This window comes from Acetobacter sp. DsW_54 (assembly GCF_002153575.1).
GTDB classification, from domain to species: Bacteria; Pseudomonadota; Alphaproteobacteria; order Acetobacterales; family Acetobacteraceae; genus Acetobacter; species Acetobacter fabarum.
In genome coordinates this window covers 7,501-122,295 of the sequence record NZ_JOPD01000003.1, presented here as the reverse complement: position 1 = coordinate 122,295, position 114,795 = coordinate 7,501, and the positions used below count along the sequence as shown (strand labels likewise).

General features: G+C 58.9%; 107 protein-coding genes and 3 tRNA genes (2 of these 110 cut by a window edge). 81 read left to right on the top strand and 29 right to left on the bottom strand.

Annotated elements, in window-relative coordinates; all coding sequences use genetic code 11:
• The 11 genes from HK20_RS02355 to leuB form a co-directional block, all read left to right on the top strand.
• On the top strand, positions 1-522 hold the end of the coding sequence (locus HK20_RS02355) for an AsmA family protein (RefSeq protein ID WP_086645485.1). 1,629 nt of this gene lie to the left of the window's left edge; 522 of the gene's 2,151 nt are visible here — the last part of the coding sequence; its start codon lies beyond the left edge, outside the window; it ends in the stop codon at positions 520-522.
• Complete coding sequence (locus HK20_RS02350) at positions 519-1,271, top strand: ATP12 family chaperone protein (protein WP_086645484.1); 753 nt, start codon at positions 519-521, stop codon at positions 1,269-1,271. Before HK20_RS02355 ends, HK20_RS02350 begins: the two co-directional genes overlap by 4 nt.
• 121 nt (positions 1,272-1,392) lie before the next feature.
• Positions 1,393-1,911, top strand: coding sequence for a Spy/CpxP family protein refolding chaperone (locus HK20_RS02345; protein WP_086645483.1), 519 nt, complete (start codon positions 1,393-1,395; stop codon positions 1,909-1,911).
• A gap of 116 nt (positions 1,912-2,027) precedes the next feature.
• Entirely contained in the window at positions 2,028-3,428 is a 1,401-nt protein-coding gene (gene ffh, locus HK20_RS02340) for a signal recognition particle protein (RefSeq protein ID WP_086645482.1), read from the top strand.
• Positions 3,429-3,486: 58 nt separating this feature from the next.
• Positions 3,487-3,837: a 30S ribosomal protein S16 gene (rpsP, locus tag HK20_RS02335; RefSeq protein ID WP_048852797.1), complete on the top strand. Its 351-nt coding sequence runs from the start codon at positions 3,487-3,489 to the stop codon at positions 3,835-3,837.
• Positions 3,838-3,854: 17 nt separating this feature from the next.
• The gene (rimM, locus tag HK20_RS02330; RefSeq protein WP_086645481.1) at positions 3,855-4,394 is read left to right on the top strand and encodes a ribosome maturation factor RimM; all 540 of its coding nucleotides are present in this window, start codon (positions 3,855-3,857) and stop codon (positions 4,392-4,394) included.
• A complete protein-coding gene (gene trmD / locus HK20_RS02325) occupies positions 4,391-5,158 on the top strand; it encodes a tRNA (guanosine(37)-N1)-methyltransferase TrmD (RefSeq protein ID WP_086645480.1) in 768 nt (255 codons plus the stop codon). Before rimM ends, trmD begins: the two co-directional genes overlap by 4 nt.
• Positions 5,155-5,541, top strand: coding sequence for a 50S ribosomal protein L19 (rplS, locus tag HK20_RS02320; protein WP_086645479.1), 387 nt, complete (start codon positions 5,155-5,157; stop codon positions 5,539-5,541). Before trmD ends, rplS begins: the two co-directional genes overlap by 4 nt.
• A 147-nt stretch (positions 5,542-5,688) precedes the next feature.
• Positions 5,689-7,092, top strand: a complete 1,404-nt coding sequence (gene leuC, locus HK20_RS02315; RefSeq protein ID WP_086645676.1) for a 3-isopropylmalate dehydratase large subunit — start codon at positions 5,689-5,691, stop codon at positions 7,090-7,092.
• Positions 7,092-7,715: a 3-isopropylmalate dehydratase small subunit gene (leuD, locus tag HK20_RS02310; protein WP_086645478.1), complete on the top strand. Its 624-nt coding sequence runs from the start codon at positions 7,092-7,094 to the stop codon at positions 7,713-7,715. The genes leuC and leuD overlap by 1 nt, the downstream gene beginning before the upstream one ends.
• A gap of 23 nt (positions 7,716-7,738) precedes the next feature.
• Positions 7,739-8,863 (top strand): 3-isopropylmalate dehydrogenase, encoded by a 1,125-nt coding sequence (gene leuB / locus HK20_RS02305; RefSeq protein ID WP_086645477.1) that lies wholly within the window; start codon positions 7,739-7,741, stop codon positions 8,861-8,863.
• A 160-nt stretch (positions 8,864-9,023) separates the two neighbouring features.
• On the opposite strand, the gene rpsU is transcribed toward leuB, so the two are convergent.
• Positions 9,024-9,227: a 30S ribosomal protein S21 gene (gene rpsU / locus HK20_RS02300; RefSeq protein ID WP_003623949.1), complete on the bottom strand. Its 204-nt coding sequence runs from the start codon at positions 9,225-9,227 to the stop codon at positions 9,024-9,026.
• Between the two features lie 215 nt (positions 9,228-9,442).
• Here rpsU and def point away from each other — a divergent pair, with 215 nt between their 5' ends.
• The 5 genes from def to HK20_RS02275 are packed head-to-tail and all read left to right on the top strand — an operon-like array spanning position 9,443 to position 13,277.
• Positions 9,443-9,973, top strand: coding sequence for a peptide deformylase (gene def, locus HK20_RS02295; RefSeq protein WP_086645675.1), 531 nt, complete (start codon positions 9,443-9,445; stop codon positions 9,971-9,973).
• Positions 9,970-10,635 carry a rpsU-divergently transcribed protein gene (locus HK20_RS02290; RefSeq protein ID WP_086645476.1) on the top strand — a complete coding sequence of 222 codons (666 nt, stop codon included), beginning with the start codon at positions 9,970-9,972 and terminating at the stop codon, positions 10,633-10,635. The genes def and HK20_RS02290 overlap by 4 nt, the downstream gene beginning before the upstream one ends.
• A 14-nt stretch (positions 10,636-10,649) precedes the next feature.
• Positions 10,650-11,162: a MarR family winged helix-turn-helix transcriptional regulator gene (locus HK20_RS02285; protein ID WP_086645674.1), complete on the top strand. Its 513-nt coding sequence runs from the start codon at positions 10,650-10,652 to the stop codon at positions 11,160-11,162.
• Between the two features lies 1 nt (position 11,163).
• Positions 11,164-11,886, top strand: coding sequence for a response regulator (locus tag HK20_RS02280; RefSeq protein WP_086645475.1), 723 nt, complete (start codon positions 11,164-11,166; stop codon positions 11,884-11,886).
• Positions 11,887-11,894: 8 nt separating this feature from the next.
• On the top strand, positions 11,895-13,277 hold the full coding sequence (locus tag HK20_RS02275; protein ID WP_086645673.1) for an ATP-binding protein: 1,383 nt from the start codon (positions 11,895-11,897) through the stop codon (positions 13,275-13,277).
• A 25-nt stretch (positions 13,278-13,302) separates the two neighbouring features.
• On the opposite strand, the gene HK20_RS02270 is transcribed toward HK20_RS02275, so the two are convergent.
• Positions 13,303-13,863 (bottom strand): outer membrane protein assembly factor BamE, encoded by a 561-nt coding sequence (locus HK20_RS02270; protein ID WP_086645474.1) that lies wholly within the window; start codon positions 13,861-13,863, stop codon positions 13,303-13,305.
• A gap of 256 nt (positions 13,864-14,119) precedes the next feature.
• Here HK20_RS02270 and HK20_RS02265 point away from each other — a divergent pair, with 256 nt between their 5' ends.
• The 7 genes from HK20_RS02265 to HK20_RS02235 all read left to right on the top strand — a co-directional run bounded on the left by HK20_RS02265 (position 14,120) and on the right by HK20_RS02235 (position 18,415).
• Positions 14,120-14,674: a DUF177 domain-containing protein gene (locus HK20_RS02265; RefSeq protein WP_086645473.1), complete on the top strand. Its 555-nt coding sequence runs from the start codon at positions 14,120-14,122 to the stop codon at positions 14,672-14,674.
• A 170-nt stretch (positions 14,675-14,844) separates the two neighbouring features.
• Positions 14,845-15,048, top strand: coding sequence for a 50S ribosomal protein L32 (gene rpmF / locus HK20_RS02260; RefSeq protein WP_048852785.1), 204 nt, complete (start codon positions 14,845-14,847; stop codon positions 15,046-15,048).
• Positions 15,049-15,133: 85 nt separating this feature from the next.
• The gene (gene plsX, locus HK20_RS02255; protein WP_086645672.1) at positions 15,134-16,240 is read left to right on the top strand and encodes a phosphate acyltransferase PlsX; all 1,107 of its coding nucleotides are present in this window, start codon (positions 15,134-15,136) and stop codon (positions 16,238-16,240) included.
• 72 nt (positions 16,241-16,312) lie between these two features.
• The gene (locus HK20_RS02250) at positions 16,313-17,281 is read left to right on the top strand and encodes a beta-ketoacyl-ACP synthase III (RefSeq protein WP_086645472.1); all 969 of its coding nucleotides are present in this window, start codon (positions 16,313-16,315) and stop codon (positions 17,279-17,281) included.
• A 67-nt stretch (positions 17,282-17,348) separates the two neighbouring features.
• On the top strand, positions 17,349-17,672 hold the full coding sequence (locus HK20_RS02245) for an integration host factor subunit alpha (RefSeq protein ID WP_255375207.1): 324 nt from the start codon (positions 17,349-17,351) through the stop codon (positions 17,670-17,672).
• A gap of 49 nt (positions 17,673-17,721) precedes the next feature.
• Positions 17,722-18,264, top strand: coding sequence for a MerR family transcriptional regulator (locus HK20_RS02240; protein ID WP_086645671.1), 543 nt, complete (start codon positions 17,722-17,724; stop codon positions 18,262-18,264).
• Between the two features lie 77 nt (positions 18,265-18,341).
• Positions 18,342-18,415: transfer RNA gene (locus tag HK20_RS02235), tRNA-Pro, on the top strand.
• Positions 18,416-18,476: 61 nt separating this feature from the next.
• On the opposite strand, the gene HK20_RS02230 is transcribed toward HK20_RS02235, so the two are convergent.
• Positions 18,477-19,595: an AI-2E family transporter gene (locus HK20_RS02230; protein ID WP_086645470.1), complete on the bottom strand. Its 1,119-nt coding sequence runs from the start codon at positions 19,593-19,595 to the stop codon at positions 18,477-18,479.
• A 207-nt stretch (positions 19,596-19,802) separates the two neighbouring features.
• Between HK20_RS02230 and murJ the strand changes: the two genes are divergently transcribed.
• Together murJ and HK20_RS02220 are read left to right on the top strand one after the other, a co-directional pair.
• Complete coding sequence (gene murJ / locus HK20_RS02225) at positions 19,803-21,353, top strand: murein biosynthesis integral membrane protein MurJ (protein ID WP_086645469.1); 1,551 nt, start codon at positions 19,803-19,805, stop codon at positions 21,351-21,353.
• Positions 21,354-21,368: 15 nt separating this feature from the next.
• Positions 21,369-22,643: a UdgX family uracil-DNA binding protein gene (locus HK20_RS02220; RefSeq protein ID WP_086645468.1), complete on the top strand. Its 1,275-nt coding sequence runs from the start codon at positions 21,369-21,371 to the stop codon at positions 22,641-22,643.
• A 12-nt stretch (positions 22,644-22,655) separates the two neighbouring features.
• Here HK20_RS02220 and HK20_RS02215 read toward each other — a convergent pair whose 3' ends face one another.
• The 4 genes from HK20_RS02215 to trxB all read right to left on the bottom strand — a co-directional run bounded on the left by HK20_RS02215 (position 22,656) and on the right by trxB (position 25,992).
• A complete protein-coding gene (locus HK20_RS02215) occupies positions 22,656-22,946 on the bottom strand; it encodes an integration host factor subunit beta (RefSeq protein ID WP_086645467.1) in 291 nt (96 codons plus the stop codon).
• A 153-nt stretch (positions 22,947-23,099) separates the two neighbouring features.
• Entirely contained in the window at positions 23,100-23,564 is a 465-nt protein-coding gene (locus HK20_RS02210; protein ID WP_086645466.1) for a MucR family transcriptional regulator, read from the bottom strand.
• Between the two features lie 489 nt (positions 23,565-24,053).
• The gene (locus HK20_RS02205) at positions 24,054-24,935 is read right to left on the bottom strand and encodes a LysR family transcriptional regulator (RefSeq protein ID WP_086645465.1); all 882 of its coding nucleotides are present in this window, start codon (positions 24,933-24,935) and stop codon (positions 24,054-24,056) included.
• 103 nt (positions 24,936-25,038) lie between these two features.
• Positions 25,039-25,992, bottom strand: coding sequence for a thioredoxin-disulfide reductase (gene trxB, locus HK20_RS02200; protein ID WP_086645464.1), 954 nt, complete (start codon positions 25,990-25,992; stop codon positions 25,039-25,041).
• A 263-nt stretch (positions 25,993-26,255) separates the two neighbouring features.
• On the opposite strand from trxB, the gene HK20_RS02195 reads away from it, so the two are divergent.
• The 8 genes from HK20_RS02195 to HK20_RS13050 all read left to right on the top strand — a co-directional run bounded on the left by HK20_RS02195 (position 26,256) and on the right by HK20_RS13050 (position 33,697).
• Entirely contained in the window at positions 26,256-26,681 is a 426-nt protein-coding gene (locus HK20_RS02195; protein ID WP_233129058.1) for an Lrp/AsnC family transcriptional regulator, read from the top strand.
• Complete coding sequence (locus HK20_RS02190; protein WP_086645462.1) at positions 26,681-27,802, top strand: glycosyltransferase; 1,122 nt, start codon at positions 26,681-26,683, stop codon at positions 27,800-27,802. Before HK20_RS02195 ends, HK20_RS02190 begins: the two co-directional genes overlap by 1 nt.
• Before the next feature lie 2 nt (positions 27,803-27,804).
• Positions 27,805-29,274: a glycosyltransferase family 39 protein gene (locus tag HK20_RS02185; RefSeq protein ID WP_233129040.1), complete on the top strand. Its 1,470-nt coding sequence runs from the start codon at positions 27,805-27,807 to the stop codon at positions 29,272-29,274.
• An 81-nt stretch (positions 29,275-29,355) separates the two neighbouring features.
• Complete coding sequence (gshB, locus tag HK20_RS02180; protein ID WP_086645460.1) at positions 29,356-30,351, top strand: glutathione synthase; 996 nt, start codon at positions 29,356-29,358, stop codon at positions 30,349-30,351.
• Between the two features lie 135 nt (positions 30,352-30,486).
• Positions 30,487-31,182 carry a class I SAM-dependent methyltransferase gene (locus HK20_RS02175; protein ID WP_086645670.1) on the top strand — a complete coding sequence of 232 codons (696 nt, stop codon included), beginning with the start codon at positions 30,487-30,489 and terminating at the stop codon, positions 31,180-31,182.
• A 153-nt stretch (positions 31,183-31,335) separates the two neighbouring features.
• A complete protein-coding gene (locus tag HK20_RS02170; protein ID WP_086645459.1) occupies positions 31,336-32,601 on the top strand; it encodes a cbb3-type cytochrome c oxidase subunit I in 1,266 nt (421 codons plus the stop codon).
• Entirely contained in the window at positions 32,598-33,563 is a 966-nt protein-coding gene (locus HK20_RS02165; protein WP_086645458.1) for a heme o synthase, read from the top strand. Before HK20_RS02170 ends, HK20_RS02165 begins: the two co-directional genes overlap by 4 nt.
• Positions 33,560-33,697, top strand: coding sequence for a hypothetical protein (locus tag HK20_RS13050; protein ID WP_165925424.1), 138 nt, complete (start codon positions 33,560-33,562; stop codon positions 33,695-33,697). Before HK20_RS02165 ends, HK20_RS13050 begins: the two co-directional genes overlap by 4 nt.
• Before the next feature lie 115 nt (positions 33,698-33,812).
• Here the strand turns inward: HK20_RS13050 and HK20_RS02160 are convergent, their stop codons facing one another.
• The 6 genes from HK20_RS02160 to HK20_RS02135 form a co-directional block, all read right to left on the bottom strand.
• Positions 33,813-34,766, bottom strand: a complete 954-nt coding sequence (locus HK20_RS02160; protein WP_086645457.1) for a TIM44-like domain-containing protein — start codon at positions 34,764-34,766, stop codon at positions 33,813-33,815.
• Between the two features lie 24 nt (positions 34,767-34,790).
• Positions 34,791-36,131, bottom strand: a complete 1,341-nt coding sequence (locus HK20_RS02155) for a TldD/PmbA family protein (protein ID WP_086645456.1) — start codon at positions 36,129-36,131, stop codon at positions 34,791-34,793.
• On the bottom strand, positions 36,128-37,393 hold the full coding sequence (locus HK20_RS02150; RefSeq protein WP_086645455.1) for a pitrilysin family protein: 1,266 nt from the start codon (positions 37,391-37,393) through the stop codon (positions 36,128-36,130). Before HK20_RS02150 ends, HK20_RS02155 begins: the two co-directional genes overlap by 4 nt.
• Positions 37,394-37,459: 66 nt before the next feature.
• Entirely contained in the window at positions 37,460-38,860 is a 1,401-nt protein-coding gene (gene thrC, locus HK20_RS02145) for a threonine synthase (protein WP_086645454.1), read from the bottom strand.
• A 64-nt stretch (positions 38,861-38,924) separates the two neighbouring features.
• The gene (locus tag HK20_RS02140; protein ID WP_086645453.1) at positions 38,925-40,076 is read right to left on the bottom strand and encodes an L-dopachrome tautomerase-related protein; all 1,152 of its coding nucleotides are present in this window, start codon (positions 40,074-40,076) and stop codon (positions 38,925-38,927) included.
• A gap of 127 nt (positions 40,077-40,203) precedes the next feature.
• On the bottom strand, positions 40,204-41,709 hold the full coding sequence (locus HK20_RS02135; protein WP_086645452.1) for a carboxypeptidase M32: 1,506 nt from the start codon (positions 41,707-41,709) through the stop codon (positions 40,204-40,206).
• A gap of 102 nt (positions 41,710-41,811) precedes the next feature.
• On the opposite strand from HK20_RS02135, the gene HK20_RS02130 reads away from it, so the two are divergent.
• Genes HK20_RS02130 through HK20_RS02120 form a run of 3 tightly spaced genes read left to right on the top strand, consistent with a single transcriptional unit; the run spans position 41,812 to position 49,420 of the window.
• Positions 41,812-43,740, top strand: coding sequence for a tetratricopeptide repeat protein (locus HK20_RS02130; protein WP_233129039.1), 1,929 nt, complete (start codon positions 41,812-41,814; stop codon positions 43,738-43,740).
• A 15-nt stretch (positions 43,741-43,755) separates the two neighbouring features.
• Positions 43,756-46,422 (top strand): DNA mismatch repair protein MutS, encoded by a 2,667-nt coding sequence (mutS, locus tag HK20_RS02125; RefSeq protein ID WP_086645451.1) that lies wholly within the window; start codon positions 43,756-43,758, stop codon positions 46,420-46,422.
• Positions 46,423-46,468: 46 nt separating this feature from the next.
• On the top strand, positions 46,469-49,420 hold the full coding sequence (locus HK20_RS02120) for a [protein-PII] uridylyltransferase (RefSeq protein ID WP_086645450.1): 2,952 nt from the start codon (positions 46,469-46,471) through the stop codon (positions 49,418-49,420).
• Here the strand turns inward: HK20_RS02120 and HK20_RS02115 are convergent.
• On the bottom strand, positions 49,412-50,284 hold the full coding sequence (locus tag HK20_RS02115) for an NUDIX domain-containing protein (protein ID WP_086645668.1): 873 nt from the start codon (positions 50,282-50,284) through the stop codon (positions 49,412-49,414). The genes HK20_RS02120 and HK20_RS02115 overlap by 9 nt on opposite strands.
• Positions 50,285-50,465: 181 nt before the next feature.
• On the opposite strand from HK20_RS02115, the gene HK20_RS02110 reads away from it, so the two are divergent.
• From HK20_RS02110 to fusA, 4 genes are all read left to right on the top strand, one after another.
• Positions 50,466-52,208: an ABC transporter ATP-binding protein/permease gene (locus HK20_RS02110; RefSeq protein WP_198943870.1), complete on the top strand. Its 1,743-nt coding sequence runs from the start codon at positions 50,466-50,468 to the stop codon at positions 52,206-52,208.
• A 64-nt stretch (positions 52,209-52,272) separates the two neighbouring features.
• Complete coding sequence (locus HK20_RS02105; RefSeq protein WP_165925432.1) at positions 52,273-52,587, top strand: hypothetical protein; 315 nt, start codon at positions 52,273-52,275, stop codon at positions 52,585-52,587.
• A gap of 120 nt (positions 52,588-52,707) precedes the next feature.
• Positions 52,708-53,013 carry a 50S ribosomal protein L28 gene (rpmB, locus tag HK20_RS02100; protein ID WP_086645448.1) on the top strand — a complete coding sequence of 102 codons (306 nt, stop codon included), beginning with the start codon at positions 52,708-52,710 and terminating at the stop codon, positions 53,011-53,013.
• 232 nt (positions 53,014-53,245) lie between these two features.
• Positions 53,246-55,333: an elongation factor G gene (gene fusA, locus HK20_RS02095; RefSeq protein WP_086645666.1), complete on the top strand. Its 2,088-nt coding sequence runs from the start codon at positions 53,246-53,248 to the stop codon at positions 55,331-55,333.
• A gap of 273 nt (positions 55,334-55,606) precedes the next feature.
• On the opposite strand, the gene HK20_RS02090 is transcribed toward fusA, so the two are convergent.
• Positions 55,607-58,405 carry a phosphoenolpyruvate carboxylase gene (locus HK20_RS02090; RefSeq protein ID WP_086645447.1) on the bottom strand — a complete coding sequence of 933 codons (2,799 nt, stop codon included), beginning with the start codon at positions 58,403-58,405 and terminating at the stop codon, positions 55,607-55,609.
• 77 nt (positions 58,406-58,482) lie between these two features.
• Here HK20_RS02090 and HK20_RS02085 point away from each other — a divergent pair, with 77 nt between their 5' ends.
• From HK20_RS02085 to HK20_RS02045, 9 genes are all read left to right on the top strand, one after another.
• Positions 58,483-59,853, top strand: a complete 1,371-nt coding sequence (locus tag HK20_RS02085) for a DUF445 domain-containing protein (protein ID WP_233129038.1) — start codon at positions 58,483-58,485, stop codon at positions 59,851-59,853.
• Between the two features lie 260 nt (positions 59,854-60,113).
• A complete protein-coding gene (locus HK20_RS02080; protein ID WP_086645445.1) occupies positions 60,114-60,578 on the top strand; it encodes an SUF system Fe-S cluster assembly regulator in 465 nt (154 codons plus the stop codon).
• A gap of 3 nt (positions 60,579-60,581) precedes the next feature.
• Positions 60,582-62,066, top strand: a complete 1,485-nt coding sequence (gene sufB / locus HK20_RS02075; protein WP_086645444.1) for a Fe-S cluster assembly protein SufB — start codon at positions 60,582-60,584, stop codon at positions 62,064-62,066.
• A gap of 13 nt (positions 62,067-62,079) precedes the next feature.
• Positions 62,080-62,850 carry a Fe-S cluster assembly ATPase SufC gene (gene sufC, locus HK20_RS02070; RefSeq protein WP_086645443.1) on the top strand — a complete coding sequence of 257 codons (771 nt, stop codon included), beginning with the start codon at positions 62,080-62,082 and terminating at the stop codon, positions 62,848-62,850.
• On the top strand, positions 62,847-64,127 hold the full coding sequence (gene sufD / locus HK20_RS02065) for a Fe-S cluster assembly protein SufD (RefSeq protein ID WP_086645442.1): 1,281 nt from the start codon (positions 62,847-62,849) through the stop codon (positions 64,125-64,127). The genes sufC and sufD overlap by 4 nt, the downstream gene beginning before the upstream one ends.
• Entirely contained in the window at positions 64,124-65,377 is a 1,254-nt protein-coding gene (locus HK20_RS02060; protein WP_086645441.1) for an aminotransferase class V-fold PLP-dependent enzyme, read from the top strand. Before sufD ends, HK20_RS02060 begins: the two co-directional genes overlap by 4 nt.
• A complete protein-coding gene (gene sufU, locus HK20_RS02055) occupies positions 65,374-65,832 on the top strand; it encodes a Fe-S cluster assembly sulfur transfer protein SufU (protein ID WP_086645440.1) in 459 nt (152 codons plus the stop codon). Before HK20_RS02060 ends, sufU begins: the two co-directional genes overlap by 4 nt.
• Before the next feature lie 46 nt (positions 65,833-65,878).
• Positions 65,879-66,304 (top strand): SUF system Fe-S cluster assembly protein, encoded by a 426-nt coding sequence (locus HK20_RS02050; RefSeq protein ID WP_086645665.1) that lies wholly within the window; start codon positions 65,879-65,881, stop codon positions 66,302-66,304.
• A gap of 18 nt (positions 66,305-66,322) precedes the next feature.
• Positions 66,323-66,691, top strand: coding sequence for an iron-sulfur cluster assembly accessory protein (locus HK20_RS02045; RefSeq protein ID WP_086645439.1), 369 nt, complete (start codon positions 66,323-66,325; stop codon positions 66,689-66,691).
• Here the strand turns inward: HK20_RS02045 and rlmD are convergent.
• The 3 genes from rlmD to HK20_RS02030 all read right to left on the bottom strand — a co-directional run bounded on the left by rlmD (position 66,645) and on the right by HK20_RS02030 (position 70,579).
• Complete coding sequence (rlmD, locus tag HK20_RS02040; protein ID WP_086645438.1) at positions 66,645-67,940, bottom strand: 23S rRNA (uracil(1939)-C(5))-methyltransferase RlmD; 1,296 nt, start codon at positions 67,938-67,940, stop codon at positions 66,645-66,647. The two genes, HK20_RS02045 and rlmD, sit on opposite strands and share 47 nt — an antisense overlap.
• Before the next feature lie 14 nt (positions 67,941-67,954).
• Positions 67,955-69,952, bottom strand: a complete 1,998-nt coding sequence (locus HK20_RS02035) for a DEAD/DEAH box helicase (protein ID WP_086645437.1) — start codon at positions 69,950-69,952, stop codon at positions 67,955-67,957.
• A 171-nt stretch (positions 69,953-70,123) separates the two neighbouring features.
• A complete protein-coding gene (locus tag HK20_RS02030; RefSeq protein WP_086645436.1) occupies positions 70,124-70,579 on the bottom strand; it encodes a hypothetical protein in 456 nt (151 codons plus the stop codon).
• Between the two features lie 164 nt (positions 70,580-70,743).
• Between HK20_RS02030 and HK20_RS02025 the strand changes: the two genes are divergently transcribed.
• The 27 genes from HK20_RS02025 to HK20_RS01895 all read left to right on the top strand — a co-directional run bounded on the left by HK20_RS02025 (position 70,744) and on the right by HK20_RS01895 (position 99,103).
• Positions 70,744-72,177, top strand: coding sequence for an NAD(P)H-hydrate dehydratase (locus HK20_RS02025; RefSeq protein ID WP_086645435.1), 1,434 nt, complete (start codon positions 70,744-70,746; stop codon positions 72,175-72,177).
• Between the two features lie 90 nt (positions 72,178-72,267).
• A tRNA-Leu gene (locus tag HK20_RS02020) sits at positions 72,268-72,352 on the top strand.
• 95 nt (positions 72,353-72,447) lie between these two features.
• Entirely contained in the window at positions 72,448-73,782 is a 1,335-nt protein-coding gene (gene tig, locus HK20_RS02015; protein ID WP_086645434.1) for a trigger factor, read from the top strand.
• Positions 73,783-73,952: 170 nt separating this feature from the next.
• On the top strand, positions 73,953-74,615 hold the full coding sequence (locus HK20_RS02010) for an ATP-dependent Clp protease proteolytic subunit (RefSeq protein ID WP_179290119.1): 663 nt from the start codon (positions 73,953-73,955) through the stop codon (positions 74,613-74,615).
• A 120-nt stretch (positions 74,616-74,735) separates the two neighbouring features.
• Positions 74,736-76,001, top strand: coding sequence for an ATP-dependent Clp protease ATP-binding subunit ClpX (gene clpX / locus HK20_RS02005; RefSeq protein WP_086645432.1), 1,266 nt, complete (start codon positions 74,736-74,738; stop codon positions 75,999-76,001).
• A 204-nt stretch (positions 76,002-76,205) separates the two neighbouring features.
• Positions 76,206-78,707 (top strand): endopeptidase La, encoded by a 2,502-nt coding sequence (lon, locus tag HK20_RS02000; RefSeq protein WP_086645431.1) that lies wholly within the window; start codon positions 76,206-76,208, stop codon positions 78,705-78,707.
• Between the two features lie 141 nt (positions 78,708-78,848).
• Positions 78,849-79,136, top strand: coding sequence for an HU family DNA-binding protein (locus HK20_RS01995; RefSeq protein ID WP_086637932.1), 288 nt, complete (start codon positions 78,849-78,851; stop codon positions 79,134-79,136).
• An 88-nt stretch (positions 79,137-79,224) separates the two neighbouring features.
• Positions 79,225-79,299 (top strand) — tRNA-Val (locus HK20_RS01990).
• Between the two features lie 212 nt (positions 79,300-79,511).
• A complete protein-coding gene (locus tag HK20_RS01985) occupies positions 79,512-79,877 on the top strand; it encodes an NADH-quinone oxidoreductase subunit A (RefSeq protein WP_059024086.1) in 366 nt (121 codons plus the stop codon).
• Between the two features lie 14 nt (positions 79,878-79,891).
• Positions 79,892-80,455 (top strand): NADH-quinone oxidoreductase subunit B family protein, encoded by a 564-nt coding sequence (locus tag HK20_RS01980; RefSeq protein WP_025826157.1) that lies wholly within the window; start codon positions 79,892-79,894, stop codon positions 80,453-80,455.
• A complete protein-coding gene (locus HK20_RS01975; RefSeq protein WP_086645430.1) occupies positions 80,448-81,107 on the top strand; it encodes an NADH-quinone oxidoreductase subunit C in 660 nt (219 codons plus the stop codon). The genes HK20_RS01980 and HK20_RS01975 overlap by 8 nt, the downstream gene beginning before the upstream one ends.
• The gene (locus HK20_RS01970; RefSeq protein WP_086645429.1) at positions 81,107-82,390 is read left to right on the top strand and encodes an NADH-quinone oxidoreductase subunit D; all 1,284 of its coding nucleotides are present in this window, start codon (positions 81,107-81,109) and stop codon (positions 82,388-82,390) included. Before HK20_RS01975 ends, HK20_RS01970 begins: the two co-directional genes overlap by 1 nt.
• Positions 82,387-83,022: an NAD(P)H-dependent oxidoreductase subunit E gene (locus HK20_RS01965; protein WP_086645428.1), complete on the top strand. Its 636-nt coding sequence runs from the start codon at positions 82,387-82,389 to the stop codon at positions 83,020-83,022. The genes HK20_RS01970 and HK20_RS01965 overlap by 4 nt, the downstream gene beginning before the upstream one ends.
• A gap of 11 nt (positions 83,023-83,033) precedes the next feature.
• A complete protein-coding gene (gene nuoF, locus HK20_RS01960) occupies positions 83,034-84,362 on the top strand; it encodes an NADH-quinone oxidoreductase subunit NuoF (protein WP_086645427.1) in 1,329 nt (442 codons plus the stop codon).
• 5 nt (positions 84,363-84,367) lie between these two features.
• Positions 84,368-86,449, top strand: a complete 2,082-nt coding sequence (gene nuoG / locus HK20_RS01955; RefSeq protein WP_086645426.1) for an NADH-quinone oxidoreductase subunit NuoG — start codon at positions 84,368-84,370, stop codon at positions 86,447-86,449.
• A 5-nt stretch (positions 86,450-86,454) separates the two neighbouring features.
• On the top strand, positions 86,455-87,486 hold the full coding sequence (nuoH, locus tag HK20_RS01950) for an NADH-quinone oxidoreductase subunit NuoH (protein ID WP_086645425.1): 1,032 nt from the start codon (positions 86,455-86,457) through the stop codon (positions 87,484-87,486).
• Complete coding sequence (nuoI, locus tag HK20_RS01945; RefSeq protein WP_086645424.1) at positions 87,483-87,971, top strand: NADH-quinone oxidoreductase subunit NuoI; 489 nt, start codon at positions 87,483-87,485, stop codon at positions 87,969-87,971. The genes nuoH and nuoI overlap by 4 nt, the downstream gene beginning before the upstream one ends.
• Positions 87,972-88,007: 36 nt before the next feature.
• Positions 88,008-88,721 (top strand): NADH-quinone oxidoreductase subunit J, encoded by a 714-nt coding sequence (locus HK20_RS01940; RefSeq protein ID WP_086645423.1) that lies wholly within the window; start codon positions 88,008-88,010, stop codon positions 88,719-88,721.
• A complete protein-coding gene (gene nuoK / locus HK20_RS01935) occupies positions 88,718-89,041 on the top strand; it encodes an NADH-quinone oxidoreductase subunit NuoK (RefSeq protein ID WP_179290120.1) in 324 nt (107 codons plus the stop codon). Before HK20_RS01940 ends, nuoK begins: the two co-directional genes overlap by 4 nt.
• An 8-nt stretch (positions 89,042-89,049) precedes the next feature.
• The gene (nuoL, locus tag HK20_RS01930; RefSeq protein ID WP_086645664.1) at positions 89,050-90,990 is read left to right on the top strand and encodes an NADH-quinone oxidoreductase subunit L; all 1,941 of its coding nucleotides are present in this window, start codon (positions 89,050-89,052) and stop codon (positions 90,988-90,990) included.
• Between the two features lie 62 nt (positions 90,991-91,052).
• Positions 91,053-92,495, top strand: a complete 1,443-nt coding sequence (gene nuoN / locus HK20_RS01925; protein ID WP_086645422.1) for an NADH-quinone oxidoreductase subunit NuoN — start codon at positions 91,053-91,055, stop codon at positions 92,493-92,495.
• The gene (locus tag HK20_RS01920) at positions 92,492-93,241 is read left to right on the top strand and encodes a biotin--[acetyl-CoA-carboxylase] ligase (protein ID WP_086645421.1); all 750 of its coding nucleotides are present in this window, start codon (positions 92,492-92,494) and stop codon (positions 93,239-93,241) included. Before nuoN ends, HK20_RS01920 begins: the two co-directional genes overlap by 4 nt.
• Before the next feature lie 2 nt (positions 93,242-93,243).
• Positions 93,244-94,056: a type III pantothenate kinase gene (locus HK20_RS01915; RefSeq protein ID WP_086645420.1), complete on the top strand. Its 813-nt coding sequence runs from the start codon at positions 93,244-93,246 to the stop codon at positions 94,054-94,056.
• Positions 94,057-94,065: 9 nt separating this feature from the next.
• A complete protein-coding gene (locus HK20_RS01910) occupies positions 94,066-95,709 on the top strand; it encodes a ribonuclease J (protein ID WP_086645419.1) in 1,644 nt (547 codons plus the stop codon).
• Positions 95,710-95,851: 142 nt separating this feature from the next.
• A complete protein-coding gene (gene proS, locus HK20_RS01905) occupies positions 95,852-97,168 on the top strand; it encodes a proline--tRNA ligase (RefSeq protein ID WP_086645663.1) in 1,317 nt (438 codons plus the stop codon).
• Between the two features lie 5 nt (positions 97,169-97,173).
• On the top strand, positions 97,174-98,424 hold the full coding sequence (locus tag HK20_RS01900) for a lipoprotein-releasing ABC transporter permease subunit (RefSeq protein WP_086645418.1): 1,251 nt from the start codon (positions 97,174-97,176) through the stop codon (positions 98,422-98,424).
• Positions 98,417-99,103: an ABC transporter ATP-binding protein gene (locus tag HK20_RS01895; protein WP_086645417.1), complete on the top strand. Its 687-nt coding sequence runs from the start codon at positions 98,417-98,419 to the stop codon at positions 99,101-99,103. The genes HK20_RS01900 and HK20_RS01895 overlap by 8 nt, the downstream gene beginning before the upstream one ends.
• Before the next feature lie 68 nt (positions 99,104-99,171).
• On the opposite strand, the gene HK20_RS01890 is transcribed toward HK20_RS01895, so the two are convergent.
• Positions 99,172-99,702 (bottom strand): glutathione peroxidase, encoded by a 531-nt coding sequence (locus HK20_RS01890; RefSeq protein WP_086645416.1) that lies wholly within the window; start codon positions 99,700-99,702, stop codon positions 99,172-99,174.
• 223 nt (positions 99,703-99,925) lie between these two features.
• Between HK20_RS01890 and HK20_RS01885 the strand changes: the two genes are divergently transcribed.
• Positions 99,926-100,708, top strand: coding sequence for an IclR family transcriptional regulator (locus tag HK20_RS01885; RefSeq protein WP_086645662.1), 783 nt, complete (start codon positions 99,926-99,928; stop codon positions 100,706-100,708).
• Positions 100,709-100,769: 61 nt separating this feature from the next.
• A complete protein-coding gene (locus HK20_RS01880) occupies positions 100,770-101,609 on the top strand; it encodes a DUF3108 domain-containing protein (protein WP_158093023.1) in 840 nt (279 codons plus the stop codon).
• A 57-nt stretch (positions 101,610-101,666) separates the two neighbouring features.
• Here the strand turns inward: HK20_RS01880 and glmS are convergent, their stop codons facing one another.
• Together glmS and glmU are read right to left on the bottom strand one after the other, a co-directional pair.
• A complete protein-coding gene (gene glmS, locus HK20_RS01875) occupies positions 101,667-103,490 on the bottom strand; it encodes a glutamine--fructose-6-phosphate transaminase (isomerizing) (protein WP_086645414.1) in 1,824 nt (607 codons plus the stop codon).
• Complete coding sequence (gene glmU, locus HK20_RS01870; RefSeq protein WP_086645413.1) at positions 103,490-104,836, bottom strand: bifunctional UDP-N-acetylglucosamine diphosphorylase/glucosamine-1-phosphate N-acetyltransferase GlmU; 1,347 nt, start codon at positions 104,834-104,836, stop codon at positions 103,490-103,492. Before glmU ends, glmS begins: the two co-directional genes overlap by 1 nt.
• Positions 104,837-104,945: 109 nt before the next feature.
• On the opposite strand from glmU, the gene HK20_RS01865 reads away from it, so the two are divergent.
• Positions 104,946-105,644, top strand: a complete 699-nt coding sequence (locus tag HK20_RS01865; RefSeq protein ID WP_086645412.1) for an HAD hydrolase-like protein — start codon at positions 104,946-104,948, stop codon at positions 105,642-105,644.
• A gap of 41 nt (positions 105,645-105,685) precedes the next feature.
• Here the strand turns inward: HK20_RS01865 and HK20_RS01860 are convergent, their stop codons facing one another.
• From HK20_RS01860 to HK20_RS01840, 5 genes are read right to left on the bottom strand one after another with little or no spacing between them, the layout of a single operon-like run.
• On the bottom strand, positions 105,686-106,474 hold the full coding sequence (locus tag HK20_RS01860; protein WP_086645411.1) for a nucleotidyltransferase family protein: 789 nt from the start codon (positions 106,472-106,474) through the stop codon (positions 105,686-105,688).
• Entirely contained in the window at positions 106,471-107,253 is a 783-nt protein-coding gene (locus tag HK20_RS01855; protein ID WP_086645410.1) for a sterol desaturase family protein, read from the bottom strand. The genes HK20_RS01860 and HK20_RS01855 overlap by 4 nt, the downstream gene beginning before the upstream one ends.
• Positions 107,250-108,350: an LptF/LptG family permease gene (locus tag HK20_RS01850; RefSeq protein WP_086645409.1), complete on the bottom strand. Its 1,101-nt coding sequence runs from the start codon at positions 108,348-108,350 to the stop codon at positions 107,250-107,252. Before HK20_RS01850 ends, HK20_RS01855 begins: the two co-directional genes overlap by 4 nt.
• A gap of 12 nt (positions 108,351-108,362) precedes the next feature.
• On the bottom strand, positions 108,363-109,559 hold the full coding sequence (locus tag HK20_RS01845; RefSeq protein WP_086645408.1) for an LptF/LptG family permease: 1,197 nt from the start codon (positions 109,557-109,559) through the stop codon (positions 108,363-108,365).
• Positions 109,556-110,464: a metallophosphoesterase gene (locus HK20_RS01840; RefSeq protein ID WP_233129036.1), complete on the bottom strand. Its 909-nt coding sequence runs from the start codon at positions 110,462-110,464 to the stop codon at positions 109,556-109,558. The genes HK20_RS01845 and HK20_RS01840 overlap by 4 nt, the downstream gene beginning before the upstream one ends.
• 131 nt (positions 110,465-110,595) lie before the next feature.
• On the opposite strand from HK20_RS01840, the gene HK20_RS01835 reads away from it, so the two are divergent.
• Complete coding sequence (locus tag HK20_RS01835) at positions 110,596-111,576, top strand: diacylglycerol kinase family protein (RefSeq protein ID WP_086645406.1); 981 nt, start codon at positions 110,596-110,598, stop codon at positions 111,574-111,576.
• Positions 111,577-111,588: 12 nt separating this feature from the next.
• Positions 111,589-112,560, top strand: coding sequence for a hypothetical protein (locus tag HK20_RS01830; RefSeq protein ID WP_369823001.1), 972 nt, complete (start codon positions 111,589-111,591; stop codon positions 112,558-112,560).
• Positions 112,561-112,562: 2 nt separating this feature from the next.
• Here the strand turns inward: HK20_RS01830 and spt are convergent, their stop codons facing one another.
• From spt to HK20_RS01815, 3 genes are all read right to left on the bottom strand, one after another.
• Positions 112,563-113,777: a serine palmitoyltransferase gene (gene spt / locus HK20_RS01825; protein WP_086645405.1), complete on the bottom strand. Its 1,215-nt coding sequence runs from the start codon at positions 113,775-113,777 to the stop codon at positions 112,563-112,565.
• 6 nt (positions 113,778-113,783) lie between these two features.
• Positions 113,784-114,035: an acyl carrier protein gene (locus HK20_RS01820; RefSeq protein ID WP_025826198.1), complete on the bottom strand. Its 252-nt coding sequence runs from the start codon at positions 114,033-114,035 to the stop codon at positions 113,784-113,786.
• 124 nt (positions 114,036-114,159) lie between these two features.
• A protein-coding gene (locus tag HK20_RS01815; RefSeq protein WP_086645404.1) for a fatty acyl-AMP ligase crosses the window boundary here: on the bottom strand, positions 114,160-114,795 show its end. 1,131 nt of this gene lie beyond the right edge of the window; 636 of the gene's 1,767 nt are visible here — the last part of the coding sequence; the start codon falls outside the window, past its right edge; its stop codon occupies positions 114,160-114,162.

Here is a 114,795-nt window from a genome sequence, read left to right as displayed (position 1 = left end):
AGTAGTTCCCTTGCAGGGCATCTGGGTGCGTCCGTGGTGGACGGGAGCGTGGGCGGCGGGCTGATACGCCGTTTGCTGGGGCCGCAGGTGCCGGTCAAGGGGCAGATGCCTGTGCGCTGCTTTGGCGTGCATACACAGTTTGCCAACGGCGTGGCCCATATTGACCAGGTCGGGCTGGAAAGCGCCTTTTTGCACCTGCGCGGGCAGGGAACGGTTACTCTGGATACGCATGAGCTCAACATGGAGCTGGCACCGCAGGTGCTGCTGGGTGGGGCTTCGGCGTCGTCCTCCCTGCGTGTCACGGGGCCGTGGAATAACCCGCAGGTGAGCATGGCTGCCGCGCAGGATGGGCGCGTTGGCATTACCATTGGTGGGGAAGGGGAGGAGGCTACCTCCTGCGCGCCACTTCTGGCGACTGCGCGTGAAGGAGCCGATGGCCCAAGCCCGACCGTGGTGACAAAAAAAGCCAGCAAGGAGGAAAAGATCATGAACATGCTGCATGGTCTGGGGCTGTTCCGGTGAGCGCGAACGCAACGGGTCTGCCCGGGCGCACCCCGGCAGGGCGCAAACGGTTTTGGAAGCAGGTCCAGCTTGTCCCGCATGATGGGGGATTTGCTGTTCATCTGGACGGGCGCAGCGTACGTCTGCCGGGTAAAACGGTCCTGTGTGTGCCGTCCCGCGCGCTGGCCGAGGCACTGGTGGCCGAATGGCAGGCTGCCGGGCAAACCGCAGAGGGGTATTTTACCCCCGATGATCTGCCATTAACCGGCATTGCAGGCTCCATGCTTGAACGCATTCCGCAGGCGCGGGACGGGGTGGTGCAAAGCCTTCTGGCTTATGCCAACAGCGACCTGATCTGTTACCGCGACGGCGCGGGCGGCAAGCTGGCGCAACAGCAGGCAACCCTGTGGGACCCGTGGCTGGCATGGCTGGATAAAACCTACGGTGCAACCTTCCGGACCACGCTCGGGGTTATGCCTATCTGCCAGTCCGATCAGGCCTTGCAGGCGCTTGGTACGGTTATGGAGAGCATGACAGACGCGCAACTTGCCGTGCTGGGGGTAGCCGTTCCGGCACTGGGGAGTCTGGTGCTGGGGCTGGCCTTGCTTGGTGGCGCGCCGGTGGAGGAGCTGGTTGCCTGCGCTACGGTGGATGAGCGCCAGCAGATGGCGGTCTGGGGGCAGGATACAGAAGTTACGGACCGCATTGCCCGTATGCAGATGGAGCTGGAAACAGCCGCCCGATTTGAAGCGTTAATGCATCAGGCCTGAGCGCTGGCCGCCCATGCTCCGCTAAGGCAGGGTGTGGGGTGTTTGCGCACGGGGCGTTTTGGTGTTTTTGTGGTCACTGTCAAACAGTGGAATCTGTTTTTGCAGGGGAGTATTTCAGGTCATGAAGATCAGCAACGGTGTCTTGGCTGCGGCAATGGTCGCGGGGCTTTCTCTCTCTGGTCTGTCGGCGCATGCGGCGGGGCCGGGTGGCTGGGGTGGTGGCATGGGTGTTGGCTCCACCTTTGGCGGTCCGGGCGGTAATGCGCTGGACGGGCTGGACCTGACCCACAAGCAGCGCAACCAGATCACAACCATCCTCAAGGAAGCGCATGACCAGGATCAGGCGCAGGACACGCAGGAAGAGTTTGAAAACCTGCACGAGCAGATACAGGATCTGCTGAGCGTGCCCGGCCCGCTGGATCAGAACCAGATTGCGCAGGTGCAGCAGAAAATGGCAGCCCTGCGTGCAGAGCGCGAGGCACGGCACCTCCAGACCGCCAGCCGGATTCATGACGTGCTGACGCCTGAGCAGCTGACCCAGATGCGTGAGCGGCAGCGCAAGATCCATGACCTGCTGAGCCAGCTGAATGCCTTGCAGCATCCCGCCCAGCAGATTTCTTCCGATAACCAGAAGAAGTAAAAACCAGAAGTTCCTTGACTCAGGGCCCGGTCGTACCGTAAGCCCTGCAACAAATCAGGACCGCCACTCCGCGAGTGTTCGCGCAGTGGCGCGTCTCGTTATGGGGTGTGTTGCACTTGTTCGAAGCTCTTTCAGGCAAGCTTTCCGGGGTTTTTGATGGTCTCGCCAAACGTGGCGCGCTGTCTGAAGCCGATGTGATGGAGGCCATGCGCGAAGTCCGTCTGGCCATGCTGGATGCGGACGTCGCGCTGCCCGTTGTTAAGGACTTTGTTAACAAGGTTAAGGAACGCGCGGTTGGGCAGGAGGTGCTGGAAAGCATTTCTCCCGGTCAGGCCGTTGCAAAAATTGTTAACGATGCGCTGATCGACGCGCTCGGCGGTGCAGGCGTTGCCCCCCTTAACCTGAATGCCACCCCACCCGTGCCGGTGCTTATGGTCGGGCTTCAGGGTTCGGGTAAAACCACCACATCGGGCAAGCTGGCCCTGCGCCTTGCTACGCGTGAGCGTAAAAAAGTGTTGCTGGCCTCGCTCGATACGCAGCGCCCGGCCGCCCAGTTGCAGTTGGCCCAGCTTGCCCAGCAGGCTGGTGTAACGTCCCTGCCCATTATTGCGGGGCAGACGCCAGTCGGGATTGCCCAGCGCGCGCTCGAAGTCGGGCGCAAGGAAGGGTATGACGTTGTTATCCTCGATACGGCGGGTCGTCTGTCCATTGACGAAGCGCTGATGGAGGAAGTCCGCCAGATCAGGGACGTAACACACCCGGCGGAAACGCTGCTGGTTGTGGACGCCATGACCGGGCAGGACGCGGTCAATACCGCCAAGGCGTTTAACGAGGCCGTGGGTGTGACCGGTGTTGTCATGACCCGTATGGATGGTGATGCGCGCGGTGGTGCGGCCCTGTCCATGAAGGCCATTACCGGCGCGCCCATCAAGCTGACAGGCTCGGGCGAAAAGCTGGATGCGCTGGATGAGTTCCATCCCGAGCGTGTGGCAGGCCGTATTCTGGGCCTGGGTGATATTGCCGGTCTTGTGGAAAAAGCAGCGGATACGCTGGACCACGAGGAAGGTGAGCGTCTGGCCCAGCGCATGATGGCTGGCAAGTTTGATCTGGATGACTACGCATCCCAGATCCGCCAGATCAACAAGCTTGGTTCCATTTCCGGTATTCTGGGGATGTTGCCGGGTATGGGTAAGGTCAAGGAAGCGCTGGGGGACAAGGACCTTGATACGTCCGTCCTTAAAAAGCACCTTGCCATTATCGGTTCCATGACCCGGGGCGAACGTCGTGCGCCGGGGATTATCAAGGCCTCGCGCAAAAAACGTATTGCCGCAGGGTCTGGAACAACAGTTCAGGACGTCAACAAGCTGCTCAAGCAGTTCGATATGATGTCCACCATGATGAAGCGTTTTAACAAACTGGGCGTGAAAGGTCTCATGCGCCAGGGAATGTCTGCGCTCATGCCTAAGGGAATGGGTGGAGGCCCGCCGGGTGGTCCTGGCGGTTCTCCCTTCCGCTGATGCGGCCTGTTTCTGCCTAAGTTTTCCGGGTTTTGTTTTTCGGTCTGGAGTATTCCGAATGAGTGTTAAAATTCGTCTTGCCCGCGCTGGTGCCAAGAAGCGTCCTTACTACCACATCGTTGTGGCAGACAGCCGCAGCCCGCGTGATGGCCGCTTTATTGAAAAAGTGGGTGCCTACAACCCGATGCTGCCTTCCGACCACGCTGAACGCGTGCGTCTGGTAAACGAACGCATCACGCACTGGCTTTCCCAGGGTGCGCAGCCGACCGATCGTGTTGCCCGCTTCCTGGGTAACGCCGGCCTGATCGCCAAGCCGAGCTTTAACGAGCAGCCCAAGCAGTCTGCTCCGAAGAAGAAGGCACAGGAACGTGCAGCCGCTGCCGCCAAAGCAGCAGAAGCCGCAGCCTGAGCTAAGCCGAGCCAGCTATGCAGCCTGACCTGATCCTTGTTGGTGTTGTGGGTAAACCGCATGGAGTGCGCGGCCTTGTGCGCGTGCATTCCTATGCGGCGGATGCTGCGACGCTGGAGGATTATGCGGTTCTGCAGGATGCGCAAGGGCGTAAATGGTCCTTGCGCTGGTGCGGTGCGGATAGCGTTGCCGAGCTTAAAGACGCAGATGGCAAGCCACTGGCGGATCGGACTGCGGCACAGGCGCTGGTGAATACCCGCCTGTATGTGCCGCGCTCCTGTCTGCCGGAGCCAGAGGAAGAAGAATTCTACCATGCTGACCTGATCGGCATGGAAGCGTTTGAAAAAGGTCTTTCTCTGGGGCGCGTCCTCATGGTTCACGATTACGGTGCCGGTGCCAGCCTTGAACTGGGTGATGGCTCGCTTGTTCCCTTTACCAAGGCCTGTGTGCCTGAGGTCAAGCTGGATGAGCGTACCATAACCATTGTTCGTCCCGACGAAGTTTCGGGGGAAGAGGGGCGTGGTGTTGGCAAGCGGCAGGCGGGGGCGCCAGCATGAGCTGGCAGGCCACCGTTGTAACACTCTTCCCGGAAATGTTTCCGGGGCCTTTGGGGCAGTCCCTTGCAGGGCGTGCGCTGGAGAACGGGGTGTGGTCCTGCCGTACTGAAGACCTGCGTGAGCATGGTCTTGGTCGCCATCGTGCTGTTGATGATACGCCGTTTGGTGGTGGCGCAGGCATGGTTATCCGCCCGGACGTGGCCGATGCGGCACTTGCCGCAACGCAGGCTGACGCCAATATTCCGTGTGTGTATCTTACGCCACGGGGGCGTCCGCTTACACAGGCGGATGTACGGCGTTACGCGGCAGGTCCAGGCGTTATGCTGCTGTGTGGCCGGTTTGAAGGGGTGGACGAGCGCTTTTTGCAGGCGAGGGGTGTCGAGCAGGTTTCCATCGGGGATTATGTTCTCTCGGGTGGGGAAACTGCAGCTCTGGTTCTGCTGGATGCGTGTGTTCGTCTGCTCCCCGGTGTAATGGGGAGTGAACAGAGCGGTGTGGAGGAAAGTTTTTCCGATGGGCTGCTCGAATACCCACATTATACCCGCCCGGCTGTATGGGATGGGCATGAGGTACCCGAGGTTCTGCTTTCGGGTAACCATGCTGCCATAGCGCAGTGGCGGCAGGCTAAGGCTGAAGAGACAACGCGGGAAAGAAGGCCGGATCTGTGGTCTGCCTGGCTGGCTCGCAAGAATGAAAACAGGACTGCAGCTGTGGGCGGGGCCGCACAGGCAGACCTTAGGGGTTTGAGAAGGATACCGACATGAACATTATCCAGCAGTACGAAGCTGCCGAAATTGAACGTCTGACCGCTGCGCGCGCAGTGCCCGTATTTGATGCCGGTGACACCGTGCGTGTTTCCGTGCAGGTCAAGGAAGGCGAGCGCGTTCGTCTTCAGGCGTTTGAAGGCGTTGTGATCGCCCGTTCCAACAAGGGCCTGAACAGCAACTTCACCGTGCGCAAGATCTCCAACGGTGAAGGCGTGGAACGTGTGTTCCCGCTGTATGCTCCGACTGTGGCCGAAATCAAGGTCGTGCGTCGTGGTAAGGTGCGTCGCGCAAAGCTGTATTACCTGCGTGGCCGTAGCGGCAAGTCTGCACGTATTGCAGAACGCCCGCGTGAAGTTGTTGCTCCGGCAGCAGCAGGCTAAAAGCCACAAGGCTTTTGGGCACGACGCCAGACATGGCTTGTGTGAACCCGACTGGCCTGTGGCCAGTCGGGTCTTTGTGATAAAACAGGGTGTGTGCAGCGCTCATTCAAGGCTGTTCACACGGATATAAAGGTAAGGAGGATGCGCATGGCTGCGCGTACGTTGTTCGACAAGATCTGGGATGATCATGTCGTGGAAACCCTTCCGGACGGCACCTCCATTCTTTATATCGACCGCCACCTCGTCCATGAGGTGACCAGTCCGCAGGCGTTCGAAGGCCTGCGTCTGGCCGGGCGCAAGCTGCGCCACCCGGAAAGAACCGTGGCTGTTGTGGACCACAACGTGCCCACATCCGACCGGAGCCAGCCGATCGAGGAAGCGGACAGCCGCAACCAGATTGAAACGCTCGAACGTAACGTCAAGGAATTTGGCGTTCCCTATTTTCCGCTTCTGTCTGCCAATCAGGGGATTGTGCATGTGGTTGGGCCGGAACAGGGGATTTCCCTGCCGGGCATGACCATTGTGTGCGGTGATTCGCATACCTCCACGCATGGAGCACTTGGCTCGCTGGCGTTTGGTATTGGCACGTCCGAAGTTGAGCATGTCATGGCCACGCAGACCATTCTGCAGCGCCCTGCCAAAAACATGCGTGTCAATGTGGAAGGAACCCCCGGAGCGGGTGTTTCCGCCAAGGACATCATGCTAGCCATTATCGGGCATATCGGCACCGCCGGTGGCACGGGGCATGTGATCGAATTTGCCGGGTCCGCCATTCGTGGGCTGGACATGGCAGGCCGCATGACCATCTGCAACATGGCGATCGAGGCCGGTGCCCGCGCAGGGCTTGTTGCCCCGGATGAGACCACGTTCGAGTACGTGCGCAACCGCCCGTTTGCCCCCAAGGGTGAAGGGTTTGAGCAGGCCGTTGCCTACTGGAAAACCCTTGCATCGGACGACGGTGCGCATTTTGACCGCGAAGTAACCCTGCGCGCTGAGGACATAGGCCCGACCCTGACATGGGGCACAAGCCCCGAAACAGTTCTGGCCATTACCGATACCGTGCCCGACCCGGCACAGGAAACGGACGAGGCCGTAAAAGCCCAGTTGCAGCGCATGCTCGATTATATGGGCCTTGAAGCCGGGCAGAAAATTGCTGGTACGCCGGTGGATGTGGTCTTTATTGGCTCATGCACCAACAGCCGGATTGAAGACCTGCGTATGGCTGCTCAGGTTGCCGCCGGGCGCAAGGTTGCTCCGGGCGTGCGCGCCATGATTGTTCCCGGTTCGGGCAACGTCAAACGGCAGGCTGAGGAAGAAGGGCTGGACCGTATTTTTCTGGATGCAGGTTTTGAATGGCGTGAGGCCGGGTGCTCCATGTGCCTTGGCATGAACCCCGACCGCCTGACCCCCGGCCAGCGTTGCGCATCCACCTCCAACCGTAATTTTGAAGGGCGGCAGGGGCCGGGTGGGCGCACACATCTGCTTTCTCCCGCCATGGCCGCGGCTGCTGCGGTCACGGGCTGCCTGACTGATGTGAGGGAACTGGCATAATGGAAAAGTTCGTCACGCTGTCCGCCATTGCAGCGGCTCTGCCGCAGGCCAATATTGACACGGACAAGATTATTCCGGCGCGGTTTTTGAAAACCACCCAGCGTACCGGCCTTGGCAAGCACGCGTTTGATGCCATGCGCTACCTGCCCGATGGTGCCGAAAACCCGGATTTTGTGCTCAATCAGCAGCCCTGGCGCAAAGCTGAAATCCTGATCACGTATGACAATCTGGGGTGTGGTTCCTCGCGCGAGCATGCGCCGTGGGCTTTGCTGGATTTTGGTATCCGCTGCGTTATTGCGCCCTCCTTTGCCGATATTTTCTTCAACAACTGCTTCAAGAACGGCATTCTGCCCATCCGCCTCCCGCGTGCGGTGTGTGATGAGCTGATGGGGGACGCACAGATGGGCAGCAATGCCCGCCTGACAGTGGACCTGCCGCGTCAGGTTGTTATTCGCCCCAATGGGGAAGAAGTCCCGTTCGAGATTGATGCCTTCCGCAAGCATCTCCTGCTCGAAGGGCTGGATGACATCGGCCAGACTCTCAAGCACGAAGCAACGATTACAACATACGAAAAACGGCAGGACCGGGATAAATCCTGGCTGCCCACCATTCATTTTGACTGAACAGATCCCTACGGAGCACCGCGATGACAGACCCCAAGCAGCCCGTTAAACTTCTTGTCCTGCCCGGAGATGGGATCGGCCCCGAAGTTGTGCGCGAAGTCGGCCGGATTATTGCATGGCTGGAAAAAAAGCGCGGCCTGACATTTGAACTGACCGAAGACCTTGTGGGTGGTGCCTCTCTGGCGGAATACGGCGTGCCGATCCGTGATGAAGTTATCGAGAAGGCCTGGGCCGCCGATGCTGTTCTGTTCGGCTCGGTGGGGGACCCCAAATGGGGGCATGTCAGCTTTGACAAGCGGCCGGAAGTCGCCATTCTCAAGCTGCGGCAGGAACTGGGGCTGTTTGCCAACCTACGTCCCGCCAAGGTGTTTGATGCGCTGGTCGATAGCAGCACGCTCAAGCCCGATGTCGTGCGTGGTCTGGATATCATGATCGTGCGTGAAACCGTGGGCGGCATTTACTTTGGTGACCCGCGCGGGATCGAAACCCTGCCCGATGGCTCCAAGCGCGGCATTAACACCGAGGTTTACACCACGTCGGAAATCCAGCGCGTGGCCCGCGTTGCGTTCGATCTGGCCCGCAAGCGCGATAACCGCGTGTGCTCGGTGGAAAAATGCAACGTGATGGAAAGCGGCCTGCTGTGGAAAGAGGTCGTGACCGATGTGCACGCCCGCGAGTTCCCCGATGTGACGCTGTCGCACATGCTGGCCGATAACTGCGCCATGCAGCTGGTGCGCAACCCGCGCCAGTTTGACGTGCTGGTAACCGGCAACCTGTTTGGCGATATTCTGTCCGACCTCGCCTCCATGCTGACAGGCAGCCTTGGCATGCTGCCATCTGCCACGCTGGGGGCGGAACAGGCCGATGGTCGTCGTCCGGCTCTGTATGAGCCCATCCATGGTAGCGCGCCTGACATTGCAGGGCAGGGTATTGCCAACCCGATTGCCCAGATTCTCTCGTTTGCCATGCTGCTGCGGTATTCGCTTAACCTCCAGACCGAAGCGGATATGATCGAGCAGGCAGTTTCCAACGTTCTGGCCAGTGGTCTGCGTACAGCGGATATTATGGCCGAAGGCATGGCCCGCGTTGGTACGTCCGTTATGGGCGAAGCCATTGTGCGCGAACTGGACAAGCTTCAGAACAGCTAAAGCTGGAGCATATGCCGACAAAAAAGCCGCCCACAGCACTGTGGGCGGCTTTTTTGTTTGTAGCTTCAAGCAGGCTCTGGCTTGCATCCGGGCAAACAAAAAGGCCGGAGCCCGTGGGGGCAACCGACCTTTAATGCCTGCAAAACAGGAGGAGGCTGGCTTAGAAGCCTTCGCGTTCCAGACGCTTCCGTTCCATTTTGCGCGCGCGACGTACGGCTTCTGCCGCTTCACGCGCTTTGCGTTCGGACGGCTTTTCAAAGTGCCGACGCAGTTTCATTTCACGGAAGATGCCTTCGCGCTGCATTTTTTTCTTGAGCGCTTTAAGAGCCTGATCGACATTGTTGTCACGGACTAGAACGTGCACTTGGTCACTAACCCCTGTTCAAAAAAATCCGGCAAACCGGTTTTTGGGAAGCCATTATGGAAGGAGATCTGCGTTACCCTTCCGGGCTGCCGATTCCACTGTTGGCGGTCTCTATAACACGGCCTTAAGACAAGATACAATTCGTTCTTGCGTATCAGACCCGCACTTCCGTGTGTTTTATTGTGGATGTGCAAAAAAACAGGACAACAAAAAGCATGTCGGTTCTTGCTATTGCCCGTATGGGCCACCCGGTTCTGCTGCAACGCGCGGTTGAGGTGGAAGATATCAGTGCTCCCCAGATCAGGGAACTGCTGCAGAATATGCGAGAAACCCTGACCGAAAGTGGCGGTGTGGGTCTGGCAGCACCGCAGGTGCATGTGCCGCTCCGGCTGTTCTTGTATTCGGTACCCCCAACGCGCAGCGAAGGGGAGGATGATCCGCCACGCCCGGTACAGGCCCTGATTAACCCGGTTATCGAACCGGATGGGCCGGATATGATGCCGCGGCTTGAAGGATGCCTGTCCATTCCCGGCTTCAGGGGGGAGGTGCCGCGTTACCGCCGTGTGCGCTATAGTGGTTGGGACGAGCACGGCGCGCGGGTGAAGGGCATAGCCTCGGGCTTTTGCGCCAATGTCATGCAGCATGAAATGGATCATCTGGACGGAATCCTCTATCCCATGCGTATGAAGGATATGGCCCGCTTTGGTTTTGAGGCGGAAATCACACGGTATGGGATACAGGCATGAGCATGCTGCCGGGAAAAATGGAACAGGCCTTGTCTTTGGCGGTGGCAACACTGGCTGCGGGCGTTATGCCCGCCCCCATGGAGCGGGATGCGGACCGGGATGCCGCCTTGCGCAAGCTGGCATCCGTTGCCGGGGAGCGCGGGTGGAGCATGGCCACGCTCAGATCTGTGGCGGGGGCCGATGCAGACCTGCTTTTTCCCGCAGGGGTGGTGGAAATGGTGGAAGCTTGGTCCGACTTGTGTGACCGCGCCATGGTGGACGCCATGCAGGACACGCAGGAACCCCGGCTGAGCCAGCGGGTGCGTCAGGCTATTCTGCTACGTCTGCCGCCCGATGAGCAGCGCCGCACGGCTGCCCTGCGGGGGATGCGGGTCTTTTTATCCTGCGGGGGACAAAAGGCTTTCCGCCGCGCATGGCTGCGCACGGTTAACGCCATATGGCAGGCTGCGCAGGACGATGCGACAGGCCTGACCTATGTGAGCAAACGGCTGACTCTGGGCGGGCTGTATGCCTCGGTCTTTCTGTTCTGGCTGAGCCGTGGGCAGGATGAAGCAGCATTCGAAGCGTTTGTAGACAGGCGTCTGGCCGATGTGCTGCGCATAGGCCGCCTTAAGGCCCGCTTTGGCGTACAGGCAGGCACCCCGGCACCAGCCGCAGGGTAAATACACGCATGGTCATGCCACCTCCCCATGAGCGCGCAGGCTCAGACCTGCTCTTTTTGCGTGAAGAAAGTTTAAGACTGGCACAGACCCTCATGTTTTTGGCCGCGCGGGACATGGCCGAGGCTGTGGCCCCCGTGCTGGAGGAGGATGGGCTGGGCCGCGCGCATTACCGTGTGTTGCAGGTGCTGGCGTTTAGTCCGGGTATTCCTGTTAGCCGGTTGCAGGACATTCTGGGTGTGACCAAGCAAAGCCTTGGCCGCACACTGCACGAGCTGGATGCGCGGGCATACCTGCAAAGCAAAGTCGGGCGGCAGGACAGGCGGCAGAAGCTGCTGTTTTTAAGCCCGACCGGCAAAGCCGCGGAGGCCCGTCTGTTTGCCGTTATCCGGCAAAGGCTGGTTGCCGCCTACCGCGAGGCCGGGGGCGCTGCGGTGGAAGGTTTCCGCCGTGTTATCAATGGTATGCTGTCCGAGCATAGTCGTGCCTTGCTAAGCGAAGAGAGCGTAGGGCGAAGGGAAGGGCGTTAACATGTCTGAGCAGATAACAACCGCCGAAGGAGATGTGGCCGCCCACGTAATGGTGGTGGATGACGACCCGCGCCTGCGTCGCCTGTTGCAGCGTTACCTGTTTGAGCATGGGTTCCGCGTGAGTGTTGCCGCCAATGCGACCGAGGCACGGCACACGCTGGAAGGTATTCAGCCCGATGCGCTAGTGCTGGACGTGACCATGCCGGGGGAGAACGGGCTGGAATTAACCCGATCCCTGCGAGATGCCGGGCAGGACCTGCCCATTCTGCTCCTGACCGCGCGCGGGGAGCCGGAGGACCGCATTACCGGGCTGGAAGCGGGAGCAGATGATTACCTGGGGAAACCTTTTGAACCGCGCGAGCTTTTGTTGCGGCTCAAGGCGCATCTCCGCCGGCATCAGCCCCCACCGCCAACAGACAACCTGCGGATTGTCCGGCTGGGGGACAAGGAGTTCGATCCGGTCAGGCTTTTGCTCAGTGGGCCGGATGGCAATATCCACCTGACCGGGGGGGAGGCGGCCCTGCTGTGCGTTCTGGCCCGCAGACCCAATGAAACCTTCACGCGCGAGGACATCGCCAAGGCCATGGATATGACCGAAATTGGCGAGCGCGCGGTTGATGTGCAGGTAACACGCCTGCGCCGTTGCATAGAACCAGACCCGCGTGAGCCGCGCTTTTTGCATACGGTGCGCGGGCGCGGATATGTGCTTAAGCCGGGTTTATAGGGCGTATGATGGGCCGCAAGGGATTCCGCCTTTTCCCACGTGGGGGGTGGCCCGCGCTCAAGGTGGAAAAATCGGTCAGGCGCATGTTGCCGCGCTCCCTGCTGGGGCGTTCTTTGCTGATTGTTCTGTTCCCGCTGCTGATCACGCAGGGAATCGCGCTTGAACTTTATTACGGCAATTTTCTCAAGGTGGTATCCCGGCGGTTGACCGGGTCGGTCACGGCAGAAATTGTTTTGTCCCTTAACGCGCTGGAACGGCTTAAAAACCCGGCGGACAAGGAATGGTTTGTTGCGCAGGCGCGTGAGCAGCTCCAGCTCATAGAAATCTGGCGACCGGGGGAAAAACTCTCCCGCGTGGGGTCCACCCATGTTCTGGGCCCTATGGATGATGACCTTGTGCATGCGCTGCGGGAGGCCATTGATTACCCGTTCTTTGTCAAATGGCGGCATTTTCACCATGCGGTGCGTATTTATATCCAGCTTCCCGATGGCGTGCTGGAAATAGATACCCCGCGCAAACGGCTGGATATGGGGCAGATATGGCTGTTTGTGGCATGGACCGTGGGCAGCACGTTTTTGCTGTTCATTATTGCGGGGCTGTTCATGCGCAATCAGGTGCGCGCCATCCGGCAACTGGCTCAGGCGGCGGAGCAGTTTGGCATGGGGCGCGATATTGGCCCTATTCGCCCCGCAGGCGCGCAGGAGGTGCGTAAGGCTGCCGTGGCCTTTAACCGCATGCAGGACAGGATAACCCGCTTTGTGGCGCAGCGTACGGGCGTTCTGGCCGGGGTTTCGCACGATCTGCGTACCCCGCTGACCCGCCTGCGGCTGTCTCTGGCCATGATGCCGCGTGAAGGCAGCATATGCGCCAAGGCCATGACCGAAGATATTGATGAAATGATCGGCGATATTGCCGAAATGGAACACATGATCGACAGCTACCTTTCCTTCGCACGGGGGGAAGGCTCGGAGAGCGTCCAGCAGGTCGAGATGCTGCCGTTTCTGGAGGATGTGGTGGCCGCAGCCCGGCGGGCAAGTGTGCATATTCGTGCGCTTGTGGTGGAGCCGGGTTTACGTGCGCATATGCGCCCCGATGCCATGCGCCGTGCCTTAGGCAACCTGTTTGATAACGCCCGCAGGCACGACGCAAGCGTGGTGCTGAGTGCGCGCCGCGTAGGCGGTGGGGTGAGTATTCTGGTGGATGATGACGGGCCGGGTATTCCGCCAGACCGCCGTGCCCAGGTGCTACGTGCGTTCGAGAGCGGGCAGGATGGTGGCACCGGGCTGGGCCTGACCATCGCGCGCGATATTATTCGTGCACATGGGGGGGAAATGGCGCTGGAACAGGCGCCAGAAGGCGGGTTGCGTGTCCGGCTGTATCTGCCAAACTAGCAACGCACCGCCGGGGAAAGGTATTTTACAGCGAGTTACCCGAACCGAAGTGACCGGGGCCGGAGCTGTTGTTGAACATTCCGCCCTGTCCGCCCGCAGCGCCTGAACCCATCATGTTCTGCATGGGGTTATAACGGCCCACATTGCCCAGAATCTGCTGGAGCGCGTTAATCTTGGTGCCCGGCGTTGGCGTGATCTCGTTAATCATGGCCACGTGTTTGGCGTCCTTGATGTTGAGCGTGCGCATGCTTTCCAGCGTGCCTGCGCTGTTGAACTTGAGCACAACAAGGTCCTGCTTCATCACACCGGGGAAATCCATGGGCACCAGATGGGTGGTCATGGAAATGTAGATCCAGATATTATCGTCAAACGCGCCTTTGGTGGTGGGGGAGCCCATCAGGTCAATGGCGTCTGCGCGGGTGCTGGTGCCGGGTTCAAGCTGGCTGTATTCTTCAGGCTCAAGCAGGGAGCCTCTGGGCGTGGGGGTAGGGCCAAAAGCCTGACAGCCGGACAGCACAAGAACCGTGGCGAGTGCCCCACAGGCACTTTTAAGGCGCGATGTCTTGTTCTTGCGTGGCGGCGTCATCTGGTCAGGGTGTCCCAAGCGTAAGATTGTGATCCATGATCGTCATCCAACTGGCAACGGCCATGTCTGTCCGATGCCCCAACACTCGCGGGGCGTCAATTGCTGAATGGCAAAAAGAGCACGCTTTATGCGGCCCGTGCCCGGACATTACTCCATAAAGTTCCGCTTGTGTGGTAGATTGTTCAGGCGGTGGTCAGAAAGCTTTGTCCCGAGCGCATCCCGCCTGCTTGTTTCAGCGTTACTTCAGGAGACTTCCATGACCGAAAAGCCAGAATTCTATCGCCCTCTGGCCGTGCGCCGAATCGGAATGCTGGGAACGGATATGACCGTGGAAGCCACGCCGGATGAGTGCAAAAAAGTGGCCCGGCGTCTGGGCCTGCAGGATGTGGCCCTGCTGCGCTGCCGTTACCGGCTCAAGGATGACGGGCGCGGTGTTGTGACGGCCGAAGGCGCGCTGGCTGTCCGTTTTACGCAGACCTGTGTTGTGAGCATGGAGGCGTTTGAGGATATGATGGCGGGATCGTTCGTTGTCCGCTTTGTTCCGGCCAGCCAGTTTGTGGAAGGCGACGCGCCGGATATGGACGCGATTGATGAAATTCCGTATGAGGGGCAGGACGTTGATCTGGGCGAGGCTGTTGTTGAACAGTTTGCTCTGGATCTGGAGCCTTATCCGCATGCGCCGGATGTTGTTCTCCCTCCCGGCCTGATCATGGATGAGGATGAGGCTGAACAACACGGTCTTGAGGAAGAGCCTGAGAAAAAGGCCAGTCCTTTTGCTGGTCTGGCTCGCTGGCGGGGCGGAAACGCGTAATTGCCCAAGTGTGGGTGTGGGGTTTTCTTGTAGGATTGCTTGCGAAAACGCTTGCTGTCTGCTAGAGGCCGCGGCTCAGTGCTGGTGATAAACCTGTTTTGGCGTCTGGCTGCGTTAACGCGTGACCGGGCGTGTTGTTCTAACCATTTTTATGAGAAGGGGCTGGGCTTATGGCTGTACCCAAAAAGAAAACCTCGCCTTCACGTCGTGGCATGCGTCGTAGCCATGAAGCTCTGCGTGCAGAAGCTCATGCTGAATGCTCCAACTGTGGCGAACTGAAGCGTCCTCACAATGTCTGCAGTCACTGCGGTCATTACGACGGCCGTGAAGTGATTGCCGCAGGCAAGGCACTCAAGGTCGCCGTTCGCGCCTGATTTTTCAGGCGTGAAAACGCGTGCTGCATCCGTAGCACGCGGGGTAATGGGGGTAAGGCATCTGCGGCATGGCAGAGAAGCAGGCATGAGCAAGACCGAGATTCCAGAAAGTTTTCCTTCCGACCCTAACGAGGTGTTCAACCTCGCCGTGGACGGAATGGGGGGCGATGGGGCTCCAGAAGTGGTTGTTGCCGGGCTTGCCATTGCTGCCGAACGGCACCGCAATATCAAGGTGCTGCTGATCGGGGATGAGGCGCGCCTGCTGCCTTTGCTGGCGAAGTATCCCAAGGCTGCGTCCATATGCACGGTGTGGCATACGGATGTGTCTGTCTCCATGGACATGAAGCCAACATCCGCTTTGCGGATGCGTCAGTCCTCCATGCGGCTTGCCATGGACGCCGTAGCCAGTGGACGTGCCCAGGGGGTTGTGTCCGCCGGTAACAGTGGTGCCATGCTGGCTCTGGCCAAGATTGTGGTCAAAACCCTGCCGGGTATTTCCCGCCCGGCCATGGCGGCCATCAGTCCCACCATCAAGGGCGACGTGGTCATGCTTGACCTTGGCGCCAATGTTGCGTGCGACTGGCGTAATCTGGTCGAGTTCGCCGTTATGGGCGAAGCCTTTGCCAAATCTGTTCTGGGGTTGCCCGCACCAACCATTGGCCTGCTCAATATTGGCGCGGAAGAACTCAAAGGGGATGAAAAACTGCGCGTAGCGGCTGAAACCCTGCGTGAGAGTCCTCTGGCTGCCCAGTTCCACGGTTTTGTGGAAGGGCATGATATTACCGCAGGCACCACGGATGTGGTTGTAACTGACGGGTTTACCGGAAATGTTGCGCTTAAAACCGGCGAAGGTGTGCTTAAAATGGCCACCACCCTTTTGCGCCGTGTTTTCCAGCGTGGGATCATCTCCCGCCTTGGCTACCTGCTTGTTCGCCCCGGTCTGGAGCGGATGAAGGAGTGGCTGGACCCACGCCGTTATAATGGCGCTGTTTTTGTGGGCCTGAACGGTGTGGTGGTAAAATCCCATGGCGGCACAGATGCCGAGGGCTTTGCCGCCGCAGTCGATGTGGCCATGGATATGGTCACGCATGGTTTTAACGAAAGCATTCGTGAGCGTCTTTCTCATATGGGGGCGCTGTTGATGCGCCCGCAGACGGAGGAGGAATGTGAACCAGCCCTCCCGGTGACCTGAGCAAACGGGACGAATGTGTTGCGCGTGTAAGCCTTTGAGCTGCCTGCGCTGGCGGATAATGAAAGAACGGTCATGGCGAAACGTTCGCTTCTGGTAGGTTTTGGTGGATTTCTGCCAGAAAGAGTTGTCACGAACGAAGAGCTGGCAACCCGGCTTGCGACATCGGATGACTGGATCAGAACCCGCACCGGTATTACCCGCCGCCATATTGCTGGCCCCGATGACAGCGCAACCAGCATGGGGGCGGAAGCCGCTCGCAGGGCGCTGGATTATGCGGGCCTGAGCGCTGATGATATTGATGTTGTTCTGGTCGCAACATCCACCCCTGATCAGGCTTTTCCCGCAACGGCAGTTCGGATTCAGGCTGCTTTGGGCATGACCCACGGGTTTGGCTTTGACGTTGCAGCAGCCTGTTCCGGTTTTATTTTTGCTCTGGCAACTGCGGATTCCTTTATCCGTTCCGGGCAGGTGCGTAATGCCCTGGTGATCGGGAGCGAGGTTTATTCCCGCATTGTGGACTGGGAAGACCGCGGCACATGCGTCCTGTTCGGGGATGGTGCCGGGGCTGTAGTCTTGTCTGCATCAGAGAGCGAATCCGATGCACGCGGTATTCTGTCCACCCATCTGCATTCCGATGGCACAACAGGCGACCTGCTGTATGTGGATGGCGCCGTGGGGCAGCCCGATAAAACCGGACATTTGAAAATGAGCGGGCGTGACGTGTTCCGCCATGCCGTGGCCAAGCTGTCGTCTTCCGTGGATGAAGCGCTGGAAGCCGAAGGGCTGACCTACGCGGATGTGGACTGGCTTGTGCCGCATCAGGCCAATATCCGGATCATTGAAGGCGTGGCCAAAAAGCTTGCACTTCCGGCTGATCGCGTAGTTGTGACCGTTGACCGGCACGCCAATACCTCTGCCGCTTCCATTCCTCTGGCACTGGATGAAGCCGTGCGGGATGGCCGGATTCAAAAAGGTGAACTGGTGCTGATGGAAGCACTGGGCGGCGGGCTGACATGGGGTTCGGTGCTGGTCCGTCTGTGATCGGGCGATAACAGACAAGTGACATCATTGTGAATGAATTGACGCGCCGCACAGGCGTGTTACCTTTCTGCGCATGGAAACTGTCACACGTGCATCTTTGATAGAGCAGATCTATCAGCAGGTAGGGTTGTCTCGTAAAGAGTCGTCTGTGCTCCTAGAAGATGTTCTGGAGACAGTCATGCAGGCGCTCGAACGAGGCGAAAGTGTCAAAATCAGCGGTTTTGGCACGTTCTCAGTCCGAAAAAAGGGGCAACGCTGCGGGCGTAACCCCAAAACCGGGGAGGAAGTGCCTATTCTTCCCCGCTCCGTTCTGGTGTTCCGTTCCAGCCAGTTGCTGAGGGCGGAAGTCAACCATGAGGAGGCAGAGCCGGGAGTCGATTATGACGATTGATGGCACATTCCCCCACAATGACGCCGCGCCTGACGTGTCTGATGCCGATATGGATGTGTCGGAGTCGGGTTCTTTCGAAAAAGGCCCTCACGCTTTCCGCACAATTAGTGAAGTGGCGGATGAGCTGCATGTGCCCCAGCATACCCTGCGGTTGTGGGAGACTCAGTTCCATCAGGTCCGTCCCTTAAAAAGAGGTGGTGGGCGGCGGTATTACAGGCCGGAAGATGTGCTCCTCCTCGCCCGTATTGCGGACCTGCTCTATAATCAGGGTTATACTGTAAAAGGTGTGCAGCGCCTGTTGCAGGAAGGGGACGCATTACAGACAACCGTCCCCCAACCCGTGGAAACTGTAAGGCCAGACGAAAACAGCGTGGCGGAAGCCGCGCTGGCGGAAGATGCTCAAACAGAGGATGCACCATTGGTTGCAGGCTACCAGCAGGTAGAAGCCGTTGTGGCCGAACTGCCCGCAGCGGTAGAGGCAGGGCTGGAACAGGCATTGGTGCAGGTTATGGGGCAAAACGTACGCCTGCGTTCGGATCTGGCCGATGTTCTGGTGGAGCTGGAAGCCATCCGGCGCAAGATTTTGGTCTGATTGAAAAAAAGATAAAAATAACGAGTAGAGTGGGTTGTGCTCTTCGCAAGGTATTGCTAAACACCACTCACACTTAACGGGCAGTAGCGCAGTCTGGTAGCGCATCAGTCTGGGGGACTGGGGGTCGTGGGTTCGAATCCCGCCTGCCCGATATTTTTTCCAAATGAAATTGCTAAATAACCCCACCCTCGGGGGGAAATGCAAAAGTCTTTTCAGACTTCTGCATTGTTTCCGTATGCCCAGCGCTGCCAGATCAGGTTGAGTGCGGCCATTGCGGCAGGCCCAATAAACAGGCCGATCAGCCCCCACATTTCTGCTCCACCCAGAATACCAAGCAGCACCCACAGGAAGGGGAGCTTTGTTGTGCCGCCAATCAGGGTCGGGCGTACAAAGTGGTCAGCCACAAAAATAACCGTGGCCCCAATGCAGAATGTGACAATGGCCGCTACCGACGCGCCTGAAACCAGAATCAGGAGCGAAACCAACCCAATTGCGATCATGGCGCAAAAAGGGATCATGGCTGCTACGGCAGTAATAACCCCAAACAGGGCGGGGTGTGGTGCATGGGCAAAAAGATAGACAAGCCCCATAAGCAGGCCTTCACCAATCCCCACCAGAACAAGCCCCTGCACGGAACCATGGATGGAGGCAACAATCTGGCGTGCAATGCTTTCCCCCCTGCGGCCGAAAGCCCGGCAGGATGCAACGCGGCACTGACGAATGACGGAAACCCCGTCCTTGTATAGAAAAAACAGGGTGAGAATGGAAAAGCAGAACAGCGTGCCCCTGTGTGCTATCTGGCTGCCAAGGGCACGTGTGACCATGACCCCTTTATTGTCCAGAGCGCCCAGCAGGCCGGAAACGTCGCGCGGGTTGGACAGGTGCGTTTCCCACAGATGCGCAATGCTTGCGGCGCCTACGGGTAACTGCTGGATAACATCAGGCACGGGAACGCCAAATTTACGGGCATGATCCAGCCATTCCAGCGCACTCTGGGCTTCTCCAATGGCTTCAAGCGTGATCAGTGTTAGCGGGATAACAAAGAGCAGCGCCATAACAACCGTAAACAGTAACGGTAACAGCGTGCCGCGTGCTGCATTGGGCCACATACGGCATGCACGGCTGTAAAGGGGCCATGTGGCAATGGCAAACACGCCACCCCAGGCCAGAGCGGGTAGAAAACCCTGTATGGTGTAAAGGGCTACGGCCACAATAAAGAGCGCAAGCAGACTGCGTGCCATTTCCTGTCCCCGCTTGGAGCGCTGGCTGGCCTTGATAAGACCGCAACGCTGGTGAGCAGGCACTAACGAAGATGGAGGCGTATTGGGCATGCGCGAGGTGTCTTTCCAAAAGTTCTGCTTAATACAGGGCGCTCTTTCCGTGCTGTACACAGCATACTGTGTTGTGGGTGAATAATACAGCGCGCGAAGGGGGCACGGAGTATGCACACAGCCCGGAATGGGGCGGATTGGCAGTATCTTTTTCTGAATTTATCTCTAGTGTTCCGCTGCCTGCCTGCACATTGAAGCGGATACCCCATGCTCAGAAATTTTCTGACGGTTGGTGGCTGGACCATGCTCAGCCGCATTCTTGGATTGATACGCGACCAGCTTCTGGCGGCCTTTATGGGGGCCGGGCCGTTGCAGGATGCTTATCAGGTTGCGTTTCGCCTGCCCAACATGTTTCGTCGTCTGTTTGGAGAGGGCGCGTTTAATGCCGCCTTCGTGCCCATGTTCTCGAAAGTTATGGTGCAGGATGGGCGGGACGAGGCACGCCTGTTTGCCCGCCGTGCACTTGGGGTCATGCTGGCGTGGCTGGTGTTTTTGTGCGTGCTGGGCGAAGTGTTCATGCCGCAGGTGCTACGTGTGATAGCGCCGGGTTTCCTGCAAAATGGGGACCGTTATGATCTGGCGGTCAGCCTGAGCCGCATTACCTTTCCCTATCTGGTCATGATTTGCGCTGCGGCATTGCTGGCTGGGGTGCTGAATGGCCTGCACCGCTTTGGTGTGGCGTCTGCTGCCTATCTGGCGTTCAACGTGGTGGGTATTCTGGCTATTGTCGGGGCTTCTCCCTTTTTCCCCAGTGTCGCCTATGCTGCGGCATGGGGGGTTACGGCCTCTGGCGTGGTGCAGTTGGGCTTGCTGGCATGGGCGTGCGAAAAAGCCGAGTTCGGGCTTATGCCGCTATGGCCCCAGTTAACGCCGCGCATCCGTCTTTTGCTGCGCCGCATGGTGCCGGGCCTGATTGGGAGCGGCGTTGGCCAGATCAATTTAACGGTGGATACCATTATTGGGACCCTGCTGCCCGCAGGCAGTGTGTCGCTCATGTATTTTGCAGACCGGATTAACCAGTTGCCGCTTGGTGTGCTGGGGGCCGCCGCCGGAACAACGTTACTGCCTGTGCTCACGAGGCATCTGAGTGCCGGGGATATACAGGGCGCGCACACAGCCCAGAACCGTTCTATTGAATATGTCGTGCTGCTGACCCTGCCTGCCGTTGCCGGGCTGCTGGTTCTGGCTGGCCCGATCATGATTGTGCTGTTCGGGCATGGCTCTTTTACCGAGCATGATGCGCTGTTATCCGCCCAGTCCCTACGGGCTTACGCGGTGGGGCTACCCGCTTTTATTCTGGTTAAAGTTCTGTCCCCTGCATTTTTTGCACGGGGCGATACCCGAACCCCGGTTTACGTTGGGGTTGGGGTGCTTGTACTCAATTTTATTCTCAACCTGCTGTTTATGAAGCCTCTGGCGCATATGGGGCCACCGCTGGCCAGTAGCGTGACCGCCTGCGTGAATGTTGCTTTTCTGGTGGTGCTGCTGCTGCGTAAAAACGCGTTGCTCGTATACGGTTCAACCTTATCCCATATGGGGCGGGTTGGTGTTGCGGCCCTGCTTATGGGGCTGGGCCTGCTGGGGCTTGAAAGTTTTGTCTCTCTGCCCGCAATTTTTGTGACCCGGGCACTCTGGCTGGTTGGTATGGTTGTGGGGGGCGCTGTGTTTTATGCAGCGCTCCTGCATGCTCTTGGTGTGGTTAACCTGTCCGATGTGGTTGTGCGCATACGGGGGCGGCTGCGGCGCAAGATGGGGTAAGCAGGGGAGTGGCGCATGCCAGAGGTTGTTCTTGCGCATCAGGTCGATTTTGCAACTTGGCGTAAGGCGAGCAGCCATTTTGTGCGCGCCGGGGTGTTGCCGGAATCCATATTCTGGCAGGTAGCTCAGGCAGGGCAGGGGGCTGCGTGGTCTGCCGAGCCTGCGCAAAACCCACCAGAGCCCCCGCAAGGCCTTAACCTGTCCCGCCGTTTTGTGGGTGTGCTGACCCAAGCATTGCAGGCGCATGATCCCGAACGGTTTACAATACTTTACCGTATTGTTTATCGCCTTGCGTATGCCGGACTGGCATTAACAGATACGACTGACCCGGACCTGCTGTGGCTCCGGCAGGCCTTGGCGGCTGTCAGGGCAGATACGCTGCATTTTCGTGAAGTTTTTTCCGCGTTTACCGCGCAGGGAGCGAGTGACGTACTGCATTGCACGCCAGAGCATTATATTCTGGAAGCCAACTCCCATTACTGCATGGAGCGGAATGTAAGGCCGTGGCGGGTTATAGCTCCGTACCGGCGGATGGAATGGGCCGGAGGCATACGCTTTGCTGCGGGAACAGATATGCAGGCGGATGATGCCGCAGTGCAATGGCAGGCCGATGGTACAGGCATCTGGCGGGGGTATGGCCTGAGCGTTTTGCCCCCGCAGCGTAAGGATGTGGAAGAAGCCTCCAACCTTGCCATGCTGGCAGCCCGTGCAATGGATTGCCGTGCCTGTGCGCTGTGGCAGCCTGCTTCCCGCACGGTTTTTGGCGAAGGGCCAGAGCATGCCCCCATTATGTTTGTGGGGGAACAGCCGGGGGATCAGGAGGACCTGCAGGGGCGGCCTTTTGTGGGGCCAGCGGGCCAGCTTCTGGACCGCGCCTTGCAGGATGCCGGGGTGCACCGTGATCAGATTTACGTGACCAACGCCGTCAAACATTTTCATTTCACGTGGAACGGTACCCGCCGTCTGCATCATAAGCCCGAAGTCGAGCATGTAGCAGCCTGCCATGAGTGGCTGAATGCGGAGCGCCGGCTTGTTCGCCCGGCATTGCTGGTAATGTTGGGGGCAACGGCCGCGCAGAGCGTACTGCAACAACCCGTTACAATCTCCCGCACCCGTTCACGCCTATTCCCGCTGGAAGATCAGACACAGGGGCTGGTAACGGTTCACCCGTCCTATCTGCTACGGTTGCGCGACGAGGACAGCAAACAGCGCGAATATGCTCATTTTGTAGAAGATTTGCGACTGGCTGCCGACTATATGACGCAGCACAGGAATGCAGAAGAAGGATAAAAAGGGGAAGGGTTAGCCCGCATCCGCTTTATTCAGGCGCTGGTGAAGCTCTTTGCCTGTTTTGAAAAAAGGAACCAGCTTTTTGCTGACCTTGACCTGTTCCCCGGTCTTGGGGTTACGGCCCAGGCGTGGCTCTCTTTCCTTAACGGAAAAAGCGCCAAACCCACGCAGCTCAACGCGGTTGCCTGCTGCCAGGCTGCTTGTAATGCCACCAAAAACCGTATTCACCAGCAGCGTAGCCTCTCTAAGCTGTAGGTGCGGGTTTTTCTCTATAAGAATGGCAATAAGTTCAGACCGCGTCATTGAGCCCCCTGCCGAATAGGGTAGAGAATTAAGGTCTGACTGAATCTGTGCCAGACAGATGCAAGCATTCCGTTCTCTATGGCTGAGCGTCAAGATAAAAAATGCGTGACGGCCAGAGCACAGGGCCAGACCGCCGTAGCATTCGGGATTATCTTAGGCGGTTGCTGCCTTTTTACCGCGCTTTGCACGGCCAGACGTATCGTCTTCATCACCAGCAGCGTGGATTTTGCGGCCAAGGCCGATTTCCCGTGCCAGAGTGGAACGACGTTCTGCATAGTTGGGGGCAACCATGGGGTAGTCCGCAGGCAGGTTCCAGCGTTCACGGTACTGCTCGGGGGACATGCCATATGCGCTCTGAAGATGACGCTTGAGCATCTTCAGCTTTTTGCCGTCTTCAAGGCAAACGATATAGTCGGGGAAGACCGAACGTTTGACAGGAACGGCTGGCTGCAGTTTTTCCGGTTCGCTCTGCGGCTGGTCAGCCGTTTTGAGAGCCTGAAAAACGTCCTTGATCAAAACCGGAATGACAGCAGGGTCCGTCGGGTTGTTGGAGACGTGTGCAGACACGATCTCGGATACAAGATCTAGGAGAGGCGAATAGTTCTGGATCTCACTCATGACAGGCCTAATTAAAAATTCAGTGTGAATAATAAGAACCATACTCAATTATTTAATCGTTGTGAACTACCAATATACAAAAAAGCAAAAATAAGGTCCGTCTGGTATAAAATGTTGGAATGCCCGATTGATTTTTTTAGTATTTGAAGGAATTCGTATAAATTATTCGTAATATTTTGTTTAATAATACTCAATGATTATACAGGTGTGCAGAGCGGCTTTGTCCTGTGCTCGGGTTCTGGTGGTTGTCTTGGTGTTTTATGAAGTTTGATTGATAATATTATAATATTTCTGATAACGACCGCATTCGCAGGATGAGCGGACGGTAGAAAAGACAGTATTCCTATTTAGTATTGTCCTCTTGAGAATAAGGACTGCGTTTTTGGAATATCTGTAACGCTTTATAGGCGCGGTTGATTTTGGAACAAAAAAATCCCGGCTTTCCGTATGGAGGAAAGGCCGGGATTTTTAAAAACCGTGTATTCAGTCTTAACGAATACCGAGTTCGCTCATCAGAAAATCACGGAACACGGCAACACGCTTGGAGCTGCGCAATTCCTCAGGATAGACAAAATAGGCGTCCACCGTTGGGGTCGTAATTTCCGGCAGGATCTGCACCAGATCAGGAAACTTGCTTGCGGCGTAAGACGGAATGGACCCAATGCCCAGCCCGGCGGCAATGGCAGAGGCCATGGCGGCCATGCTGTTGACCTCCAGTCGCGCAGGACGTGCGTGGCTGCTGACCTGCCCGGCTTCAGCCAGCCAGTTGATATGGGCAACCGGGGGGTGGTGCTCACCGAACAGAACCAACTGGTGGTTTTTAATGTCTTCCAGGCTGGAAAGCATGCCGTGGCGTTCAATATACTGTGGTGCGGCAAAAATGGGCAGGTTGAAGTCCGCCAGATGCCGCTGGATCAGATCCGGCTGGCGGGGGGCGTGCATTCGTACGGCCACATCCGCTTCACGCATGCCAAGGTCCAGATCGTTATCTTCCAGAATAAGGCAGATATCAATTTCGGGGTTGGCTTCCATAAACTTATGGAGTCGTGGCATAAGCCAGCAGTTACCAAAGCCTGTTGTGGTTGTAACCCGTAGGCGGCCTGCGGCTTTTTCCTTGCTCTCCGTCAGCAAGGTCTGTGTCATCTCCAGCTTGGAGAACACCTCCCGCACTGTTTTATGCAAGGTTTCCCCTTGCTCAGTCAGGATCAATCCACGCGCATGGCGGTGGAATAGGGGTACCTGAAGAACATCTTCCAGAGCAGAAATCTGTCTGGATACGGCAGACTGGCTTAGGTTAAGCACATCCCCCGCGTGGGTAAAGGAACCGGCTTCCGCTACGGCATGGAAAACCCGGAGTTTGTCCCAGTCCACGCACGCCTCCTGCTAAATTGACTGAAATTACAAAAGCACAATACCATGCTTTCAAAGTTACTACGTGCAGTAATTACTGCACGTGGTCAAGGTATGGGCAGCGTTACGTTTTGGGCAGTTCTGCCAAATACCGTTCCGCGTCCAGCGCTGCCATGCAGCCGGTGCCTGCGGCTGTAACAGCCTGACGGTATATTTTGTCCTGTACATCGCCCGCGGCAAATATACCGGGGACAGATGTGCGGGTCGTTCCGGGGGGGGTCTGAATATACCCTTCGGTATCGAGCGCGAGCTGGCCTTTGAAAATCCCGGTGGTGGGGGCATGGCCAATGGCAATGAACAGGCCATCAATTTCCAGCGTGGTTTCGCTCTGGTCCTTCAGGTTGCGTAGGCGCACAGCACTGACCACTTCTGGCGTTCCGGTGGAGAGAATATCTTCCACCTCGCTATCCCAGATAACCGAAATCTTGGGGTGGTTGAACAGCCGGTCCTGTAGGATTTTTTCAGCCCGCAGGGAGTCGCGGCGGTGGATCAGGGTCACGTGGGCTGCGTGGTGGGTCAGGTACAGCGCTTCTTCCACTGCGGTATTGCCACCACCAACCACAGCTACCTTTTTACCCCGGTAGAAAAAGCCATCGCAGGTGGCGCAGGCGGAAACACCACCGCCTTGCAGGCGTTTTTCGCTCGGCAGGCCAAGCCAGCGTGCCTGGGCACCTGTCGCAACAATAATGGCCCTGGCATTATAGATGGTGCCGGAATCCCCAACCAGCCGGAAGGGGGAACCCGTGCTGAAGTCCACCTCGGTAATAATGTCGTATTCAATGCGGGTGCCAACATTCAGGGCCTGCTCGGCCATCTGTTCCATCAGCCACGGCCCCTGCACGGCTTTGGCAAAGCCGGGGTAGTTTTCTACATCCGTTGTAATGGTCAGCTGCCCGCCGGGTTGCAGGCCAGCCACCAGAACGGGGGAAAGGTTGGCGCGGGCAGCGTAAATGGCCGCCGTGTAGCCTGCGGGGCCTGCGCCGATAACAAGCAGGTCGGTTGTGATGGTCTCAGTCATGCCAGAAGAGTTCCCCAAAGCAAGAAGTGCGGGTGCAGTTGTGCCGCGCAAGCATGGTCCAAAATGTGTTGGACAAAAGGATATGACGGGTGACTTGGCGTTGAGCAAGTGTTGAGAGATCAGTTTGCGGCATGGCGGGGAGCGTGGCATATACTCCCCACTCTTCATGGGAGTGGCATCTTGCACAGGATAGGTCGGATAAGGTGACGGATCTGGACGCTGTTGATCTTCGTATCGTAGCTGAATTGCAGGATGACGGTCGCATGACCAATGTCGAACTGGCGCGGCGTGTTGGTATTTCCGCTCCTCCCTGCCTCCGTCGTGTTCGGCGGCTGGAGGAGGAAGGCGTTATCCGTGGTTATCACGCCCAGCCGGATGCAACGGCCCTTGGGTGGCCAATCATCTTTTTTGCGCTGATTGGTCTGGATAGCCAGAAAGAAACCGTGCTCTCCGCCTTTGAACGCCAGCTTGCCGAATGGCCAGAAGTGCGTGAATGCCACATGATTCGCGGTGGGGGGGATTTTCTGGTCCGCCTGATCGCGCGTGACGCAGCGCATGAAAATGCACTGACCCGGCAGTTGACCGAAGCCGCACACGTTATTCGGGTGCAGACATTGCAGACCATCCGCACCAGTCTGGAACGCAAGGGTGTGCCATTGCCCGGCCCGCGGGAAGGAACCGCGGAGTAATGCCAGCCACGGATGCGCCCGAGGGCGGTATGGCAGGTGGTCCCCAAATCAGCATTATTGTACCGTGTTATAATGAAGCCGCCAACGTGGCACCCCTTGTTGCCATGCTGGAATCCGTTATGGCGGGCCGCCGTTGGGAAGTGATTTTTGTCGATGACAATTCACCCGATGGCACAACAGCAACAATATGCGCGCAGGCAAGGCACAAAAGCTATGTGCGTGGCATCTGCCGTATTGGCCGCAGGGGGCTTTCCTCTGCGGTTATAGAAGGGGTTCTGTCCTCCTCCGCGCAGGTTGTCGCCATCATGGATGGTGACCTGCAGCATGATGAAAGCCGCCTGATCGCCCTGATAGATGCCGTATCCACGGGTGCGTGCGATATTGCCGTTGGCAGCCGCCATGTGGAAGGCGGTAGCAATGCGGGGCTGGCCAATGCGTGGCGGCATGCCTTGTCGGATAGCGGAATATGGCTGGCGCAGCGGTTTTTGCCGGTCAGGCTGACAGACCCCATGAGCGGCTTTTTTGCCTTGCGCCGGGATACGTTTGTGGCCATTGCGCCGCATCTGTCGGGGGCCGGGTTTAAAATCCTGCTTGATCTGCTGCTTTCATCCAAAAAGCCACTTACTGTGCGTGAGATAGATTGTGGCTTCAAACCCCGTGTGGCGGGGGAGAGTAAGCTGGATGCTCTGGTTATGCTCCAGTTTGCCGCTCTTCTGGTCGAAAAAGTCTCACGCGGGTTGGTGCCTTTGCGCTTTGTGGCCTTCTGCGCCGTGGGGCTGGCGGGGATTGTCGCCAATCTGGGGGTTATGCATCTGGTCTGGCTGTGCGGGGTGCATTTTTCCACCGCGCAGGCCATTGGTACCGTTGCCGCCATGGTTGTGAATTTTTCGCTGGATAATAACTTCACCTATCGGGACCGGCGTCTGCACGGCAGGCGCTGTGTGTGGGGGCTGGTCCTGTTTATGCTGGTCTGTTCCGTAGGAGCACTGGCCGATGTGGGTGTGGCACATCTGATGTATGCGCAAAGCTACAGGGTGAATGAGGCCAGTCTGGCTGGGGCCGTGCTGGCCGTAGTCTGGAATTATGCCATGTCCTCCACAATTGTCTGGAGAACCCGGTAATCTTGCGCGGCGGTCTGGCACAGTACGGATACTGGGCGTGGGGGCTGGGTCTTGTTACCGTTTTGCGCCTTGTGCTGGCCGCGTACATCCCGCTTGCACCGGATGAGGCTTATTACCGCATATGGGCGCTGGCCCCAGCTGGGGGGTACCTGGACCACCCACCCATGGTGGCCGTTTGGGCGCGTGTGGGCATGTTCCTTGTGGGCGACACTCCTTTAGGTGTGCGCCTTATGGGGCCACTTTCCGCCTGTTTGGGCACGGTGCTGGTTGTTCAGGCCGCGTTCTGCTGGTTGCGCACCCAGCTTACGCCGGAGCAGGCCCGCACGGGGGCCATTCGCGCAGGTGTTTTGCTGAATGGTACTCTGGGCATCGGGCTTGGCACTCTGGTCATGACCCCGGATACCCCTTTGCTTCTGTGCGTAGCGCTGATGCTCTGGGGTCTGGTGCATGCCTGTTTAGGGCGGCAGAACTGGATGTGGCTGGTTGTAGGGCTGGCAGCCGGGCTGGGGTTTGAGAGTAAATACACCATGCTGCTCCCGCTGGGCGGGCTTGTCGTGTGGCTGCTTGCTAACAAAGCGGGCAGGGCATGGCTGCGTGCGCCGTGGCCGTTTGTGGGCGCGTGCGTGGCGGCTGTCTGCGTTATTCCGGTAGTCTGGTGGAATGCGCAGCATGGCTGGGTCAGCTTTTTCAAGCAGGGTGGACGGCTGGGGGACTGGAATCCCACACGTGCGCTTGGCTTTATGGGCGAGTTGCTGGGCGGGCAGGCTGGGCTGGCAAGCCCGCTGGTTTTTCTGTTTTTTGCAGGTGGTGTCTGGTTGCTCTGGCGGCGGCGGGATAGTTTTTCCGTATTGCTGCTGTGCATGATCATGCTGCCCGTGGCCGTGTTTGTGCAGCATGCACTGGGTGCGCGGGTGCAGGCTAACTGGCCAGTCATGCTGTACCCTGCCTTGGCGCTTGCTGCTGCATGGGTGCTCTGGCCGTGGTGGAAGGTGGCAGGTTTTCTGGGGCTGGGGCTTACGGGTATCGTTTGTGTGCAGGCGGCATTCATGCCGCTACGCCTGTCTCCTCATCTGGATGTCACCTTGCGGCAGGTTGGGGGGTGGCCCGCTTTTGCGCGTGCTGTCTCGGCGCAGGTGCCGCAGGGGTTCCCGCTTGTTGCGGATGAATATGGTCTGGCGTCCGAGCTGGCATTTTATGCGCCGGAGCGGGTGGTTGCCGGGGTTGAACCGCGCTGGGCGCTATTTGCGCTCCCCCGGCCAGCATGTGGGGCACAGGCCTACCTTGTTCTCAGCCACCGGCGGCAGGGGCCGCCAGATACCCGGTTTTTTGAGGTGCTGGACGTATTGCCAGAGCAGGTGCGCGCGCGCCGGGGTGTGGTGGCAGATACGTATTCCATCTTCCATGTAAGGCTGCGCTGTGCGGTGCCGGGCTTTATGCGTGATGCTGCTTTGCTTTCTGGCGGTGCGCGCTAGCAGGCGGCGTTTGCGTGTTGATGTGAAAAAAGGCAGGATGGCAGGCAATCGCTTCGCCAGCAGAAACAGGAACCCGAGTTTATGGCTTCTCCACGGCTTGTGGCGGTCCAGATGGACCCACTTGAGCATGTTAATATTGATGGGGATTCAACCTTTGCCCTGATGCTCGAAGCTCAGGCACGCGGGCATAGCCTGTTTGTGTACGAAGTGGGGTCCATGGCTCTGGATGAAGGTGTGCACGAAGCGCGTGGCGCAACCCGTACCGATGTCACGGCTCTAATGCGCCCGGTTACCGTGCGGCGGGAAAAAGGGCGGCACGCCACGTTTGGTGATGCCGAACGCCGCTCGCTGCGTACGATGGATGTGGTGCTCATGCGCCAGGACCCACCGTTTGACATGGCTTATATTACCGCCACGCATATGCTGGACCATATCCACGGCGTTGGTCCTGACCGCGCACTCGTGGTCAATGACCCGCGCTGGGTGCGTGACAGCCCGGAAAAACTGCTGGTCACGCATTTTCCCGAGCTGATGCCACCAACACTGGTGACATGGGACATCGAGCAGATTCGGGCATTCCGCGCCAAATGGAAGGACATAATTGTCAAACCCCTGTTTGGTAACGGCGGGAGTGGCGTTTTCCGGATTAAAGCGGATGACCAGAACCTGAACGCCCTGCTGGAAATGCACTTTGCCCGCTCGCGCGAACCTCTCATGATCCAGCGGTACGAACCCGCCGTAACCGCAGGGGACAAACGCATTATTCTGGTGGATGGTCAGCCGATTGGTGCGATCAACCGCGTGCCATCGGGGGATGACCACCGCTCCAACATGCATGTGGGGGGCGTGGCCTGCAAAGTGGAACTGAGTGCCTGTGATCGCGAGATTTGTGAGGCAATCGGACCGTTTCTTAAAGAACATGGCCTGATTTTTGTAGGCATTGATGTTATTGGGCAGTATCTGACGGAAATCAATGTGACATCCCCCACCGGTTTGCAGGAGCTGGAACGGTTTGATGGCACGAATGGTGCCGCCAGCATATGGGATTGTATTGAACGTAAGTTGTCTGTCCAATAAAAGCAGTCAGACCCTGTTGGGCGGTATCATGCCGGGCTGCCACACAAGGGTACTTTTGTGGTGTGTGCTGCAAGCAGGAAGGAAGAGAGTATAGTGGCTCTTGAAGAAATGTCCGCCAGCGGGCAGAGAGAGAACATGAGTGACGTTCTCCAAGAATACCCCTCCAGCGGAGGGGAAAGCCCCGTACCCCCTCCCTCGCGTTCTGCGCTTGATGCGGAGGCCGTCAAACAGGCCTATCGGCGTTGGGCCAATGTCTATGATCTGGGATTCGGCGGTATTTCGCGTTTCGGTCGCCTCAAGGCGGTCAATACGATCAATGCCCTGCCCGGCAAGGATGTGCTGGAAGTGGGTGTGGGGACCGGGCTTGCGCTCCCGCATTACAACCGCAGCAAGGTCATTACCGGCATCGACCTTTCAACCGACATGCTGGCCAAAGCGCGCGAACGCGTCAAACGCGATAACCTGAGCAATGTGACGGCCCTGCTGGAAATGGATGCAGAGGACACCACGTTCGAAGACAACTCGTTCGATGCAGCCGTTGCCATGTTCGTTGCATCCGTTGTGCCGCACCCGCGCAAGCTGCTGTGCGAACTCAAGCGTGTTGTCCGTCCGGGCGGGCATATCCTGTTCATCAACCATTTTCTGGCCCCCGGTGGTATTCGCGGCGCAGTGGAACATGCCATGGCGCGCGCTTCCCACTCGCTTGGCTGGCACCCCGATTTTGCCATGGAATCGCTTCTCCCGCAGGCAGACATCGCGCGGGCGACTATTCAGCCAGTGCGGCCTTTTGGCCTTTTCACGCTGGTTACTCTGGAAAATCTGCCGGATTAATAAACATGTGCGCTCCAGTTTTGGCTGGGGCGCTAGACATGCGTGGCTTGGCAGAACGCTTTTGTGCCATAAAACACTAGAATATGGTCGTTTTTTGTCTAGCGGGTTTACTGTTCTCCATTACGGGCCTGCACAGAATATGGAACATGGAGCATGATCTCCGCTCACAGCCTGTCTCACCAGTATTCGGCTCCGGTGGGTAAAACTGCCAGCCAACGGCAGGATGCCGCCGCCGGAACAGCGTATCTGCTGCTTGCTGCTTCTGCCGCTCTTGTTGGGGGCGGTGTTTCCGTTCTGGCAGGTATGGGCATGTTGCCTGCAACGGGGCTGTGGGGCAGGCTTGCACAGGCCCATCCGGCCCTGATGCTCCTGTATGTTGTTGTTCCCGCACTGGTCAGTGGTTTTGGCACGCTCTGGCTGCCTCGTGCCCTTGGGCGGGGGAGCATGCTGCTGGGGCGGCTTAATCTGGCAGCCGTTGGTGTGTTTGCCTTGGCTGCGGTGCTGACCTGCACTCTGCCCGATGCACGTATTGCCCATATTCTGTGGTCACTGGGCGCGCTTATGTCCGCCATGGTCCTGTTGAGCACTATTTTTGACAGCTGCGCGGATAGTCTGGAGCAGACGTCTTTCTCCCCCTTCGTGTGGGGGGAAATGCTGTCTGCTGCCGTGCTGTTGCTGAGTGTTCCGGTTTTTGCGGCTTCTACGCTGCGGACATGGCTGTGGCCTGCGACCAACCCTGTGATCGGCGCTGAGTATTTTGCAGCCCCCATCGGGTTGATTGTCCTGCTGGCCGGGTTCGGGATCGTGTTTGAAATGGCCGCCCGCATCGGGCAGGTTAAAACACGCCCTGTTGCCTATATTATGGCGGCTACTGCGGCCTCGGGAGTTGTGGCATGGGCCAAAAGCAGTCTGGCGCATGGAGCCGATAGCCAGACGGCGCAAATGGTTGGCAACAGCCTGCTGGCGTTGTGCTCCCTCTCCGCCGTGTGCCTTGCCGGTCTGTGGCTTGCGGGTACCTGGAAGGCACGGGTTTCGTTGCGTACGCCGCTGCTGTGGGGCATGGGTTTTCTGGCTGTTGTGGCCGGTGGCTGGGTTGTCCAGCTTGTGCAGGGCACAGGCTTGCACCCGGCCTTGCAGCTTGGCGCGCTTTATGCCGTTTGCGGTGGTTTTTACCTCTGGCGGGGTGAGGCCTGTGGGTTCTGGTACCCACAAAAGCTGGCTCGCCTACACTTTGTATTAACGACGGCGGCAACGCTTTGCCTGTTTGTTTCTGGCATGCAGGTGCTGGGTTGTGCTCTGTTTGGCATGGCCGCACTGGTGTTTGTGCTGGCAGCAGTGATCAGCTTCCAGCGTGATATTCCAATGGTTACGGGTCATGCAAATGTGGCAGCCAGCGCTGCCGGAGGGTCTGCCCTATGAGCGAAGCCAGTCTTTCCCAGCCGCAGGCCAGACGGCCACGTTTTAAAACGGAGCAGGTTGGTACGCAGGCGCGTGACTGGCTGGCTCTGCTCAAGCCCCGGGTTATTTCACTGGTCGTGTTTACGGGTGCTGCGGGTATGTTCATGGCACCCGGGCACCTTGACCCGTTTGTGGGGCTGGTTACCATATTCTGCATCTGTCTGGCCTCGGGCGCTGCCGGGGCCATTAACATGTGGTACGACCGGGATATTGACGCGGTCATGCAGCGGACCATTACACGGCCGGTACCCTCAGGGCGTATTCCCCAGAACGAGGCTCTGGCTTACGGGGTAGGTCTTTCCTGCCTGTCCGTCTGCCTTATGTGGATTGCAACCAATACACTGGCTGCTGCTATTCTGGCGTTTTCCATCTTCTTCTATTCCGTTATTTACACCATGTGGCTCAAGCGCTCCACGCCGCAGAACATTGTTATTGGTGGGGCAGCGGGTGCCTTCCCCCCCATGATCGGCTGGGCAGCTGCTACGGGCCACATGGCCCTTATGCCGGTGGTCATGTTCGGTATTGTATTCTTCTGGACACCGCCGCATTTCTGGTCTTTGGCGTTGTACGCCTGCAAGGATTACGGGCGCGCGGGTATTCCTATGCTGCCGGTTGTGCGTGGCATGCGTCACACACGGTGGCAGATATTCTCCTACACACTGGTGCTGCTCGCCGTTTCGCTTATCCCGTCCTTTGTGGGGCAGAGCGGGCTGATCTACACGGTGACTGCCGTGGTGCTGGGGCTTGGGTTTGTTGCCTGTGCTGTGCGCGTACTTCTGGAACCGCAGGACGAAAACGGCGTCAGCCAGAAGGGTGATAAGGCTGCGCGGATCTCGTTCCGGTTTTCTCTGGCTTATCTGTTCTTTCTGTTCTGTGGCCTTCTTGGTGACCACTTCTTTCAGATATGGATGCACTCAGCATGACCACTCTCCCAATGGACCAGACCCCAGAACAGCTTGAACGGCAGAAGCGGCAGAGCCAGCGGGTACGGAGCATGCTTGTGTTCATGCTTGTTCTGGCTGGCATTATGTTTGGGCTGACATTGTTCCACCCGTAATGCCGTGCCCGGTATGGGCCATTACCGGTATTTTTTGTGGTGAACGCATATAAAAACCCCGCCCTCCATAACGGAAGGCGGGGTTTTCTATTGTAGCAACAGTCTGGCCCGGGGTTTAGCGGGCCTGCTGAATAGCCGAAAGCAGCCAGCGCCCCCCGCGGGAGGGACGGACAAATGTCCAGACCTCGGTAATGGTTACGGGCGTGGTGGAGCTGCCATCAATCACCTGACCGGTGGCGTTGGTTGTCAGGTCGATCAGGCTGTAACGCATGGCTACACTTGCGTAATCCATGTTGTTCTCACGCCATGCTTCGGCCAGATCCCCCTGAAGGAAACGCACATCCGAGACAACGTTGCGGGCACCCTGACTGGCGAGAGTTGCCAACTGCTCATTGAAGTAGGAGACCATTTCCGGCGTGGCCATCTGCTGCATGGCCGGAATGTTCTGCTGGTTCCACGCACTCTGAATATCCATCAGCGTTTGCTGGAAGGACTGGTAATCCGCCGTGGTAATCTGCACGGGCGCCCCTCCTGCGGATGGCCTGGGGGAGGCAGGTGCTGCACCGGGCATACCGCGGGGGGAGGACATGCCAAACCCGTTAGTGCCCTGGCTGGAACGCCCGAACCGGCGGATCAGCCACAGGACGAGCATAACCACCAGCCCGATCTGGACCAGAAGCCCCAGAAAGCTGAAGAAGCCGTGCATCCCGCCCATAAAGCCATGGCCGCTCAACATGCCAAACAGCCCAGCCCCCAGAAAACCACCGGCCAGACCGGTCAGGAACGGGTGGCGGTTGGGGTAGCCCATGGGGCGGGCAAAGGGAGCACCCATTTGCGGTGCGCCATAGCCGGGGGTGGGCGCAGTGCGCGGCGTAATGGAGCGGTCCATGGGAGCGGTACTGTACGGCGTTGTGCGCGTAACAGGGGGCGCGCTCCATGTGCGGCTACCACGGCTCCCCATGGACCCACCCTGACCGGGCCGTGCATCGGCCTGTATGGCCAAGGGTCCGGCCAGCAGGCTGGCAGCCAGCAATGCATGAAGGGTCGATCGCAGCAGACGTGATTTCACGGGTTTTTGGTCTCCGGCTAACAGTTATGCCCCGGCAGTATTCAGGACATCTGTGCGTAATGTGGGGGCGTCGGTGCCAAAACGGAATACCAGATCATCCGCTAATGTGATGGAAGCAAAAATTTCCAGCAGATTCCCCGCAAGGGTAAAGCCCGCTACGGGCTCGGCTATCTGGCCATCACGGATCATGAAGCCCGAGGCACCACGGCTGTAATCCCCGGTCAGGCCGTTAATGGAGGAGCCCATCATTTCCGTAATGTACAGCCCTTCCCGAATGTCGGCCATCAGGGCTGAGGGGGAAAGATGGCCGGGTTCAAAGAACAGGTTGCTTGCCGAGGGACCGGGCGGGCTGGCCGTGCCGCGGGCTGCGCGGGCATTGCTTTGCAGGCCAAGCTGGCGCGCGCTCCGGCTGTCCAGCACCCAGGTTTGTAAAACGCCACCCTGTACGAGCGAGAGCGGGGCGACGGCCATACCCTCTCCGTCAAACGGGCGGGAGCGCAGGCCTTTTATGCGGGTCGGGTCATCGGTAATGCCAACCGAGCTGGCAAAAATGGCCTGCCCCATTTTGTCTTTAAGGAAGGATGTGCCACGGGCAATGGCGGTGCCCGTAATGGCCCCCACAAAATGCCCCAGAAAGCTGCCAGCAACCCGCGGATCAAACACAACAGGGTAGCGCCCTGTTTTGGGGCGGCTCGGGTTCAGGCGTGCAACTGCTTTTTGCCCGGCATTGCGGCCAAGTTCTGCCGCGTCCTTCAGGTCATGCAGCCAGACTGTGCCGTGGTAGTCGTAATCACGCTGCATGCCATCTCCCGCACCTGCCAGAACACAGACAGAGTTGGAATGGCTGGTGCGGCTGTAAGTGCCCGCAAACCCGGCGGAGGTTGCCAGAGTAATGTCGGTGCGCCCCCAGGATGCACTGCTTCCCGCGCTGTTGGTCACGCCTTTTATGGCCAGTGCGGCTTCTTCCCCCGCCTGAGCGCGTGCGAGCAGGGCGGCTGTATCGGGCTCGGCCGGGTCTGCCAGTTCCAGAGCATTGGTCTGGAATGTGCCTTGCATGGCGTTGGGCGCAAGGCCTGCGTACTGGTCGTCGGGGAGCACGCGGGCCATGGCCAGAGCCTGCTCGACCAGCGCGCCAAACTTGGCCCGGTCCGGAGTTGTGGTGGAGACAATGGCGTTTTTGTTGCCAACAAAAACCCTCAACCCCAGATCAGTTGTTTCCGAGCGTTCCAGTTCTTCTGTCACGCCATTGCGCACACCAGCGCCTACAGCGGTACTGCTGACAAAAACGGCATCGGCGGCATCCGCACCACTGGTGCGCGCAAGCTTAACCAGATCGGCAATAAGGTCGAGGGGCTGTTGCGTCATGCTGCCAGTGTCTCCTTGATGCTTTGCAGGGAAGGAATGTGGCCGATGGGGCCAAGGGCTGCAAGTGTTGGCGTTCCGGCAAAAATGCGGGCTGCCGCACGGCAGATGTCCTCCCGCGTGACGGCCTCGATCTTGGCGACGGTTTCATGCGTGGGGATGACGCGGCCAAAAATCTGGAGTTGCCGTGCAATCTGCTCGCACCGGCTACCCGTGCTTTCGAGCGACATGAGCAGGGAGGATTTAAGCTGCGCGCGGGCACGCACCAGCTCGTCCATGCTCACTTCCAGCTGGACCTTGCGCAGCTCTTCCAGTGTTACGGGAATAAGCTCTGCGCATTCCTTTTCCCCCGTGCCGGCATAAATGCCAAACACGCCGCCCCCTTCAAACGGGGCGTTAAAGGAATAGACCGAATATACCAGCCCGCGTTTTTCCCGGATTTCCTGAAAAAGACGTGAGGACATGCCCCCACCCAGCAGGGTGGAAAGCAGCAGGGCTGCGTAATAGTCGGGGTCATGGTACCCGGTGGAGGGGAAGCCAAGCACAATATGCGCCTGATCCAGTTCCTTGATCTGGCGGAACTCGCCCCCGGCGTAGTGTGCGGCCTCCATGGCTGGGGCCTTGGTGGTGGGCAGGTGGGCAAAATGCTGCTCAACCTGCGCAACAACAGCCTGATGCTCCAGATTGCCAGCGGCGGCCACAATCATGTTCGCAGGGTTGTAGTGCGTGCGCATATACGAGGTAAGCGTATCGCGCTGCATGCCCTTGATCAGCGCCTCGGTGCCCAGAATGGGGCGCCCCATGGGCTGGTTGGGAAAAGCGGTTTCCTGAAAATGGTCAAAAACAACGTCATCCGGCGTATCGTTCGCCTGACCTATTTCTTGCAAGATCACGCCCCGTTCACGTTCAAGCTCGGCGGCATCAAACGTGGAGTGGGTGAGAATATCGCCAATAATGTCGATCCCCAGCCCAAGATTTTCCTTGAGAAGCTTGACGTAAAAAACCGTCTGCTCGCGGGCGGTATAGGCGTTGATATGCCCGCCCACATTTTCAATCTCTTCGGCAATGCGCAGGGCAGAGCGGCTGGTCGTGCCTTTGAAGGCCATGTGTTCCAGAAAATGGGATACGCCATTTTCCGCCGCGGTTTCGTTCCGGGTGCCAGCGGAAATATAGGCTCCGAAGGAAACGGTTTCCACACGGTCCATGCGTTCGGTCACAACGGTCAGGCCGGAGGGCAGGCGGGTGAGCTGGATGGGGTCTGTCATTCTTGTCCTGAAAAACAGCAGGGCTGCCGCGTGGGCAGCCCTGCAAAGGGGGAGGGTGTGTTTTACTTAGCCTGCGTTGGAAAGAACCGCCGCGCGGACTGCATCCTTGATCGCGCCTTCGGTCGCGGGGACCGTGCGGTAACGTTCCTCCCGCTCGAACAGGTCCGCCAGATGCACAGGGAGCGCGGGGTGAATACCCGTTGCGGCCACCATGGCGTCGGGGAACTTGGCCGGGTGTGCCGTGGCTTCGGCCACCATGGGAATACCCGGCTGGCGGAAGCGGCGGCCAGCGGCAATACCAATGGCGGAATGCGGGTCGGCCATATAGCTGGACCGCTGGTGCAGGGTGCGGATCTCGGCCTCGGTCTGGGCATCATCCAGCGCCAGACCAGAGAACAGGGTGCGGGCGTTCTCCCAGACTTCGGCCGGTACGTCCATATGCCCTGTGCTGCGGAAGCCGGTCATGATCCGGGCGCAGGCCGGGGCATCCCGCCCGAGCAGTTCAAACAGCAGACGCTCGAAGTTGGAGGAAACCTGAATGTCCATGGAAGGGGAGAGGCTGGGCACCACCCCTTTGATGGTCATGTCATTGGCGTTGAGGAAGCGGGTGAGAATGTCGTTCCGGTTGGAGCCGACACAAAGCTGGCGGATGGGCAGGCCCATCTTGCGCGCAGCCCATGCTGCCAGAATATTGCCAAAGTTGCCCGTGGGCACGGCAAAGGAGACTTCACGCTCCGGTGCGCCCAGAGCAAGTGCCGCATGCACATAGTACGGGATTTGCGCGGCAATACGCGCCCAGTTGATGGAATTGACGGCAGAAAGGTGCATTTCCCGGCGGAAGGGAATATCCGCAAACAGGCTTTTTACCAGGTCCTGACAATCATCAAACGTGCCTTCAACCGCAAGGTTGGTCACGTTGGGTTCACGCACGGTGGTCATCTGCCTGCGCTGCACTTCCGATGTGCGGCCCTTGGGGTGCAGGATGATCACGGACAGGCGTTTGCGGCCCCGGCAGGCTTCAATGGCAGCGGAGCCCGTATCCCCCGAGGTGGCACCGACAATGGTGACGTGCTCGTTACGCTGGGTCAGAACATGCTCAAAAAGCTGGCCAAGCACCTGCATGGCCATGTCCTTGAAGGCAAGGGTCGGGCCGTGGAACAGTTCCTGCACGAACAGCCCGTCCTCCACCTGTGTCAGCGGCACAATGGCGGGATGGTCAAAACCGGCATAGGCTTTGGCGCACAGGGTTTTGAGCGTGTCTTCGTCAATATCGGAGCCGGTAAAGCGGGCCAGAATACGGGCGGCCAGTTCCGGGTAGGGCAGGGCACGCATGGCCTGCCACTCGGCTAGCGAGAATTCGGGCCATGTCTGTGGCAGATACAGCCCGCCATCTTCGGCAAGGCCACTCAGCAGGACATCGGAAAAAGAAAGAACGGGAGCATTCCCGCGTGTGGAAATGTAGCGCATGAGGGCGTTTATATCCTGAATGACGGATGCCGCGAAGTGGCTTGTACGATAATTTCGGCAGTGCCTAACCCGGCGGGGGTGTTGTGGGCAGGGTCAGCTCGTAAATGGTGATCGGCCATGTAATGGTGGCCGAGGGTGCGCCAAAAGCCGTGCTGTGGTTGAGCTGGCTGGCGGAAACATACAGGTGCCCGTGCCCGTCCAGCCCCGGTGTGGTCGGCCATTGCAGGCGCGGGTCGGTTATCAGCCTGCGTGGCACCCGCCCAGTGGTGTAGCTGAGAATACTCGATGTTGTGATGTCGGCCCAGTAAAGCGTGCCGTCATTATCAATGGTCATGCCGCCGAGCGATGGGGTTTTGAACCACTGTGTCACGCTTTCTTCAAACGCGGCGGGGGTTATGTCGGGGTCGGTAAAAATGGCGGTGGACACGCGGGAGAGGTATTGCCCCGGAGCCTGCAGCACAATCCACGTGCCATCGGGGCTGACCGCAACCATGCTGGCATCCACGGCTGCGTAACGGCCTGTGTTGTCCCGCACCGGGCCGGTGGGCGTTACAATCGGGCGGCTGGCAATAAGGTCGGGGTGGTGGTCCAGAAAGCGCCGGGCTGTGGCGGTGGCAATGTCAATGACCAGCAGGCCCGCAACGCCTGAATCGGGCACGTAAGCCGTAGTGCCATGCACGGCAATGCCCGACAGAATGCTCCCCGGCCGCAAGGCGCTGGCCTGTACGGGTACCGTGCGGAGTACGGTATTGGTGCCAGGGTCAATTTCCACCAGTTTGGGGGCGGCTACGGGCGGGCTCTTGCGGTTTGTCACGCCGCTGTCGAGCACCCATATGTGGCCGTCCGCGGTTCTGGTCAGCCCGCCAAGGGCTACAAACCGGGTTTGTGCATCCCCTTCGGGCGCGTTCCATGCAGCATTGGGCCATGCGGCCAGTTGCCCGTTTGTGTCCCGCACAAAAAGCTGCGGGCCGGTGTTGCCAACCCATGCCGGGGCTTCCAGCAGCATGCGTCCGTCAGGCAGGGGGAGCACTGCATCCCATATCTGGCTGCTGGACTGCATGAAGGGCTGGAGCGCACTGGCAGGCAGTTCCGCAACCTTGGGCATGTGCAGCGCCCATGCCGGGGCGCTGGCCAGCGGGAGAGCAAACAACGCTGCCAGCAGGCCAAAAGCCGCGCGGCGATTGGGGGCGTAAGAGCGGGGGATAAGAACAGTCATGCGCGCGGGCACCCGGTTGGTGGAGAGTCAGGCATAAAAACGTGGGCAGGAGTTTCCGCCCCACAGGCGGGCCTTGCAAACGCCTTGTGTGCAGGGCCGGTTTGTTGTGGGTGTGGTGCGCTGCCTTTTACGCATCGGGTGCGCGCTCAAGGTAACGGCGGCGGATATGGGTCAGGTAGGCCGTGGCGTCCAGCGGTTTGCCGGTGGCATCCTGTATGATCCGGGGCATGCTGGCACTGCGCGCGCGGCCATGAACATTCTGGCGCAGCCATGCCAGCAGGGGGGCAAAATCCCCCTGGCCAATGGCGGGCAGAATGGCCGGGTTGGCTTTGCAGGCCGCGTTGCGCAACTGGGCTGCGGTCATGGCACCAAGGGCATAGCAGGGGAAGTAGCCGAACAGCCCCGCTGGCCAGTGAATATCCTGCAAACAGCCGCGCCGGTCATCTGGTACGCGCAGGCCCAGCAGGGCGTGCAGGCGGTCATTAAAGGCTCCGGGCAGGTCGGCCAGTGCCAGATCGCCCGAGATCAGGGCTTTTTCCAGCTCGTAGCGGACCAGAATATGGGCGGGGTATGTGACCTCATCCGCATCCACCCGAATAAAGCCGGGTTCAACATGCGTCAGGTGCCGGTGCAGGCTGGCTGCGTCCCATCCGGGGGTGTTATCCGCCACGCCAAAACTGTTGCGCACCTGCGGAGCCAGCCAGTTTGCAAAGGTGAGGGAACGGCAGAACTGCATTTCCATCAGCAGGGACTGGCTTTCATGCAGGGTCATGCCGCCGGACTGGCCCACAGGCTGGCTGGCCCATTCGGCCGGGAGCCCCATTTCATACAGGGCGTGGCCTGTTTCGTGCAGCACACCCATCATGGCGGGAATAAAATCCGCCTCCACGTAGCGGGTGGTCAGGCGTACGTCGTGGGTCGCACCACCGCAGAACGGGTGCGCGCTTACGTCCAGCCTGCCGCGTGTTACGTCAAACCCCATATGGTGCATCAGGCGGCGGCCCAGAGCTTCCTGCCGTGCAATGGGGAATGGACCTGCGGGGGGCTGAAGGGCTGGCAGACTGGCCTGTTGTTCCAGCACGGAGCCAATCAGTTCAGGCAGTTCTGCGGCCAGAGACGTAAAAACAGGGTCAATGTCCACCTGCCGGGTGCCGGGGTCAAAACTGTCGAGCAGGGCATCGTAGTCAGTCAGCCCCATGGCCTCGCCCGTGGCTACGGCGGTTGCACGGGTCAGGCGCAGCACTTCTGCCAGATGCGGCTCAAGGCTTTTAAAGTCACTTTCCTCACGCGCGGTACGCCATGCCATTTCGCACCGTGCCGTGGCTTGTGCGCTGGCTTCCACCAGTTCGCCCGGCAGGGCGGTGGCCTGAGTGTGCTGCCTGCGCATCTGCTCCAGATTGGCAGCGCGCCACGGATCATCCCCCGCATCGGCCTCGGCCAGCAGGTCCGCCATAACCGGAGCGGTCAGGATTTCGTGGCGCAGCCCTTCCAGCATGGCCAGATTATCTGCCCTGCGCTCGGCAGCGCCCGATGGCATCATAACTTCCTTGTCCCACCCCAAAATACCAAGGGCATCATTGAGGGAGGAAAGGCGCGCAAAGTGGCGTTCGAGGGAAAGATAGGCTTTGTTCATGCAGGGGATGCTACAGCATCATGCCCGCAAACAAAATGTGTCTGATCGGGCATATCCACCTTTCAGGCCGGGTTTGGCTGCAAAATTAAAGGGGCAGACCGCGTGAACGGGAAAAAAACGGATCAGGACCCTCCGCTGGCGCCGGCGGATATGGCGCTGGCCTGTCTGGCGCGGGGGGATGCCGAGCAGGCCGAATCCCTTTTGCGCGCGCATTTGCGCCTTAACCCGGCGGATGCACAGGGCTGGCACGCCATGGCCTGTATTGCCCGTGCCGGGGGGAATGCAGCGGCCGCAGTAGCCCTTGCGGGCAAGGCGGTGGAGCTGGCGGGGGAGCCGTTTTTTTATATCACGCTGGGGTTGGCCCTGCTGGAACTGGGGCATGTGGAGCAGGCGCGGGCGGCGGCCAATGTGGCCGTGCTTGCAACGCCCGCAGACCCCCGCGCGCATGACGCCATGGGCCAGATACTGGAAAAGTCAGGCCGCCTGCCCGAGGCCGAGCAGGCCTTGAAAAAAGCACGCACCCTGCGCCCGCTGGAGCCAGCGCGGCACATGGCGCTGGCGGCCTTTCTGGCCCGGCATGGGCGGGTGGAGGAGGCAATCAGCCTGTCCGCCCGGGCACTAAGGCTGGCGGGGGAGGATGTTGCCGCCCATAACCTGCATGCCATGCTGCTTGAGCGTGCCGGGCGCATGGGGGAGGCGGAACCGCATTTCCGGTATGTGGCGCAGGCCATGCCGGATAACCCGCAGGCTCTGGCAAACCACGGGGCAGCCCTGTTTGCCATACGGGATTATGAGGGAGCGGAGCAGGCCCTGCGCCTGTCAGCCGCACTGGCCCCGGATGTAGCGGAAACCCTGACAAATCTGGGACTTGTGCTTATGGCGCAGGGCCGGTTGCACAGTGCCGGGCAAGTGCTGGAAGCCGCCTACAGGCAGCGCCCGGATGATGCCCGGCTAGCACTTAATTATGGCACGGTGCTGATGGACCTTGGCCATACACAAACCGCGCGGGACCTGTTTACACAGGCCATGCAACGGGCCACCACGCTACAGGACCGGGCACGTGCAACGCTGGACCTTGCCGGCCTTTGCCTGTCTGTCGGGGAGTTTGCGCAGGGGTGGGCGCTGTTTGAAGCGCGCCGGGACCTGCTGGCACCCCCACATTGTGTAGCCAGCATGGCGCAGTGGGATGGGCGCGCCACAACAGGTGCCGTGCTGCTCTATGCGGAGCAGGGGCTGGGCGATGCCTTGCAGTTCCTGCGCTATGTGGGGCTGGCGGCCCAAAGGGCACGGGTTAGCCTGCTGGTGCCCCAGAGTATGCACGCGCTTGTGCGTTGCCTGCTCCCCCAATGGGGTGGGCGTGTGCAGCTTTGCTGGCCGGAACAGGCAAGCCACGCGGAGGCATGTTGCAGCCTGTTAAGCCTGCCCCAAAGGCTTGGGGTGGCAAGCCCTTTTGCCTGGCAGCCTGACCTTGCGTGTTTTGCAGGGCCAGTTCCGCCATGTGTGGGGGAGGGGTTGCGGGTGGGGCTGTGCTGGTCAGGTAACCCCAGCTACCAGTTTGACCGCAGGCGCTCGCTTGCTCCGGCCCTGCTGGGCGGGCTCGCTGCTGTAAAAGGCGTGAGTTTTCAGGCTTTGCAGCCCTGTTCGCGGCTGGAGGATGTGCCGCTACCACTTAGCCCCCTGCCAGCGGGGGACCTGCTGGCCACGGCCCGGCTCATAGCCGGGCTGGATGTGGTGGTGAGTGTGGACACCATGATTGTTCATCTGGCGGGGTTGCTGGGCAAACCCACCCTGTTGCTGAACCGGTATGCAGGGGACTGGCGTTGGGCAGCGGCCTCTACCCTTCCCGCAGGGGGCACGGCTTCCCCCGGTGCGCTGGAGCGCAGCGTGTGGTACCCTTCGGTCCGGATTGTCCGGCAGCCTGCCCCGGAGGGGGATGTTCCCAGTTGGCACCACCCGCTTGCAACGGCCGCACACTGGCTGGAGCAGGCAGTGCTATGCAAAGAGCAGGGCGGTTGCTCCCACGAATTGTAGCTTTATGATGCAGGCATGACACGTATCTCTCCCGATGGCGCTACGCCAGCCATGGCGCAGTGGTTTACGCTCAAGGCGGAAAATCCCGAAGCCCTTCTGTTCTTCCGCATGGGCGATTTTTACGAACTGTTTTTTGATGACGCCACGGCAGCCGCCGCCGCGCTGGATATTGCCCTGACCGCCCGTGGCAACCATGGGGGCGAACCCATAGCCATGTGTGGCGTGCCCGTGGCTGCGGCCCCGGCCTATCTGTCTCGCTTAATCCGCCGGGGGTTCCGGGTTGCGGTGGCCGAACAGACGGAGGTGCCGCGCAAGGGGCGCCCCGCCAGCAAGGGGCCGCTGGCACGTGGCATTGTGCGGGTGGTAACGCCCGGAACGCTCACGGAGGATGAACTGCTGGAGCCGGGCCGCTCCAACCTGCTGCTCGCACTGGTCTGCCCCGCTGGGGCAGATAAAGGCAAACGCCGCAAGGATGCCCCGGCCGAAGGTGCAGGCCCGCTTGGTGCTGCGTGGATTGACGTATCCACCGGCCTGTTTGAGACAGCAAGCCTGCCCGCCACGGCCTTGCCTGCCCTGCTGGGGCGTTTGGACCCGGCGGAAATTCTGGCCAGTGCCGCCGTGGAACTGGGCGATTATGAAGCCCGGCGCGCGCCCGAGGCCACATTGCCCGCCCCCGGCAGTGCCCGCCAGCGCCTGGCTGCAGCCTTTGATGTGGCGAGCATTGAAGCCTTTGGCACTTTTTCGGACGAGGAGAGCGTGGCTGCAGCCATGGCGGTGGACTATGTGCGCCGCTCGCAGGCTGGCAAACTGCCACGGCTGGCTCACCCCATTGCACAAAGCCAGAATGGCGTGCTGGGCATAGACCCGGCTACCCGCGCCAGTCTGGATATTTTGCGCGCGCGCGATGGCGGGGTGGAACACACCCTGTTTACAGCCATTAACCGCACGGTCAGCGCTGCCGGGGCGCGCATGCTGGCGGAATGGCTGGCCTCCCCGCTGACGGAGGTAGCAGCTATTGCCGCCCGGCAGGAGGGCTGGTGGTGGCTCAAGGACCACGCCGCCCGTTGTGCAGCACTGCGCGATGCGCTGAAAAAAGCGCCCGATATTGCCCGTGCGCTGGGCAGGCTCTCGCTCGGGCGGGGGCTCCCGCGTGATATGGCCGGCATACGCGATGGGCTGCACGCCGCGCGTGAAGCTGCCCGTATTCTGGCAGGGCCAGACGGAGGGGATGCCGTCCAGCTCCCCACGGTTCTGGCGCATGCCATGGGCTGGCTGGGTGCGGCCCGTGCGCTGGAGGCCGAGTTGCACACGGCACTGGCGGAGGAACTGCCCGCCCGGCTTGATGATGGTGGCGTGATTGCCGCAGGCTATGATGGGGAGCTGGATGAACACCGTGCCCTGCGCGATAACTCGCGCCGCCTGATTGCCGCCTTGCAGGCGGAGTACGCAACCCGGTTTGGGGTTTCCAACCTTAAAATCCGCCATCACGCCCAGCTTGGCTACGTTATGGAAGTGCCTGTGGGGGCCAGTGCGCGGCTCAAGGATAATCCCGACCTTATTCTGCGGCAGGGCACGGCCAGTACGGCCCGCTTTGCCACGGAGGAGCTGGCCAGCCTGAACGTGCGCATTACCGAGGCAGCAGAAAAAGCCGCCCAGCGCGAAAAGCAGGTGTTTGCGGAGCTAACGGCCAAGGTGCTGGCCGAGCGGGAACTGCCCGAACTGGCTCAGGCACTGGCGGTGCTGGATGTGTTGCAGTCCTGTGCGGCACTGGCCACGGGTGGAACATGGTGCCGGCCCGACGTGCGTGAGGATACCGCGTTTGACCTGCAAGGCTGCCGCCACCCTGTGGTGGAGGCGGCCCTGCCGCGGGGCGCGCGCTTTACCCCCAATGGCTGCGTACTGGCCCCAGAACGTCGCGTTATGCTGCTGACAGGGCCGAACATGGCCGGTAAATCCACCTTTTTGCGGCAGACGGCGCTGGCGGTCATTCTGGCACAGGGGGGCTTTCCCGTAGCGGCGGATTCCGCACGCATCGGGGTAGTGGACCAGCTGTTCTCGCGCGTTGGCGCATCGGATGATCTGGCGCGCGGGCGCTCCACTTTTATGGTGGAAATGACCGAAACCGCCGCCATTCTCAATCAGGCGGGGCCGCGCTCGCTTGTGGTGGTGGATGAGATCGGGCGGGGGACCGCAACGCTGGATGGGCTGGCCATTGCATGGTCGGTGCTGGAGGCCCTGCATTCAACGGTGCGCTGTCGTGCAATTTTTGCAACCCACTTCCACGAACTCTCGCGGCTGGTCGATACGTTGCCCCGTTTGTGCCTGCATACAATGGCAGTGCGGGAGTGGCGCGGGCAGATCGTTTTTTTGCACGAAGTGCTTGCAGGATCAGCAAAAAAAAGCTGGGGTGTGCATGTGGCGCGGCTGGCTGGCGTGCCCGTAAGCGTGGTGGAGCGGGCCGGCCGCCTGCTGCGTGAACTTGAGCGTGCTGAAAATACCATACCCGAACCATTACCGCTTTTTGACACACAGAAGACATTACCCCCACCATGCGAAAATACGTTAAAGAAACGATTGATGGAGATTGACCCGGACAGTCTGACCCCAAGGGCCGCGCTGGATATGCTGTACGACCTGCGCAGGCTGGCCGGGCAGGATACAGACACATCTGCTGCCGGCTGATCCCCTCCAACCCCCGACCGTTCCCAGGAGCTGAACCCGTAACCCTATGCCCACCTCTTCCGCACAGGCTGCCGCCGGGCAGCAAACCGACATGTCCGTTCTGGCGACCCTGACGCCAGAAGCCCTTGCCGCATGCCTGACGCGGGAGTTGAGGGACGCCACACCAGATGATGCCGCCATCCCCCCAAGGGATGAGGCCGTGGCTATTTTCCGGCGGCATCTGGGGCGTTATCAGGCGGATGTTCGCAAACGGTTTGAGCAGTATGAGCTCAAGGGGGCGGCAGCCGCCAAAACCCTTGCGACCTTTGCCGACGTTATGCTGCGCGCCATTGTGGACTTGGCCGTGCGGGCGACCACAGTAGACGAACCACCAGCCATGGGGGGGCGGTCGGGGTTTGCCGTGGCGGCAACAGGCGGGTACGGGCGCGGGCTGCTGGCACCGTTCAGTGATATTGACCTGCTGTTCCTGATCGCGCAGGGCGCGGGTGAGCGTGCTCACCCGGTGGTGGAATATGTGCTGTATTTTCTGTGGGATCTGGGGGTCAAGGTTGGCCACGCCACCCGCACGATAGATGAATGTATTGCCGAGGCATCCAAGGATACCACGGTCCGTACCGCCCTGCTGGACGCACGCCTGCTGGATGGGGATACAGCCCTGTTTGCCATGTTCGAGGCCCGCTACATCCTCTCCTGCGTGGAGGCGGGGGCTGCGGGATTTATTCATGACAAACGGCGCGAGCGGCTGGAACGGCACCGCAAGTTTGGGGATAGCCCCTATCTGGTCGAACCCAACATAAAGGAAGGCCGGGGCGGGCTGCGGGACCTGCAGACCCTGTACTGGATGTGCCGCAACACCTTTGGCACCCGCCATGTGCGTGACCTGCTGGCCCCGGAATTTATATGGATGGGCCTGCTGACCGAGCAGGAAGCCGCCCGTGCCCGCCGGTCGTGGGATTTCCTGTGGACCGTGCGCCTGCACCTGCATTACGTGGCCGGGCGGGCGGAAGAACGCCTGACCTTTGACATGCAGCCTGTTATTGGCGCGCGTATGGGCTACACCCGCCACGGCCGCCAGAACGGGGTGGAGCGGTTTATGCGCCACTACTTCCTGACCGCGCGGGAAGTCATGCGTCTGACCCATGTGCTCGAACCCGCCGTACTGCGGCAGGCGCAGGGCCCGGTGGCCAATGCCGCCAAACCGGACGAAGCCATGCGTGAGGCAGGCTTTACCCTGCTTGACGGGCAGATCCTGCCCGACCGGGGCGTGTCCTTTGATCAGGACCCCATTAAAATGATGCAGATTCTGGACTGGGCGCGCCTGCGCCGCCGTCCACTGCACCCGCTGGCGCGGCACCAGCTTATCCGGTGGGAGCGCCGGGCCATTACCCTGCGCGACAACCCGGAGGCCGCGCGCATCTTCCTCGACCTGTTGTGTGGAGACACGGCAGAGGAGGAGCAGCGCCCGCGCAGGCGTGGGGCGGCCCTGCCTCCGCCAGCTCCTACGGAGGAGAACTCACCGGTTTATTCCGCCGCGTATGGCAGCCATCCACCATCGGGCCATTCCTACTGGCTCCATATCCTGAACGAGACCGGGATTTTTGGCCGCCTTATTCCCGACTGGGCGCGTATTGTCGGGCAGATGCAGTTTGACACCTACCATGTGTTCACGGTGGATGAGCATACGGTAGAAGCTATTCGTATTCTGGACGAAGTGGCCGCCGGGCGCATGGCGGACGAAATTCCCATTGCATATGAGCTGATCAAGGGCCTGCATTCGCGCCGCGCGCTGTATATGGCCGTGCTCCTGCATGACGTGGCCAAGGGGCGTGGCGGGGATCATTCGGAAATCGGGGCTGAAATTGCCGCCGAACTCTGCCCCCGTCTTGGCATGTCGGGGGAAGAGACGGAAACAGTCTCATGGCTGGTTCTGCACCACCTCCTGCTCAGCCATACCGCCTTCCAGCGTGATATTGACGACCCCAAAACCATTCTGGACGTTGCAGATATTGTGCAGTCCCCCGAGCGGTTGCGTCTGCTGCTGTTGCTGACCATTGTGGACATGCGCGCTGTAAGCTCGCGCGTGTGGAACGCGTGGAAGGCAACCTTGCTGCGGGAGCTGTACCTGCGTGTGGCGGAAGTTCTGGCCGGTGGCCTCTCCACCACCGAGCGCGACGTACGTGTGCGCCACGCCAAGGATGTAACAGCCGAAATTCTGGGCGAAGAGGGTGTGCCCCAGCGTGACATCGAGCACTTTCTGGGGCTGGGTTATGCAGGGTACTGGCTGTCGTTCGATTACGAGACCCACAGCCGCCATGCCCGCCTGATCCGTGATGCCGATGCGCGTAGCGCCCCCCTTACGGTGGAGGTTCTGCCCCTGCCAGCGCGGGGTGTGACCGAGGTTACCGTCTATACGGTGGACGTACCGGGCCTGTTTTCCAAGATTGCAGGGGCGCTGGCGTTGGCCGGGGCCTCCATTGTGGATGCGCGCATCCATACCATGACCCACGGCATGGCGCTCGATACGTTCTGGATTCAGGACACATCAGGCCAGGCGTATGAAGAAACACACCGTCTGGCGCGCCTGACATCCCTGATCGAGCAGGGGTTGAGCGGGCAGCTTGATATTGGGGCCGAAATTGCACGGGCAGGCTTTGGCCATATGCCGCTGCGCATGCGGGCCATCCATGTGCCCCCACGGGTGGTGGTGGATAACGGCGTGTCCAACACGTACACGGTTATCGAGGTTAACGGTCGCGACCGCCCCGGCCTGCTGCATGACGTTACCGCAGCCATGAGCCGGGAGAACCTCCAGATCGCCTCTGCCCATATTACCACCTACGGCGTGCGGGCGGTGGACGTGTTTTACGTTAAGGACCTGTTCGGCCTGAAGATTACGGACAAGAAGCGGCTGGAGGAAATCCGTGAACGTCTGCTGGCCGGGTTAAAGGAGGCGGAGGCCGAGGCATCCGCCTGTGCTAACGCCCGTTACTCAGCCTGAAGTTACGCTCCGGCCCGGGCTGGCGGGTGATAGCCCTTTGTCCAGCCCGGTACGTAGTTCCATGCCCTGCGGGCTGGTAGGGTCAATCAGCCCGGTGCGCAGGAACAGGTCGATCAGCACCAGATTGACGTTGAACTTGAACTCATACGTATCCCGCACAATGCGGTAAGCCTCGCTCAGCGGGATCAGGGCAAAGCTTTCTACCTCGCCATCGGCGGCGGTTGGCTCAAAGCTTTCGGGTAGGTACAGGTCATAGCAGTATAAAATATCGCGCCGCAGCCCTTCTGGGCGGTTCAGGGCATAGACCAGCCGCCCGGCCTGCACGGCCTGCTCCGCCAGTGGGCCGGGTATGCTGGCTTCTTCTGCGGCTTCCTTGACCAGTGCCTCACGCGGGGTGTGGCCTGCGGGCATGCCGCCTGCCACCAGATGGTCCAGTTTGGAAGGGTCCAGCCGTTTGTTGGCTGCCCGCCGCCCGGTCCACAGGTGCAACCCATCTGCCTTGCGGACAAGGCCATTCATATGCACACCCGTTGCCACAAACCCGAACAGGGGCAGCGCTCCGCGGTCTATGCGGCCTACAACGGGCTGGTCCATGTCGGGATAAACATCAAACAGTTCGTGGTGGGATTTGTAAAATCCCTCTCTGGCAAGCTCTTCCCCCAGTGCTTCAAGCCCTTTGGGGTGGGGAATGTTAAAGCCCTTGTCTGGCGTGCCAAAGCCAGCCTGCTCCATACGGGCGAACAATTCGGGCGCCAGCCAGCCAGAAGGCGTGCCGCCAAGGGCAAGGGGGGCGCGCCCACCCGGAAGAGTAGCCGTGTTGCAGTCCGTCAGATGGCGGAGGAACGGGTTGGCATGGGAAGGCATAAGGGCAAAGGTCCTGTTCTTGCTGTGCCAGACACGAATGCTGTTATCGGGGCATAAAACGGGCATGGCAAGGTGGCAGGGGGTTGCAAAAACTGCCTGACGTGCCACATCCGGGGGCATGTCCCCCCGTAGAGCAGTGTCTGGCCCACTCAATAGGCCGGTTTCCTATACTTTTGCCCGTTTGTTGCCCTATCTGTGGCCACAGGAGAACAAGGCCCTACGCTGGCGTATGGCGCTGGTGCTGGTTGTTCTTGTGGCCGGAGAGCTGGCTACGCTGTCTGTGCCCATTGTGTATAGCAAGGTGGTGGACAGGTTTGTGCACCCCAACAGTCTGGCCATGGCACCGGCACTGCTTATCCTGTGCTACGGGCTGGTGCGCCTTGTGTCCGGCGCGTTGACCAACCTGCGGGATTCCCTGTTCGCCCCCGTGCGCTTCCGTGTGGCACGGCAGGCGGCCTATCGCAGCTTTGCGCATATGCATAAGCTTTCCCTGCGCTTCCATCTGGACAGGCGCACAGGGGGTGTTACGCGCGCCATAGAGCGTGGCACGGAGGCGGTAGAAACGCTTTTGCGCATGCTCATGTCCCTCTCGCCCACCATTTTGCAGGCCTTGCTGGTGATGGGGGTGATCTGGCGGCTGTTCAACTGGACCTATGTGCTCATGATCGCGCTCATGATCACGGCCTATATTGTGTTTACGGTCCGCTTTACCTCGTGGCGGCTGGGTATCCGCCGCCGTATGAACGACACCAACACCGAGGCGTCTGGTCGGGCGCTGGACAGCCTGCTCAATTACGAAACTGTAAAATATTTTGGCAACGAGGAGCATGAGGCCCGGCGGTACGACAACGCGCAGGCCCGCTACGAAAAAGCGGCCATGAAAACCCAGTACTCGCTAGGGGTGCTCAACTTCGGTCAGGCTGCCATTATTGCCATATCCCTTGCCGCAATCATGCTGCTGGGCGGGCATGATGTGGAGGTGGGGCGTATTACGGTGGGTGAGTTTGTTATGGTCAACACCTACCTGCTCCAGCTTTATGGCCCGCTCAATTTTCTGGGTTCCGTGTATTCGGGTATCCGCACCGCTCTGGTCGATCTGGAACATATGCTCAGCCTGACGGAAGAGGTTGTGGAAGTGGCAGACCCGGCCAGTCCGCTCCCCATTGCCACGCAGCTGGCGGACTCTGCCCCGGCGCAGGTGGCGTTCCGTGATGTGCACTTTGGCTACCGCCCCGAGCGGGAGATCCTGCACGGCGTCAGTTTTGATGTGCAGCCGGGGCACAAGGTGGCCATTGTGGGGAGCACGGGGGCAGGTAAATCCACCATAAGCCGCCTGCTGTTCCGTTTTTACGATACATGGTCCGGGGCGGTTCTGGTGGATGGGCATGACGTGCGCTCATACCGTCAGGCGGACCTGCGTGCGGCCATAGGCGTTGTCCCGCAGGATACCGTGCTGTTCAATGACAGCATAGGCTACAACATCGCCTACGGGCGTCTGGGGGCTACGCCCGAACAGGTGGAGGAAGCCGCCCGACTGGCCCAGATCCATGATTTTATCATGACCCTGCCCGAAGGGTACGAAACACAGGTGGGCGAGCGTGGCCTCAAGCTCTCCGGTGGGGAAAAACAGCGCGTGGCCATAGCCCGCACGATTTTGAAAGACCCACGCGTTCTTGTGCTTGACGAGGCCACCAGCGCGTTGGACACACATACGGAAAAAGAAATTCAGGCAGCGCTTAAAACCGTTTCCGCCCACCGGACAACCCTTGTGATCGCTCACCGGCTCTCCACTGTTGTGGATGCGGACGAAATTCTGGTCATGGGGCAGGGCCTGGTTGTGGAGCGTGGCACGCATGCGCAGTTGCTGGCGGCACAGGGCCAGTACGCAGCCATGTGGGCTGCACAGGCCACGGGGGAGGGCTGACCTGCTGATTGTTGCCATCCCGCCGAATCCGGCAGATGCTGCACAGAACGTAAGGAGTAAAAACATGGCGGATAACCACGCACACGCCACGACTGGGGCGGAAAATGCAGCACATGCCGGGCAGCGCCCCGAAGTGCCCGAAGACCTTGCTCGCTGCGCAATGGTGATCGAACACGCCATTGACCATTTGCGGAATGAGAAGTTCCCGCCACTGGCTGTGGCCTCGGCATTGCTTGGCGGATCGCTGGGTGTGATGGCCCGCAGTATGGACAAGGAAACCATCCTGCGTATTCTCGACTCTGCCGCGCAAAGCGTGCGTTTGGGTGATGTTCACGCCTCCGTTCTGGCCGATGGTGGTGAGGAAAGCGAGAAAGCCTGAGCTTCAACCCTTGACTGAGGGCGACGGCTAATGTCATAAGCCGCGCCAATCCTGAATGTGGTCGCCGGGCGTTTGTCTCGGCCCTCTAGTTCCTTTTTTGTTTAAGACAAGGATGAGACAATGTCCCGTCGTTGCCAGATCACCGGCAAAGGCGTGCTGACCGGAAACAACGTCAGTCATGCCAACAACAAATCCCGTCGTCGCTTTCTGCCCAACCTGCAGGAAGCTTCCCTGACGTCCGAAATCCTGGGCTCCGCCGTTCGCATGCGCGTTAGCGCACGTGGCCTGCGGACCATTGAACACAATGGTGGTCTGGATTCCTTCCTGCTGAGCACGCCTAACCGCAAGCTCCCCACGGAAGCACAGGTCATCAAGCGTCGCGTTCTGCGCGTGCAGGCCAAGAAGCAGGCTGCCGCAGGCGTCTGATTCAGGGCTTTGTCTATTCCGTAGGAACCGGGGTCTGCCACATTAGGTGACAGAACCCGGTTTCTGCGGTTCAGGCGCCTGCCACTCCTTGTCAGGCGCTTTTGTCTATCGGCCGGTGTCCGGCAGCCAGCTTTCTGAAAGCAATAATTTTCAGGGGGCGTTCAAGGCGTTCGGCGGCCACAGGCGCGAAGGTTTGTTCCTGTCGCGCCTTACCTGTTTTCTGGAGGTTTTCGTGTCCGCCACAACTGATCTGTCCAAGATCCGTAATATCGGTATCACCGCGCACATTGACGCGGGTAAGACAACCACGACCGAACGCATTCTGTACTACACCGGCGTGTCCCACAAGATTGGTGAAGTGCACGAAGGTAACACCACCACAGACTACATGGCCCAGGAACGTGAGCGTGGTATTACCATCACCTCCGCCGCCGTGACCTGTGACTGGAAAGATCACCGGATCAACATCATCGACACCCCCGGACACATCGACTTCAACATCGAAGTGAACCGCTCGCTGCGCGTGCTCGATGGTGCCGTGTTCATCATCGAAGGTGTTGCCGGTGTTCAGCCGCAGTCTGAAACCAACTGGCGTCTGGCTGACCGTTACAACGTTCCGCGCATCATCTTCATCAACAAGCTCGACCGTACCGGCGCAGACTTCTACCGTGCATTCGACACGCTGAAGGAAAAGCTGGACATCGTTGCTATCCCCCTTCAGCTGCCCATCGGTGCGGAAGACCAGTTCCTCGGCGTTGTCGATCTGGTGGAAATGAAGGCCATCATCTGGGAAGGTGGTGAACTGGGTGCGAAGTTCCACGACGAAGAAATTCCTGCCGACCTGAAGGAAAAGGCTGCCGAAGCACGCCAGAACCTGCTGGACACGGCCCTGGCTGTTGATGAAACCGCCATGGAAGAATACTTCGAAAAGGGCGACGTTTCCGTTGAAACCCTGAAGCGCTGCATCAAAAAAGGCGCCATTTCGGGTGAATTCCGTCCGGTTCTGTGTGGTACGGCCTTCAAGAACAAGGGCGTGCAGCCCCTGCTCGACGGGATTGTTGACTACCTGCCCGCTCCTAACGACGTTGAAGGCATTCGTTGCGCTCCGCCGGAAGGTGAAGAAGAAAACGAAAGCGCACAGCCCATCCTGCCGGTTGACCCCGATGGCAAGTTTGCTGGTCTGGCGTTCAAGATCATCAACGACAAATACGGCACGCTGACCTTCGTGCGCGTCTACCGTGGCGTTCTCAAGACCGGTGACACCGTTCTGAACACCACCAAGGGCCACAAGGAACGTATTGGCCGTATCTATCAGATGCACGCTGACAAGCGCGTGGAACTGAGCGAAGTGCACGCTGGTGATATTGCTGCGTTCGTGGGTCTGAAAGACTCCCAGACGGGTGACACGCTGGCCGATCCTTCCGATCCGGTTGTTCTGGAACGCATGTCCTTCCCGGTTCCGGTTATCGACATCTCCGTTGAGCCGAAAACCAAGGACGCAGTGGAAAAGATGACACTGGCCCTGCAGAAGCTGGCTGGTGAAGATCCCTCCCTGCACCTCAAGACCGACCAGGAAACGGGCCAGATCATTCTGTCCGGCATGGGCGAGTTGCATCTGGACATCATCATCGACCGTCTGCGTCGTGAATATGGTGTGGATGCAAACGTGGGTGCGCCGCAGGTTGCATACCGCGAAACCATCTCCAAGCCGCACACGGAAACCTATACCCACAAGAAGCAGTCTGGTGGTTCGGGTCAGTTCGCAGAAGTGAAGATTTCCTTCGAGCCGGTTGAACGGAACGAAGGCATCTCGTTCGAGAACAAGGTTGTTGGTGGTACCGTGCCGAAGGAATACATTCCTGCGGTGGAAAAAGGTATCCGCATGCAGTCTTCCACAGGTGTTCTGGCTGGATTCCCCACGGTTGACTTCAAGTTCACCCTGCTTGACGGCAAATACCATGACGTTGACTCGTCTGCGCTGGCGTTTGAAATCGCTGCAAAGGCCTGCTTCCGTGAAGGTATGAAGAACGCCGGTCCGGTTATTCTGGAACCGATCATGGACGTGGAAATAACCACTCCGAACGATCATGTTGGTGACGTGGTGGGCGATCTCAACCGCCGCCGTGGTATGATCCAGAGCCAGGAAACCTCGGGTTCCACGGTTATGGTTCGTGCCCATGTGCCGCTGAAGGAAATGTTCGGTTACATTTCTCACCTGCGCTCCATGACCAAGGGCCGTGCGTCCTTCACCATGCAGTTCCATCACTATGATCCGGTGCCCCGTAACGTGGCAGACGAAATCATGGCGCAGTCCCGCTAAATTTTTCATCCTTCGGGTTGGAAAAACAACAAGGCCGCCTCCCTTCGGGGAGGCGGCTTTTTTGTTGCGTGCGTATCGGGACAGCACAAAGCCATACGCCGGGTTGAGTTCTGTATTTTGGAAGAGGAAAAAGGGAAGGGAGCGCTGGCTCCAGTTCCCATTGTAGCAGCATCGGAGTGCCGGCATGCTCCTCCCGGAGGAGTTGGTAGTCTGTGTGTTGGTCAGGCGCTGTGGCGGCAAACGGTGGTGCGCTTGCCGCCCGGATAGGAGCTGTTAGCCAAACTCACCAATATCATGCATGAGCGCTACGCTGATCTCGCGCAGGAGATCGAACATCTGGCCCATGGGGGTAAAGATGTCGCGGTGTTCGCGCACGTAAATGCCTTCTTCACGCGGGCCACGTGGCTCGTGGAAATCCAGATCGGACGGTCCGGTGCCTGTGGGGAAGATGAACTTCATTTCCTTCAGAACCGTAGGAATATCCAGACACAGGATATGCTGCATCATCATCTCGTGGTTGAAACCACCACGCGGCATGAAGAAGGGAATACGGCACGCCAGCAGCCAGATGCGCTCGATCAGCATGATCCGTATGGCATGGAGCAGACGAATGCGCGGCTCCGTGCGCGGGGCATGCTGCCATGCTTCACGCAGGGCCAGATGATCCGCCTGAATGCGGCGGAACATGGTATGCAGTTCCGCAGAGAGGTTCAGGCCTTCCAGCCCCCCCATAAGGGCCAGAAAAGCTTTCTGCCGTTTGGGAGATGTTTCCTCTGTTGCGCGGTCCAGCCAGAAGCCGGGGTCCAGCATACACACAACGCTCTTGAGCACCTTGTCATCCGAGCAGGCAAGGGCATGGCGGGCAAAGTCCAACGCGCGGTGGAAGCGGGGGCTGGAGGTGTTGAGTGTTTCAAATGTTTCGGGGTGGCGCTGGGCGGCTGCCCCCAACCCCTGCAAGGTATTGGCGCACCAGCCAAGCTGCTGGAGAATGGCGTTGTTGGGGATGGCCCGCAACTGGCTGGGGTGCGTGATCCGGCTACGGGTTGCTGCCTCCGCACTTTGCCGTGCGGGTGGGCGGGAGCCGGTGCGATCAATCAGGGATGGGCCAAAAGCCCCCAGCAGGGCTGCGTAGCCGGGGTCAGCGACCAGCCCTTTCATGTTGTCGATCACGCTGGAGAAGAAGTCGGCCGAAAAGTCCGGATGGTCGTAAATGGGGTCACTTTTCTGCTGGTCGCTCAGGAACAGGTTTTCCGCAATGGTTGCCATGGTGGCGGTGGCCAGTTCCGGGCTGCCGAACAGCAGGTAGCCATCCCCACCCTGAAAAGCGGTTTCCTCGCGGCAGTGGATGTTCGAGCTTTCAAAGCGCTTCCGCACATGGGCGGGGGAGAGGTAGTCCAGCCGGTCTGCCATGCGGAAGGGGTGCGCGCCACGGCCTATGCTTTCGCCGTGCGTGTCAAAGAATACGACTTCAACATCGCTCAGGTCCCAGCGTACCAGCAGGTCATGGATGTGTAGCCGCAGCCGTTCGATCTGGTAGGAGGCCGCAAGCTGGCCAATATAACGCCCGGAATCCGAATAGCCGAACTGGAAGCATATCCGCCCGACGCGGCGCACGTAATCGCGCCATGTGGGGGAGCGGAGCGCTTCCTCCACAATGTGTTCGCCTTTGACCAGAGCATCTTCTGTTTCAAACAGCGGCGAAATTTCAATACGGTCGGCAACTCCAAAATAGGTTGCAATCCAAAGGGCCGTCAGCAGGGTGTAACCGGTTTCGGTCTCGGCAATCAGGAAGCGGACGGGGGTATCGGAATCCACGTATTTGACAATCTGGGCGATTGTCATCATCAGCCGCCCGGCCGATGAGGGGTCGCTGAGCAGGGCGCCAAAGTCCACCGGTACGGGGGTTACGCTTTCCAGCGCATCGTTCACACGGTTGAGCAGGGCGCGGCGCTGGGCCGGGTTGGTCGGGTCGTCCAGCAGGTTCAGCTTCTGGCGGACAAAGTTATGGATCTGGCTGGCGTTCAGCCGGACATGGGTGTGTGCCAGCCCAAGGCCGTGGGCCATAAACCCGGCCCGTGCCACCGCAAGGGGGAGCTGGGCGGAAGGGGGAGCATTTTCAATAGCGGTCTGCAACAGCGCGTTCAGGTCGGATGCGCAGGTCAGTGCCGTTGTGCGGCCATTTACCAGCAGTTCGGCAAAACGGGCTACCGCCTGCCCATCCGTTGCACCGTTAGGGACTGCGCTAATCTGGGCTTTAACGCAGTCTATGGCTTTTTGGAGTGTCTCTGTCAGTTCAGGGGCCAGAACGCCCTCGTGGGTAATCTGGCGTTCGAGCCGCATGAGCTGGAACAGCTTCATGCGCAGGCGCAGGCGCAGGGTGTCCCACCAGCCTATGTCCGTGCGGCCATCCGTATCGTAGCCCACCCAGCTTGTGGCAATGACCGGGCGGGGGGAAAGAGTGGTCCACTCCTGCGGCCAGGTGTTTTTGGCGGTGGTGAGCAGGGCGGCGTTAAGCTGGTCTATGGCATCCCGCGCACGGGTAATGGCCTGCACGGCCAGCGTGAACTCTTCCTCCAGCGTTGGGTGAACGCTGCGGCGGTGGGTTGCAAAAAACGGTGCGGTTTCGGGCGGAATATCGCGCGAGGCACTCTGGGCCAGTGCTTCGTACACCGGGTTGCTCAGGGCAAAGGTCGGGTGAGCCGTAAACACAGCGGCAAAACGGATGGAGGAAACAAGCTGGCTATACGCCGCAAAGGAGGGCGTGGGCAGGCTGGTACAAAGCTGCTCGGCAACATGGCGCAGCTTGTCCTGTGCGGTATCAAGCGTGGCACCGCCCACATAGCGGTGCAGGTGGCGCGCGCGGTTTAGAAAAGCCTGATCGCGCAGGGTGCGCACCAGCTGGGTGACATCCTCAAACGTGATTGTCCCACTTTCCAGTGCATCACTGAGCCGCAGGGCCGTGCCCATAACGGGGTTGGTGCCTTCCGCCGGAGTGCCGGTAGAGGACATGTTGGCAATGGAGGCGAGCACGCTCCCGATGCGAGGGGGAAGGGTAGAAAAATCCGTGGTCATGGCGCGCTCTATATCCTTGCGGATTGAATCGGAAAAGAAACAAAACGTTCGGGCAACAATTTATTCGTCAGCTTTTCATGTCTGCTTTCTGTGCGCAACCGCCTCACGCACACTTGGGGTGGCGGTGGGGGAGTGCTATTCATAATTCCATGACAGCGCATACCGACACGGAAGCAGACATTGCCGCCCGGCAGACACTCCGGCGATACCAGAATGCAGCTACAGGGCTGCTGGTTGCCATGGGGGGAATGACTGCTCTGGGCTATGCCGCCCCGGCTGCGGGCTGGGTAAAGGATGGTTTTTTTCTGGAAATGTTCCGTGCCGGTGCGCGGGCCGGTGTGGTCGGGGGGGTAGCTGACTGGTTTGCCGTTGTGGCCCTGTTCCGCCACCCGCTGGGGCTGCCTATTCCGCACACCGCCATTCTGCCCGCGCAAAAAGACCGTCTTGCCCGCGCCCTTGGGCGGTTTGTGGCCAGTCAGGTATTTACCGCCAAGGAGGTCGAGCGTGTGCTGGCCAAGGTGGATGTGCCCGGCTTTATTGCCAATCTGCTGGAAGACCCCGCAACACAGGATGCGGTGGTGGGGGCCATGGCGCGCTCCATGCCGCAACTGCTGGACCGGCTGGAAGATGGCAGGGCCAGCAACGCCATAGGCCGGATTATGCCGGGCCTGCTGGGTGGGAGCGACCTGTCCCCCGTTATTGCCAAGGCGTTGCGCAGCCTGGTTGATGATGACCGGCATCAGGAGGTGCTCTCCTACTTCCTCAGTCAGCTCAAGGACGGGCTGAAGGCCAAGGAAGGCGCTCTGCGCGACATGATTGAAGACCGCGTGCGGGAGCAGGGGGGGCGTATTCTGGGCTGGGCCATTGGGGGTTCGATTGCCACCAAGGTGCTGAGTGCCGCAGCACAGGAACTGGACCGAATCGATCCGGAAAATTCCAGCCTGCGCGAAGGCTTTACAAGCTGGGTGAGACTCCAGATCGACCGGATAGAAACAGACCCAGAGCGTGGGCGGGAGTTTACGCAGGCCGTGACCTCCGTGCTGTCGCACGAAAGTGTTGTGGGCTGGTGGGGGGACATCTGGCTACGCTTCCGCCGCATGGTGGAGGCCGATGTGGAGGACCCGCAGGGACGCATTGCCTGCCTGCTGCGCGATGCACTGGCGCGTATGGCCGGGCAGTTGCGGAATGACGAGGTATTGCGCCAGCGCATTGTGGAGCGTGTGGACAGCACAATTGGCAAGGCCCTGCCGTTTGTGCGCGACCAGATGGCCGAGTTTATTGCCCGCGTTGTATCGGGCTGGAACGCGGTCGAAATTGCAGAAAAGCTGGAGCTGCGTGTGGGCAAGGACCTCCAGTTCATTCGTTTTAACGGCACACTGGTCGGGTTTGCGGTGGGGGCGCTGCTGTTTGCCATTCTCCGGCTGACATTCGGGATTAACGCGCAGTAAGTCCTGTTTTGTGTCTGGTGGTTCAGGGCGAGGCAAAAGTTAGCCGCATGGCACTTGAGCGGATATGGAAAGGCTTGTGCCGCAGGGATAGGCGTAAGCTTGGATAAAGGCAGTTCTGCGGGGAACCGCAGATCACATATGCGTTGAAAGGCTGGAGTGAGCTGCCTGTAACAGGACGTTTTGGGTTGACGTTGGCAACGCTTGTCGCCATGTATCCGAAACAGGACCATTCAGGTCTTTAATTAGGTGAAAGCCGGATTATGCTGAAACTTTCCCGTCTGGCGGACTATGCGATCGTCATACTTGTTAAACTGGGGGAACAGGACGGTGTGGTGACATCCCCAGCCCTTGCCGCCATTACGGGTGTGCCTGAACCCACGGTTGCCAAGGTGCTCAAGGTTTTGTCAGCCCATGGTTTTGTGCTCTCCCAGCGTGGCGCAAAAGGTGGTTATCGTCTGGCCCGGTCCCTGGCGGATATGTCTGTTGCCAGTGTGATTGCCGCAGTTGATGGCCAGATCGCCCTGACCGCCTGTGTTGGCGGGCGTGAGTGCGATACCGGTCTGTCCTGCGGTTTGTGTGGTAGCTGGGACGTTATCAACACGGCAATACGCTCAACACTGGAGGGAATCTCGCTGGAAAGCATGCGCCCCAAGGAGGCATGCTCCACGGTTCTCTCCCAGATCAACAAGCTCAACGCGACCCACACAGTACGGGAAGGGGCCTGAACAATGCCAGCAGTGACACAAACGCGCGAAGCCGTAGAGAAGCTGGGCCAGTCCACGTACAAATGGGGTTTTGAAACCGACATAGAAATGGACATGGCTCCCAAAGGGCTGAATGAGGACATTATCCGTCTGATTTCCAGCCGTAAGGAAGAGCCGGAATGGATGCTGGAATGGCGTCTGGCCGCCTATAAAACATGGCAGGCCATGGAAGAGCCAAAATGGGCCAAGGTCGCTTTTCCTCCCATTGATTATCAGGATGCGCATTATTACGCGGCACCGCGTAAAAAGCCCGGTCCCAAGTCTTTGGACGAGGTGGACCCCGAGCTGCTGCGTACATACGAAAAGCTGGGTATTCCCCTGCATGAGCAGGCTCTGCTGGCCGGGGTGGAAGTGCCCGAGGGCGAGCGCATGCCCGTGGCCGTGGATGCGGTGTTTGACAGTGTTTCCGTTGCCACCACCTTCCGCAAGACGCTGGAGGAAGCGGGGGTCATTTTCTGCCCGATCTCCGAGGCGGTCAAGGAACACCCCGATCTGGTGCGTAAGTACCTGGGTACGGTGGTGCCTGCGGGGGACAACTTCTTTTCCGCCCTCAATTCCGCCGTGTTTACGGATGGTTCGTTCGTGTACGTGCCCAAGGGGGTACGCTGCCCCATGGAGCTGTCCACCTACTTCCGGATCAATGCCAAAAACACCGGGCAGTTTGAGCGGACACTGATTGTGGTGGAGGAAGGGGCTTCCGTTTCCTACCTTGAGGGCTGCACGGCCCCCATGCGTGATGAAAACCAGCTCCATGCCGCTGTGGTGGAACTGGTGGCCATGGATGATGCCTCCATCAAATATTCCACGGTGCAGAACTGGTACCCCGGCGATGAAAACGGGCGTGGCGGGATTTATAACTTTGTAACCAAGCGCGGCGCATGCCGTGGGGCACGCTCCAAAATATCCTGGACGCAGGTGGAAACCGGCTCGGCCATTACGTGGAAGTATCCTTCCTGCATTCTGCAGGGGGAAGGCTCGGTTGGCGAGTTCTACTCCGTGGCGGTCACCAATAATCACCAGCAGGCCGACACCGGCACCAAGATGATCCACCTTGGCCGCAACACGCGCTCCACCATTATTGCCAAGACCATTAGTGCCGGCCGTTCGGACAGCACGTATCGTGGTCTGGTGCGGGTGCAGCCCAAGGCCTCTGGCGCACGCAACTTTACCCAGTGCGACAGCCTGCTGATTGGTGACCAGTGCGGGGCGCATACCGTGCCGTATATTGAAAGCCGCAACATGAATGCGCGCATCGAGCACGAAGCAACAACATCCAAGATTTCAGAAGACCAACTGTTTTACTGCCGCCAGCGTGGCCTGTCCGAGGAAGACGCCGTCGGCCTGATCGTAAACGGTTTCTGCCGTGACGTTCTGAAGGAACTGCCCATGGAATTTGCCGTGGAAGCGCAAAAACTGTTGCAGATCAGCCTTGAAGGCAGCGTGGGTTAAGGGAGAGCAGAGTATGAGCCAGTTTTTGGAAATTTCCGGCCTGTGCGCGCAGATTGATGCGGATGGGCAGAAAAAGCAGATTTTGCGTGGTGTGGACCTGAGCATCCCGCCGGGTGAAGTGCATGTGATCATGGGGCCAAACGGCTCGGGCAAATCCACGCTCTCCTATGTTCTGGCCGGGCGGGAGGAGTACGAGGTAACAGCTGGTACCGCCACCTTCCACGGGCAGGACCTGCTGGCCATGGAACCGGAAGAGCGCGCTGCTGCGGGCCTGTTTCTGGCGTTCCAGTCCCCTATCGAACTGCCCGGTGTTAACAATGCCAACTTCCTGCGCACTGCGGTTAATGCCGTGCGGCGCGCACGCGGGCAGGACGAACTGGATGCCGTGGCGTTCCTGAAGATGGCGCGTGAGGCGGCCAAAGCCCTTTCCATGGCGCCGGACATGCTCAAGCGTAATGTGAATGTCGGCTTTTCAGGTGGTGAGAAAAAACGCAACGAAGTGTTGCAGATGACCCTGCTCCAGCCAACCTTTGCCATTCTGGATGAAACAGATAGCGGGCTGGACGTGGACGCCCTGCGCATTGTGGCAGAAGGGGTGAACCGCCTGCGCGCGCCCACCTTCTCGGCGCTGGTTATTACCCATCATCAGAAGCTGCTGGATTATCTGGTGCCAGACCGCATTCACGTTATGGCCCGTGGGCGGATCATCCTGTCTGGTGGGCCGGAACTGGCCCGCCAGATTGATCAGGAAGGCTACACCAAGTTTCTGGCGGAGGTGGCGTGAACGCACTCAGCAAAGATATGTCTGGCCCGTTAGCGCTCTTTGCAAACAGGCTGAACACCCTTGCCGGGGCAGAGCGGCAATCTGCCGCCGGCGCTCTGGCCAGAACAGGCCTGCCCGACCGTAAGGTAGAGGCATGGCACTACACAACCCTGCGCGCTTTGGGCAAGCAGGACTATGCCGCCCCCCCCATGCAGGTGGAGGCCAGCACGGTCCGCTCCCTGCTGGACGGGGTCTTGCAGGCCCACCCCGCCATGGCAGCCCTGCCTCGGGTGGTGTTTGTCAATGGCCGGCATGCGCCCGCCTTCAGTGCGCTGCCTGATGACGTTGATCTGTCCTTTTTTGCGGATGATCCCCAGTTTGGCCAGCAGGCCGCCCCCGACCGGGACCCGCTGGTAGCCCTGAACACCGCATTGGCGGAGGATGGTCTGGTACTGCGTGTACCCGCGGGGGTGGATGCGGGGCATGTCATGCTTATCTCCCTTGGCGTTGCAGGGGCGGACCCGCTTTCTTTCCACCCACGGCACACGGTTGTGGTGGAAAAGGAAGCCCATCTGCGGCTGATCTGCGTGCAGGCGGGGCAGGGTGCGTATTTCCATAACCCGGTTACGGATATTCAGGTCGAAGACGGCGCAACGCTGGAACACCTGACCTTGCAGACCGAAGGCGCGCAGGCTGTCAGCCTTGGCACCCTGTATGCCCATGTTGGCCAGCAGAGCGTGTATGACAGCTTTGTGCTGGGGCTTGGTGGCCAGCTTGTGCGGCACGAGGTACATGCCCGTCTGGCGGCAACCCGTGGTGTTGTGCATGTGAATGGCGCACAGCGTCTGGCCGGGCAGCAGGTGGGGGATATTACCAGCGTTATTACCCACGCGGCATCGGACTGCACATCGCGCCAGACGGTGCGTAATGTGCTGGATGGCCATGCGCGCGGTGTTTTTCAGGGCAAGGTGCTGGTCGAGCGCATCGCCCAGAAGACCGATGGCTACCAGATGAATCAGGCTCTGCTGCTCTCCCCCCAAGCGGAAATAGACGCCAAGCCTGAACTCGAAATCTATGCTGATGATGTGCGGTGCAGCCACGGTGCGACTGTTGGTGCACTGGATGATGACCAGCTTTTTTATCTGCGCAGCCGTGGCATTCCCGAGCAGGAGGCCCGCCAGATGCTGATTGATGCTTTTCTGGACGAGGCCATCGCCCTTGTGGAAGACGCAACGGCACAGACCTTCTGCCGTGCGGTTATGGCAGCGCGGTTTGCCGGTAAGGGAGAAAGCGCATGAGCACGCATACCCCCACAACCCACGCGCACGCACAGCTGGACGTGCAGGCCATTCGCCAGCAGTTCCCCATTCTGGGGGAAAAGGTGCATGACCGACCGCTGGTTTTTCTCGATAGTGCTGCTTCGGCCCAAAAGCCCAATGCGGTGATCGACAGCATGGCCAGCACCATGCGGCACCAGTATGCCAACATCCACCGTGGCCTGCACTGGATGAGCGAACGCACGACCGAGGCGTATGAAGGTGTGCGTGATCTGGTGGCCGACTTCCTCAATGCGCCCTCGCGCGAGGAAATCGTGTTTACCCGCAACAGCACCGAAGCCATCAATCTGGTGGCCCATTCCTTTGGTGCGCTGCTTAAACCCGGTCAGGCGGTTCTGATCTCCCAGATGGAGCATCACGCCAACCTTGTACCCTGGCAGATGCTCCGTGACCGGGCCGGTATTGACCTGCGCGTTGCCCCGATCACCGATGACGGTGATCTGGACATGGACGCGTACACGGCCCTGCTGGCAGATGGCAAGGTTGCCCTTGTGTCCATTACGCACATGTCCAATGTGCTGGGCACCATAACGCCAGCAAAGCAGATAGCGGACATAGCCCATGCCGCCGGTGCGCTGGTGTTGTTTGATGGCAGCCAGTCCGTTGTGCACCACAAAACGGATGTGCAGGAACTGGGGGCGGATTTTTACACCTTTACCGGCCACAAGCTGTACGGGCCTACCGGCATTGGTGTTCTGTGGGCGCGGCGTGACCTGCTGGAGCAGATGCCGCCGTTCCTTGGTGGGGGGGATATGATCTCCACCGTCACGTTTGAACGTTCCACATGGGCCAATATTCCCCACAAGTTTGAGGCAGGAACCCCGGCAATTGTGGAAACCATTGGTCTGGGCGCTGCCATAGACTGGGTGAGCAAGATCGGGTTTGACGCCATTGCCGCGCACGAGGCGGAACTGACCGCCCATGCCCTCACGCGGCTTGCGACTGTACCGGGCCTGAGCATTGTGGGGCATCCGCGTGTGCGGGGTGGGGTGGTATCCTTCACCATGGCTGATGTGCACCCGCACGATATTGCCACCCTGCTGGACCGCAACGGCATTGCCATACGGGCCGGGCACCATTGCGCCGAACCGCTGATGCGCCGTCTGGGCCTGAGTGCCACAGCCCGCGCCAGCTTTGGGATTTACACCCAGAAGGAAGAAATAGACGTGCTGGCGGATACACTGGTGCGGATACGGGACTTTTTTGTGTGAACACCACCACCGCAGAGCGTGATGCCCTGTATGACAGGCTGATTGTGGAGCGTGCCCGCGCTCCCCTTTACGCCGGTCGGCTGAGCGCGCCAGACGTGCAGGGTGATGGCCGTAACCCGCTATGCGGGGACAAAACACATCTGGATATTGCGCTTGACGGGCACCATATTCAGGACATCAGGCACAACACGCGTGGGTGCGCCATTTGTGCCGCCGCTGCGGACCTTATGGCCGAGCATGTGCGTGGGAACACCGTTGCTCAGGCACTTGCGGTGTCAGACCGTTTCAGGGCCATGCTGGTAGGCTCACCATCGCTCCCGGTGGTGGAGGCCCAGCCAGCCCCTTTGGGCGCGCTGGAGGTTTTTGCTCCATTGCAGTCCCATAAAGCAAGAATACGCTGCGCAGAACTGCCTTGGATTGCGCTGAAGGAGGCTTTTTCTCATGTCGATGGTTGAAGAAGGCGTTCAGGCGCAAACACAAGCATCTGCTCCGCCGCAGGATATGCCGGTGGAAACTGTTCTGCACGCGGAGCATGATCAGGCCGCAGGCGCTACCGCAAAGGTGGAAGGCTGGACCCCTGATGGTGATGCCGCTCCTCAGGAGGGGGAGAGTAAAGTTACAGGCCCGGCATCCGAAGATGCCGTGATCGAAGCCATAGCCACGGTGCATGACCCGGAAATCCCGGTGAATATTTACGAGCTGGGGCTGATCTACGCCATTGACCTATATGACGACGGGCGCGTGCGTATTGAAATGACATTGACTGCCCCGAACTGTCCCAGCGCACAGGAACTGCCCATTCAGGTCAAGGATGCGGTGGAAAAAGTGCCCGGCGTTAAATCAGCCGAAGTGGAAGTTGTATGGGATCCGCCATGGGATATGTCGCGTATGAGCGATGAGGCCCGGCTGGCCCTGAATATGTTCTAACGGAAAGGATGGAGTGTTATGTCCCAAACAGCGACCATTTCATCAACCAAAAGGGAACTTCCCCCTCTTATGCGGCTGACGGATACAGCCGCCACACGCCTGCGGCACCTGTACGCCACGGCGCATGCGGGTGAGTTGCTGCGTATTTCCGTTTCTACCAAAGGCTGCTCAGGCAAAGCCTATGACATGGAGTTTGTGACGCAGAGCGGGGAAGGGGACGAAGTTGTTAAAGACCACGGCCTGACCCTGCTGGTGGACCGCAAGGCCACCCTCTTCCTGATCGGTACACAGATGGATTACCGTGAAACCGATCTGGAGGAGGGGTTTGTGTTCATCAACCCTAATGAGAAAGGGCGTTGCGGCTGCGGCGAGAGCTTTCACGTTTAAAGCGGCACACGGCTTCGGTTTCGGGCGACCACAGGAACTGGTCAATGACCGAAACCGTCTCCAGCCTGTAACCGGCCTGTGCAAGCTGGCTTGCATCGTTGCTTAACGCGGCCGGGTTGCAGCTCACGTAAATCACGTAGTCTGGCTTGCCCAGAGCAATCTGGCGCATCTGCAGCTTTGCCCCCGCATGGGGCGGGTCCAGCACAACCACATCTGCCTTGCCTAAATCCTTGCCCATAATGGGTTGGCGGTTCAGATCACGGCAGACGGGGGTAACGCGGGATTTGCCAACACTTTTAAGGGCTGCCAGAGCGGGTTCATACCCTTCGTAAGCTTGGACCTGGCACCGGTCCCCCAAAGGCAGGCTCAGCGTGCCGCACCCGGCATAGAGTTCAATCAGGCTGGCGCGCTTGCCAAGGCGTGCGGGTAAGGCGTCTAGCACAGCCTGCTGGATGGCTGTTTCGCTCTGGGCAGTTGCCTGCAAAAAAGCACCGGGAGGGGGTGTAAGCTGGTGCCCGGCAATAGTCTGGTAAACAGGCGCACGCTGCACCGCAGTTTCATACGGGGTTGCAGCCTTCAGGCGCTGCCAGCTTATGCGTGGAATATCCAGTTCTTCCGCCAGCGCCGTCAGGCGTTGCCGGTCCGTGGCAATGAGCGGAGAATCGGTGCTGAGCAGAATATCCAGCCCCGAATCCAGCAGATTGATGTGCAGGTCAGCCGTTTTGTGCACAGCATTCAGGGTGCGCAGGGTGGCGCGTAATGCTGGCAGGCTGGACACAATGGCCGGGTGCAGCACTGCGCAACTGGTCATGTCTGTTACGTCCTGGCTGCCTTTGGCGTGCAGGCCAATGACAATACCCTGCTCCGTCCGGCGTACTGCCAGATCAGCCCTGCGGCGGCTGTTAGGCGGCACCTGAAAGCTGGTTATGTCCTGCGGGATGTCAAACCCGGCTTTTTCCAGTGCATGGCTTACCAGCCCGGTCTTCCACGCCAGAAGGGAGGGCTGGTCCATATACTGCAAGGTGCAGCCGCCACAGCGCTCAAACAGCGGGCAAGGCGGGGTCGTTCTATGGGGGGAGGGTGTGACAATCTCAACCAGCTGGCCGCGCCCATTAGGCTGGATGCGGATGCGGACCTGCTCACCGGGGAGCGTCCCTGCAACAAAGACGGTATGTCCGTCAGGGAGCCGTGCGGCACCATCTCCCTGAGTTGCAAGATGGGAGATGGTGACTTCCTGTATGTCGGACACTAATTTTCCTTGGGTCAGGATGCCACGTCAGAGACGTGGGCGGTATCCTGCACTGTTTCTGCTTCAAGCACACCCGGTGTGGCCGGGCGTGAAGAATTACGGCGTGGGAGCAGCATGAAGGCGGGCGTCTGGTCACCAAAGCCTGCAAATTCGCCTGCGGGTGCGGGCGGAATTTCATCACGCTGGTTGCGCCCACCTTTATGGGGCTGGGGCTTATTGGCAACAGGCTGAGCGGCCTGCTGCTGGGCAGGGCGCTGCTGTTCACGCTCACGGTTGGATTCACGGTCGCGCTCGCGGGTTGCTTCACGCGTGCGGTTGGGTTCACGCTCCCGCTGTGGGGCTGGTTTGTCCTTGCGGTTTTGTCCGCCACGGGACTGGCTGCCGCCGCGTGGGCGTTTTTCTTCCGACCATTCCAGTTGCTGCACGCCTTCTATGGAAAGGCGGGGAATGGGCTTGCCGGTCAGTTGTTCAATGGCTTCGGCCAGCGTCTTGTCATACGGCGAGGCAATGCTGAAGGCATGCCCTTCGCGCCCGGCGCGGCCAGTGCGGCCAATGCGGTGGACGTAGTCTTCCGCATGGAACGGCAGATCAAAGTTGAACACATGGGACAGGCCGCCAATATCAATGCCACGGGCGGCTACGTCCGAGCAGACCAGTACCTTGAGTTCGTTGTTCTTGAATTTTTCCAGAGTGGAAAAACGCACGGACTGGGGCAGGTCCCCGTGCAGGGCACCCACTGAAAAGCCGTGCTTGGTCAAGGATTTGGTGAGAACATCCACATCGCGCTTGCGGTTGCAGAACACAATGGCGTTCTGAAGTTCCGGGTCCTTGAGCAGCAGACGCAGTGTTTCGCGCTTGCTGAATTCATCAACAATGACCAGCCCGGTTGTAATGGTTGTTGCCACGGAAGACTGGCGTGCAACCGTGATTTCCTTGGGGGAATGCAGGAACGCATCCGCCAGTTTGCGAATGGGCGGCGCCATTGTTGCCGAGAAGAACAGCGTCTGGCGGGAAGGGGGCAGCAGGCTGACAATTTTTTCAATGTCAGGAATGAACCCCATATCCAGCATCCGGTCTGCTTCATCAATGACCAGAATTTTGGTGTGGTTCAGCAGCAGGCCGCCGCGTTCAAACAGGTCGAGCAGACGGCCGGGGGTTGCTATCAGCACGTCCACGCCGCGGTTGAGCACTTCCTTCTGGTCAGCCATGCTCTCACCACCAATCAGCAGGGCATGGTTGAGCTTGAGGTGCTTGCCGTATTCCACAAAGTTTTCCGCGACCTGCAAGGCCAGCTCACGCGTGGGCTCCAGAATGAGCGAACGCGGCATGCGGGCACGAGCGCGGGAGTCGCTCAGGATTTCCAGCATGGGCAGCGTAAAGGATGCTGTTTTGCCGGTGCCGGTCTGGGCAACGCCCAGCACGTCGCGTGCCATGAGCACGGCGGGAATGGCCTGTGCCTGAATGGGGGTGGGGTGCTTGTACCCCATCTCATCAATGGCCTGCAGAATGGGCTTGGAAAGCTCAAGGTCGGCAAAGGTTAGCGTTGCTTCTTCCGCAACGGGTTCCGCAGTTGCTGGTGTGGCAGGCTCAACCGGGGCGGGAGCAGCTTCTGGCGCAGGGGCAACCGGCACCTGCAATTCCACGGCAACGGGGGCTTCCGCCTTTGTTGCAGGGGCGGATTTGGTGGCCGTGGCCGCCTTTGTGCGCCGTCTGGCCGGAGCGCGTGGTTTTTTGGGAGCCTCTTCGGCTGCGGCGTCTGTGGTTGCGCCTTCATTTGCAACTGCGTCCGCTACAGGCTCGGCAGCCGATTCGGCTTTTGCTGTACGGCGGCGGGGTGCGCGCTTTTTGGGAGCGGGTTTTTCCTCAGCGGGAGCATCGGCATCGGCTGCGGGAGAGGTGTTTTCCACCTCGGTATCCTGCACATCCAATGCGGTTGAACTGGCGGAAACCGCCGCCTTTTTCCGGCTGCGAGTTGTCGTCTTGCGGGGGCGGGCGGTTGTTTTGGCTGTCAATATGCTCTCGGAACTTAGGTCTGTCGTTGCTCAGCTTGCTGGTGGCTTTGTGCATGTCCGGCAAAGACCGTTTGCCAGTTATTCCATGGTATTACAAAGCCACTCAGGCGCTAGTTCCGATAAAGGTCTTTGGGCTTAAAATCAAGTTTTTGGCTGGGATACTTGCTATCTTCACACAAAAGGATGGCCAAGGCTGGCTGCTAGCACGGTAATGATTCCCAGAGCCACAATAACCAGCACCTGCTTGCGTACCGAGTCGAAACCCGATGCCTGTGGGCGGATGGCCCGGCGCAGCTTCTGGTAGGTGCCCATATACATCCGTACAAACAGTGCCGCCATGATCAGGCCCAGCAGTTGCATGACGTTGGTTGTCCACGGTGCGTTGGCAAACCCGCCTTCGTGCAGCACCAGCAGCCAGCCGGTGATCAGCGTTGTGGGAATGGCGTGTGTCAGCCCCTTAAAAAAACGGGCCATGGTCTGCAGGTGCACGGAGTTGCGCTGTGTCTGGTCCAGAAGGCTCAGGCTGGGGCGCAGCACAACAGCCGCATAAGCGCCACCACCAATCCACATGATGATGCTGATGAGGTGGAGAGCGAGAACAAGGCTCCAGAGGATGGAATGTGGCATGGTGTCTCCGTGTTGGCACGGTTGGGGGTAGGGATGGGCGCGAAGGCTGTTAGGCGCAGCATCATGCCCGGTGCGTATCTGCCTGCCTGATTGCCAAGGGGACGGGGCGGGTGCAAGGGGCTATTATGCTTGACAGTAGTCACACACCCTGTGCGGAGCCAAGCATGCAACCTGCTTATCCTTCTTCCCTCAGCCTTTATACCCCTTTGCAAATGGGGGAGGTGGACCGGCAGAGTGCAGCCCATGTGCCTGTTGCTACGCTTATGGATAACGCAGGCCGGGCCGTTGCGCGCGCCATCCGCCGGTACGAGCGGCCTGCGCGCGTGCTCGTGTTGTGCGGGCCGGGGAATAATGGGGGGGATGGGTACGTAGCCGCCCGGTATCTGGCAGGTATGGGCTGGCCGGTTGCCGTGGCGGAACTGGCTCCCCCTCGGGCGGATACGGATGCAGGGCGCGCCAGTGTCGCCTATGAAGGACCGCGTGTTCCTTTTGCTCCGGCGGAAGCCGCGCGGGCTGAATTGGTGGTGGATGCCGTATTTGGTGCGGGGCTTAGCCGCGATGTGGGTGGCCTAGTGGCCGAAACACTGGCCGCAGCCCGTCGGATTGTGGCGGTGGACACGCCCTCAGGGGTGGACGGAGCCACAGGGCAGGTGCGCGGTTATGCGCCGCAGGCTGCCATGACTGTTACGTTCTGCCGGTTCAAACCCGGTCATCTGCTTTACCCGGCACGGGGGCTGCTTGGGCGTCTGATTCTGGCGGATATTGGTGTGCCCGACTCTGTGCTGGCGGCCGTGCCAGCCAACACGTGGCACAACAGCCCCGGATTGTGGGCGCTGCCCGTGCTGGGTGGGGAGAGCAACAAATACACGCGAGGCGTGGTGAGCATTTGTGCCGGGCAATCCATGCCCGGTGCCGCGCGGCTATGTGCCTCTGGTGCGCGCTCCGTGGGGGCGGGGCTTGTGCGCGTGGCGGCTGGGGCTGGGGCTCCGGCATACCGTCTGGGGCAGCCGGGCCTGATTGTGGATGATGCCCCGTTGGCACAATTGCTGGAGGACAAGCGTAGGCATGTATGGGTCTGCGGTCCGGGGTTGGCAGAGGTAGAGGTGGAGGCAGCCCTGCCCATGCTGCTGGACTCGGGGCGGAGTGTGCTGGCCGATGCTGGCGCACTAAGTGCCTGCGCCGGGCAGCCGGAAAAACTGCGTGGTGTTTCCGTGATTACTCCCCATACGGGTGAATTTGCACGGGTGTTCGGCCCTGTGGGGGATAATCCGCCCGAGCAGGTGCGGGAGGCCGCCCGGCAGATTAATGCTGTGGTTGTGCTCAAGGGGGCTTCCACCATGATCGCCGCCCCCGATGGACGGCTGGCAATTAACACGCATGCCACCGCAGCATTGGGTACGGCAGGGTCTGGGGATACGCTCTCGGGCGTGATTGCGGCCTTGCTGGCGGCAGGTATGCCTGCGTGGCAGGCAGCGTGTGCGGGCGTCTGGCTCCATGGGGAGGCCGGTTTGCAGGCCGGTCCGTGGCCTGTGGCGGAGGATCTGGACCGCTATCTGGGGCTTGCCCGGCAGAAGGCGGAGCAGGCGCAGGGGCACTAGCATGTGCAAAATCCGTTTCGGTGTCTTGCCGTGCCCGGCACTTTGAGCTAAGTCCACGCATCTTGCCGACGGTGAGTATATTGAGTGTGCGCGGGCGTGGTGGAATTGGTAGACACGCCAGATTTAGGTTCTGGTGACGCAAGTTGTGGGGGTTCAAGTCCCTCCGCCCGTACCAATAAATTTTCATGCTCCCGTCCGCAGTCCGCCGCCGCCTTTTGGCGTTAGTGCAGCGGGTGACTGATTTTTTGTACCGAGAGGAAGGCCTGGCCGATGCAGGTTACCGAGACCCTTTCTGAAGGGCTGAAGCGTGGTTTCACAGTTACAGTTCCGGCCGCGGAACTTGAGGCTAAGCGTGATGCGCGCCTTAAGGAAGTTGCTGGCAATCTGAACCTGCCGGGCTTCCGTCCGGGCAAGGTGCCTGTCTCTCTGGCACGCCAGCGTTATGGCGATGCCATCTGGGGCGAAGTGCTTGAACAGGCCGTGAGCGATGCCATTCGCACCGTGTTTGAAGAGCGTGGCCTGCGCCCCGCTGGCCAGCCCAAGGTTGATCTGGTTTCCGGTCAGGAAGACAAGGGCGCGGATCTGGAATTCAAGGTGGAAAGCGAAATCCTGCCAGAAATTGCTGTGCCGGACCTTTCCGACCTCGCGCTGACCCGCCTGAAAACCCCGGTTTCTGACGAAGCGATCAACAAGGTGCTCGAAGATATTGCCAAGCGTGGCCGTACCTTTGAAGTGATCGAGGAAGTGCGTCCCGCAGGCAAGGGCGATGTTGTCGCCATTGACTTTGTTGGCAAGCAGGACGGCGTTGCCTTTGATGGCGGTACCGCTCAGGACGTGAATGTTGAGATCGGTGGCGAAGGCTTTATTCCGGGCTTTGCCGAGCAGATCGAAGGCATGAAGCCGGGTGAAGAAAAAGTCATTACCGTGACTTTCCCCGCTGATTACGGCGCAGAAGAGCTGGCTGGCAAGGAAGCAACCTTTGACATCAAGGTGAACCAGCTCAAAAAAGCTGTGGACGCCCCGGTGGACGAAGAGCTGGCCAAGAACATGGGCTTTGAAAGCCTTGAACAGCTCAAGGATCTGGTGCGCAAGCAGATCGAAGGCGAATACGACCAGATGTCCCGCCTGCGTATCAAGCGTGACCTGCTCGACATCCTTTCCAGCAAGGCAGATTTTGCTGCCCCTGAAGGTATGGTGGAAGCCGAGTTCCAGCAGATCTGGAATCGGGTGGAAGCCGACCGCAAGGCTGGTCAGCTTGATGACGAAGATAAAGACAAGGACGAAGACACCCTTCGCGCTGACTACCGCAAAATTGCGGAACGTCGCGTGCGGCTGGGTCTGCTCCTTGCTGAAATCGGCCGCAAGAACGGTATTTCCGTCAGTGCGGAAGAACTTGGGCGGGCTGTGCGGGCAGAAGCCATGCGCTACTCCGGTCAGGAAAAAGAGGTCTTTGAATTCTTCCAGAAGAATCCGCAGGCCGCTGAATCCCTGCGCGGACCGATTTTTGAAAACAAGGTTGTCGATTACCTGATTGAGCTCGCCAAGGTCACGGACAAGGACGTGAGTCTGGAAGAACTATCAGATATTCCCCCAGCTAATATCTGATAAAACGGCTCTGTCCCGCCAGTGTGAACTGGCGGGACATTCTTTTTGGGGCTGTTTTTCGTTTCTGGGGTGGCATATTGCCACTTTATCTCTATCTTGAATCAGTGTGCCTGACCCTGGTTCTGTCCATGGCAGAGGCAGGGAGGGGCGTTTAAGTTTTTTGTACGGGAATGAGTGGTATGAGGGATCGTGATCCCGTTGAGATCTTCAGCAATGCACTGGTGCCGATGGTGGTCGAACAGACCTCTCGCGGTGAACGGGCTTTTGATATCTATTCCCGCCTTTTGCAGGAACGGATCATCTTCCTGACCGGGCCTGTCTATGATCAGGTTGCTTCGCTTATTTCCGCGCAGCTTCTGTATCTGGAAAGTGTGAACCCGACCAAGGAAATCTCCTTTTACATCAACAGCCCCGGTGGTGTTGTGTCGGCCGGTCTGGCTATTTATGACACCATGCAATACATCCGCAGCCCCGTAAGCACGGTGTGCATCGGTCAGGCGGCCTCCATGGGCTCCCTGCTGCTGGCTGGCGGTGAAAAAGGGCGCAGGTTTGCGCTGCCTAACGCGCGCGTCATGGTGCATCAGCCCTCTGGCGGTGCACAGGGGCAGGCGAGCGATATTGAAATTCAGGCCAAGGAAATTCTGATTATCCGGCAGCGCCTGAACGAAATCTACCGTGAACATACTGGCCGCACGCTGGAAGAAATCGAGCAGAAGCTTGAGCGTGATAGCTACATGTCCGCAGCCGAAGCCCAGTCTTTTGGTATTGTGGATGAAGTGATCAGCCACCACAAAGCGGCCGAAGCAGGTAAAAAGGATAAAGGTCATCCTTAATCTGGCATACTTTAAGCCTCCTGTTACAATAAGGGGGTCGTCTGTTCCTGGGCATGCAGAAAAGGCTCAGGGCTTGGCTCCGGGGTCCGTGGAGTCCGGAGTGATCGGGGGAGTGGGCTGATGAGTACAAAGTCCGGAGAGTCCAAGAACACGCTGTATTGCTCGTTCTGTGGCAAATCACAGCATGAAGTGCGCAAGCTTATTGCTGGCCCCACCGTGTTTATCTGCGATGAATGCGTTGAACTCTGCATGGATATCATCCGTGAAGAGAACAAGACCTTGCAGGTCAAGTCGCGCGAGGGTGTTCCTACCCCCAAGGAAATCTGCAAGGTTCTGGATGACTACGTTATTGGTCAGATGCAGGCCAAAAAGGTGCTCTCCGTAGCGGTGCATAACCACTACAAGCGCCTGTCGCAGGTGACCAAGGCAGGCGATGTGGAAATTGCCAAGTCCAATATCCTGCTCATCGGGCCTACGGGTTCGGGTAAAACACTGCTGGCCCAGACTCTGGCGCGTATTCTGGACGTGCCCTTTACAATGGCTGATGCCACAACCCTGACAGAAGCCGGGTATGTGGGGGAAGATGTCGAGAACATCATCCTCAAGCTGTTGCAGGCATCCGATTACAATGTCGAACGCGCCCAGCGCGGGATTGTCTATATTGACGAAATCGACAAGATTTCCAAAAAATCGGACAACCCCTCCATCACGCGTGACGTGAGTGGGGAAGGCGTGCAGCAGGCTCTGCTCAAGCTGATGGAAGGCACTGTTGCCTCTGTTCCCCCGCAGGGTGGTCGCAAGCATCCGCAGCAGGAATTCCTGCAGGTGGATACGACCAACATGCTCTTTATCTGCGGTGGGGCTTTTGCCGGGCTGGACAAGATTATCTCTGCACGTGGCAAGGGCACGGGCATTGGCTTTGGGGCTGATGTACGTTCGCTCGATGACCGCCGGATGGGGGAAATCCTGCACGACGTTGAGCCTGAAGATCTGATGAAGTTTGGCCTTATCCCCGAATTTATCGGGCGTCTGCCTGTTCTGGCAACGCTGGGTGATCTGGACGAGGCCGCACTGATCAAGATTCTGACCGAGCCTAAAAACGCTTTGGTCAAGCAGTACCAGCGCCTCTTCCAGATGGAAGATGTCCAGTTGTCCTTTACGGATGATGCGCTCAAGGCCATTGCGGACCGGGCCATTGTTCGCAAAACCGGGGCCCGTGGGTTGCGTTCCATTCTGGAGAGCATCCTCATGGCGACCATGTTTGACCTGCCGGGGCTTGATACGGTCGAGGAGGTGGTTGTCAACCGCGAGGTGGCGGATGGCAAGGCCAGCCCGGTCTATGTTTACGGCAAGAAGAAAGACGTGCCAGCAGAGCAATCCGCCTGAGGCAGGTTAGAGTTTTAGCGTAAGCAGCACGAGCGGGTCACCTGTTCGTGCTGTTCTTGCCTCTGCCCTATTGTTCCGGGTTGTGGGCATAACAACATAAGAGAAACACGGGGGTATTCCCTTTTGGGGGTACCTTCTTCAGTGCAGGGGTATGCCGCTTGGCGGGTGCCCGGCACCGATCGTCCTTATCGGGAGGTCATGACGATGGCTGATAACGAAAAACCGGCACCACGGCGTAGGCGCAAGAGCGATCAGGCAGTTTCGGCCGTGCCCGAACAGTCTGTTCCTGCGGTTGATGCAACTGTCGTGGAAGCCCATACCAAGAATACCCACGTGGCTGTTCTGCCGCTGCGCGATATTGTGGTTTTCCCTCACATGATTGTTCCGCTGTTTGTCGGGCGGGAAAAATCTGTAAGGGCTCTGGACTCGGTTACAAAAGACGACCGGCACATTCTGCTGGTAGCCCAGAAAGACGCGGCACAGGACGACCCCACGCCTGACGATATTTATCGGGTTGGCACGCTGTCCACCATTCTGCAGTTGCTCAAGCTGCCCGATGGTACGGTTAAGGTGCTGGTTGAAGGGGTTCGCCGTGTGCGCGTTAAGGCGCTGCATGAGGTAAATGGCCACTTCGAAGCCGATATTGAGGAAATGCCAGCCGAGGCGGCTATTGGGCCGGAAGCCGAGGCTCTGGGCCGCTCCATCGTGTCGCAGTTTGAGCAGTATATGAAGCTCAACAAGAAAATTGCGTCCGAGGTTCTGGTCTCGCTTAACCAGATCAATGATCTGTCCAAGCTTGCAGATACGGTGACGAGTCACCTCTCGCTCAAGATTTCCGAAAAACAGGAAATTCTGGAGGCCCCCACCGTACAGGGGCAGCTGGAAAAGGTTTTCGGCCACATTGAAGCAGAAATAGATGTGCTTCAGGTGGAAAAGAAAATCCGCAACCGTGTCAAACGCCAGATGGAAAAGACACAGCGCGAGTACTATCTGAACGAGCAGCTCAAGGCCATTCAGAAAGAACTCGGCGAAGGTGAGGACGGCAAGGACGAAACGGCCGAAATTGAAGAGCGGATCGCCAAGACCAAGCTCTCCAAGGAAGCGCGCGAAAAAGCTCTGAGCGAGCTGAAGAAGCTGCGCGGCATGAGCATGATGTCCGCCGAGTCCGGGGTTGTGCGGAACTACCTCGACTGGATTTTGAGCATTCCGTGGAAAAAGCGGACCAAAGTGCGTCATGATCTGGTTGAAGCAGAGGAAGTTCTGGACGCCGATCATTACGGGCTGGAAAAAGTCAAGGAACGCATTCTGGAGTATCTGGCGGTTCAGAGCCGCTCGCAAAAGCTCAAGGGGCCGATTCTGTGCCTTGTCGGGCCTCCGGGTGTGGGCAAGACCTCCCTCGCGCGTTCCATCGCCAAGGCGACGGGGCGGCATTATGTGCGCATGTCTCTGGGTGGCGTGCGGGATGAGGCCGAAATTCGTGGGCACCGCCGCACCTATATCGGCTCCATGCCCGGCAAGATCATTCAGGGCATGAAAAAGGCGAAGGTATCCAACCCGCTCTTCCTGCTTGATGAAATTGACAAGCTGGGGTCCGACTGGCGGGGAGACCCGGCTTCGGCTCTGCTGGAAGTGTTGGACCCTGAACAGAACGGCACGTTTGCTGACCATTATCTGGAGGTCGATTACGACCTGTCCGATGTCATGTTTGTGACAACGGCCAACAGTCTGGATATGCCCCAGCCGCTGCTGGACCGCATGGAGGTCATTCGCCTCTCCGGTTACACGGAGGATGAAAAGGTCGAGATCGCCAAGCGTCACCTTATTAACAAGCAGATCGAGGCGCATAACCTCAAGCCGGGTGAATGGTCGATCAATGAGGACGCTCTGCGTGACGTTATCCGGTATTACACGCGTGAGGCCGGTGTGCGTAACCTTGAGCGTGAGCTGGCCAAGCTTGCCCGTAAGGCGGTGAAGGAGATTGTGACCGGTAAGGCCAAAAAGGTCGCGGTTACGGCGCGTAATCTGGAAAAATACGCAGGCGTGCAGCGCTTCCGCTACGGTGAGACCGAAGCGGAGGACATGGTCGGTGTTGTAACCGGGCTGGCCTGGACCGAAGTGGGCGGGGAAATCCTGACCATTGAGAGCGTTATGGTGCCGGGCAAAGGTGGCATTGTTGAAACCGGCAAGCTGGGCGACGTCATGAAGGAGAGCATCTCTGCTGCGTTCTCTTTTGTGCGGAGTCGGGCGGCCAGTTTTGGAATCGTGCCAACGATCTTCGACAAGCGCAGCTTCCATGTGCATGTGCCTGAAGGTGCGACTCCTAAGGACGGTCCTTCCGCAGGGGTTGCCATGGTGACATCTCTGGTAAGTGTTCTGACCGGTATTCCCGTCCGTCGTGACGTTGCCATGACGGGTGAAATAACGCTCAGGGGGCGTGTTCTGGCGATTGGGGGGCTGAAGGAAAAGCTTCTGGCGGCTGTTCGTTCAGGTATTCGCACGGTGTTTATTCCGCAGGAAAACGAGAAGGATCTGGCGGAAATTCCTGACAGCGTGAAGAAGAATCTGGAAATTGTACCCGTTTCGCATGTGGACGAAGTTTTGGCCCGTGCACTGGTCAGCCAGCCTCAGCCGATTCACTGGGAAGAGGTGCCCGAAACAGTGCCCGCCAACGGTGCACAGGCAGTTGCTTCGGTGCTGCCGCATTAACCAAAATGCATGAGAAGCCCGAAGTTTGCGTTTGCTTGGTTGACGTAGGAAAAAACGGCTTCATAGTGCGTTCAGGCAGCGGAGAGGCGGACGAAACCCGCCCGCCGCTCCTATGAATTGAAAGAAAGTGAAAGGCGTAAGATGGAGAAGCCGCTTAACAAGCAGGAGCTCGTCTCAGCAGTAGCAGAGGCCGTTGACCTGCCGAAGGCTAAGGCCGGAGAAGTGGTCGACGCCGTATTCGGTGCGATTGAAAAAGCTCTGTCCACAAAGCAGGAAGTACGTCTGGTGGGCTTTGGCACGTTTGTGACCGCAACCCGCAAGGCTGCCAAAGGCCGTAACCCCCGTACCGGCGAGGAAATTGATATTCCGGCTTCTACCTCTGTCCGCTTCAAGCCGGGCAAGGCACTGAAGGACGCCGTTAGCAAATAATCCTCCTTCGGATTTTATTTCAGACCGGCCGGCAATTTCTTTGAAAAAAGGGGTTGCCGGCCGTTTTGTTTTATGACACATAGGGCGCGGGCGATTAGCTTAGCGGTAGAGCATCTCGTTTACACCGAGAGGGTCGGCGGTTCGATCCCGTCATCGCCCACCATTCCCAACATTGTGTGTTGTGGAGCAGAATAATTTATTCTGCTAATGGCTTCCTCCTCCGGGCAGGGAGCCTTTTTTTTCGCCAATCCATTTTATTCACAACAAAGTGGCCGCGACCATACGCGTTCGTGCATGGCCGTCTGCATTTTGCGGGTCTAGGGTGACTGCATCAAACGGCTTATTACAAGCCTTTCATGCGTGCGGGAATTTTCCATGCAGTCTGTTCTAGGCGATTATGCCCCGGTTCTGATTTTTGGTTGCGTATCGGTTGTTATCGCGGCCGCAATGCTCGGTATGGCTCTGTTGAGCGGGCACCAAAAACCATATCCTGAGAAGCTCACGGCGTATGAGTGCGGGTTTGGCCCTTTTGATGATGCCCGGCGCCGCTTTGACGTGCGGTTTTACCTAGTGGCCATTCTGTTCATTATTTTCGATCTGGAGGTCGCGTTTCTGTTCCCCTGGGCTATCAGCCTGGGGCGGATCGGGCTGTTCGGCTTTTTGTCCATGCTTGGCTTTTTGGCCGTGCTGGGGATCGGCTTTTTGTATGAATGGCGCAAAGGCGCGCTGGACTGGGATTGAGAGAGGACGCCAGCATGACCACACATCACGACGAAAACGCCATTATGTGGAACAGGGAGGCTCTGCCGCCGGGGCCTGAGCAGGATGCGGTGGTGCGTGGCATTACCGGTGTTCTGGCTGAAAAGGGCTTTGTGGTTGCAAGCCTGGATAAGCTGGTTAACTGGGGGCGCACGGGTAGTCTGTGGCCCATGTCCTTCGGGCTTGCATGCTGCGCGGTGGAGATGATCCACGCGTATATGCCGCGTTATGACCTGGACCGTATGGGTATTATTCCACGCGGGTCGCCCCGTCAGTCTGATGTGATGATTGTGGCAGGCACACTCACCAACAAGATGGCCCCGGTATTGCGCCGCCTGTACGAGCAGATGGCCGAGCCGCGCTGGGTTATTTCCATGGGGTCATGCGCCAATGGTGGGGGGTATTACCATTACTCCTACTCCGTTGTGCGTGGGTGTGACCGCATTGTTCCCGTGGATGTGTATGTGCCGGGCTGCCCGCCAACGGCCGAAGCGCTCATTTACGGCATTATGCTGCTCCAGAAAAAAATTCGGCGGACAGGGACAATTCTCCGTGGCTGATATTTCAGTAAATCCAAGGCAGGCCCGGCTGGAAGGGCAGTTGTCCTCTCTGGCATTTACGTTCCTTGCCTCCCAGCCCCATGTGTCTTACGCGGCGGTGGAAAAGGGGGAACTGGTGGTGCACACAACGCGTGAGCATCTGGTGCCGTTTCTTACCCTTTTGCGTGATGACCCGCGTTACAGGTTCGAACAGTTGATGGACCTGTGCGGTGTGGATTTTCCTGCGCGTGCCCAGCGGTTCGAGGTGGTCTATAACCTGCTGTCGGTTACCTATAACCGCCGGATCAGGGTTGTGGTCTGCACGGATGAATACGCGGCAGTGCCATCGGTGCATCATCTCTGGCCATGTGCGACATGGTGGGAGCGTGAGTGCTATGACCTGTTTGGCGTGCTGTTTTCCGGCCAGCCCGACCTGCGCCGTATTCTGACCGATAACGGGTTTGAGGGGCATCCGCTTCGCAAAGACTTCCCGCTGACCGGGTATGAAGAGGTCCGTTATGACGCGGAGCGCAGGCAGGTTGTTAAAGAGCCTGTTTCGTTAACGCAGGATTTCCGTGATTTCGATTTTGTTTCTCCGTGGGAAGGTATGCTGACCTTACCGGGAGATGAAAAAGCGCACGAAGTCCGGCAGGGTATGAAGAGGTCCTCCTGATGACAAAACAGGATAACACCGAATCTCTCACGTTTGCGCAGACGATCCTGCGCGAAGATATTCCCCAAAGCCTTTTGCCAGATGAAAAAGCTTTGGAAATTGAGAAGAAGGTTGTCGAAATTGACTCCCACGCTCTCAATTTTGGTCCCCAGCATCCGTCTGCGCATGGTGTGTTGCGTCTGGTGCTGGAAATGGAAGGGGAGCTTGTTGCCCGTGCCGTGCCGCATATCGGCCTTTTGCACCGTGGCACGGAAAAGCTGATTGAATACAAGACGTATCAAAAAGCCCTGCCGTATTTTGACCGTCTGGATTACGTCTCCCCCATGTGCGAGGAGCAGGCATTTGCTCTGGCCACGGAAAAACTGCTGGGTATTGATATTCCAGAACGCGCCAAGTGGTTGCGCGTCATGTTTGCGGAAATTACCCGTATTTTAAATCATATTCTCAATCTGACCGCTATGGGGCTGGATTGCGGTGCGGTAACCCCGGCTTTGTGGGGGTATGAAGAGCGCGAGAAACTTCTGGAGTTTTACGAAGCCGCATCTGGTGCGCGCTTCCATGCCAATTACTTCCGTCCCGGTGGTGTTGCGCGGGATATTCCGGCAAGTCTGGAAGACCGGATTGGGGTGTGGGCCAAGGAATTTCCCGCCTGGATTGATGAGCTGGAAGGCCTGCTGACCGAAAACCGGATATGGAAACAGCGCACGGTTGGTATTGGCGTTTTTACAACCGAGCAGGCTCTGGCCTGGGGGTTTAGTGGTCCGTGCCTGCGTGCATCTGGCGTGCCGTGGGACCTCAGGCGCAACCAGCCTTATGATAACTACCATAAGGTGGATTTTAATGTGCCCGTGACCCGGCAGGGTGATTCGTACGACCGCTATCTGGTGCGCGTTGCCGAGATGCGTGAAAGCGTCAAGATTATCGAGCAATGCCTGAGCCAGATGCAGCCGGGTGACATTAAAATACAGGACCCCAAGTTCAGCCCGCCCCCCAGAGCGGACATGAAGCGCTCCATGGAAGCCCTGATCCATCACTTCAAGCTGTTTAGCGAAGGCTACCATGTGCCTGCGGGCTCCACCTACACGGCGGTGGAAAGCCCCAAAGGGGAATTTGGGGTCTATCTGGTGGCTGATGGCAGCAACCGGCCGTATCGGTGCAAAATCCGGCCAACGGGTTTTGCGCATCTGCAGGCCATAGATGAACTCTCACGCCGCGGTATGCTGGCTGACATGGTGGCCATTATCGGGTCGCTTGATCTTGTGTTTGGGGAAGTTGATCGATGAGCACAGCCTGGACACCGGCAGAACAGCCGGACAGCTTTGTATTCGATTCCGCATCGGAGGCGGAAATTGCTGGTGTTCTCAGCAAGTATCCGGAGGAGCGCAAGGCAAGCGCTGTTATGCCCCTGCTCTATATTGCGCAGCGGCAGATGGGGCGGGTAACCGGGAGTGCCTGGGTGCCCGTGGTGGCCATGGATGTTATTGCCCAGCGTCTGGGTATGGCGGCCATGCGGGTTTACGAAGTGGCGTCTTTTTACACCATGTTCAACACGCGCCCCATCGGGCGTTACCATTTGCAGGTCTGCACCACCACACCGTGCTGGCTGCGTGGCTCTGATGATGTGGTGGAAGCCTGCCAGAAAGCGACAGGTATCCAGCATTTTGGAGAAACCAGTGCAGATGGCCTGTTTACCATGACAGAAGTGGAATGCCTTGGTGCCTGCGCCAACGCGCCAATTCTGCAGGTTGATGATGATTTTTATGAAGATATGAACGCCGAACGCACGGCGCAGGTCATAGCCGAGTTGCGGGCCGGACGCAGGCCCACGCCCGGTCCCATGATCGACCGTAATGTTTCGGCCCCCGAGGGTGGGCGCAAAACGTTGCTATCATCCTCCACGGCGGATCAGGAATAGGAGAGACGGCCATGCTGGCTGACAAGGACCGGATCTTCACCAATCTTTACGGGCAGAATGACTGGCGGCTGGAGGCAGCCCGCAAGCGGGGTGACTGGGCTAACACGGCAGATATTCTTGCTAAAGGCCGGGACGCCATTATTGCGGAAATGAAGGCCTCTGGCCTGCGTGGCCGCGGTGGGGCGGGTTTTCCCACCGGGTTAAAATGGTCTTTCATGCCCAAACAGTCCGATGGGCGGCCGCATTATCTGGTTATTAATGGAGATGAATCCGAACCCGGCACCTGCAAGGACCGGGAGGTTATGCGCCATGAACCGCATAAGCTGATAGAAAGTGCTCTGATCGCATCTTTTGCGATGGGGGCGCATGCGTCCTACATTTACATCCGTGGGGAGTTCTGCCGTGAGGCCGAGCGCCTGCAGGCTGCTATTGATGAAGCCTATGCCGCAGGGCTGCTTGGTAAAAATGCGGCAGGCAGCGGCTGGGATTTTGATTTCCGTATCCACAGAGGGGCAGGTGCCTATATCTGTGGTGAAGAAACCGCCTTGCTGGAAAGTCTGGAAGGCAAAAAAGGCCAGCCCCGCATGAAGCCGCCATTCCCCGCCGGGGTAGGGCTTTATGGTTGCCCGACCACAGTCAATAATGTGGAAAGTATTGCGGTTACGTCCACCATAATGCGGCGTGGGGCAGCCTGGTTTGCCGGGCTTGGGCGCCCGAATAACGCGGGTTCCAAGCTCATGGCTATTTCCGGCCACGTGAATACACCTTGTGTGTTTGAGGAAGAGCTGGGTGTGCCGCTCAAGGACATCATAGAGAAGCACGGCGGCGGTGTGCGTGGGGGGTGGGATAACCTTCTGGCGGTTATTCCCGGTGGCTGTTCTGTGCCGCTGCTGCCTAAATCGGTCTGTGAAACCGTTCTGATGGATTACGACAGTCTGCGTGCCGAGCGTTCCGGCCTTGGTACGGCCTGCATGATTGTTATGGACAAATCGACCGACATTATAAAAGCCATTGCAAGGTTCTCAAAGTTTTTCAAGCACGAGAGTTGTGGCCAGTGCACCCCCTGCCGCGAAGGCACGGGCTGGATGATGCGCATGATGGACCGGATGGTGCAGGGGCGTGCGGATATTGAAGAAATTGATCTGCTTGAACAGGTCACACGGCAGGTTGAAGGGCATACGATCTGTGCGCTCGGCGATGCAGCAGCATGGCCCATACAGGGGCTGATCCGGCATTTTCGCCCGGAAATGGAAGAACGGATCCGCCAGTACAAAGCCGCATATGGCAGTACCGGGCTGGTGCAGGTTCCCGCCGGTGGCGTTCCGGCAGCAGTGGAGTAACGGCAATGGTCAGGGTAATTGTTGATGGTACGCCAGTAGATGTACCTCCCGGTTCCAGCGCGTTGCAGGCATGTGAGGCCGCAGGCAAGGAAATCCCGCGGTTCTGTTACCACGAGCGCCTGTCTGTTGCGGGTAACTGCCGTATGTGTCTGGTGGAAGTGGCGCGAGCGCCCAAACCTGTTGCGTCCTGCGGGTTCCCCGTTGCGGACGGCATGCAGATTTTTACGGACACCGAAGTGGTGCGTCGTGCCCGCCGGGCCGTTATGGAATTTCTGCTGATCAACCACCCGCTTGACTGCCCGATCTGTGATCAGGGTGGGGAGTGTGATCTACAGGATCAGGCTTACGGTTATGGCTCTGGTGTTTCGCGTTATAAGGAAGACAAGCGCGCCGTAACGGACAAGGATCTGGGGCCGCTGGTTAAAACGGTTATGACCCGTTGCATCCAGTGCACACGGTGTGTGCGTTTTAGCACCGAAGTGGCCGGCACCCCCGAACTGGGTCTGGTCTCACGCGGGGAAAATGCCGAAATCACCACATATGTGGAAAAAGCCCTGACCTCCGAACTCTCGGGTAACCTGATTGATGTCTGCCCGGTTGGGGCGCTTACAGCCAAGCCTTCGGCTTTTCATGCCCGCTCATGGGAATACAAGAAGACTGACAGTATTGATGTCATGGATGCGCTGGGCACCAATATTCAGGTGCAGGCCCGTGGCGGAGAAGTCATGCGGATTGTCCCGCGTGTGAATGATGATGTGAACGAAGAATGGCTGTCTGATAAAGGCCGTTTTTCCATTGATGGTCTCAAGCGCAAACGGCTGGACAGGCCTTGGGTGCGGGTTCATGGGAAAATTTCTTCTGTTTCATGGAAAGATGCACTCATAGCCCTTGCGCGCCGGTTTGATGGCGTTCCGGGCGACAGGATCGGCGCCATAGCTGGTGATCTGTGTGATGCGGAAAGCCTGTGTGCCATAAAAGACCTTTTGCAGAGTCTTGGCTCTTCCAATCTGGATTGCAGGCAGGATGGTGCCTGGTACGATACCAGTGCGCGTGCGGGCTACCTGTTTAACAGTGACATAAGCGGGATAGATCAGGCCGATGCATTGTTGCTTGTCGGCACCATGCCCCGGCATGAAGCCCCGGTGCTGAATGCGCGTATTCGCAAACGCTTTGTGGATGCTGGCCGGGGTGGTTTTCCCATTGGTATGATCGGCACGCCCTCGGCAGACATGACATATGACGTGACCGTTCTGGGGAATGGGCCGGATGTGCTGGCGGATATTCTAAGCGGGAAGAATGCGTTTGCCGAAGTTCTGCAAAACGCCAAAAACCCCATGATTATTGTCGGTCACTCTGCCCTGACCCGGCGTGATGCCCCCGCAATTTATGCCGCCTGCCGCGAACTGGCTGATGCCTGTGGTGCTGTAACGCCCGAATGGCAGGGACTGAACATTCTGCACACGGCGGCGTCCCGCGTTGGGGCGCTGGATCTTGGGTTCCTGCCCGGCCCGCAGGGGTGCGATGCGGCCAGCATGCTCCGTGGTGGGGTAGAAATTTTGTGGCTGTTGGGTGCGGATGATGTGCAGCTTGATCGCATCCCGCCGGAAACATTTGTCGTGTATCTGGGCCACCATGGGGACGCCGCCGCACAACGGGCGGATATTATACTCCCCGGCGCAGCCTATACCGAAAAACCGGGCACATATGTTAACACGGCAGGGCGGGTGCAACGTGCTTTCCGCGCCGTGTTCGCTCCGGGGGAAGCGCGGGAAGACTGGCGGATTATTCGGGCTTTTTCCGAAGTGCTGGGCCACACCCTGCCTTACGACACGCTGGAACAGTTGCGGGCGCATATGGCGCAGGTCAACCCGGTTTTTGCCATGAACGGTGGCAGTGTGCAGCGTCTGTCGGGCACAGCCGGCGGACAGGCTGCGCCAGCCAGCGGGCAGGCGGGTGAACTTATGCCAGCTCCGTTCCGCCCTGTTATTCAGGATTATTACCAGACCAACGTCATAAGCCGCGCCAGCCAGACCATGGCTGAGTGTTCAAAGGTTTATGGCGTGGCGCCTGCGGTTGCAGCGGAGTAAGGGCAATGGCACATTTTTTTTACCAAACCCTTGTGGGCCAGATCCTGCTGATGCTGCTGGAAACACTGGCGGTACTGGTGCCGTTGCTGATTGGTGTTGCCTACCTTACGCTGATGGAGCGCAAGGTTATGGCCGCCATGCAGCGCCGCCGGGGGCCAAACGTGAACGGTGCCTTTGGTCTGTTGCAGGCCTTTGCCGATGCGATCAAGATGATTGTGAAGGAAACGGTTATTCCCGCAGGGGCCAACCGTGTGCTGTTCCTGTTTGCACCTTTCCTGACCTTTTCGCTCGCCATGGCTGCCTGGGCAGTTATTCCGACAGGGAACGGGCTGGCGGTAGCCAACATCAATGTGGGTATCCTGTACCTGCTCGCCATGTCCTCCCTTGGGGTTTACGGCATGCTTATTGCGGGGTGGGCCTCCAACTCGCGCTATGCGTTTCTGGGGGGCTTACGCTCTGCCGCGCAGATGGTTTCTTACGAGGTGTCCATCGGGCTGGTGATTGTGTCTGTCCTGCTGGCGGTGGGGAGCCTGAACCTGAACGATATTGTGCTGGCGCAACGGCACATCTGGTTCTGCGTGCCCATGTTCCCCATGTTTATCGTGTTCTTTATTTCTGCTCTGGCGGAAACCAACCGAGCACCGTTCGACCTGCCCGAAGGGGAGAGTGAACTGGTTGCGGGCTTTTTTGTGGAATATTCGTCGCTCGCTTTTGGCCTGTTCTTTCTGGGCGAATACGCGAACATGATCCTCATGTCTTCCATGGTCAGCATTCTGTTCCTTGGTGGCTGGCTGCCGCCTCTGGGCATTGCACCGCTGACATGGGTACCCGGCCCGCTCTGGCTGATTTTTAAAATCCTGTTCTGCCTGTTTGTCTTTATCTGGGTGCGCGCCACGTTCCCGCGCTATCGCTACGACCAGCTTATGCGGCTGGGGTGGAAGGTGTTCCTGCCTTTCTCGCTGCTGTGGATGATCGGCACGGCCGGGTTCCTTATGGCAACAGGCCTGCTGCCTCACATGGGAGGGGTAAATTCATGAGCGCTCTTGGCACCACATTGCGGTCTTTTCTGCTCAAGGAACTGGCCGCGGGCATGGTCTCCACCTTCCGTATGATGTTCCAGCCCAAAGTCACGCTGAACTACCCGTACGAAAAAGGGCCCCTGTCCCACCGTTTCCGGGGTGAGCATGCCTTGCGGCGCTACCCCAATGGGGAGGAGCGCTGCATTGCCTGCAAACTGTGCGAAGCCACATGCCCGGCAGAGGCCATTACCATTGAAGCCGAACAGCGTGATGATGGCTCCCGCCGGACCACGCGCTACGACATTGACATGACAAAATGCATCTATTGTGGCCTGTGTGAAGAAGCCTGCCCGGTGGATGCGATTGTTGAAGGCCCGAACTATGAGTTTGCCACGGAAACCCGTGAAGAGCTGATGTACGACAAGGGCAAGCTGTTAGCGAATGGGGACCGCTGGGAAACCCTGCTCGCACGGAGGCTGGAACTCGATGCACCGTATCGTTGAGCAGATGCAGACCACGCCAGGGCAGGAGGTTGGCCAATGATGGCACAGCTCGTTTTTTACGTTTTTGCGGCGGTATTGCTGCTTTCGGCCTCCATGGTCATCAGCGCACGCAACCCGGTGCATGCGGTTTTGTTCCTGATCCTTGGCTTCTTTAACGCGGCGGGGCTGTTTCTGGTCGCTGGTGCCGAGTTTCTGGCCATGCTGCTGGTCATTGTCTACGTGGGGGCGGTGGCGGTTCTCTTCCTGTTTGTGGTGATGATGCTGGACATAGATTTCAGCCGCCTACGTGAAGGGTTCCAGCGTTATGCTCCTCTGGGGTTGTGCATTGGGGGTGTGCTGCTGGCCGAACTGGTCATGGCCTTCAGCAACTGGCGCATGGCCCCTGCGGGTGTGGTCGCACCTTTGGCTGTGCAGCCGGGGCTAACCAATACCGCAGCCTTGGGCACGGTTATTTACACGCATTATGTGCTGCTGTTTCAGGCCTGCGGGCTGGTTCTGCTGGTCGCCATGATTGGCGCCATTGTGCTGACCCTGCGTGAGACGGCCACAGGCCGCCGCCAGAATATTGGCCGCCAGCATGCACGCACACGTGAAGAAACGCTGGAGCTTGTTAATCTGCCACTTGGCGAAAACGTGTTTGAGCAGGGAGGTTTCCTGCGGCCCAAAGGCTCCTATTACGAAATTGCGGTTCCCGGCTCCTATGGCGCGGGTGAGCCGGAAAAGACGGAAACTGAGGAGAAAGGCGCATGAATACGGCAATCGCGTCTGTAGGGCTGGGGCCTTACCTGTTTGTCAGTGCGGCCCTTCTGGTTCTGGGGGTGTTCGGGATTTTTCTGAACCGCAAGAACATTATTGTTCTGCTCATGTCCATGGAACTGATCCTGCTTTCCGCAAACCTCAATCTGGTTGCGTTTTCCTCGGCTCATGGGGACCTGTCGGGGCAGGTCATGGTGCTGTTCGTGCTGACCATTGCCGCGGCCGAAGCCGCCATTGGTCTGGCTATTGTTACGGTTTACTTCCGTAACCGCGGCTCCATCCAGGTCGAAGACGTGACGATGATGAAGGGATGAGCAGCGTTATGCAAACAGAACTCACTCTGTTTTCCGTTGCCGTGCTAACGCCTCTGGCGGGGGCGGTTGTGGCGGGCCTTGGTGGCCGCTTTATGGGGGATACCCTCGCCAAGGTTGTAACCATTGCCTGTATGGCGGTTGCTGCCCTGTGTAGTTTGGGTGCGCTGTGTGCGGCATGGCTTGGGGGTTTCCCCCACGCTGCTGTCCCGCTGGCGCAGTGGGTGCATGCCGGGGGTTTTGATGCGACATGGACCCTGCGGTTTGACACACTCTCCGTGACCATGACCGCCATGGTGCTTGTGGTCTCGTTGCTCGTGCATTGCTACAGCATTGGCTACATGAGCCATGAGAGCATGCCGACCTACCGGTTTTTCTCCTACCTTTCGCTCTTCACCTTTGCCATGCTCATGCTGGTCTCTTCCAATGACCTGATCCAGCTTTTCTTTGGCTGGGAAGGTGTTGGCTTGGCCAGTTACCTGCTGATTGGCTACTGGTATGACCGCCCGGCCGCTACGGCTGCGGCTATCAAGGCCTTTGTGGTCAACCGTGTGGCGGACCTGTTTTTTATTGTTGGCATTGGCCTGATTTACGTTCTGTTCCACTCGGTGCAGTACGATACCATTTTTGCTGCCATGCCTGCGGTGCTCAACACCCCTTACACGCTCTGTGGTGTTTCCTTCCGTATGCTGGAAGTCATCTGCTTCCTGCTGTTTGTCGGGGCTATGGGTAAGTCGGCCCAGTTGTTCCTGCACACATGGTTGCCCGATGCCATGGAAGGCCCCACACCTGTTTCCGCCCTTATTCATGCTGCTACCATGGTTACGGCAGGTGTGTTCCTTATGGCGCGTATGTCGCCGTTGCTGGAGTTTGCGCCGGGTACGCGCACCTTTGTTATTCTGATCGGGGCAACAACCTGCTTTTTTGCCGCAACCGTTGGCATGGTGCAGCCTGACATTAAGCGGACTATTGCGTATTCTACCTGCTCGCAGCTTGGCTACATGTTTGCAGCCGTTGGGGTGGGGGCGTATCAGGCGGCGGTATTCCACCTGACCACGCATGCGTTCTTTAAAGCACTGCTGTTCCTTGCCGCAGGTTCGGTCATTCATGCCATGCATGATGAACAGAACATGTTCCGTATGGGCGGCCTGTGGAAAAAACTGCCTGTTACTTACGTGGTCATGTGGCTGGGCAGTCTGGCGCTGGCCGGGGTTTATCCGTTTGCCGGGTACTGGTCCAAGGATGCCATTCTCAACGCGCTCTGGGCGTCCGATGCCTCTTACAGCCATTACGCATGGGCCATGGGTAGCATTACCGCGTTCCTGACCGCGTTTTACAGCTGGCGGCTCCTGTTTCTGGTTTTTCATGGCAAACCGCATGATGAGCATGCCCGTGACCATGCGCATGAAAGTCCGGCGGTTATGACCGTGCCGCTGCTGGTGCTGTCCATTGGTGCGGTTGTGGCCGGTGTGGCGCTGGCACCGTTCTATATTGGCGCGCATCAGAGTGCGTTCTGGAACGGGGCGATTGTGAACGCGCCTGCCAACCACATTATGGAGGCGTTTGAGCACGTACCTGCGCTTATTGCGCTGCTCCCCAGCCTTGCGGGGCTTGCGGGTATTGCGCTGGCGTTTGTGTTGTATGTGAGCGCACCGCATGTGCCGGCCGCACTGGCCCGCAGCTTTGGGCCGATTTACCGGTTCCTGCTCAACAAATGGTATTTTGACGAACTGTACGACAGGATTTTCGTGCGCCCATATGCCGCACTGGCCCGTGTGCTGTGGAAAGGTGCGGATGAAGGGGTCGTGGAAGGTCTGCCGCTTGATATTGTGCGTGCTACACGGGATGGCGCGTTGCAGGCGGCCCGGCTCCAGAGCGGTTCCATCGCCATTTATGCCTTTACCATGCTGGCAGGACTTGTGGTGCTGCTGACAGTTGCGCTGTGCGGGTGATTTAGCATGACCAACGCCATTCCGACCCAATCCTCTTCCTATCCTCTGCGGAGTGCGCAGCGATGAGTGTGACAGTGTTCAACTGGACCGTAGCCCTGCCTGAAATTGTGCTTGCCCTGTCGGGTATTGTCATTCTGGTGGCCGGTGTGCTCCAGCGGAAAGGGGAAGGGTTTTTCCCCGCCGCCATACTCAGTCTGGCGGCTTTTCTGGTCTGTGGTTTTCTGGTTGTGCTGTCTCCTTCGGGGGCGGGGTATGCAGGCACCTTTGTGAATGATGGCTTTGCCCGGTTCATGAAGGTGCTCATTCTGGCCGGTGGTTTTGTGGCCGTGGCGCTGAGCGTCAGTTACCGTACTGCCGACCAGCGGCCCCTGCCGTTTGAAACCCCGGTGCTCATGCTGTTTTCCACGCTGGGGGCCATGCTTATGGCATCCTCAGCCAATTTGATGACACTGTTTGTCGGGCTGGAACTCTCCTCTCTGTCCATTTACATCCTGTGTGCTCTGGAACGGGATAATGTTCTCTCGTCCGAAGCAGGGATGAAGTATTTTATCCTCGGTTCTCTGGCGTCAGGCCTGCTGCTGTATGGCATCTCGCTCGTGTATGGGTATGCGGGCACCATGGAATATGCCGGGCTGGTGGATGCGGTCCGGGCCGCAGCCATGCCGCCCATGGGGCTGGTCGTGGGGATTGTCTTTATTGTTGTCGGGCTGTGCTTCAAGCTCTCTGCCGTGCCGTTCCATATGTGGACGCCCGATGTGTATCAGGGTGCGCCAACACCCGTTACGGCATATATGGCCGGGGCCCCTAAATTTGCAGCCTTTGCCCTGTTCCTGCGTGTTATGGCCGGGCCGTTTGGCTCTGTTGCTCCCCGCTGGCAGATACTGGTGGAAGCGGTCTCTGTCCTGTCCATGGTTTACGGGGCTTTTGCGGCTATTCCGCAGACCAATATCAAGCGGCTCATGGCTTATTCCTCCATCGGCCATATGGGCTACGCCATGATGGGGCTGGCAGCCGCCTCCACAGCTGGTACGCAGGCCACGCTTATTTATCTTGCCGCCTATTTTGTTATGAATGCTGGTGTTTTTGCAGGCATTACGGCCATGCGCCGCAACGGGCGTGAGGTAAACTCCATTGCGGATCTGGCAGGCCTTGGGCGCTCGGACCCGGCTATGGCGCTTGCTCTGGCCGTGTTCATGTTCAGCATGGTCGGCGCGCCACCTCTGGCTGGCTTTTTTGGCAAGTTCATGGTTTTTGCAGCAGCGTGGCAATCCGGCCTTTACGTGCTGGTGTGCATTGGCGCATTGTCCAGCATTGTCGGAGCCTATTATTATCTGCGGGTTGTAAAAGTTATGTATTTTGATGCGCCAGCCCATGCGCTGGACCGCCCCGCACCCAGCCTTCTGTTTGTTTCGGGCGGGATGGGGGTTGCAACTGTTGTTTTTGCTGTTGTGCTTGGGCCAATCATGTCTGTGGCGCATCAGGCCGCACTTGCTCTGGCTGGATGAGCGGGCAGGGTAATTTCTGGCGGCTCACCTGTTTTGATGAGCTGCCATCGACCTCCGATTATTGCCTGAACGCCTGCCGTTCGGGCGACCCTGTAGCCGGGCTTGCAGTTTTGGCCCGGCGGCAGACCAAAGGCCGGGGTAGCCGTGGCCGTACATGGCTGGATGGCGGGCAGGGGCTTGCACTCAGTGTTGTGCTGGATGGCACACAGGCTGGGCCGGAAGCGCTGGGAGGCTGGCCTTTTGTGGCGTCCCTCGGGTTTTATGATGGGCTTTTGCGTGCGCAGCCTGCGGCCCGGCCCCACCTCATGATCAAATGGCCAAACGATATTCTGCTGGATGGGCGCAAGATGGGGGGTATCCTCATCGAGCGGGAGGGGCCTTACGTTCTTGTCGGCCTTGGAGCCAATCTGGTCTCGGCTCCTGACCCGGATGTGCTGGAGCGCACGGTGGCCTGTCTTGCACAATGTGGCTCTGTCCCGGATGTGGAAGCTGTGGCCCGGTATGTGCTGGACGGGCTTACATTCTGGTCTGAGCAATGGCGGCAAAAAGGCTTTGCCAGCATTCGCGCAGCCTGGCTGGAAAGGGCGCATCCTGTGGGGACCCCCCTTGTCGTTCAGGGCGGGACTACTTATGAGAAGGGGCTCTTTGCAGGCTTGGCACCAGATGGCCGCCTGCTGCTGGACACGGAAGGTGGCATGAAGACAATCGCAACAGGGGATATTCTGCTTATGGAAAAGGGCGCATAGGAGTGCTACTTGTCATTGATGCAGGGAATACCAATGTTGTGTTTGCTGTACACGACGGCGAAAAATGGCGTGGTGTATGGCGGATTACCATGCAGCCCCAGCGGACTTCGGATGAATATGGGGTGTGGCTGCAAGCGCTGCTGAAAACGCAGGGTCTGACCTCTGATGATATTGAAGGGGCTGTTATAGGCACGGTGGTGCCTGCGGCCCTTTACCATTTGCGTACTTTATGCCGCCAGTGGTTTGCTGTAGAGCCACTGCTGGCCTCCGCCCGGCTGGACTGGGGGTTTGCCATCAAGATGGATAACCCGGATGAAGTCGGGGTGGACCGTCTGCTCAACGGTCTGGCCGCCCATTACACCTATGGTGGCCCGTTGACGGTTATAGATTTTGGCACAGCCACCACGTTTGATGTGGTGGATCAGGAGGGAAGTTACTGCGGCGGTGTTATTGCGCCCGGCATCAATCTGTCGGTCGAGGCATTGCATCAGGCTGCGGCAAGGCTCCCCCGTATTGGTATTGGTCGCCCCGTAGGGGAGTCCGCTATTGGGCGGAATACAGTTGCAGCCATGCGCTCAGGCGTGTTCTGGGGGTATGTAGGGTTGATCGAGGGGATCGTTGAGAGGATCCGCCGTGAAGTGGGACCTTCCATGAAGGTGCTCGCAACAGGCGGTCTGGCTCCGCTCTTCTCGGAGGGGACAACGGTCTTTGACCATGTGGATTCAATGCTGACCCTTAACGGGTTGCGCTTGCTGGCGGGGCGAAACCCCCTGCCGAAACTGACAGTAGAACGAGATTTTTTGGCTGAAGGATAATCGGATAATATGACTGAACAGAACGGCGATCTGGCCTTTCTGCCCTTGGGCGGAACGGGTGAGATCGGCATGAACCTCAACCTGTATCGTCAGGGCGATACATGGTTGGCGATTGATTGCGGCATTGGCTTTAGCGGGAACGATACCCCCGAAGCAGAAATTCTGGTGCCCGACCCCGCCTTTATTGTCGAGCGGCGGAACCAGTTGGCCGGGCTGGTTATTACCCATGCGCACGAAGACCATATTGGTGCCGTGGCGCATGTGTGGCCCATGCTGCAATGCCCCATTTACGTTACGCCGTTTGCAAGTGCCGTACTGCGCCGCAAGCTGGCCGAAGCCCGCTTGATGGATGTGCCGATCCGCGTGATCATGCCCGGTGCGCGCTTTAATGTGGGCCCGTTTGACATCGAGTTCGTGCCGGTTACGCATTCCGTGCCCGAAGCCCAGTCCATGGTCCTGCGCACTCCGGCAGGGATTGTGGTCCACACAGGTGACTGGAAGTTTGACCCCGAACCGCTGGTTGGCCCCGCAACAGATCTGAACCGCCTTGCCGAAATTGGTGAGGAGGGCGTTCTTGCACTGGTGTGCGACAGCACGAACGTGATGAAGCCCGGCCCTTCGCGCTCCGAGTCCGAAGTGCGCGTGAGCATGACCGAACTGGTGGCAAGCCTTAAGGGGCGCATTGCCGTGACCTGCTTTGCCTCCAACGTGGCGCGGGTGGAAACCATTGCCATGGCCGCACAGGCTGCTGGCCGCACGGTTGTGCTGGTCGGGCGTTCGCTGCGTAACCTGGATACGGCTGCGCGTGAGTGCGGTTACCTGTCCGGTATTCTGCCGTTCCTGAGCGAGCAGGACGTGAACGATGTGCCTGATGACCAGCTGCTCATGATCATCACAGGCAGCCAGGGCGAACCGCGCTCGGCTCTGTCGCGTATTTCCATGGACGTGCATCCCAATATTTCCCTCGGGGAAGGGGATACGGTCATTTATTCCAGCCGCATGATTCCGGGTAATGAGCGGGCGATCATGGCGGTGCAGGATAATCTGGCAAAGCGTGGCGTTAAGGTTATTACCGACCGTGAACACTTTGTGCATGTTTCGGGCCATGCCACGGGTGGTGATGTGCAGAAGATGTACGAACTGCTCAAGCCCCAGCATGTGGTGCCGGTGCACGGCGAATGGCGGCACCTGACCGCACAGGCCGCTCTGGCGCAGGAAATGGGTATTGCTCCCATTCTGCTGGAGGACGGGGATATTCTACGTCTTTCCCCGGGCAAGCTGGAAGTGGTGGATACCGCTCCCACAGGCCGCCTTGCGCTGGACGGCAACCGCCTGCTGCCCATGAATGGTGGCGTGCTGGCAGCTCGCCGCAAAATGCTGTTTAACGGCATTGTCATTGGCAGCTTTGCTGTGGATGACGAAGGCTTTGTTATTGGCGACCCCAAGGTGAGCGCGCCCGGCCTGCTGGACCCGGATGATCTGGAAAGTGTGCGTGTGCGCGAGGAATTCGCCAACGCGCTGGACGTGATCCCCGATGAACTGCGCAACGAGGATGGAGCCTTCCGCGAGGCCGCCAAAACAGCCCTGCGCCGCGCTCTTGGCCGCAAGCTGCAAAAGCGCCCGCTGGTGGATGTGCACGTGCTGCGCGTATAAGGCGTTTTAGATACCGACGAACAAGAAAGCCCGGTCCTGCCGGGTTTTCTTTCGTTCAGGGCTGTTTTACAGCTTGATAACAGATAACACAGGCATGCCTCTCCTTTTGCCGGAGGCACGCCCCATACAAGGCTGAATGCACATGCGTCTTTCGCGCAGCTTTCTTCCCACCCTCAAGGAAAATCCGGCAGAGGCGCAGATCGTCTCTCACAGGCTCATGCTGCGTGCAGGGCTGATCCGCCAGACGGCTTCGGGCATTTATGCCTGGCTGCCAGCCGGGCTTAAGGTGCTGCGCAACATCAGCCAGATTGTGCGTGAAGAGCAGGACCGGGTGGATGCGCAGGAAGTGCTTATGCCTACCTTGCAGTCCGCAGACCTGTGGCGCCGCTCCGGCCGTTACGATGCGTACGGGCCGGAAATGCTGCGTATTCAGGACCGGCACAAGCGCGAACTGCTGTACGGGCCAACCAATGAGGAAATGGTGACAGACCTGTTCGGTCAGTCAGTAAAATCCTACAAGGACCTGCCGCAGGTTCTGTACCACATTCAGTGGAAATTCCGCGATGAAATGCGTCCCCGCTTTGGCGTGATGCGTGGCCGCGAATTTCTGATGAAGGATGCCTACAGCTTTGATGTGGATTACGCATCTGCCGTAGCCACCTACCGGCGCATGATGCTGGCTTACCTGCGCACCTTCCAGCGTCTAGGTGTGCGGGCTGTTCCCATGCGGGCCGATACAGGGCCAATCGGTGGGGAACTGAGCCACGAATTCCTTATTCTCGCCCCAACGGGGGAAAGTGGGGTGTTCTATGATGCCGCACTGGAAGATCAGGACTGGCTGGACGAACCCGTGGACACCAGCAGCCCCGAAGCGCTGGAAGCCTTCTTCAACCGTGTGACCACGCCTTATGCCGCCACGGATGAAATGCATGATACAGCAGCGTGGGACGCAGTGCCCGACGCCCAGAAGCGTGAAGGCCGCGGTGTTGAGGTTGGTCATATTTTCTACTTTGGTACCAAATACACGGAATCCATGGGGGTGAGTGTTAGCGGTGCCGATGGTGCGCAGTTCTTCCCCGAAATGGGATCCTACGGCATTGGGGTCTCCCGCCTTGCCGGGGCTATTATTGAAGCCTGCCACGACGAAAACGGCATTATCTGGCCCGATTCCGTAGCTCCTTTCCGCGCTGCTATTCTGAACCTGAAGTCCGGTGATGCGCTGTGTGATGAAGTATGCGAGCAGATTTACGCAAAAGCGCCAGAAGCATTCCTGTATGATGACCGGTCCGAACGGGCTGGCGTAAAATTTGCCGATGCCGATCTGATGGGTCATCCGTGGCAGATCGTGGTTGGTCCCCGTAGCGCCAAGGAAGGCCGGGTGGAACTCAAGCGCCGCGCCACAGGGGAACGGCAGGAGTTGAGCGTGGATGAAGCGCTGGCTCTGGTTCTGGCGGGCTGAATACCATGTTCGGTCCCTTCGAGCGTGCGGTAGCTGGCCGTTATCTCCGCGCGCGGCGTGGGGAGCGGTTTGTTTCCATCATCGCCATATTTTCTCTGGTTGGTATTGCGCTGGGCGTTGCAACGCTGATCATTGTCATGGCGGTGATGAACGGTTTTCAGGCCGATCTTATGGGCCGTATTCTGGGCCTGAACGGGGACCTGAGCATTTATGGCGCAGGGCGCACCATCTCCCAGTATGAAGATGTGGCGCAGGAAGTCCGTTCTGTTCCCGATGTGCTGAGTGCCACACCCATTATAGAAGGGCAGGTGCTGCTCAGTGCCGGGTCTTACAGTGCTGGTGGTGTGGTGCACGGCATTACGGCACAAGGCCTGCACGACCTTACGGCGGTCAGTTCCTCCCTTGTTGCGGGGTCTCTGGACCAGTTTGGTCAGGGGGATGACTCCATTGTGGTTGGTGTAACCATGGCCGAGCGGGCAGGGCTGTCTATTGGTTCGCGCCTGACGCTGGTTTCGCCCGAAGGGGCGGCCACCGCTTTTGGCACGGTACCGCGTGTGCGCTCATACCGTGTGAGCGCGATTTTTGACGCCGGGGTAAATGACTATAATTCCAGCGTTGTGTTCCTGCCCATGCACGCTGCTCAGGTATATTTCCAGATGCCGGGCAAGGTGACGCAGATTCAGGTCGCCACAAAGGATGCGCAGCATGTGCGCCCGGTTACTATGGCCATTGTCAGGGCTGTGGATGATCCGGGTTTGCGGGTGCTGGACTGGACAACGGCCAATAACGCATTGTTCGGGGCCGTGCAGGTGGAACAGAACGTAATGTTCCTGATCCTGACCCTGATTATTGTTGTGGCGGCGTTCAATGTCATTTCCTCCCTGATCATGATGGTCAAGGACAAAACGGCTGATATTGCCGTGCTGCGCACCATTGGGGCCAGCCGTGGCGCCATTATGCGTATTTTTCTGATGTGTGGAGCATCGGTGGGTGTTACCGGCACGGTGGCGGGGACGGCACTGGGTATTGTGTTCTGCATGAACATCGAGCGCATCAGGCAGCTGCTGCAAAGCCTGACGGGCACAAACCTGTTTAACCCGGAGGTGTATTACCTCGAACACCTGCCAGCCAAGCTGGACTGGGGGCAGGTTGGCGAGGTGATTGGCATGGCGCTCCTGCTTTCGCTTCTGGCAACATTGTATCCAGCCTGGCGCGCAGCCAGAACAGACCCGGTCGAGGCGCTACGTCATGAATGATACTGCGGTGCTCCGCCTTAAGGGCGTTCAAAAAACCTATCGCAGTGGGGAGCATGACGTGCTGCCCATTTTGCAGGGGGCGGGTTTTACCCTCAATGCGGGGGAAATCGTGGCGCTGGTTGCGCCATCGGGCACGGGTAAGTCCACGCTTTTGCATCTGGCAGGTCTGCTGGATACGCCAGATGCGGGGGACATTATTATTCGTGGTCAATCGACCAGCACCATGGCCGATGCCGGGCGGACAGCCCTGCGGCGGGATGAAATCGGGTTTGTGTACCAATTCCATCACCTGCTGGGGGAGTTTACAGCGCGGGAAAATGTGGTTCTGCCGCAAATGATCGCGGGTGTGCCCAAGCGGGTAGCCCGGAAGGAAGCTGAGCGCCTGCTGGAGATGTTTGGCCTTGCCCACAGGGTAGACCATCTGCCGGGCAAGCTTTCTGGTGGGGAGCAGCAGCGTGTGGCTATTGCGCGCGCGCTGGCTAATGCCCCCTCCCTGCTGCTGGCGGATGAACCTACTGGCAACCTGGACGTGCATACGGCAGACGCGGTGTTTACCGAACTGCTGGAAGCCGTGCGCAAGCGCGGTCTGGCCGCACTGGTTGCAACCCATAATGAGGAACTTCTGCCGCGCATGGACCGGGTTGTAACCCTGCGCGATGGCAAGCTTGTTACGCGTTAGAAGGCATACAGCATAAGGCGGCATTCCTCGCACTAGGGGGAATGCCGCTTTTTTTATGTTTGCTGGGGTTATCCCGCGGGTAGCAAAGCCCGTTCGACCGCATTGCGCACGCGGGCGGAGGTGGGTGGCGTTATGGAGGAAAACCATGCAACAGGCTGGCCGTTACGCCCGATCAGGTATTTGAAGAAATTCCACCTGGGGCGTGCCAGAAAGCCCAGCTCTGCATCCAGCCATTTAAACAGCGGTATGGCGTTCTGGCCTTTGACAACACTGCGGGCTGCCATGGGGAAAGCAACGCCGTAGTTTTTCTGGCAGAATGTTGCGATGTCTTCCGATGTGCCGGGTTCCTGCTGACCAAAGTCATTGCTGGGAACGCCAATAACCACCAGCCCGGCTTTGTGGAACTGTGTCCATAAAGCCTGCAATCCCTCGTATTGTGGGGTAAACCCACATTTGGAGGCGGTGTTCACGATCAGGATGGGTTGGCCCCTGTAGGCACTCAGATCAATGCTGCTGCCATCGAGTGCGGGTAGGGTAAAATCGTAAATGCTTGTTGCCAAGGTGCTGCCCTTTTGCTGCTTTTGTGGCAGGTAAGGCATCCTGTGTAGCGCACCACAAGAGAAGGAGCGAGATGTTATGCTGTCTGCAAGTAGTGGGTGGAAGCCTGCTGCCCTGTTCCGGGTTCTTGTGCCAGACTTCCACCACATCTTGTGCGCGGCAAGATCGTGTTCTGCTTTTTGTTGTTCATTATGTTGAACTCGATCCCGTATGTGGAATATGAAGATATGAGCCTCTCCTGTCAACATGGAAAATAAGAATAACATGTCCAAATCGCAGGATACGGTTCCCGCTCTACGCAGGGCCGTTCGTATACTTGATATGGTCAAGGATGCCGCCAAACCGCCTTTGGCGGCAGATGTAGCCCGTCAGCTCGATTTACCGCGCAGCACGGCCCACGGTCTGCTGGCGGTTATGCAGGAGCTGGGTCTGCTGGAAAAAACAGTCACGCAGGGGTACCGGCTGGGAACACGTCTGCTTGATTGGGCAGGCGACGTTACGGAAAAGCGGGATCTGGTGAGTGAGTTCTACCACGTGCTGGAGACTCGCACGGATCTGGAGGCCTTTACCGTTACCCTCACCATGCTGGAGGGGGCGGAGGTTGTGTATGTGGCCTGCCGTAACAGTGCGACCGTGCTGGGGGCGTCCTTCAGGGTAGGGATGCGCCTGCCTGCCATATTTACGGCCACAGGCAATGCCATGCTGGCGGGTATGGATGATGCCTCCTTCCGGGAATGGCTGGCCCTGCACCCTGTTACAACCTGGCCCCAGCCCCTGACGCCTAATGGCATATGCTCGGTTACAACGCTGGTGCGCGAAATTGCCGAAATCAAGGATCGTGGATATGCGGTGGATGACGAGCAGGTGCATGACGGGCTGTGGTGCTTTGGCGCGGCTGTCAAAGACCATTCAGGGCGTGCACTGGCCGGAATCGGGATCAGCCTGCCGCAGGCGGAGCTGGGGCGGTACAGTGTTGCGCGTCTGGGGGGTGTTGCGTCCCGTCTGGCAGAGGCGGTTTCCTTCCGGCTTGGTTATCGCGCAGGATAAGGCTTTGCCTGCGGGCGGAATGGAACAGAACATGCGTCTTGCTGCTATGCGGGCTGGAATAATGAACCGGAAAAACACATGCCGCCGCCATATGCGAGGCATTGCCATGGGCCTGCTCCTTGGCTTGCTGCCGTTGGCCTTTTGCCCTGCTGTGCAGCAGGCCCGTGCGGAAGGGGGGCTCATGCAGACCTCTGCGCGGTATCTGATCAATGTGCATGGCCTGCATGTGTTAACAGCCAATGTCGGGTACAGGCTGGGGATCAATGCCTATAGCGGCATTGCGCAGGTTCAGACCGCAGGTTTTTTTGGTCTGTTCGTACAGACCGATATGCGTATGCAGGGCTCTGGTCAGTTTTTGGCCAGCGGGCAGCCTGAACCCGCGCAGTATGACAGCGCAGGCACCTATAATCATGAGCAGAGCCACCTGCACATGACGTATCAGGCTGGTGTGCCGCAGATTACGGTGCAGGAGCCCCCCATAGGCACCCGGGAAAAGGTAACCCCCGAAGAACGGGCAGGCGCGCAGGATATTGTTGCCCTGCTGGTTGGGTTGGTGCACCAGATGCAAACCCATAATCGTTGTGATGAAGCCCCCCAGAAGCTTTTTGATGGCCTGCGCCTGAGCGTGCTGAGCCTGCGCAATACGGGGGTGGAGCGCCCACCCTCCAGCGCATCCCATGCGTGGGGGAGCGAGTCCGTGACCTGCAATTTTGTTTTGCAGCAGGTTAAGGGATTTACGGCCAACGGGCAGTTCAGCAAACTCAGGCAGCCGCAGATCGGCCGGGTCTGGTTTGAGAATATTCCCAACATAGGTATGTCGGTTGTCAGGCTGGAAGTGGAGCACCCCAAAATGGGGCACGTTGTCATGCGGCTGGACGAAACACCCAAGCAAACGCCCTGAACCGCAAAAGCAAGAGCTGGCTCCCTGATAATAAAGGAGCCAGCTTTTGAGGTGTGGTTATTCCACCGTTACCGATTTTGCCAGATTACGCGGCTGGTCAACATCCGTGCCCTTGAGCACGGCAACCTCGTACGCGAGCATCTGCACCGGAATGGTTTGCAGGATCGGTGCGACAAAGTCATGCACACGCGGGAGCACCACAATCTGCTCGGCAATGGCGGAAACGCGGTCTGCTCCCTGTGTGTCGGTAAAGACCAGCAGGCGGCCGCCACGGGCTTTTGCTTCCTGCAGGTTGGACAGGGTTTTGTCGAACAGTGGTGTGGAGGGCACGCTGGCAACAATGGGTACGGTGCGGTCAATCAGGGAAATGGGGCCGTGCTTCATTTCCCCCGCCGCATAGGCTTCGGCATGGATGTAGGAAATTTCTTTCAGCTTGAGCGCGCCTTCCATGGCTACGGGGAACATGCTGCCCCGGCCGAGGTAGAGGACGTCTCGCGCTTCGGCCACAATGGCCGCCATTTGCCGAATGGCATTCCCCTGGTTGAACACTTCCGCCGCACGGCTTGGCAGGTCCATGAGTGCGGCGACCAGCTCTTCTTCCCCCATGGGGTCTAGCGTGCCGCGGGCACGGGCGGTTGCAATGGTCAGGCAGGCTAGTACGGTCAGCTGCGCGGTAAAGGCTTTAGTGGAGGCGACCGAAATTTCGGGGCCTGCCACGGTTCCCAGCATCACATCGCTCTCACGCGCCATGGTGCTGTGTTCCACATTAAGAACAGAGAGAATGTGGATGGCTTTTTCACGCAGGCTGCGCAGGGCTGCCAGTGTATCTGCCGTCTCCCCGGACTGGGAGATCAGCAGGCCAAGGGAGCCTGCGCTCAGCGGCGGATCGCGGTAGCGCATCTCGCTCGCCACATCAATATCCACCGGCAGGCGGGCAATTTCTTCCAGCCAGTAGCGGCCAACCATTCCGGCGTAAAAAGCCGAGCCACAGGCGGTTATGACCGCACGGGGCACGGTGGCAAGGTCAAACGGCAGGTCTGGCAGCACAACCTTGCGCGTTGCCGGGTCGATCATGCGCTGGAGGGTCTGCCCGATAACCAGCGGGTGTTCGTGCAGTTCCTTTTCCATGTAATGGCGGTAGCCATCCTTGCCGATGGAGCCTGCGGTCAGGGCGGTAATCTGCACCGGACGCTCAAGGGGCGTGCCATCAAAGGTCATGAACTCGGCCCCCTGCGGGGTGATCACCACGCAGTCGCCATTTTCCATATAGGTGATGCGGCGGGTCAGGGGAGCCAGTGCGAGGGAATCCGAACCAAGGAACAGTTCATCATCCCCCAAACCCACGGCGAGTGGTGCGTTGTTGCACGCCCCGATCATGAGCCCTTCATGGCCTGCAAAAATCATGGCAACGGCGTATGCGCCATCCAGACGTTTGAGCGCTTTAAGGGCTGCCTCCTTGGGGGGCAGTCCCTGTTGCAGGTGGTAGTCCACCAGCAGGGCAATGGTTTCGCTGTCGGTTTCGGTTTCAAACACCTGCCCGGCAGCTTCAAGCTCCTGGCGCAGGGTTTCAAAGTTTTCAATAATGCCGTTATGCACAATGGCCACGCGGGCTGTACCATGTGGGTGTGCATTGCAGGTGGTGGGGGCACCGTGGGTGGCCCAGCGGGTGTGGCCAATGCCGGTTTTGCCCGCAAGGGGTTCCTGCTCCAGCAGTTTGGCCAGATTATCCAGCTTGCCAGCCGCCCGGCGGCGCTCTACGCGCCCATCTACCAGAGTGGCAATGCCTGCGGAATCATACCCACGGTACTCCAGCCTGCGCAGGCCTTCGAGCACAATGGGGGTTGCATGGCGTAACCCGACAACGCCGCATATTCCGCACATCAGCCGTTTTCCTTTTTTGCCTTCAGGGCATCTTTGAACAGTTTGCCGCGTTCCGGTTTGGTGGTCTGGCGCGCACGCCCCAGAGCCAGTGCATCCTGCGGCACATTGTTTGTAATGGTACTGCCTGCTGCGATTAGGGCGTTATCACCGATCTCGACAGGGGCAACCAGTACGGAGTTGGAGCCGACAAAGGTATTTTTGCCGATGGATGTGGTGTGTTTGAACACCCCATCATAGTTGCACACAATGGTCCCGGCCCCAATGTTGGAGTGCGCGCCAACCTGTGCATTTCCTATATAGGACAGATGGTTGACTTTAACACCCGCACCCAGCTCGGCACTTTTGAGTTCAACAAAATTGCCAACCCGCGCGCTGGCACCAATTGTGGTTTCTGGCCGCAGGCGGGCATATGGGCCAATCACTGCGCCAGAATGTACCTCGCACCCTTCAAGGTAGCTGAAGGCGCGAATAACAGCACCTTCATGCACAACAACGCCGGGGCCAAAGACAACATTGGGCTCAACCAGCACATCGGCGGCCAGTTGGGTGTCTGTTGCCAAAAAGACTGTCTCGGGGGCAACCAGCGTTACCCCGTTGTCCATGGCGTTCTGGCGGAGGCGCTTTTGCAGGGCGGCTTCGGCCTGAGCCAACTCGCTGCGGGAGTTCACACCACGTAGTTCATCCTCTGCGGCCTCAACCGCACGGACCTGCGCATGCTCGGCCACAGCCAGGTCCACCACATCGGTCAGGTAGAACTCACCTTTGGCGTTGTCATTACCCACGGCTTCCAGCCAGCGGCGGAAGTCTGCTGCATCGGCACAGAGAACACCTGCGTTGCACAGGTCTATGGCGCGTTCCTCGGGGGTTGCATCCGACCATTCCACAATGCGTTCCACATTGCCGGCGTGGGTCACCACACGGCCGTAGCGGGCTGGGTCTGCCGGGCGCATGGCCAGCAGGGCCAGACCCACATCGGGTTTACGCCGCTCATCCAGCAGGGCGGTCAAGGTCTGGGCAGAAATAAGCGGGTTATCTGCATACAGGACTGCCACATCGCCATCACCAAACCACTGTGCTGCCTGCAGGGCTGCATGGGCCGTGCCAAGCCGCTCGTGCTGGATGACCACGGGGTAAGGGGCAGCAACTTCCGCCACATCTGCCATTTCCGGCCCGATGACCACAACCAGACGATCAAAGACCTCGGCTGCGTTGCGTAGCAGGTGGGCCAGCATGGGGCCGCCCGCAAGGTGCTGCAGGGCTTTGGGGCGGGAGGATTTCATGCGGGTGCCTAGCCCTGCGGCCAGAAGAACCGCTGTGGCAGGACGGAATGCGGGATCAGACGTCATAAATGATGCGGTAAGCCAAGCTCCGGCGTGTGTCAAACGTCTCGCTTATGGAAAAACTCCATGCCAATATCATAAAAGTTTTCTAATATTTACGAGGCGGAGGAACGGAATGTCTGCTTTGCGTCTGGCCGTGTTCGATATGGACGGCACTTTGCTGGATTCCTTGCCGGATCTGGCGGAATGCTGCCGCGAAATTCTGGCCCAATGTGGCTTGCCATTGCTGTCCGACACACAGGTGCGCGGCATGATCGGCAATGGCGTGCAGGCACTGGTGGAGCGGGCCCTGCACGCCAGCGTGGAGCAAAAAGCAAAAGAAAGCGGGACCGCTCCAGCCATACCATTTTCCACGGAGGAGGCGGTCAGCCGTTTTATGGCGGCTTATACACCCCGTGCCACCCGGTTGTCCCGCCTGTTCCCCGGTACGGAGGAGGCTTTGCACCGCCTGCGGGCGCAAGGGTGGCTGCTTGCCGTCTGCACGAACAAGCCGGAAAAAGCGGCACGCCGTATTCTTGCGGATTTTGAGCTGACCTCCGTTTTCGCTGCCGTGGGCGGGGGGGATAGCTTTGCTGCCCGTAAGCCGGATGCGCGGCACCTGCTGGGCACAATTGCGCAGGCCGGAGCGAGTGCGGCAAGCAGTGTGATGGTGGGGGATATGCCGCCGGATTATCTGGCGGCCGAAGGGGCGGATTGCCCCTTTGTATTTGCAGGCTGGGGGTACGGTGCACCCGAACTGGCCAGCAGGGCCAAGGCTTCTGCCCCCTGCATGCAGGACATTCCGGCCCTGCTGGAACAGCTTATGCCAGCCTGAAGGTACGAGCCGGGGCTGTTCCAGCACCCGGCCGGGTTGGGTTAATGCCCGTATTGCGCCTTTAACACCGGTGCAAGTTGCTGGGCGAGAAGGATGTCGGATTCCTTGTCCACATCCACCGCCGCGCGCCCATCTGATAGGGGAACCAGCTCGGCCTGTGCGCTGGTAAGGGCATAAATGCGGGCATACAGGGCCTGTGTGGATAGCCGCCCGGTTACTGCGCGAAGCAGAACGCCCAAGCCCAGAGTCCATGCGACCCGCAGCGGGTGTTTGCGGTTTTTTTCCACACTGCGCCACAGATCGGCTACCCGGGCCGAAACAGAGGTTTTGAAGTAAAACAGATTGCAGCCGGAAAAAACCATGTCCGTCAGGCGGATATAGGTGCGCTTGGTCTGGGGGACACTTTGCTGGATGCTGCTCTGGGTGGCAACGCCAACGGCAATATCGGTTTTATCGGCAGCAGTGCGGAGCAGTTCCTCCACCCATTCAGGCTGGAGCAGGGCATTGTCTGCTGTGGTCACCAGCAGCGGGGTGCCAAAATGTGCAAGACTGTCCAGCACGCTGGCACTTGGCCCTTCGGGGCGGGATGCCACAACCTGCACATCGTCTGGCAAAATCCCGGCCAGAATAGCCGGGTCTTCCAGACAGACGACAATACGGGTAACGGCGGGTACGGCCTGTAGGGCGTGAACCACCCGCACAACCATTGGAACCCCATCAATGGGCAGAAGTGCCTTGTGTGAGACACCACCTGCAACCGCAACGGGGTCCGGCTTGCCGGGGCGTGTTCCGGCAAGCACCAGAGCGGTAATGGCGGGAGCCGTGCTCATGCCGCGCGTTTCTGGTCCGGGCGTGCACCATCGGGCCGGTCGCGCGGGGGAGCGCCGGTCAGTTCCATAACCCAAGGGTAGCGCGAGGCCTGTTCAATATCATACCCCAGATTGAACACGGTCGGGCTGCGCGGGCGTGCTTTGGCATCCACGTAGTAGGAGCCCAGAACCCGGTCCACCACAAAGCTGGTAATGCCAAAATTACCATCTTCGTCATGAAAGTGGTGCAGCACGTGGCGGGCTTTCATGCGCTGGATCCATGCTGAACGGGGTTTGTAGTTCAGATGCTGGATGCAGTGGAAAAACTCGTAAATGCAGGTAATGGCAATGCCTGTGCCCAAAGCCGCGGCGGCCGTGGCAACGCCACCGATCAGGTAGCCAATGGGCAGGGTGATTACGGCAATGGTGGGCAGGGTTGTAACCGGCGCGCCAAACAGAACATCCAGCAGGTGCGGGTCCTGATGGTGGTCAAAATGGATGCGCTTCCACAGCCCGGCGGTCCATTTGTTTTTATAAAGCAGGTGCCCGTGCAGAACGTAGCGGTGCAGCATGTACCACACTATGGGGTAGACAAACACCACGGCCAGTATGGCGCTGAGTGTTTTGGGCCAGCCTGCAAAAAAATGGGCAGAGACAAACGCACTGGCAAGGGCAAGGGCAAAGTACAGCAGAATGGTTGGATACGTCAGATAGGCGATCCACAGCTGCCGGAGATCCATTTTACCCAGGTCAAAACTGCGACCAGTCTTGAGGGAGGGGTTGTTCAGAGTTCCGCTCATCGTGTTTCGTTCCTCAGGAGCACAGTCAGTGCCCCCAATGTAAAGATGATCAACGTGGGAACTGTTGCAACCGGAGGCGGGAGCAGACCGGCATTACCCATAGCCCGCAGCAGTCCCTGTACAACAATAAACAGCAGCCCAGCGCCCAGACACCATACTGGCAACCAACTGCGTGTCCCCGTTCGTGGAGGGATATAGATTACTGGCATTGCGATCAACAGCAGAACCAGCAGAGACGCCGGACGAAGGAACCGCTCGATCAGCCCCGCCCGGAGGAAACCCGGGCTTGAATCCGAGGCAAGCTGCCCGCGTAGCATGCCAATAATGGTTGCGGTGGACAGCGGCGCATTACCCGAAGACAGGCGAATAAAATCCCGCGGCGCCAGAGTCGTGTGCCATGGCATGTCGGCCTGATGCTCCAGACGGTCCACCTTCTGGTCCCTGAGGTCCACGTCCAGCCCTTCCACGTTGTAAAGGGTCCAGCCGTGTGCGCCGGTGTAATGGGCCGTTTGTGCGTGCAGGGTTTTGTTCAGCATCCGGTTGGCATCGCGCATGTACACGTCAACCGTGCCCAGTATGTTGCCGCCATCGGCCACGTGGCCAATATGGGTCAGGCTGGAGCCTTCATGAAACCAGAAGGAATGCCCATCCTCGGGGGTGGGGTCGGTGCGATTCCACCATGCGGCCAGAGCCTGCTCGGAACGGGGGGTTACCTGATCATCCAGCACAATGCCTGCCAGCCCGATCAGTAACGTTGCGGGCACCAGATATTTGTATAACCCGAGCGTGGAGAGCCCCGCTGCACGAAGAATGGCTATTTCGCTGGCAAGGGTCATTTGCGTCAGCATAAGCAGCGCGCCAATGAGCGTGCTGAGCGGGAGCGCGCCAGACAGCAGGAAGGGCAGGCGCATGCAGGCGTAATTGAAAATCCCCAGAATACCCAGATGCCGCTGCAGAATGGGGGTTGTCTGCTCCAGCAGTGCCAGAATTTCCAGCAGGCTGACCAGCACGCAACTGCAGAACACCACGCGAAAAAGCAGTGCCCCGGACAGATAGCGCAGCAGAACATAACGCGGGTTGGGTGAAGGCTTGCTCATATGCGGTTTTCTTTATGCCTGCCGGGTTCTGGCTGGCTGCGCCCAGCGGGCACGCCAGAGGAGGAATGTGCCCGAGCGGTAAAGGAGCAACGCCACGCACAGAACGATAAACACAAGTGCTGGTGCCCATATGACCAGTACAGAGAGCTGCCGGGTTGCAACCATGCTGTGCCCGAACTGCAGGATATGGTCGAAACCGATCATGAGGATAAAGGCAATGGGCAGGCCCGCATTATTGCGCTGGCGCTTGCGGGCCATGGCCAGTGCGGTTGCAAGGAGCGGAATAAAGGGAATGGTCAGGCTGCGGGCAAGGCGGAAATGCAGTTCCGACCACATATGCGGCCGCGAGATACTGCCGTCCTGGCGAACAATCTTGCTGATCAGTTCGGGGGATGTGAGCTCGCGCTCATCGTCCCCACGTTCGCGGAAGGGCGTGGTCTGGGAGGCATGGGTCAGGTAGCGGGTGGAGTGCTGGAATGTTGTCAGGCTGGGAGGTTTGTCACCCGAGTCCGAGACAATGATGCCATCCTCCAGATCCAGTTGCACGGTGCTGCCATCCGAGGCGATGCGGATGTGGCCCTTGCGGGCGGTAATGTTCCGTTCCTGATGGTCTGACGTATCGTGAATAAAGACGTTTTTCAGCTCAGACCCACTTTGGGTCACGTCCTCGGCAACAAGTGTGAGGTCGGAGGAGGGGCGGGCAAACATGCGTGGTTGCAGGCGCGGGGACCAGCCGGTGTGGCTGGCAAAATAGAACGCGGCCCGGAAGTCATACCGTGCATGGGGCTGGATAAACCCGTAAAGCAGGAAGGAAATAACACCCAGCACTAGCCCCAGATGGATATAGGGCCGCGTGATTCGCAAAAGGGAGAGGCCGCTGCTGTTGGCGGCGTCAATTTCCTCATTCTGGCTCATGCGGCGCATGACGGCAAAAACCGACACGCAAAGAGCGGCCGGTATGGCCAGCCCCAGATAATGGGGGAGCAGGGTGGTCAGCAGTTCAACAAACGTGCGTAGATTGTTGTTGCCTTCCGCCAGCAGGTTAAACAGAACCAGTAAACGCTCGAGCAGAAGCGCCGTCATGACCACGGCCAGAGCAATGGTAAATGGCGGAATAACCTGATTGATCAGGTAACGATCAAGCGTTGTGGGCCGGAACCGCTGGAAAAAGCGGCGGATGGCGGGCGCGTTCAGCATGAAAAATGTCATACTGCGGTTTTTGGTAAATGGCGATGCCGTGAGTAAACTCTGCCTGCCTCACTGTCGTGCATAAAACCATCCGTACCAAGTGCCCTGCGTTGCACGGTAATATCCCATGTGGCGGGCTGGGCGGTAATGGTTATTTGGTTCCAGCCAGCGGCTTTCTGGGGGCTGCTGGCAATATGGGATGCAGACGTTGTGCCAAGTACAGGAATGGAGGTGCCCGGAATGGTGCAGGTCGTGGCGCGGTGGGAGTGCCCGTGTAGCACCAGTTCTGCGCCTTCGCGGCGCAGGATGCCCTGTAGCATGTTCTGGTCCGTCAGGCCCTTGCGGTTCTGGACCAGATGGGCGACCGGCGGGTGATGGAGCAGCACAACGCGGCATAACCCGGACTCGCCGAGTGTTCTGAGTGTCTTGCCCAAAAGCTCCAGTTGCTGGTCCCCCGTTCTGCCTGTTGCCATGAAGGGGAGGGAGGGCACTGCCGTATTCACCCCGATCAGGGCGACATGGTTCTGAACAAGAACGGAGGGAGCCTTGCTGTTCTCCCCCATATGGAGCCACGGTGCCCACAGGGCGCGTTTTTCCTGATTTTTTTCCCGCACCAGAGCCTCATGGTTGCCCGGCACAAGCAGCGTGGGGGGGAGGTTCTGCTCCTTTAGCCAGCGTTCCGCCGCACGGAATTCGGACAGGAGGCCAAGATTGGTCATATCCCCTGTAATGGCGACCAGCGTGGGGTGTGCCTGCTCAATGTCCTGCATGACCTGCAACAGGGGGGCCGGAGCATGCAGGTGCCTGCGGCGGTAAAACCAGCTCAACAGGCTTAATACGCGTTTAAAACGCCATTCCTGCCAGGTGGGCAGGCCAGCCAGAGGCAGGTGCGGATCGGAAAAATGGGCAAGAAGAACGCTGGCCAAGAAAATTAGGTCTCCAGTCGGGGGCGTTGCCAGCGTACAGTATGTGACAAGCGCGCTCTGGCTCTTTATACCACTGAGCCGAGCCGGGGCAAAAGCACCGACCTGTAACTTGTGCATTATAGAGTACGTGAGTGCCCGATCATCTAGCCCTTATTTATAATCCGTTCAGCCGTAAAAACCTGAAGAACGGCCCGGACTATCTCCAGAGTATCCAGGCGTTGCCCAATGTCCTGTTTTACGCACCAGATACACACGCCGCATTGCAGGGTGTTGTGGAGGATCTGCGTACGCGCAGCCTCTCCTGCATTGTGGTGGATGGCGGGGATGGTACGGTTGGCAAGGTGCTGAGCGTTCTGCATGCCTCTGGCTGGCCGCCGGAGGAGTGGCCACCTGTTGCGGTTATTCCATCGGGCAATACCAACCTGATTGCAGCGGATGTGGGGTACGGCAAACGCGGGGCGGAGGCGTTGCGTTGCCTGCAAACCGAACTACGGTCCGGGCAGGCCATGCGTAAGGTCAAGCAGCGCCATCCGCTGGTTGTGCTGCGCACGGGGTACGAGGGGGCTGCGGTCCTCGGCTTTTTTGGGGGTATGGGGGCTTTTGGCAGGGGCATAAGCATTGCCCACCAGCCTGCGGTGCTCAAACGTTATGCGCACGACATGGCGGTTATAGCGACTTTTGTCATGACAGTTATGCAGCTTTTGCTTCCTCGCCAGCGGGATGGTTGGCTGGCAGGGGCCGCAGCCCGGCTGACATACGATGGCAAAGCCAGTAGCGTGAACAACCATTTTATGGTGCTTTGCACGGCGTTGAACACCCTGCCCTATGGTATCTGGCCGTTCTGGCGTGCCGGTGGTGCGCCGTGCAATGGCATGCATTATCTGGACGTGGCGGCATATCCGCCTTCTCTCATGCGGGCTGTGTGGACCTTGCTGCGTGGCAAGGCTCCGGAGTGGCTACGCCGCTCCTCTGCTTACCAGAGTGGTGCCGTGCAAACTCTTCAGATGCAGACAAACGAAAGTTTTGTGCTGGATGGCGAGATTCTGGAGCCGGGCGACAAGACGGATTTTACCATTCAGGCAGGCCCCCCCGTTTCCTTCCTTTATGCGTAATGGCTGACACACATGGCTAATACCGAGCAGACAACCCGCAGGCAGGCCGTTGGCCAGATCACACATATGCTGGCGCAGGAACTGGCTCTTCCCGTTGCTCCGGAAGTGACCCGGTTTGTGGAGCAGATGCTGGGTCATGTGCGACCTCTGGGCGTTCTGTTTTATGGCTCGGGGCTGCGTGCTGGTATTGATGAAGACACGCTGCTCGATTTCTACATTATTGTCAGCCGGCAGTCAGACTGGCCGCGCTCTGCTCTAGCCTGCATAGCCAATGCGGTGTTGCCACCCAATGTGGAGTATCAGGAACTCAGGGTGGCAGGCCGTGCCATGCGCGCCAAAATTGCCATTCTTACCCTGGCACAACTGCATGAGTTGACCGGATTTTCCACGTTGAATACCACGGTCTGGGCGCGGTTCTCCCAGCCTGTCAGGCTGGTCTGGAGTAATAACGCACAGGCTGCGCAGGCCATTACCCACTGCATTGTGCGCGCCAATGTAACGGCAGCAAAATGGGCGGCCCTTCTTGGTCCGCTCAAGGCTCCATACAGAGCATTCTGGGATGCTCTGTATGCCAGTACCTACAAAGCAGAATTACGTGTTGAAAACGGGCAGCGGAGCAGCAGTCTGGTTGATGCCAATCTGGCGCGGTATGAGCATAGTCTGCTCCCGTGCTGGCAGGCTGCTGGCATTCCGTTTGAAGCGGAGGGAGGGGAGGTTTTGCCCTTGCTCACTGCTGAACAGAAAAACAAGGCCCAGCGCCAATGGCGGCTCAGGGCGCGGTTGGGGCGTCCGCTGAATATCCTGCGCCTGATCAAGGCGGTTTATACATTTAAAGGAAGTGCCCGCTATGCCGCGTGGAAAGTCCGGCGGCATAGCGGAATAGACATTCCCCTTAGCCCATTTGCGGAAAAACATCCGCTACTGGCTGCTCCGCCAGTGCTGTGGAAGCTCTGGCGGCAAGGGGCCTTCAGGCAGGGCGCGTAATGTTACGCGGCTTCTGGCTGGAGCGGTACACCACACTCTACGGCAGCCTGACCAAAAATGGCAAGGGCCTGGTCAATCTGTGCCGCTGTATGCGTTGCCATAACGGAGCAGCGCAGCAGCGGGCGTGAATCCGGCGTTGCCGGAGGCAGGCTGAGATTAACGTAAACCCCAAGCTCAAGCAGCCGGTTCCACATGGGAATGGCCTGCTCAACCGTTTCCAGTGTTACGGCAATAACCGGGCTGACCCGCTTGCTGGCGTTAAGGCCAAGCTTAGTAAAGCCCGCATGCAGCTGGGCGGCATTGTCCATAAGCTGGCGGCGTAGCTCTGGCTGGGCAATCATGTCCTCAAGGGCTGCCCCTGTTGCTGCAATCACTTCCGGGGGGAGCGAGGCAGTAAACATGTAAGGGCGGCAGTTCAGGCGCACGAGTTCCAGCTCAGGGTGGTCAGACACACAGTAGCCGCCAACCGTGCCCAGACTTTTGGAAAAAGTGCCAACAATAAAGTCAACATCTGCTTCCACGCCTTCGGCTTCGGCCGCACCGCGCCCATGCTCGCCCAGCACACCAAAGGAGTGGGCTTCGTCCACCATAAGGTATGCACCGGTTTCACGCTTGACGGCAGCAAACTCGGCCATGGGGGCCACGTTGCCGGTCATGGAGTAAATACCCTCCACAACAATCAGCTTGGCACTGTTGGGCGCATCCAGCCGCTTGAGGCGCTTGTACAGATCGTCCGGGCTGTTATGGCGGAAGCGGATAACCTGCGCTGCACTCAGGCGGCTGCCATCATAGATACTGGCGTGGCTGTCGGCATCCAGAATCAGATAATCATCTTTTCCGGCCAGAGCGGAGATCATGCCAAGGTTGGCCTGATACCCGGTGGAGAACACCATGGCGTCCCGCCGTTTGAAAAAGTCGGCTATCTTGCGTTCCAGGTGGCGATGGAGCGACTGTGTTCCATTGGCAATGCGGGAGCCGGTTGTGCCAACACCGCAGGTTTCTGCCGCTGCCTGCGCGGCCTTGATGGCGCGCTCGGACTGGCTGAGACCCAGATAGTTGTTGGTGCCAAAGAGCAGGGTTTCACGCCCCTCTATAATCCCAACAGTAGAGGAAACCGGCTTTTCAATGACAACGGCAAACGGATTGCGCCCGCCAGCCGCGACAACAGAGCCCAGAGCGCCCGCAAGGCCCTCGAATTTGGAAAACAGTGACGTCATCCACGCTTACCCTTTGTTCTTCAGGTCAACAATGCAGGCGGCCAGATCATTGATCGTGCGAATATCCGCCAGTTTGTCGAGCGGAACAGAGACGTCCAGACTATCTTCCACTTCCATGACAAAGTTCATGACTGCGAGAGAGTCAAATGCCAGATCTTCCATGATCTTGCAGTTGCCGTCGATGTCGCGCGGGACTTTGGGATTGGCAAGAAGCTTTTGGATGATCAGCGCGGAAACGCTTTCAACGGTTTCGCTCATGTCGGGTCCTTCATCCTTTATGGCATTTATATCAAGCCGAGCTTCCGCCCGCTGTGGCCGCCTTATGAGAGAAAAAACCAGATTTGACTAGCCTCTCACTCACAGGCGACTTTTCTCCCGTGCTTCAGGCGACTTCGGGCTGCTGGGCAAAAGCGCCGTTCACATACATTGTGCGGGCTTTGGCGCGGGTCAGCTTGCCAGAAGAGGTCTGCGGCAGCGTATGAGGGGGAACCAGCACAACCATAACATCAACCCCATGCAGCCTGCGGAACAGGCTCGCCGTTTCGGCGCGCAGGGCTTCACGGGCTTCGGGGTTGGTGGTGCGGCACTGGATCAGCGCCACGATTTCTTCATGGTTGTCTTTTTCAAGGGAAAAAACAGCCACGTCGCGGCTACGCAGGGTGGGAATGTGGGTTTCTGCCGACCATTCCAGATCCTGCGGCCAGATGTTGCGGCCGTTGATGATAATCAGGTCCTTGGCGCGCCCTGTGACCACAACCTGACCGTTGAGCATGTAACCCAGATCACCCGTGTTCAGCCACTTATCCTGATCCAGCACCTGCGAGGTTTCTTCCGGCATGCGGAAGTAGCCGGACATAAGGCTCGGACCACGGACGTAAATGGTGCCAACCTCACGGTCCTTCAGCACAACGCCGTCGGGGTTGCGAACTTCCATGGCATGCTTGGGCAGCACCTTGCCGCATACAACAAAGGTGCGCGATGGTGTGCTGGAATTTGCCGGAGCCTGCGCAATTCCTTT

Excerpts from the sequence above, each read along its gene's own strand:
- HK20_RS02345 (WP_086645483.1), top strand. The coding sequence starts at position 1,393 with ATGAAGATCAGCAACGGTGTCTTGGCTGCGGCAATGGTCGCGGGGCTT.
- rpsP (WP_048852797.1), top strand. The coding sequence starts at position 3,487 with ATGAGTGTTAAAATTCGTCTTGCCCGCGCTGGTGCCAAGAAGCGTCCT.
- rimM (WP_086645481.1), top strand. The coding sequence starts at position 3,855 with ATGCAGCCTGACCTGATCCTTGTTGGTGTTGTGGGTAAACCGCATGGA.
- trmD (WP_086645480.1), top strand. The coding sequence starts at position 4,391 with ATGAGCTGGCAGGCCACCGTTGTAACACTCTTCCCGGAAATGTTTCCG.
- rplS (WP_086645479.1), top strand. The coding sequence starts at position 5,155 with ATGAACATTATCCAGCAGTACGAAGCTGCCGAAATTGAACGTCTGACC.
- leuC (WP_086645676.1), top strand. The coding sequence starts at position 5,689 with ATGGCTGCGCGTACGTTGTTCGACAAGATCTGGGATGATCATGTCGTG.
- leuD (WP_086645478.1), top strand. The coding sequence starts at position 7,092 with ATGGAAAAGTTCGTCACGCTGTCCGCCATTGCAGCGGCTCTGCCGCAG.
- leuB (WP_086645477.1), top strand. The coding sequence starts at position 7,739 with ATGACAGACCCCAAGCAGCCCGTTAAACTTCTTGTCCTGCCCGGAGAT.
- def (WP_086645675.1), top strand. The coding sequence starts at position 9,443 with ATGTCGGTTCTTGCTATTGCCCGTATGGGCCACCCGGTTCTGCTGCAA.
- HK20_RS02290 (WP_086645476.1), top strand. The coding sequence starts at position 9,970 with ATGAGCATGCTGCCGGGAAAAATGGAACAGGCCTTGTCTTTGGCGGTG.
- HK20_RS02285 (WP_086645674.1), top strand. The coding sequence starts at position 10,650 with ATGCCACCTCCCCATGAGCGCGCAGGCTCAGACCTGCTCTTTTTGCGT.
- HK20_RS02280 (WP_086645475.1), top strand. The coding sequence starts at position 11,164 with ATGTCTGAGCAGATAACAACCGCCGAAGGAGATGTGGCCGCCCACGTA.
- HK20_RS02275 (WP_086645673.1), top strand. The coding sequence starts at position 11,895 with ATGGGCCGCAAGGGATTCCGCCTTTTCCCACGTGGGGGGTGGCCCGCG.
- HK20_RS02270 (WP_086645474.1), bottom strand. The coding sequence starts at position 13,863 with ATGACGCCGCCACGCAAGAACAAGACATCGCGCCTTAAAAGTGCCTGT.
- HK20_RS02265 (WP_086645473.1), top strand. The coding sequence starts at position 14,120 with ATGACCGAAAAGCCAGAATTCTATCGCCCTCTGGCCGTGCGCCGAATC.
- rpmF (WP_048852785.1), top strand. The coding sequence starts at position 14,845 with ATGGCTGTACCCAAAAAGAAAACCTCGCCTTCACGTCGTGGCATGCGT.
- plsX (WP_086645672.1), top strand. The coding sequence starts at position 15,134 with ATGAGCAAGACCGAGATTCCAGAAAGTTTTCCTTCCGACCCTAACGAG.
- HK20_RS02250 (WP_086645472.1), top strand. The coding sequence starts at position 16,313 with ATGGCGAAACGTTCGCTTCTGGTAGGTTTTGGTGGATTTCTGCCAGAA.
- HK20_RS02240 (WP_086645671.1), top strand. The coding sequence starts at position 17,722 with ATGGATGTGTCGGAGTCGGGTTCTTTCGAAAAAGGCCCTCACGCTTTC.
- HK20_RS02230 (WP_086645470.1), bottom strand. The coding sequence starts at position 19,595 with ATGCCCAATACGCCTCCATCTTCGTTAGTGCCTGCTCACCAGCGTTGC.
- murJ (WP_086645469.1), top strand. The coding sequence starts at position 19,803 with ATGCTCAGAAATTTTCTGACGGTTGGTGGCTGGACCATGCTCAGCCGC.
- HK20_RS02220 (WP_086645468.1), top strand. The coding sequence starts at position 21,369 with ATGCCAGAGGTTGTTCTTGCGCATCAGGTCGATTTTGCAACTTGGCGT.
- HK20_RS02215 (WP_086645467.1), bottom strand. The coding sequence starts at position 22,946 with ATGACGCGGTCTGAACTTATTGCCATTCTTATAGAGAAAAACCCGCAC.
- HK20_RS02210 (WP_086645466.1), bottom strand. The coding sequence starts at position 23,564 with ATGAGTGAGATCCAGAACTATTCGCCTCTCCTAGATCTTGTATCCGAG.
- trxB (WP_086645464.1), bottom strand. The coding sequence starts at position 25,992 with ATGACTGAGACCATCACAACCGACCTGCTTGTTATCGGCGCAGGCCCC.
- HK20_RS02195 (WP_233129058.1), top strand. The coding sequence starts at position 26,256 with ATGACCAATGTCGAACTGGCGCGGCGTGTTGGTATTTCCGCTCCTCCC.
- HK20_RS02190 (WP_086645462.1), top strand. The coding sequence starts at position 26,681 with ATGCCAGCCACGGATGCGCCCGAGGGCGGTATGGCAGGTGGTCCCCAA.
- gshB (WP_086645460.1), top strand. The coding sequence starts at position 29,356 with ATGGCTTCTCCACGGCTTGTGGCGGTCCAGATGGACCCACTTGAGCAT.
- HK20_RS02175 (WP_086645670.1), top strand. The coding sequence starts at position 30,487 with ATGAGTGACGTTCTCCAAGAATACCCCTCCAGCGGAGGGGAAAGCCCC.
- HK20_RS02170 (WP_086645459.1), top strand. The coding sequence starts at position 31,336 with ATGATCTCCGCTCACAGCCTGTCTCACCAGTATTCGGCTCCGGTGGGT.
- HK20_RS02165 (WP_086645458.1), top strand. The coding sequence starts at position 32,598 with ATGAGCGAAGCCAGTCTTTCCCAGCCGCAGGCCAGACGGCCACGTTTT.
- HK20_RS13050 (WP_165925424.1), top strand. The coding sequence starts at position 33,560 with ATGACCACTCTCCCAATGGACCAGACCCCAGAACAGCTTGAACGGCAG.
- HK20_RS02155 (WP_086645456.1), bottom strand. The coding sequence starts at position 36,131 with ATGACGCAACAGCCCCTCGACCTTATTGCCGATCTGGTTAAGCTTGCG.
- HK20_RS02150 (WP_086645455.1), bottom strand. The coding sequence starts at position 37,393 with ATGACAGACCCCATCCAGCTCACCCGCCTGCCCTCCGGCCTGACCGTT.
- thrC (WP_086645454.1), bottom strand. The coding sequence starts at position 38,860 with ATGCGCTACATTTCCACACGCGGGAATGCTCCCGTTCTTTCTTTTTCC.
- HK20_RS02140 (WP_086645453.1), bottom strand. The coding sequence starts at position 40,076 with ATGACTGTTCTTATCCCCCGCTCTTACGCCCCCAATCGCCGCGCGGCT.
- HK20_RS02135 (WP_086645452.1), bottom strand. The coding sequence starts at position 41,709 with ATGAACAAAGCCTATCTTTCCCTCGAACGCCACTTTGCGCGCCTTTCC.
- mutS (WP_086645451.1), top strand. The coding sequence starts at position 43,756 with ATGACACGTATCTCTCCCGATGGCGCTACGCCAGCCATGGCGCAGTGG.
- HK20_RS02120 (WP_086645450.1), top strand. The coding sequence starts at position 46,469 with ATGCCCACCTCTTCCGCACAGGCTGCCGCCGGGCAGCAAACCGACATG.
- HK20_RS02115 (WP_086645668.1), bottom strand. The coding sequence starts at position 50,284 with ATGCCTTCCCATGCCAACCCGTTCCTCCGCCATCTGACGGACTGCAAC.
- HK20_RS02105 (WP_165925432.1), top strand. The coding sequence starts at position 52,273 with ATGGCGGATAACCACGCACACGCCACGACTGGGGCGGAAAATGCAGCA.
- rpmB (WP_086645448.1), top strand. The coding sequence starts at position 52,708 with ATGTCCCGTCGTTGCCAGATCACCGGCAAAGGCGTGCTGACCGGAAAC.
- HK20_RS02090 (WP_086645447.1), bottom strand. The coding sequence starts at position 58,405 with ATGACCACGGATTTTTCTACCCTTCCCCCTCGCATCGGGAGCGTGCTC.
- HK20_RS02085 (WP_233129038.1), top strand. The coding sequence starts at position 58,483 with ATGTCTGCTTTCTGTGCGCAACCGCCTCACGCACACTTGGGGTGGCGG.
- HK20_RS02080 (WP_086645445.1), top strand. The coding sequence starts at position 60,114 with ATGCTGAAACTTTCCCGTCTGGCGGACTATGCGATCGTCATACTTGTT.
- sufB (WP_086645444.1), top strand. The coding sequence starts at position 60,582 with ATGCCAGCAGTGACACAAACGCGCGAAGCCGTAGAGAAGCTGGGCCAG.
- sufC (WP_086645443.1), top strand. The coding sequence starts at position 62,080 with ATGAGCCAGTTTTTGGAAATTTCCGGCCTGTGCGCGCAGATTGATGCG.
- HK20_RS02060 (WP_086645441.1), top strand. The coding sequence starts at position 64,124 with ATGAGCACGCATACCCCCACAACCCACGCGCACGCACAGCTGGACGTG.
- HK20_RS02050 (WP_086645665.1), top strand. The coding sequence starts at position 65,879 with ATGCCGGTGGAAACTGTTCTGCACGCGGAGCATGATCAGGCCGCAGGC.
- HK20_RS02045 (WP_086645439.1), top strand. The coding sequence starts at position 66,323 with ATGTCCCAAACAGCGACCATTTCATCAACCAAAAGGGAACTTCCCCCT.
- HK20_RS02030 (WP_086645436.1), bottom strand. The coding sequence starts at position 70,579 with ATGCCACATTCCATCCTCTGGAGCCTTGTTCTCGCTCTCCACCTCATC.
- HK20_RS02025 (WP_086645435.1), top strand. The coding sequence starts at position 70,744 with ATGCAACCTGCTTATCCTTCTTCCCTCAGCCTTTATACCCCTTTGCAA.
- tig (WP_086645434.1), top strand. The coding sequence starts at position 72,448 with ATGCAGGTTACCGAGACCCTTTCTGAAGGGCTGAAGCGTGGTTTCACA.
- HK20_RS02010 (WP_179290119.1), top strand. The coding sequence starts at position 73,953 with ATGAGTGGTATGAGGGATCGTGATCCCGTTGAGATCTTCAGCAATGCA.
- clpX (WP_086645432.1), top strand. The coding sequence starts at position 74,736 with ATGAGTACAAAGTCCGGAGAGTCCAAGAACACGCTGTATTGCTCGTTC.
- lon (WP_086645431.1), top strand. The coding sequence starts at position 76,206 with ATGGCTGATAACGAAAAACCGGCACCACGGCGTAGGCGCAAGAGCGAT.
- HK20_RS01995 (WP_086637932.1), top strand. The coding sequence starts at position 78,849 with ATGGAGAAGCCGCTTAACAAGCAGGAGCTCGTCTCAGCAGTAGCAGAG.
- HK20_RS01985 (WP_059024086.1), top strand. The coding sequence starts at position 79,512 with ATGCAGTCTGTTCTAGGCGATTATGCCCCGGTTCTGATTTTTGGTTGC.
- HK20_RS01980 (WP_025826157.1), top strand. The coding sequence starts at position 79,892 with ATGACCACACATCACGACGAAAACGCCATTATGTGGAACAGGGAGGCT.
- HK20_RS01970 (WP_086645429.1), top strand. The coding sequence starts at position 81,107 with ATGACAAAACAGGATAACACCGAATCTCTCACGTTTGCGCAGACGATC.
- HK20_RS01965 (WP_086645428.1), top strand. The coding sequence starts at position 82,387 with ATGAGCACAGCCTGGACACCGGCAGAACAGCCGGACAGCTTTGTATTC.
- nuoF (WP_086645427.1), top strand. The coding sequence starts at position 83,034 with ATGCTGGCTGACAAGGACCGGATCTTCACCAATCTTTACGGGCAGAAT.
- nuoG (WP_086645426.1), top strand. The coding sequence starts at position 84,368 with ATGGTCAGGGTAATTGTTGATGGTACGCCAGTAGATGTACCTCCCGGT.
- nuoH (WP_086645425.1), top strand. The coding sequence starts at position 86,455 with ATGGCACATTTTTTTTACCAAACCCTTGTGGGCCAGATCCTGCTGATG.
- nuoI (WP_086645424.1), top strand. The coding sequence starts at position 87,483 with ATGAGCGCTCTTGGCACCACATTGCGGTCTTTTCTGCTCAAGGAACTG.
- HK20_RS01940 (WP_086645423.1), top strand. The coding sequence starts at position 88,008 with ATGATGGCACAGCTCGTTTTTTACGTTTTTGCGGCGGTATTGCTGCTT.
- nuoK (WP_179290120.1), top strand. The coding sequence starts at position 88,718 with ATGAATACGGCAATCGCGTCTGTAGGGCTGGGGCCTTACCTGTTTGTC.
- nuoL (WP_086645664.1), top strand. The coding sequence starts at position 89,050 with ATGCAAACAGAACTCACTCTGTTTTCCGTTGCCGTGCTAACGCCTCTG.
- nuoN (WP_086645422.1), top strand. The coding sequence starts at position 91,053 with ATGAGTGTGACAGTGTTCAACTGGACCGTAGCCCTGCCTGAAATTGTG.
- HK20_RS01920 (WP_086645421.1), top strand. The coding sequence starts at position 92,492 with ATGAGCGGGCAGGGTAATTTCTGGCGGCTCACCTGTTTTGATGAGCTG.
- HK20_RS01910 (WP_086645419.1), top strand. The coding sequence starts at position 94,066 with ATGACTGAACAGAACGGCGATCTGGCCTTTCTGCCCTTGGGCGGAACG.
- proS (WP_086645663.1), top strand. The coding sequence starts at position 95,852 with ATGCGTCTTTCGCGCAGCTTTCTTCCCACCCTCAAGGAAAATCCGGCA.
- HK20_RS01900 (WP_086645418.1), top strand. The coding sequence starts at position 97,174 with ATGTTCGGTCCCTTCGAGCGTGCGGTAGCTGGCCGTTATCTCCGCGCG.
- HK20_RS01895 (WP_086645417.1), top strand. The coding sequence starts at position 98,417 with ATGAATGATACTGCGGTGCTCCGCCTTAAGGGCGTTCAAAAAACCTAT.
- HK20_RS01890 (WP_086645416.1), bottom strand. The coding sequence starts at position 99,702 with ATGCCTTACCTGCCACAAAAGCAGCAAAAGGGCAGCACCTTGGCAACA.
- HK20_RS01885 (WP_086645662.1), top strand. The coding sequence starts at position 99,926 with ATGTCCAAATCGCAGGATACGGTTCCCGCTCTACGCAGGGCCGTTCGT.
- HK20_RS01880 (WP_158093023.1), top strand. The coding sequence starts at position 100,770 with ATGAACCGGAAAAACACATGCCGCCGCCATATGCGAGGCATTGCCATG.
- glmS (WP_086645414.1), bottom strand. The coding sequence starts at position 103,490 with ATGTGCGGAATATGCGGCGTTGTCGGGTTACGCCATGCAACCCCCATT.
- glmU (WP_086645413.1), bottom strand. The coding sequence starts at position 104,836 with ATGACGTCTGATCCCGCATTCCGTCCTGCCACAGCGGTTCTTCTGGCC.
- HK20_RS01865 (WP_086645412.1), top strand. The coding sequence starts at position 104,946 with ATGTCTGCTTTGCGTCTGGCCGTGTTCGATATGGACGGCACTTTGCTG.
- HK20_RS01860 (WP_086645411.1), bottom strand. The coding sequence starts at position 106,474 with ATGAGCACGGCTCCCGCCATTACCGCTCTGGTGCTTGCCGGAACACGC.
- HK20_RS01855 (WP_086645410.1), bottom strand. The coding sequence starts at position 107,253 with ATGAGCGGAACTCTGAACAACCCCTCCCTCAAGACTGGTCGCAGTTTT.
- HK20_RS01850 (WP_086645409.1), bottom strand. The coding sequence starts at position 108,350 with ATGAGCAAGCCTTCACCCAACCCGCGTTATGTTCTGCTGCGCTATCTG.
- HK20_RS01845 (WP_086645408.1), bottom strand. The coding sequence starts at position 109,559 with ATGACATTTTTCATGCTGAACGCGCCCGCCATCCGCCGCTTTTTCCAG.
- HK20_RS01830 (WP_369823001.1), top strand. The coding sequence starts at position 111,589 with ATGGCTAATACCGAGCAGACAACCCGCAGGCAGGCCGTTGGCCAGATC.
- spt (WP_086645405.1), bottom strand. The coding sequence starts at position 113,777 with ATGACGTCACTGTTTTCCAAATTCGAGGGCCTTGCGGGCGCTCTGGGC.
- HK20_RS01820 (WP_025826198.1), bottom strand. The coding sequence starts at position 114,035 with ATGAGCGAAACCGTTGAAAGCGTTTCCGCGCTGATCATCCAAAAGCTT.